The organism is Mesorhizobium sp. GW821-FHT04C10, assembly GCF_059420305.1.
The window spans coordinates 5,287,024-5,398,816 of record NZ_JBWKTL010000001.1; the positions used below are offsets into that span (position 1 = coordinate 5,287,024).

At 62.3% G+C, this 111,793-nt stretch carries 108 protein-coding genes, 1 tRNA gene and 1 pseudogene (2 of these 110 running past the window's edge); 55 read left to right on the forward strand and 55 right to left on the reverse strand.

Going from position 1 to position 111,793, the window contains the following annotated elements:
* Positions 1 to 678: the 5' portion of a pilus assembly protein gene (locus AC07UC_RS25840; RefSeq protein ID WP_202323157.1), read on the reverse strand. The gene continues 960 nt to the left of window position 1, outside the view; only the first 678 of its 1,638 coding nucleotides appear in the window; the start codon lies at positions 676 to 678; its stop codon lies off the left edge, out of view.
* A 460-nt stretch (positions 679 to 1,138) separates the two neighbouring features.
* On the opposite strand from AC07UC_RS25840, the gene rpsF reads away from it, so the two are divergent.
* The 13 genes from rpsF to AC07UC_RS25905 all read left to right on the forward strand — a co-directional run bounded on the left by rpsF (position 1,139) and on the right by AC07UC_RS25905 (position 12,929).
* Positions 1,139 to 1,630, forward strand: a complete 492-nt coding sequence (rpsF, locus tag AC07UC_RS25845) for a 30S ribosomal protein S6 (RefSeq protein ID WP_140768422.1) — start codon at positions 1,139 to 1,141, stop codon at positions 1,628 to 1,630.
* Positions 1,630 to 1,878: a 30S ribosomal protein S18 gene (gene rpsR / locus AC07UC_RS25850; protein ID WP_006203718.1), complete on the forward strand. Its 249-nt coding sequence runs from the start codon at positions 1,630 to 1,632 to the stop codon at positions 1,876 to 1,878. The genes rpsF and rpsR overlap by 1 nt, the downstream gene beginning before the upstream one ends.
* Before the next feature lie 216 nt (positions 1,879 to 2,094).
* Entirely contained in the window at positions 2,095 to 2,679 is a 585-nt protein-coding gene (gene rplI, locus AC07UC_RS25855) for a 50S ribosomal protein L9 (RefSeq protein ID WP_140768424.1), read from the forward strand.
* Positions 2,680 to 2,854: 175 nt separating this feature from the next.
* Positions 2,855 to 4,147, forward strand: coding sequence for a cyclopropane fatty acid synthase (locus AC07UC_RS25860; protein WP_140768426.1), 1,293 nt, complete (start codon positions 2,855 to 2,857; stop codon positions 4,145 to 4,147).
* Positions 4,148 to 4,239: 92 nt separating this feature from the next.
* On the forward strand, positions 4,240 to 4,563 hold the full coding sequence (locus tag AC07UC_RS25865; protein ID WP_140768428.1) for a YnfA family protein: 324 nt from the start codon (positions 4,240 to 4,242) through the stop codon (positions 4,561 to 4,563).
* 1 nt (position 4,564) lies between these two features.
* Complete coding sequence (locus AC07UC_RS25870) at positions 4,565 to 5,542, forward strand: small ribosomal subunit Rsm22 family protein (protein WP_494907835.1); 978 nt, start codon at positions 4,565 to 4,567, stop codon at positions 5,540 to 5,542.
* Positions 5,543 to 5,760: 218 nt separating this feature from the next.
* A complete protein-coding gene (locus AC07UC_RS25875) occupies positions 5,761 to 7,257 on the forward strand; it encodes a replicative DNA helicase (RefSeq protein ID WP_140768432.1) in 1,497 nt (498 codons plus the stop codon).
* A gap of 102 nt (positions 7,258 to 7,359) precedes the next feature.
* Complete coding sequence (gene radA, locus AC07UC_RS25880) at positions 7,360 to 8,763, forward strand: DNA repair protein RadA (protein WP_494907836.1); 1,404 nt, start codon at positions 7,360 to 7,362, stop codon at positions 8,761 to 8,763.
* Between the two features lie 47 nt (positions 8,764 to 8,810).
* Complete coding sequence (locus AC07UC_RS25885; RefSeq protein ID WP_140768434.1) at positions 8,811 to 9,476, forward strand: CvpA family protein; 666 nt, start codon at positions 8,811 to 8,813, stop codon at positions 9,474 to 9,476.
* A gap of 93 nt (positions 9,477 to 9,569) precedes the next feature.
* Positions 9,570 to 11,039, forward strand: a complete 1,470-nt coding sequence (gene purF, locus AC07UC_RS25890) for an amidophosphoribosyltransferase (RefSeq protein ID WP_494907837.1) — start codon at positions 9,570 to 9,572, stop codon at positions 11,037 to 11,039.
* Between the two features lie 24 nt (positions 11,040 to 11,063).
* On the forward strand, positions 11,064 to 11,804 hold the full coding sequence (locus AC07UC_RS25895; protein WP_202323162.1) for an SDR family NAD(P)-dependent oxidoreductase: 741 nt from the start codon (positions 11,064 to 11,066) through the stop codon (positions 11,802 to 11,804).
* Between the two features lie 93 nt (positions 11,805 to 11,897).
* The gene (locus AC07UC_RS25900; RefSeq protein ID WP_494907838.1) at positions 11,898 to 12,539 is read left to right on the forward strand and encodes a hypothetical protein; all 642 of its coding nucleotides are present in this window, start codon (positions 11,898 to 11,900) and stop codon (positions 12,537 to 12,539) included.
* Between the two features lie 171 nt (positions 12,540 to 12,710).
* On the forward strand, positions 12,711 to 12,929 hold the full coding sequence (locus tag AC07UC_RS25905; protein ID WP_027045347.1) for a hypothetical protein: 219 nt from the start codon (positions 12,711 to 12,713) through the stop codon (positions 12,927 to 12,929).
* Positions 12,930 to 12,976: 47 nt separating this feature from the next.
* Here the strand turns inward: AC07UC_RS25905 and AC07UC_RS25910 are convergent, their stop codons facing one another.
* The gene (locus AC07UC_RS25910; protein ID WP_494907839.1) at positions 12,977 to 13,483 is read right to left on the reverse strand and encodes an OsmC family protein; all 507 of its coding nucleotides are present in this window, start codon (positions 13,481 to 13,483) and stop codon (positions 12,977 to 12,979) included.
* Positions 13,484 to 13,629: 146 nt separating this feature from the next.
* Between AC07UC_RS25910 and AC07UC_RS25915 the strand changes: the two genes are divergently transcribed.
* From AC07UC_RS25915 to AC07UC_RS25925, 3 genes are all read left to right on the forward strand, one after another.
* On the forward strand, positions 13,630 to 15,501 hold the full coding sequence (locus AC07UC_RS25915) for a WG repeat-containing protein (RefSeq protein WP_494907840.1): 1,872 nt from the start codon (positions 13,630 to 13,632) through the stop codon (positions 15,499 to 15,501).
* Positions 15,502 to 15,711: 210 nt separating this feature from the next.
* Positions 15,712 to 16,599, forward strand: coding sequence for a DMT family transporter (locus AC07UC_RS25920; protein ID WP_494907841.1), 888 nt, complete (start codon positions 15,712 to 15,714; stop codon positions 16,597 to 16,599).
* A gap of 54 nt (positions 16,600 to 16,653) precedes the next feature.
* Positions 16,654 to 17,562, forward strand: coding sequence for a DMT family transporter (locus tag AC07UC_RS25925; RefSeq protein WP_494907842.1), 909 nt, complete (start codon positions 16,654 to 16,656; stop codon positions 17,560 to 17,562).
* Between the two features lie 200 nt (positions 17,563 to 17,762).
* Here AC07UC_RS25925 and AC07UC_RS25930 read toward each other — a convergent pair whose 3' ends face one another.
* Positions 17,763 to 18,614 carry a LysR substrate-binding domain-containing protein gene (locus AC07UC_RS25930; RefSeq protein ID WP_494907843.1) on the reverse strand — a complete coding sequence of 284 codons (852 nt, stop codon included), beginning with the start codon at positions 18,612 to 18,614 and terminating at the stop codon, positions 17,763 to 17,765.
* 111 nt (positions 18,615 to 18,725) lie between these two features.
* On the opposite strand from AC07UC_RS25930, the gene AC07UC_RS25935 reads away from it, so the two are divergent.
* Positions 18,726 to 19,133, forward strand: coding sequence for a tautomerase family protein (locus tag AC07UC_RS25935; protein WP_494907844.1), 408 nt, complete (start codon positions 18,726 to 18,728; stop codon positions 19,131 to 19,133).
* Positions 19,134 to 19,270: 137 nt separating this feature from the next.
* A complete protein-coding gene (locus AC07UC_RS25940) occupies positions 19,271 to 21,493 on the forward strand; it encodes an AMP-binding protein (protein ID WP_494907845.1) in 2,223 nt (740 codons plus the stop codon).
* 27 nt (positions 21,494 to 21,520) lie between these two features.
* On the opposite strand, the gene AC07UC_RS25945 is transcribed toward AC07UC_RS25940, so the two are convergent.
* Together AC07UC_RS25945 and AC07UC_RS25950 are read right to left on the reverse strand one after the other, a co-directional pair.
* On the reverse strand, positions 21,521 to 22,339 hold the full coding sequence (locus AC07UC_RS25945; RefSeq protein WP_056563308.1) for a CDP-alcohol phosphatidyltransferase family protein: 819 nt from the start codon (positions 22,337 to 22,339) through the stop codon (positions 21,521 to 21,523).
* 3 nt (positions 22,340 to 22,342) lie between these two features.
* Positions 22,343 to 23,041, reverse strand: a complete 699-nt coding sequence (locus AC07UC_RS25950) for a phosphatidylserine decarboxylase (RefSeq protein ID WP_494907846.1) — start codon at positions 23,039 to 23,041, stop codon at positions 22,343 to 22,345.
* Between the two features lie 204 nt (positions 23,042 to 23,245).
* Between AC07UC_RS25950 and AC07UC_RS25955 the strand changes: the two genes are divergently transcribed.
* On the forward strand, positions 23,246 to 23,971 hold the full coding sequence (locus AC07UC_RS25955) for a lysozyme inhibitor LprI family protein (protein WP_494907847.1): 726 nt from the start codon (positions 23,246 to 23,248) through the stop codon (positions 23,969 to 23,971).
* Positions 23,972 to 24,069: 98 nt separating this feature from the next.
* Positions 24,070 to 24,936, forward strand: coding sequence for an SMP-30/gluconolactonase/LRE family protein (locus AC07UC_RS25960; protein WP_494907848.1), 867 nt, complete (start codon positions 24,070 to 24,072; stop codon positions 24,934 to 24,936).
* 85 nt (positions 24,937 to 25,021) lie between these two features.
* Here the strand turns inward: AC07UC_RS25960 and AC07UC_RS25965 are convergent, their stop codons facing one another.
* From AC07UC_RS25965 to AC07UC_RS25980, 4 genes are all read right to left on the reverse strand, one after another.
* Complete coding sequence (locus tag AC07UC_RS25965; protein WP_494907849.1) at positions 25,022 to 25,369, reverse strand: antibiotic biosynthesis monooxygenase family protein; 348 nt, start codon at positions 25,367 to 25,369, stop codon at positions 25,022 to 25,024.
* 85 nt (positions 25,370 to 25,454) lie between these two features.
* Positions 25,455 to 27,338 (reverse strand): ABCB family ABC transporter ATP-binding protein/permease, encoded by a 1,884-nt coding sequence (locus AC07UC_RS25970; protein ID WP_140768458.1) that lies wholly within the window; start codon positions 27,336 to 27,338, stop codon positions 25,455 to 25,457.
* A 26-nt stretch (positions 27,339 to 27,364) separates the two neighbouring features.
* A complete protein-coding gene (locus tag AC07UC_RS25975; RefSeq protein ID WP_494907850.1) occupies positions 27,365 to 27,712 on the reverse strand; it encodes an ArsR/SmtB family transcription factor in 348 nt (115 codons plus the stop codon).
* A gap of 66 nt (positions 27,713 to 27,778) precedes the next feature.
* Positions 27,779 to 28,711 carry a LysR family transcriptional regulator gene (locus tag AC07UC_RS25980; protein ID WP_494907851.1) on the reverse strand — a complete coding sequence of 311 codons (933 nt, stop codon included), beginning with the start codon at positions 28,709 to 28,711 and terminating at the stop codon, positions 27,779 to 27,781.
* Positions 28,712 to 28,804: 93 nt separating this feature from the next.
* Here AC07UC_RS25980 and AC07UC_RS25985 point away from each other — a divergent pair, with 93 nt between their 5' ends.
* The gene (locus AC07UC_RS25985; protein WP_494907852.1) at positions 28,805 to 29,602 is read left to right on the forward strand and encodes an NAD(P)H-dependent oxidoreductase; all 798 of its coding nucleotides are present in this window, start codon (positions 28,805 to 28,807) and stop codon (positions 29,600 to 29,602) included.
* A 13-nt stretch (positions 29,603 to 29,615) separates the two neighbouring features.
* On the opposite strand, the gene AC07UC_RS25990 is transcribed toward AC07UC_RS25985, so the two are convergent.
* Entirely contained in the window at positions 29,616 to 31,118 is a 1,503-nt protein-coding gene (locus tag AC07UC_RS25990; protein ID WP_494907853.1) for a LysM peptidoglycan-binding domain-containing protein, read from the reverse strand.
* A gap of 143 nt (positions 31,119 to 31,261) precedes the next feature.
* On the opposite strand from AC07UC_RS25990, the gene AC07UC_RS25995 reads away from it, so the two are divergent.
* Complete coding sequence (locus AC07UC_RS25995; protein ID WP_140768468.1) at positions 31,262 to 31,873, forward strand: LOG family protein; 612 nt, start codon at positions 31,262 to 31,264, stop codon at positions 31,871 to 31,873.
* A 69-nt stretch (positions 31,874 to 31,942) separates the two neighbouring features.
* Here AC07UC_RS25995 and AC07UC_RS26000 read toward each other — a convergent pair whose 3' ends face one another.
* Entirely contained in the window at positions 31,943 to 32,827 is an 885-nt protein-coding gene (locus AC07UC_RS26000; protein WP_494907854.1) for a LysR substrate-binding domain-containing protein, read from the reverse strand.
* 110 nt (positions 32,828 to 32,937) lie between these two features.
* Here AC07UC_RS26000 and AC07UC_RS26005 point away from each other — a divergent pair, with 110 nt between their 5' ends.
* The 4 genes from AC07UC_RS26005 (at position 32,938) to AC07UC_RS26020 (ending at position 38,345) form a co-directional block, all read left to right on the forward strand.
* Positions 32,938 to 33,228, forward strand: coding sequence for a muconolactone Delta-isomerase family protein (locus tag AC07UC_RS26005; protein WP_483124222.1), 291 nt, complete (start codon positions 32,938 to 32,940; stop codon positions 33,226 to 33,228).
* A gap of 144 nt (positions 33,229 to 33,372) precedes the next feature.
* Complete coding sequence (locus AC07UC_RS26010; RefSeq protein WP_494907855.1) at positions 33,373 to 34,449, forward strand: glycosyltransferase; 1,077 nt, start codon at positions 33,373 to 33,375, stop codon at positions 34,447 to 34,449.
* 54 nt (positions 34,450 to 34,503) lie between these two features.
* Positions 34,504 to 37,200 carry a class I SAM-dependent methyltransferase gene (locus AC07UC_RS26015; protein WP_494907856.1) on the forward strand — a complete coding sequence of 899 codons (2,697 nt, stop codon included), beginning with the start codon at positions 34,504 to 34,506 and terminating at the stop codon, positions 37,198 to 37,200.
* Between the two features lie 146 nt (positions 37,201 to 37,346).
* Complete coding sequence (locus AC07UC_RS26020; RefSeq protein ID WP_202323178.1) at positions 37,347 to 38,345, forward strand: transporter; 999 nt, start codon at positions 37,347 to 37,349, stop codon at positions 38,343 to 38,345.
* A gap of 33 nt (positions 38,346 to 38,378) precedes the next feature.
* On the opposite strand, the gene rarD is transcribed toward AC07UC_RS26020, so the two are convergent.
* The 7 genes from rarD to cysS form a co-directional block, all read right to left on the reverse strand.
* Positions 38,379 to 39,296: an EamA family transporter RarD gene (gene rarD / locus AC07UC_RS26025; protein ID WP_494907857.1), complete on the reverse strand. Its 918-nt coding sequence runs from the start codon at positions 39,294 to 39,296 to the stop codon at positions 38,379 to 38,381.
* Between the two features lie 83 nt (positions 39,297 to 39,379).
* On the reverse strand, positions 39,380 to 41,002 hold the full coding sequence (gene cimA, locus AC07UC_RS26030) for a citramalate synthase (protein ID WP_494907858.1): 1,623 nt from the start codon (positions 41,000 to 41,002) through the stop codon (positions 39,380 to 39,382).
* Positions 40,999 to 41,949 (reverse strand): prolyl aminopeptidase, encoded by a 951-nt coding sequence (gene pip, locus AC07UC_RS26035; protein WP_494907859.1) that lies wholly within the window; start codon positions 41,947 to 41,949, stop codon positions 40,999 to 41,001. The genes cimA and pip overlap by 4 nt, the downstream gene beginning before the upstream one ends.
* Positions 41,946 to 42,422, reverse strand: coding sequence for a GFA family protein (locus AC07UC_RS26040; RefSeq protein WP_494907860.1), 477 nt, complete (start codon positions 42,420 to 42,422; stop codon positions 41,946 to 41,948). Before AC07UC_RS26040 ends, pip begins: the two co-directional genes overlap by 4 nt.
* Entirely contained in the window at positions 42,419 to 42,910 is a 492-nt protein-coding gene (locus AC07UC_RS26045; RefSeq protein WP_494907861.1) for a GFA family protein, read from the reverse strand. Before AC07UC_RS26045 ends, AC07UC_RS26040 begins: the two co-directional genes overlap by 4 nt.
* Before the next feature lie 6 nt (positions 42,911 to 42,916).
* Positions 42,917 to 43,303, reverse strand: a complete 387-nt coding sequence (locus tag AC07UC_RS26050; protein ID WP_494907862.1) for a VOC family protein — start codon at positions 43,301 to 43,303, stop codon at positions 42,917 to 42,919.
* Complete coding sequence (gene cysS, locus AC07UC_RS26055) at positions 43,300 to 44,733, reverse strand: cysteine--tRNA ligase (protein ID WP_494907863.1); 1,434 nt, start codon at positions 44,731 to 44,733, stop codon at positions 43,300 to 43,302. Before cysS ends, AC07UC_RS26050 begins: the two co-directional genes overlap by 4 nt.
* A gap of 416 nt (positions 44,734 to 45,149) precedes the next feature.
* Between cysS and AC07UC_RS26060 the strand changes: the two genes are divergently transcribed.
* Positions 45,150 to 45,305, forward strand: a complete 156-nt coding sequence (locus AC07UC_RS26060) for a hypothetical protein (protein WP_140768494.1) — start codon at positions 45,150 to 45,152, stop codon at positions 45,303 to 45,305.
* A gap of 78 nt (positions 45,306 to 45,383) precedes the next feature.
* Here AC07UC_RS26060 and AC07UC_RS26065 read toward each other — a convergent pair whose 3' ends face one another.
* Positions 45,384 to 46,145 carry an SOS response-associated peptidase gene (locus AC07UC_RS26065; protein WP_494907864.1) on the reverse strand — a complete coding sequence of 254 codons (762 nt, stop codon included), beginning with the start codon at positions 46,143 to 46,145 and terminating at the stop codon, positions 45,384 to 45,386.
* A gap of 127 nt (positions 46,146 to 46,272) precedes the next feature.
* On the opposite strand from AC07UC_RS26065, the gene AC07UC_RS26070 reads away from it, so the two are divergent.
* From AC07UC_RS26070 to AC07UC_RS26085, 4 genes are all read left to right on the forward strand, one after another.
* Positions 46,273 to 46,707 (forward strand): NUDIX hydrolase, encoded by a 435-nt coding sequence (locus AC07UC_RS26070; protein WP_140768498.1) that lies wholly within the window; start codon positions 46,273 to 46,275, stop codon positions 46,705 to 46,707.
* Between the two features lie 62 nt (positions 46,708 to 46,769).
* Complete coding sequence (locus tag AC07UC_RS26075) at positions 46,770 to 47,147, forward strand: TIGR02301 family protein (protein ID WP_140768500.1); 378 nt, start codon at positions 46,770 to 46,772, stop codon at positions 47,145 to 47,147.
* Between the two features lie 452 nt (positions 47,148 to 47,599).
* Complete coding sequence (locus tag AC07UC_RS26080; RefSeq protein ID WP_008874920.1) at positions 47,600 to 47,857, forward strand: hypothetical protein; 258 nt, start codon at positions 47,600 to 47,602, stop codon at positions 47,855 to 47,857.
* Positions 47,858 to 47,928: 71 nt separating this feature from the next.
* The gene (locus AC07UC_RS26085; RefSeq protein ID WP_494907865.1) at positions 47,929 to 48,720 is read left to right on the forward strand and encodes a hypothetical protein; all 792 of its coding nucleotides are present in this window, start codon (positions 47,929 to 47,931) and stop codon (positions 48,718 to 48,720) included.
* Between the two features lie 35 nt (positions 48,721 to 48,755).
* On the opposite strand, the gene AC07UC_RS26090 is transcribed toward AC07UC_RS26085, so the two are convergent.
* The gene (locus tag AC07UC_RS26090; protein ID WP_494907866.1) at positions 48,756 to 50,087 is read right to left on the reverse strand and encodes a dihydroorotase; all 1,332 of its coding nucleotides are present in this window, start codon (positions 50,085 to 50,087) and stop codon (positions 48,756 to 48,758) included.
* Between the two features lie 75 nt (positions 50,088 to 50,162).
* Between AC07UC_RS26090 and ygfZ the strand changes: the two genes are divergently transcribed.
* The 3 genes from ygfZ (at position 50,163) to AC07UC_RS26105 (ending at position 53,865) form a co-directional block, all read left to right on the forward strand.
* Positions 50,163 to 51,023, forward strand: a complete 861-nt coding sequence (gene ygfZ / locus AC07UC_RS26095) for a CAF17-like 4Fe-4S cluster assembly/insertion protein YgfZ (RefSeq protein WP_494907867.1) — start codon at positions 50,163 to 50,165, stop codon at positions 51,021 to 51,023.
* Positions 51,023 to 51,658, forward strand: coding sequence for an HD domain-containing protein (locus tag AC07UC_RS26100; protein WP_056563397.1), 636 nt, complete (start codon positions 51,023 to 51,025; stop codon positions 51,656 to 51,658). Before ygfZ ends, AC07UC_RS26100 begins: the two co-directional genes overlap by 1 nt.
* Positions 51,659 to 51,723: 65 nt before the next feature.
* Positions 51,724 to 53,865: a putative bifunctional diguanylate cyclase/phosphodiesterase gene (locus tag AC07UC_RS26105; RefSeq protein WP_494907868.1), complete on the forward strand. Its 2,142-nt coding sequence runs from the start codon at positions 51,724 to 51,726 to the stop codon at positions 53,863 to 53,865.
* An 86-nt stretch (positions 53,866 to 53,951) separates the two neighbouring features.
* On the opposite strand, the gene AC07UC_RS26110 is transcribed toward AC07UC_RS26105, so the two are convergent.
* Positions 53,952 to 54,872 (reverse strand): LysR family transcriptional regulator, encoded by a 921-nt coding sequence (locus AC07UC_RS26110; RefSeq protein WP_494908991.1) that lies wholly within the window; start codon positions 54,870 to 54,872, stop codon positions 53,952 to 53,954.
* Between the two features lie 93 nt (positions 54,873 to 54,965).
* Between AC07UC_RS26110 and AC07UC_RS26115 the strand changes: the two are divergent.
* Positions 54,966 to 55,720, forward strand: a pseudogene (locus tag AC07UC_RS26115) (SDR family oxidoreductase).
* 60 nt (positions 55,721 to 55,780) lie between these two features.
* On the opposite strand, the gene AC07UC_RS26120 reads toward AC07UC_RS26115, so the two are convergent.
* A complete protein-coding gene (locus tag AC07UC_RS26120) occupies positions 55,781 to 56,671 on the reverse strand; it encodes a fatty acid desaturase family protein (protein ID WP_494907869.1) in 891 nt (296 codons plus the stop codon).
* A gap of 112 nt (positions 56,672 to 56,783) precedes the next feature.
* Here AC07UC_RS26120 and AC07UC_RS26125 point away from each other — a divergent pair, with 112 nt between their 5' ends.
* Positions 56,784 to 57,701: a LysR substrate-binding domain-containing protein gene (locus tag AC07UC_RS26125; RefSeq protein ID WP_494907870.1), complete on the forward strand. Its 918-nt coding sequence runs from the start codon at positions 56,784 to 56,786 to the stop codon at positions 57,699 to 57,701.
* A 10-nt stretch (positions 57,702 to 57,711) separates the two neighbouring features.
* Here AC07UC_RS26125 and AC07UC_RS26130 read toward each other — a convergent pair whose 3' ends face one another.
* From AC07UC_RS26130 to rpoZ, 19 genes are all read right to left on the reverse strand, one after another.
* Entirely contained in the window at positions 57,712 to 57,984 is a 273-nt protein-coding gene (locus AC07UC_RS26130; RefSeq protein WP_140768516.1) for a DUF3303 domain-containing protein, read from the reverse strand.
* Between the two features lie 78 nt (positions 57,985 to 58,062).
* On the reverse strand, positions 58,063 to 59,529 hold the full coding sequence (locus AC07UC_RS26135) for a RimK family ATP-grasp domain-containing protein (RefSeq protein ID WP_140768518.1): 1,467 nt from the start codon (positions 59,527 to 59,529) through the stop codon (positions 58,063 to 58,065).
* Positions 59,526 to 60,632, reverse strand: coding sequence for a peptidase C39 family protein (locus tag AC07UC_RS26140; protein WP_494908992.1), 1,107 nt, complete (start codon positions 60,630 to 60,632; stop codon positions 59,526 to 59,528). Before AC07UC_RS26140 ends, AC07UC_RS26135 begins: the two co-directional genes overlap by 4 nt.
* Positions 60,633 to 60,840: 208 nt before the next feature.
* Entirely contained in the window at positions 60,841 to 61,632 is a 792-nt protein-coding gene (locus AC07UC_RS26145; RefSeq protein WP_494907871.1) for an anti-sigma factor family protein, read from the reverse strand.
* Positions 61,629 to 62,147, reverse strand: a complete 519-nt coding sequence (locus tag AC07UC_RS26150) for an RNA polymerase sigma factor (RefSeq protein ID WP_140768522.1) — start codon at positions 62,145 to 62,147, stop codon at positions 61,629 to 61,631. The genes AC07UC_RS26145 and AC07UC_RS26150 overlap by 4 nt, the downstream gene beginning before the upstream one ends.
* Positions 62,148 to 62,321: 174 nt before the next feature.
* On the reverse strand, positions 62,322 to 65,075 hold the full coding sequence (locus AC07UC_RS26155; RefSeq protein ID WP_494907872.1) for a DUF2339 domain-containing protein: 2,754 nt from the start codon (positions 65,073 to 65,075) through the stop codon (positions 62,322 to 62,324).
* 83 nt (positions 65,076 to 65,158) lie between these two features.
* The gene (locus AC07UC_RS26160) at positions 65,159 to 65,677 is read right to left on the reverse strand and encodes a PaaI family thioesterase (RefSeq protein ID WP_140768526.1); all 519 of its coding nucleotides are present in this window, start codon (positions 65,675 to 65,677) and stop codon (positions 65,159 to 65,161) included.
* Positions 65,674 to 66,435 (reverse strand): DNA repair protein RecO, encoded by a 762-nt coding sequence (gene recO / locus AC07UC_RS26165; protein WP_494907873.1) that lies wholly within the window; start codon positions 66,433 to 66,435, stop codon positions 65,674 to 65,676. The genes AC07UC_RS26160 and recO overlap by 4 nt, the downstream gene beginning before the upstream one ends.
* A gap of 133 nt (positions 66,436 to 66,568) precedes the next feature.
* Complete coding sequence (locus AC07UC_RS26170) at positions 66,569 to 67,738, reverse strand: porin (protein WP_172351210.1); 1,170 nt, start codon at positions 67,736 to 67,738, stop codon at positions 66,569 to 66,571.
* 596 nt (positions 67,739 to 68,334) lie between these two features.
* A complete protein-coding gene (locus AC07UC_RS26175; RefSeq protein WP_494907874.1) occupies positions 68,335 to 68,718 on the reverse strand; it encodes a phosphotransferase in 384 nt (127 codons plus the stop codon).
* A 109-nt stretch (positions 68,719 to 68,827) separates the two neighbouring features.
* Positions 68,828 to 69,760, reverse strand: coding sequence for a GTPase Era (gene era, locus AC07UC_RS26180; protein ID WP_494907875.1), 933 nt, complete (start codon positions 69,758 to 69,760; stop codon positions 68,828 to 68,830).
* Positions 69,745 to 70,458, reverse strand: coding sequence for a ribonuclease III (rnc, locus tag AC07UC_RS26185; protein WP_140768534.1), 714 nt, complete (start codon positions 70,456 to 70,458; stop codon positions 69,745 to 69,747). The genes era and rnc overlap by 16 nt, the downstream gene beginning before the upstream one ends.
* A 2-nt stretch (positions 70,459 to 70,460) precedes the next feature.
* Positions 70,461 to 71,210 (reverse strand): signal peptidase I, encoded by a 750-nt coding sequence (gene lepB / locus AC07UC_RS26190; RefSeq protein ID WP_140768536.1) that lies wholly within the window; start codon positions 71,208 to 71,210, stop codon positions 70,461 to 70,463.
* A gap of 77 nt (positions 71,211 to 71,287) precedes the next feature.
* Positions 71,288 to 71,701 (reverse strand): holo-ACP synthase, encoded by a 414-nt coding sequence (acpS, locus tag AC07UC_RS26195; protein ID WP_494907876.1) that lies wholly within the window; start codon positions 71,699 to 71,701, stop codon positions 71,288 to 71,290.
* On the reverse strand, positions 71,698 to 72,297 hold the full coding sequence (locus tag AC07UC_RS26200; protein ID WP_140768540.1) for a DUF2062 domain-containing protein: 600 nt from the start codon (positions 72,295 to 72,297) through the stop codon (positions 71,698 to 71,700). The genes acpS and AC07UC_RS26200 overlap by 4 nt, the downstream gene beginning before the upstream one ends.
* Before the next feature lie 264 nt (positions 72,298 to 72,561).
* Complete coding sequence (locus tag AC07UC_RS26205; protein ID WP_494907877.1) at positions 72,562 to 72,963, reverse strand: VOC family protein; 402 nt, start codon at positions 72,961 to 72,963, stop codon at positions 72,562 to 72,564.
* Between the two features lie 161 nt (positions 72,964 to 73,124).
* Complete coding sequence (gene pyrE, locus AC07UC_RS26210) at positions 73,125 to 73,703, reverse strand: orotate phosphoribosyltransferase (protein WP_140768544.1); 579 nt, start codon at positions 73,701 to 73,703, stop codon at positions 73,125 to 73,127.
* 63 nt (positions 73,704 to 73,766) lie between these two features.
* Positions 73,767 to 75,995: a RelA/SpoT family protein gene (locus tag AC07UC_RS26215; RefSeq protein WP_056563445.1), complete on the reverse strand. Its 2,229-nt coding sequence runs from the start codon at positions 75,993 to 75,995 to the stop codon at positions 73,767 to 73,769.
* 127 nt (positions 75,996 to 76,122) lie between these two features.
* Positions 76,123 to 76,524 carry a DNA-directed RNA polymerase subunit omega gene (rpoZ, locus tag AC07UC_RS26220; RefSeq protein ID WP_013896382.1) on the reverse strand — a complete coding sequence of 134 codons (402 nt, stop codon included), beginning with the start codon at positions 76,522 to 76,524 and terminating at the stop codon, positions 76,123 to 76,125.
* A gap of 323 nt (positions 76,525 to 76,847) precedes the next feature.
* Here rpoZ and AC07UC_RS26225 point away from each other — a divergent pair, with 323 nt between their 5' ends.
* Together AC07UC_RS26225 and AC07UC_RS26230 are read left to right on the forward strand one after the other, a co-directional pair.
* Positions 76,848 to 77,429, forward strand: a complete 582-nt coding sequence (locus tag AC07UC_RS26225; RefSeq protein WP_056563452.1) for a LabA-like NYN domain-containing protein — start codon at positions 76,848 to 76,850, stop codon at positions 77,427 to 77,429.
* 11 nt (positions 77,430 to 77,440) lie between these two features.
* Positions 77,441 to 78,097: a uracil-DNA glycosylase gene (locus AC07UC_RS26230; protein WP_494907878.1), complete on the forward strand. Its 657-nt coding sequence runs from the start codon at positions 77,441 to 77,443 to the stop codon at positions 78,095 to 78,097.
* A 62-nt stretch (positions 78,098 to 78,159) separates the two neighbouring features.
* Here AC07UC_RS26230 and AC07UC_RS26235 read toward each other — a convergent pair whose 3' ends face one another.
* Positions 78,160 to 79,173, reverse strand: a complete 1,014-nt coding sequence (locus AC07UC_RS26235; RefSeq protein WP_494907879.1) for a zinc-binding alcohol dehydrogenase family protein — start codon at positions 79,171 to 79,173, stop codon at positions 78,160 to 78,162.
* A gap of 110 nt (positions 79,174 to 79,283) precedes the next feature.
* Here AC07UC_RS26235 and AC07UC_RS26240 point away from each other — a divergent pair, with 110 nt between their 5' ends.
* Positions 79,284 to 79,646: a winged helix-turn-helix transcriptional regulator gene (locus tag AC07UC_RS26240; RefSeq protein ID WP_494907880.1), complete on the forward strand. Its 363-nt coding sequence runs from the start codon at positions 79,284 to 79,286 to the stop codon at positions 79,644 to 79,646.
* A 27-nt stretch (positions 79,647 to 79,673) separates the two neighbouring features.
* Here the strand turns inward: AC07UC_RS26240 and AC07UC_RS26245 are convergent, their stop codons facing one another.
* Positions 79,674 to 80,147 (reverse strand): Lrp/AsnC family transcriptional regulator, encoded by a 474-nt coding sequence (locus AC07UC_RS26245; protein ID WP_140768552.1) that lies wholly within the window; start codon positions 80,145 to 80,147, stop codon positions 79,674 to 79,676.
* A gap of 141 nt (positions 80,148 to 80,288) precedes the next feature.
* Here AC07UC_RS26245 and AC07UC_RS26250 point away from each other — a divergent pair, with 141 nt between their 5' ends.
* Positions 80,289 to 81,179, forward strand: a complete 891-nt coding sequence (locus tag AC07UC_RS26250) for a DMT family transporter (RefSeq protein WP_494907881.1) — start codon at positions 80,289 to 80,291, stop codon at positions 81,177 to 81,179.
* 103 nt (positions 81,180 to 81,282) lie between these two features.
* Here the strand turns inward: AC07UC_RS26250 and AC07UC_RS26255 are convergent, their stop codons facing one another.
* The 3 genes from AC07UC_RS26255 to dapA form a co-directional block, all read right to left on the reverse strand.
* The gene (locus AC07UC_RS26255) at positions 81,283 to 81,993 is read right to left on the reverse strand and encodes a glycoside hydrolase family 25 protein (RefSeq protein ID WP_202323211.1); all 711 of its coding nucleotides are present in this window, start codon (positions 81,991 to 81,993) and stop codon (positions 81,283 to 81,285) included.
* 243 nt (positions 81,994 to 82,236) lie between these two features.
* Positions 82,237 to 82,716, reverse strand: coding sequence for an SsrA-binding protein SmpB (smpB, locus tag AC07UC_RS26260; protein ID WP_006202221.1), 480 nt, complete (start codon positions 82,714 to 82,716; stop codon positions 82,237 to 82,239).
* Between the two features lie 25 nt (positions 82,717 to 82,741).
* Positions 82,742 to 83,623 carry a 4-hydroxy-tetrahydrodipicolinate synthase gene (gene dapA, locus AC07UC_RS26265; RefSeq protein WP_140769711.1) on the reverse strand — a complete coding sequence of 294 codons (882 nt, stop codon included), beginning with the start codon at positions 83,621 to 83,623 and terminating at the stop codon, positions 82,742 to 82,744.
* Positions 83,624 to 83,924: 301 nt separating this feature from the next.
* On the opposite strand from dapA, the gene AC07UC_RS26270 reads away from it, so the two are divergent.
* Positions 83,925 to 85,955 (forward strand): lytic transglycosylase domain-containing protein, encoded by a 2,031-nt coding sequence (locus tag AC07UC_RS26270; RefSeq protein WP_494907882.1) that lies wholly within the window; start codon positions 83,925 to 83,927, stop codon positions 85,953 to 85,955.
* A 244-nt stretch (positions 85,956 to 86,199) separates the two neighbouring features.
* The gene (locus AC07UC_RS26275) at positions 86,200 to 87,087 is read left to right on the forward strand and encodes an alpha/beta fold hydrolase (RefSeq protein WP_494907883.1); all 888 of its coding nucleotides are present in this window, start codon (positions 86,200 to 86,202) and stop codon (positions 87,085 to 87,087) included.
* Between the two features lie 68 nt (positions 87,088 to 87,155).
* On the opposite strand, the gene AC07UC_RS26280 is transcribed toward AC07UC_RS26275, so the two are convergent.
* Both AC07UC_RS26280 and AC07UC_RS26285 read right to left on the reverse strand, forming a co-directional pair.
* Entirely contained in the window at positions 87,156 to 88,232 is a 1,077-nt protein-coding gene (locus tag AC07UC_RS26280; protein WP_494907884.1) for a tyrosine-type recombinase/integrase, read from the reverse strand.
* 240 nt (positions 88,233 to 88,472) lie between these two features.
* Complete coding sequence (locus AC07UC_RS26285) at positions 88,473 to 89,654, reverse strand: porin (protein WP_494907885.1); 1,182 nt, start codon at positions 89,652 to 89,654, stop codon at positions 88,473 to 88,475.
* Between the two features lie 472 nt (positions 89,655 to 90,126).
* On the opposite strand from AC07UC_RS26285, the gene AC07UC_RS26290 reads away from it, so the two are divergent.
* Together AC07UC_RS26290 and AC07UC_RS26295 are read left to right on the forward strand one after the other, a co-directional pair.
* A tRNA-Ser gene (locus AC07UC_RS26290) sits at positions 90,127 to 90,217 on the forward strand.
* Positions 90,218 to 90,355: 138 nt separating this feature from the next.
* Positions 90,356 to 91,558, forward strand: coding sequence for a porin (locus AC07UC_RS26295; protein WP_494907886.1), 1,203 nt, complete (start codon positions 90,356 to 90,358; stop codon positions 91,556 to 91,558).
* A 354-nt stretch (positions 91,559 to 91,912) separates the two neighbouring features.
* Here AC07UC_RS26295 and AC07UC_RS26300 read toward each other — a convergent pair whose 3' ends face one another.
* Both AC07UC_RS26300 and AC07UC_RS26305 read right to left on the reverse strand, forming a co-directional pair.
* Positions 91,913 to 93,592 (reverse strand): tetratricopeptide repeat-containing sulfotransferase family protein, encoded by a 1,680-nt coding sequence (locus tag AC07UC_RS26300; RefSeq protein WP_494907887.1) that lies wholly within the window; start codon positions 93,590 to 93,592, stop codon positions 91,913 to 91,915.
* A 178-nt stretch (positions 93,593 to 93,770) separates the two neighbouring features.
* A complete protein-coding gene (locus AC07UC_RS26305) occupies positions 93,771 to 95,423 on the reverse strand; it encodes a tetratricopeptide repeat-containing sulfotransferase family protein (RefSeq protein ID WP_494907888.1) in 1,653 nt (550 codons plus the stop codon).
* Positions 95,424 to 95,544: 121 nt separating this feature from the next.
* On the opposite strand from AC07UC_RS26305, the gene AC07UC_RS26310 reads away from it, so the two are divergent.
* A complete protein-coding gene (locus tag AC07UC_RS26310) occupies positions 95,545 to 96,657 on the forward strand; it encodes a pyridoxal phosphate-dependent aminotransferase (RefSeq protein WP_494907889.1) in 1,113 nt (370 codons plus the stop codon).
* On the opposite strand, the gene AC07UC_RS26315 is transcribed toward AC07UC_RS26310, so the two are convergent.
* Positions 96,654 to 97,184 (reverse strand): MarR family winged helix-turn-helix transcriptional regulator, encoded by a 531-nt coding sequence (locus tag AC07UC_RS26315; RefSeq protein ID WP_494907890.1) that lies wholly within the window; start codon positions 97,182 to 97,184, stop codon positions 96,654 to 96,656. The genes AC07UC_RS26310 and AC07UC_RS26315 overlap by 4 nt on opposite strands.
* A gap of 184 nt (positions 97,185 to 97,368) precedes the next feature.
* On the opposite strand from AC07UC_RS26315, the gene AC07UC_RS26320 reads away from it, so the two are divergent.
* From AC07UC_RS26320 to AC07UC_RS26340, 5 genes are all read left to right on the forward strand, one after another.
* Positions 97,369 to 97,653 carry an acylphosphatase gene (locus AC07UC_RS26320; protein WP_494907891.1) on the forward strand — a complete coding sequence of 95 codons (285 nt, stop codon included), beginning with the start codon at positions 97,369 to 97,371 and terminating at the stop codon, positions 97,651 to 97,653.
* 66 nt (positions 97,654 to 97,719) lie between these two features.
* Positions 97,720 to 98,379: a TetR/AcrR family transcriptional regulator gene (locus AC07UC_RS26325; RefSeq protein ID WP_494907892.1), complete on the forward strand. Its 660-nt coding sequence runs from the start codon at positions 97,720 to 97,722 to the stop codon at positions 98,377 to 98,379.
* 53 nt (positions 98,380 to 98,432) lie between these two features.
* Positions 98,433 to 99,596, forward strand: coding sequence for an isovaleryl-CoA dehydrogenase (locus AC07UC_RS26330; RefSeq protein ID WP_494907893.1), 1,164 nt, complete (start codon positions 98,433 to 98,435; stop codon positions 99,594 to 99,596).
* Position 99,597: 1 nt separating this feature from the next.
* Complete coding sequence (locus AC07UC_RS26335) at positions 99,598 to 101,205, forward strand: carboxyl transferase domain-containing protein (RefSeq protein WP_494907894.1); 1,608 nt, start codon at positions 99,598 to 99,600, stop codon at positions 101,203 to 101,205.
* Positions 101,206 to 102,141: 936 nt separating this feature from the next.
* Complete coding sequence (locus AC07UC_RS26340; RefSeq protein ID WP_494907895.1) at positions 102,142 to 104,124, forward strand: acetyl/propionyl/methylcrotonyl-CoA carboxylase subunit alpha; 1,983 nt, start codon at positions 102,142 to 102,144, stop codon at positions 104,122 to 104,124.
* A 77-nt stretch (positions 104,125 to 104,201) separates the two neighbouring features.
* On the opposite strand, the gene AC07UC_RS26345 is transcribed toward AC07UC_RS26340, so the two are convergent.
* Positions 104,202 to 105,323: a branched-chain amino acid ABC transporter substrate-binding protein gene (locus tag AC07UC_RS26345; RefSeq protein ID WP_027046653.1), complete on the reverse strand. Its 1,122-nt coding sequence runs from the start codon at positions 105,321 to 105,323 to the stop codon at positions 104,202 to 104,204.
* A 437-nt stretch (positions 105,324 to 105,760) separates the two neighbouring features.
* Entirely contained in the window at positions 105,761 to 106,027 is a 267-nt protein-coding gene (locus AC07UC_RS26350; protein ID WP_115145099.1) for an SEL1-like repeat protein, read from the reverse strand.
* A gap of 439 nt (positions 106,028 to 106,466) precedes the next feature.
* Between AC07UC_RS26350 and AC07UC_RS26355 the strand changes: the two genes are divergently transcribed.
* The 5 genes from AC07UC_RS26355 (at position 106,467) to AC07UC_RS26375 (ending at position 110,146) form a co-directional block, all read left to right on the forward strand.
* Positions 106,467 to 106,808 carry a DUF2147 domain-containing protein gene (locus tag AC07UC_RS26355; protein ID WP_140768584.1) on the forward strand — a complete coding sequence of 114 codons (342 nt, stop codon included), beginning with the start codon at positions 106,467 to 106,469 and terminating at the stop codon, positions 106,806 to 106,808.
* Between the two features lie 225 nt (positions 106,809 to 107,033).
* The gene (locus tag AC07UC_RS26360; protein ID WP_167334910.1) at positions 107,034 to 107,192 is read left to right on the forward strand and encodes a hypothetical protein; all 159 of its coding nucleotides are present in this window, start codon (positions 107,034 to 107,036) and stop codon (positions 107,190 to 107,192) included.
* A gap of 40 nt (positions 107,193 to 107,232) precedes the next feature.
* On the forward strand, positions 107,233 to 107,427 hold the full coding sequence (locus AC07UC_RS26365; RefSeq protein WP_056563514.1) for a hypothetical protein: 195 nt from the start codon (positions 107,233 to 107,235) through the stop codon (positions 107,425 to 107,427).
* Positions 107,428 to 107,543: 116 nt separating this feature from the next.
* Positions 107,544 to 109,004 (forward strand): AMP nucleosidase, encoded by a 1,461-nt coding sequence (locus AC07UC_RS26370; RefSeq protein ID WP_244493894.1) that lies wholly within the window; start codon positions 107,544 to 107,546, stop codon positions 109,002 to 109,004.
* A 131-nt stretch (positions 109,005 to 109,135) separates the two neighbouring features.
* Positions 109,136 to 110,146, forward strand: a complete 1,011-nt coding sequence (locus AC07UC_RS26375; protein ID WP_494907896.1) for an endonuclease/exonuclease/phosphatase family protein — start codon at positions 109,136 to 109,138, stop codon at positions 110,144 to 110,146.
* Between the two features lie 49 nt (positions 110,147 to 110,195).
* Here AC07UC_RS26375 and AC07UC_RS26380 read toward each other — a convergent pair whose 3' ends face one another.
* The gene (locus tag AC07UC_RS26380) at positions 110,196 to 110,795 is read right to left on the reverse strand and encodes a DUF922 domain-containing protein (RefSeq protein ID WP_494907897.1); all 600 of its coding nucleotides are present in this window, start codon (positions 110,793 to 110,795) and stop codon (positions 110,196 to 110,198) included.
* Positions 110,796 to 110,952: 157 nt separating this feature from the next.
* On the reverse strand, positions 110,953 to 111,793 hold the 3' portion of the coding sequence (locus AC07UC_RS26385) for an electron transfer flavoprotein-ubiquinone oxidoreductase (protein ID WP_494907898.1). It continues 839 nt past the right edge of the window; 841 of the gene's 1,680 nt are visible here — the last part of the coding sequence; the start codon falls outside the window, past its right edge; its stop codon occupies positions 110,953 to 110,955.

The window sequence follows — 111,793 nt, forward strand, 5'->3', positions numbered from 1 at the left end:
CGCCATGTGGGTCGGCCGCTTGCCGTCGATGGCGGGGAAATTGATGCCGTTGGTCGAGGACTTCCCGTCCATGTCGATCCAGGACGGATCGAACCCATCGCCATTGACGTTGACCGCCGTGACAAAGGGAACCAGCGAGGCACGCACCTGGCGCGTCGGCGATTTTGTCGCCTCAAGCGTGTCCAGCAGGGACTTCGTTGCCGTCCTCAATGCCGTCATGCGGGCACCCGCCATCGAGCCCGTATTGTCCAGCACCAGCACGACTTCGAGCTGGTTGTTCGATTCGACAGCCGAGGCATCGACGACGATGTGCTTGTTCTGGCCGAACAGGAAGGCGAAGTTCAAATTGACGTCCGCCGAGGCAACCGCCTTTGTCTTGATGAAGTTGACGCCCCTGTCGACGGTCAGCGTCGCCTGCGCGTTGGCGAGTTCGCCATGTCCGACGATGTTGGCCTGAAAATAGCGATCGAAGGCGTCCGTGCGGGTAATATCGAGATCGCCGAGATGAGAGGAGGCGAGATTTGCGGCGTCGAGCGCATTCTGCAGGTTGCTCTTGGCCCGCATGATGGTCGACACATCAACCGCGAAGGCGACGGCCGACAGGATGGCCGGCAGACCGAGCCCCATCAGAAGCGCGAAATTGCCGCTCTTCGAGCGCCAGAATCTGTTGAGAAGCATCCTTACCCCCGGAAATGCCCACCGCTTGGTCTGCGCGGATTGCCCGGGCTTTTGCGCCTTCCATGATGAATCGACCGTTGACGGCGGGGCTCAACCCTGTGCAACCTGACATTGTGGTTAAAGGCTGGTTGCGAGAAAACCGCCAGGCGGTACCGACGCGGCCGCTACCTTTCCAGCGCCCTGCGACATCGGGAACGCCGCTTGCCCTTGCCTTCTCGGTGGATTGCTGTATAGACGCCGCCAATCTGCCGGTCCCAGCTGGGGGCTGAACGGAGGGCCGGAGGTTTTATCAAAAGCCTTCGTGTGAAGCCAGAAGTGCTTCCGCCTCCCGTGTCTCCGCTCTCGACCGTCTCGTCATGCTCCTTTCTTCTCCGTGCCTTCCTGGGCTCGGGTCAGAGAAGTTGCAGAGGCTTTTGCCGCCGGGAACCGGGAGAGAAACGAAGAAAGGCACTGAACCATAATGGCTCTTTACGAACATGTGTTTCTTGCCCGGCAGGACCTCTCGCAGCAGCAGGTTGATGCGCTTGTCGAACAGTACAAGGGCGTCATCTCCGCGAATGGCGGGTCCGTCGGCCGGGTCGAGAACTGGGGACTGAAGTCCCTCACCTACCGGGTCAACAAGAACCGGAAGGCATACTACACGCTCATGGACCTCGACTGCCCGCCGGCAGCGCTGAACGAGATGGAGCGCCAGATGGGTCTGTCCGAGGACGTCCTGCGTTTCCTGACCATCAAGGTCGAGGCGCATGAGGAAGGTCCCTCGGCCATGATGCAGAAGCGCGAAGAGCGCTCCGAGCGCGGCAGCTTCGGTGACCGTGATCGCGGCCCGCGTTCGTTCGGCGACCGTGATCGCGGCGACCGTGGCGATCGTCCGCCGCGTTCGTTCGGCGACGCCGGTGGTGATCGTGGTCCGCGCCGTCCGCGCGAAGGCTTTGAAGGGGGTGCAGAATAATGGTCGACATCAACCAGATCCCGACCCGGCGCCCGTTCCACCGTCGCCGCAAGACCTGCCCGTTCTCCGGCGCCAACGCGCCCAAGATCGACTACAAGGACGTGCGTCTCCTGCAGCGCTACATCTCCGAGCGCGGCAAGATCGTGCCGTCGCGCATCACCGCCGTCAGCCAGAAGAAGCAGCGTGAACTCGCCAAGGCGATCAAGCGCGCTCGTTTCCTCGGCCTGCTGCCCTACGTGGTCCGCTAAATCTCTCGGACGGGCGGCTCGCCGCCCGTTCCTTTCGCCGGCCATGACGGGCATGACCGGTTCAGGCATCAAATCCCGAGTTGAGGTCAAGGCCTCTAACTGCCGCGACAGGCAGGACAGCGACACCGGCGGCAACGCCCCTTTTGCTTCCTGACCTGTTCCAGAGAATTCGGCGCCTGCCTTGTGGACGGACGCCCAACCAAAAGGAACAAAACCATGGAAGTCATTCTTCTCGAACGCGTTTCCCGCCTCGGCCAGATGGGCGATACCGTCAAGGTCAAGGACGGCTTTGCCCGTAATTTCCTGTTGCCGCAGGGCAAGGCGCTGCGCGCCAACGAAGCCAACAAGAAGAAGTTCGAAGGCCAGCGCGCCCAGCTCGAAGCCCGCAATCTCGAGCGCAAGTCGGAAGCCGGCCAGGTTGCCGAAAAGCTCGACGGCAAGAGCTTCATCGCCGTTCGCTCGGCCGGCGAGACCGGTCAGCTCTACGGTTCGGTGTCGACGCGCGACATCGCAGATCTGCTGACGGCGGAAGGCTTCACGGTCAACCGCAACCAGATCCAGCTCAACCAGCCGATCAAGACCATCGGTCTCACCAATGTGGCGATCGCGCTGCATCCGGAAGTCGAAGTCACCATCACGCTCAACATCGCCCGTACGGCCGATGAGGCCGAACGCCAGGCCAAGGGCGAGACGCTGACCACCGCCGAAGCCATTTATGGCGACGACATCAACGACAATGCCCGGCCGGAAAACTTCTTCGATCCGAACGCCGAGTTCGAAGGCGGCGAAGACAACGCCTGATCGCCCACGACAAGCGAAGGAGCCGAGCTCCGATCACTTTGTCGTAATCCAGCCATTCTGGACCAATGCCCGGGCCTCTCGCCCGGGCATTTTTATACCAAATGGAACTTTTCGAACCCCTATATATTGTTGCAGAATTAAGGCAGCCGGTCTGACCGTGAGGGGACATTTGGTTATGAATATTCTGCTGAAGCGCGTTCTCGATCGCCTGGTTCGCACGGGCAATCTCAAGGTAACCGGGCCCAAGGGCTTGACAGTCATCTTCGGCGACGGCAGCGGCGAGCCAGTGCACATGCACATCAAGACCCGGCACGCCGAACGGGCCATCACATTCGATCCGATGCTGGCGGTGCCTGAAGCCTACATGGACGGCGAACTCGACATCCTCGAAGGCGGCGTGCTCGGCCTGATGCGCATTGCCTTCCAGAACATGGGCAGCGGCGGCATCGACGCGACATGGTCAAAAGCGATCGAGGGCCTGCGCCACGCCTTCCGCCGCCTGCAGCAGATCAACACCGCCTCGCGCTCGCGCCGCAACGTGCAGCGTCATTACGATCTGTCGGGCGACCTGTATCGGCTCTTCCTCGACGAGGACATGCAGTATTCCTGCGCCTATTTCGAGCAGCCGGACATGACGCTGGACGAGGCGCAGGCCGCCAAGAAGCGCCATATCGCCGCCAAGCTCAGACTGAAAGCCGGCCAGACCGTGCTCGATATCGGCTCCGGCTGGGGCGGGCTCGGCCTCTATCTCGCCAAGGCCTTCGACGTCGATGTGCAGGGCGTGACGCTGTCGACCGAACAGCATGGCGTGGCCACCGACAGGGCGCATGCGCAAGGCCTGGAAAACCACGTCCATTTCGAGCTGAAGGATTATCGCGAACTCAACGAACGCTTCGACCGCATCGTTTCAGTCGGCATGTTCGAACATGTCGGCGTGAACCACTTCCGCACCTTCTTCGACAAGGCGGCAACGTTGCTGAAGCCCGATGGCGTCATGCTCCTGCATACGATCGGCCGCTCCGGCGTGCCGTGGGCGACCAGCGCCTTCATCCGCAAGTATATTTTCCCGGGCGGCTACATACCGGCAATGTCGGAGGTGCTGCCGGCGATCGAGAAGTCCGGCCTGGTGGTCACCGATGTCGAGATCCTGCGGCTCCATTATGCCGACACGCTGAAGCACTGGAGCCAGCGCTTCGCCGCCAATCGCGACAAGGCCAAGGCCATCTACGACGAACGCTTCTGCCGCATGTGGGAGTTCTATCTGGCCGCTTCCGAAGCCGCCTTCCGCTGGCAGGACCTGGTCATCTTCCAGTTCCAGATCGCCAAGAAGAACGACACACTGCCGGTAACCCGCGACTACATGGCAAAATGCGAAAAGGCACTGGAAATGCGCGACCTGGGCCGCCGCGAAGCGGCTCCCGTAGAGAAGGCCGCCAAGCCCGCCCGGCGCCGCAAGGTGGCGGAGTAGGAACGCAACGTTGGTGCGCTTTCGCCATTGCCGCTTGCCATTCCCGGCCCCTGCCATGAAAAAGGCCTCGTGATCGTCACGGGGCCTTTTTCATGACCTATCTCCTCTATGCCGCCGCGGCGCTGGCCGAGATCGCCGGCTGTTTTTCGGTCTGGGCCTGGTGGCGGCTCGAAAAATCGCCGCTGTGGCTGGCGCCGGGCTTCGTCTCGCTGCTGCTGTTCGCCTGGCTTCTGGCGCTGGTCGACACCAATGCCGCAGGCCGCGCCTATGCCGCTTATGGCGGCATCTACATCGTCGCCTCGCTTGGCTGGCTGTGGCTGGTGGAAGGCGTGCGGCCCGACCGCTGGGATCTTGGTGGTGCCGCGCTCTGCATCGCCGGCGCTTCGGTCATCCTGCTCGCACCGCGAGGAGCCTAGCGTGGAACTGCCGGCCCTTCTTCGACACGCCGTCGACCGCATCCTGGAGAAAGTCCCGCTGCCGGAACTGAAGCAGGCAGCGAAAACACTCTCCGACCGCTACCGCGCCGAACTGCGCGACGGCCGCCTGCACATGGCGCAGGACATGGCGGTCAAGGCCTATCTGGCGACGCGGCTGCCGGCGACCTATGCCGCGGTCCGTGCCAGCCTCGACACGCTGAACGCGGCCCAGCCAAATTTCGCGCCGAAAACCCTGCTCGACGTCGGCGCCGGTCCTGGTACGGTGCTTTGGGCCACCAACGATCTCTGGCCCGATCTCGAACAGGCCGTTTTGCTGGAAGCGAGCGCGGCGGTGCGCAAGGTCGGCGAGACGCTCGCCGCCGGTGCCATCGCGGCCCGAGCCGTCTGGCAGGCCGGCGACGTCACAACAGACCTGGGCGACCTTCGGCCGGCGGACCTCGTCACCTGCGCCTATGTGCTGGACGAGATCGTGCCGGCATCGCTGCCCAAGATGGTCGACCGTCTATGGCAGCTGACGACAGACACGCTGCTGATCATCGAGCCGGGCACGCCGGCGGGCTGGCAGCGCATTCTGGCGGTGCGCGCGCAACTGATCGCCGCCGGTGCGCATGTGCTGGCGCCTTGTCCGCACGAGGCGCCCTGCCCGCTCAACCCGCCCGACTGGTGCCATTTTGCCCGCCGCGTCGCCCGCTCGCGCCTGCACCGGCTGGCCAAGGACGCCGATGTGCCGTGGGAAGACGAGAAATTCATTTTTGTCGCCGCGTCGCGCCAGCCGGCCGCCTCTCACGCCGCGCGGGTCCTCGCACCGCCGAAATCCGGCTCGGGCAAGGTTCTGCTCAAGCTTTGCCGGGAAGACGGCACAGCCGTGGAGCAACTCTTCACCAAGCGTGACGGCGCGGACTTCAAGCTGGCCCGGCGGCTGGACTGGGGTGACAGGCTGGAACCACGCGGTACCTGAACGGCCGATTGTTCTTGCTTCGTTCCAATAGCGCGCGTAAGAATCACTGCTTGCCGAGTCAATCGGAATCGGGACACAGGAACACTGTCCTGTGGACGGTTTTCCGTTCCTGTGAACAACGGGCATCAAGGTTGGTTGGTCGTGCGGTGATGCAGAAAGGTCAGCACGGTTTCGTGTCGTTCTGATATCGAGAAGCCGGGATCGAAATCGGGGATATCATGGCAGAGGCAGCACGAAAATTCGGCGTGGCGGAGCAGCAACCGCTTTATCGCGAGGCGCCGAACAACATCGAGGCCGAGCAGGCGCTGCTCGGCGCTATCCTCGTCAACAATGATGCCTTCTATCGTGTCTCCGATTTCCTGAAGCCAGGCCATTTCTACGAACCCCTGCACAGAAAAATCTTCGAGATCGCGGCCGAGCTCATCCGCATGGGCAAGGTGGCGACGCCAATCACACTCAAGACCTTCCTGCCGGCCGACGAAAAGGTCGGCGACATGACGGTGGCGCAATATATCGTGCGGCTGGCGGTCGAAGCCGTCACCGTCGTCAACGCCACCGACTATGGCCGCGCCATCTACGACCTGGCAACGCGCCGCGCGCTGATCACCGTCGGCGAAGACATGGTCAACATCGCCTATGACGCGCCGGTCGACATGTCGCCTTCCGAGCAGATCGAGGATGCCGAGCGCCGCCTGTTCGAACTGGCCGAAACCGGACGCTATGATGGCGGCTTCGAGAGCTTCACCGACGCGGTCAAGACGGCCGTGGACATGGCCAACGCGGCCTATATGCGCGACGGCCATTTGTCGGGCCTCGCCACCGGCATGCGCGATCTCGACCGCCGCATGGGCGGCCTGCAATCGTCGGATCTTATCGTGCTTGCCGGCCGCCCGGGCATGGGCAAGACGTCGCTTGCCACCAACATCGCTTTCAATATCGCCGAGATGTATGTGCCGGCGCAGCAGGCGGACGGATCGTTCAAGGCGGCCAATGGCGGCGTGGTCGGCTTCTTCTCGCTCGAAATGTCGTCCGAGCAGCTCGCTACCCGTATCATCTCCGAGCAGACGGAAATCTCGTCCTCAAAAATCCGCCGCGGCGAGATCAGCGAAATGGATTTCGAAAAGCTGGTCGCCTGTTCGCAGACCATGCAGAAGATCCCGCTTTTCATCGACCAGACCGGCGGTATCTCCATTGCGCAGCTATCCGCCCGCGCGCGGCGCCTGAAGCGCCAGCGCGGCCTCGACCTGATCGTCATCGACTATATCCAGCTGATGCAGGGTTCATCCGCCAAGTCTTCGCAGAACCGCGTGCAGGAAATCACCGAGATCACCACGGGCCTCAAGGCGCTGGCCAAGGAACTGGCCGTACCGATCATCGCGCTGTCGCAGCTGTCGCGTCAGGTCGAAAGCCGCGACGACAAGCGCCCGCAACTCTCCGACTTGCGTGAATCCGGTTCGATCGAGCAGGACGCCGACGTCGTGATGTTCGTCTACCGCGAGGAGTATTACCTCAAGAACCGTGAGCCGAAGCTCGGCACGGAAGAATACGTCAAGTGGGAAAACGAGATGAACGAGATGCGCGGCAAGGCCGAAGTGATCGTCGCCAAGCAGCGCCACGGCCCGACGGGCTCGGTGACGCTCGCCTTCCATGGTGAGTTCACCCGCTTCTCCGACCTGGCGGAAGAGCACCATATCGCGGAGAGGTTTGACGAGTAAGCAGTTGGCCGAAATCGCAGCAAATATCCGGGCCGGCCGCGCTCCACGGCGCGCCCCCCTGTCTCACCGACCTGTTCTTTCATTTGCCGCAGGCCTCGCCTGATGGCCAAATCGCGTGTCCACTTCATCTGCCAGAACTGCGGATCGGTGCATCAGCGCTGGGCCGGCAAATGCGATGCCTGCGGCGAGTGGAACACGCTGGTCGAGGAAGGCACGTCCGGCGGCATCGGCTCGGGGCCGGCCAACACGCGCAATGCCCGCAAGGGCCGCGCGGTGGTGCTGACCACGCTCTCTGGCGATATCGAGGATGCGCCGCGCATCATTTCCGGCATCGGCGAACTCGACCGCGCCACCGGCGGCGGTTTTGTACGCGGTTCCGCACTTCTGGTCGGCGGCGATCCCGGCATCGGCAAGTCGACGCTGCTCACCCAGGCTGCCGCTGCGCTGGCGTCGCGAGGCCACCGCATCGTCTATGTCTCGGGCGAAGAAGCCGTCGCGCAGATCAGGCTGAGGGCGCAGCGGCTCGGCGTCGCCGACACACCGGTGGAACTGGCAGCCGAGACCAATGTCGAGGACATTCTTGCCACCATCGCCGACGGCAAGCGGCCGGATCTGGTCATTCTCGATTCGATCCAGACGCTGTGGACCGACCTTGCCGATTCGGCGCCGGGCACCGTCACCCAGGTGCGCGCCGCCGCCCAGGCGATGATCCGCTATGCGAAATCCACGGGCGCGGCGATCGTGCTGGTCGGCCATGTCACCAAGGAAGGTCAGATCGCCGGACCGCGCGTGGTCGAACACATGGTTGATGCCGTGCTCTACTTCGAGGGCGAAGGCGGTCACCACTATCGCATTCTGCGCACGGTGAAGAACCGCTTTGGGCCGACCGATGAGATCGGCGTCTTCGAAATGTCGGACAAGGGTTTGCGCGAGGTCGCCAATCCATCCGAGCTGTTTCTCGGCGAGCGGCATGCGAAATCGCCGGGTGCCGCGGTTTTCGCCGGCATGGAAGGCACGAGGCCGGTGCTGGTCGAGATTCAGGCCCTGGTCGCACAATCCTCGCTCGGCACGCCACGGCGCGCCGTCGTCGGTTGGGACGGAGCTCGCCTGTCAATGATCCTGGCGGTTCTCGAAGCCCATTGCGGCGTCCGCTTTGGCCAGCACGACGTCTATCTCAACGTCGCCGGCGGCTACCGCATCAGCGAGCCCGCGGCCGATCTCGCGGTCGCCGCCGCGCTGGTTTCCTCGCTCACCGGTCTTGCCCTTCCCGCCGATTGCGTCTATTTCGGCGAAATCAGCCTTTCGGGCGCGGTGAGGCCGGTTGCGCACGCGCAGCAGCGCCTCAAGGAAGCCGAAAAGCTGGGTTTTGGTAGCGCGGTTCTGCCCTTGGGCAGCGAGGAACTTGCTGGAGGGATCGGGGCCGGCGCTTTCCAGCCCACTGAGCTTGCCGACCTCGTGGCGCGCATAGCCGGCTCACGGCGCAGCCGCGTCGACGATGAAGAATAACGCGGCTCGTCGAGCCGTGAAAAAGAGATCGGAGTGGGGCGAAAGACATGCCGATTACGCTGCTTGACGGAATCCTGGTCGGCTTCACCCTGGTCTCGGCGATGCTCGCCATGGTTCGCGGCTTCTCGCGCGAGGTCCTGTCGGTCGTCTCGTGGGCGGCGGCGGCGGCGGCGGCTTTCTTCTTCTACAAGCCGGTCCTGCCCTACCTTAAGCCCTACATCGACAATGAGAAGATCGCCATGGCGGCCTCCGCCGGCGTCGTCTTTATCATCGCGCTGATCGTCGTCTCGGTCATCACCATGAAGCTTGCCGACTGGATCATCGATTCGCGGATCGGCGCGCTCGACCGCACGCTTGGTTTCCTCTACGGCGCCGCGCGCGGCATCCTGGTCGTCGCCGTCGCGCTGCTGTTCTTCAACTGGCTGGCTGGCGCCAAGGCACCGGCCTGGGTGACGGAGGCCAAGTCGCGGCCGCTGCTGGAGCAGATCGGCGCCAAGCTTGAAAGCCTGCTGCCCGAGGATCCGGAAAACGCCATCCTCAAGAAGCTCAATCCGAATCAGCCCGCTGCCGAGACGCCGGCCGCTCCGGACGCACCGGCGGCGGACGCTCCTGCCGGCGGCGACGACGCCAATGCACCGGCTCCCGACGACAATGATGCCGGCCCGGCGGACAACACGGCCAAGCCAGCAGCGCCGGCAGCCCCGGCAAACTGACGCGCCTGGACTGACGATGGTGTGAACGACTGCACGGCGCGCGTTGCTTTCGGCGCGAACCCGCACTATATGGCGATTTTAGCGGAGCTTAAGATGGCAGACGCAGACGACGTGCTTTCCGCCGAGGCCGACGACCATTTCCACGACGAATGCGGTGTGTTCGGCATTTTCGGCCGACAGGACGCAGCGGCCATCGTCACGCTTGGACTGCATGCGCTGCAGCATCGCGGCCAGGAAGCGGCCGGCATTGTTTCCTATGATGGCAGCCAATTCCATGTCGAACGCCATGTCGGCCTGATCGGCGACACTTTCACCAAGCAGCGCGTCATCGACAGCCTGCAAGGTAACCGCGCCATCGGCCATACGCGCTACGCCACGACCGGCGGCGCCGGCATGCGCAACATCCAGCCCTTCTTCGCCGAGCTCGCCGATGGCGGCTTTGCCGTCGCCCATAACGGCAATCTCACCAACGCCATGACGGTGCAGCGCGCGCTGCAGAAGCAGGGCGCGATCTTTTCCTCCACCTCCGACACCGAGACGCTTTTGCACCTGGTTGCGACCAGCAAGGAGCGCGACCTCAACTCGCGTTTCATCGACGCCGTTCGTCAGGTCGAAGGCGCCTTCTCGCTGGTGGCGATGACGGCCAAGAAGATGATCGGCTGCCGTGATCCGCTCGGTATCCGCCCGCTGGTGCTGGGCGATCTCGACGGCGCCTGGATCCTCGCTTCCGAAACCTGCGCGCTCGACATTATCGGCGCGCGCTTCGTGCGCGACCTGAAGCCTGGCGAGATGGTCGTCGTCACCTCCAAGGGCATTGAAAGCCTGTTCCCGTTCGAACCGCAGAAGACCCGCTTCTGCATCTTCGAATATGTCTACTTCGCCCGACCGGATTCGTCGGTCGAGGGCCGCAACGTCTACGAAGTGCGCAAGCGCATCGGCGCCGAGCTGGCGCAGGAGAACCCGGTCGAGGCCGACATCGTCGTGCCGGTGCCGGATTCGGGCACGCCTGCGGCGATCGGCTTCAGCCAGGCGGCAGGCATTCCCTTCGAGCTCGGCATCATCCGCAACCACTATGTCGGCCGAACCTTCATCCAGCCCGGCGATTCGATCCGCCACATGGGCGTCAAGCTGAAGCACAATGCCAACCGCCGCATGATCGAGGGCAAGCGCGTGGTTCTGGTCGACGATTCGATCGTGCGCGGCACTACTAGCCAGAAGATCGTGCAGATGGTGCGCGACGCCGGCGCCAGGGAGGTGCATATGCGCATCGCATCGCCGCCGACCAGCGCCTCCTGCTTCTATGGCGTCGACACGCCGGAGAAGTCGAAGCTTCTGGCGTCGCGCATGTCGGTGGAAGAGATGGCCGAATTCATCCGCGTCGATTCGCTCGGCTTCCTCTCGATAAACGGCCTCTACCGCGCCGTCGGCGAAGCCAGCCGTAATGACGACCAGCCGCAGTTCTGCGACGCCTGCTTCACCGGCCAGTACCCGACCCGCCTGCTCGACTTCGAAGGCCACGACAATGTGCGCACACTGTCGCTGCTGGCGAACAGTGGGGCGTAGGCCAGACCTTACGGAAATTCTCGCATGACCCTCGACCTTACCGGCCGCGTCGCGGTCGTCACCGGCGCCTCGCGCGGCATCGGCTATTTCATCGCCAGGGAATTGGCCGCCGCCGGCGCGCATGTGATCGCGGTTGCGCGCACCGTCGGTGGTCTCGAGGAACTCGACGACCAGATCAAGGCGGCCGGTGGCCAGGCGACGCTGGTGCCTCTCGATCTCGCCGACATGGCCGGCATCGACCGGTTGGGCGGCGCCATCCATGAGCGCTGGGGCAAACTCGACATTCTCGTCGCCAATGCCGGCGTGCTCGGCGTCATCTCGCCGATCGGCCATGTCGAGGCCAAGACGTTCGAGAAGGTGATGACCATCAACGTCACCTCTACTTGGCGGCTGATCCGCTCGGTCGACCCGCTGCTACGGCTTTCCGATGCCGGCCGGGCCATCATCCTGTCGTCCAACGCAGCGCATTCGGCGCGTGCCTTCTGGGCGCCTTACGCGGCATCGAAGGCGGCGGTCGAGACCATGATGCGCTCCTGGGCGCACGAGACGCAGAGCCTGCCGTTGCGCGTCAATGCCGCCGACCCGGGCGCCACCCGTACCGCCATGCGGGCCCAGGCCGTGCCCGGCGAGGATCCGGAGACGCTGCCGCATCCCCAGGAGATCGCCAAGCGCATCGTGCCGCTGGCCAGCCCCGATCTGGAAGAGACCGGGCTGATCTTCCAGGCCAAGCACAACCGGTTCGTCTCCTACCGGCAGCCTGAATGAACTCACGCCTTCGGTTTGAAGGATCCCAAAGGGATTAAAAGGGCCTCCGGCTACGTTCTCCTGACGTAGGACATTCGAAACCGGAGGACCGATATGCGCAGACTTCTTCTCATTGCCACCACCGCCTTTGTGGCCGCTCTCGGCGCGACAGCAGGCGTGGCCGTCTCCCAAGATGCCAAGATGAGTTTCTTCGTCACCAGTGTCGGCTCGGGCAAGGGTGCCGATCTTGGCGGCTTGAAGGGCGCCGACGCGCATTGCGCTTCGCTGGCTGAAGCCGCCGGCATCACCGGAAAGACCTGGCATGCCTATCTGTCGACCAGCGCCGAGGATGCACGCGACCGTATCGGCAAGGGGCCCTGGTTCAACGCCAAGGGCGAGAAGATCGCCGATGATGTTGCCTCGCTGCATGGCGACGCCAACGGCATCACCAAGCAGACGGCGCTGAACGAAAAGGGCGAAGTGGTCAATGGCCGCGGCGACACGCCGAACAGGCATGACATGCTGACCGGATCGAAACCCGACGGCACCAGGATCGCCGACCAGACCTGCGGCGACTGGACGATGGGCGGCGCCGAAGGGGCGGCGATGATGGGTCATCACGACCGCACCGGCCTCGACGATTCGGCGGCGGCGAAGTCGTGGAATTCCTCGCACGCCTCTCGTGGCGGCTGCAGCCAGGAGGCGTTGAAAGGCACCGGCGGCGACGGCCTGTTTTATTGTTTTGCGACCGACTGAGCGCTGCACGCAGCAACATAACTGGTTTGGCGGCCTGCCGATTGATCACGCGGCTGTGACCTGAAGGGGAAAGGCTGCCCCGCGGTCATGCTTTCGTCATTTCCGAGGAGTTGTTAGGATCGGAACGACTCCCACAACAAGCGCCCCGCTGGGCAGAACAAGGAAATCCCCATGGCTACAACCGCAGCGTTGGTCTGGTATCTGGTAATCGCCGGCCCGCAGGGCGGCATGGTGGTGCTGCCCAGCACCTTCGACAAGCGCGAACAGTGCACCGCCGCCATCACCGAGTATCAGAAGCAGCCGACACCAACCGGCTGGTCCGTGCAGTGCGTGCCGAGCGCCTCGCCCTTCACCGACGAGGGTGATGCCGAAGAGCCGGCTGCGCAGTAAACATCAGAAATCACAAGGCCCGCGGCCGTTGCCACGGGCTTGTGATTTCAGCGCCGCGCTGAAACCGTCAGCTCCGGCTTCTGGTTGATGGTCTGGAACACCACGCAATAGCGTTCGGTCAACTTCAAGAGCGAGTCTATCCGCTCCTGCGGTTCATCCGTGTCGAGACTGAAATTGAGCCGGATGGCATGAAAACCGACCGGCGCGTCCTTGGCGACACCCAGCGTGCCGCGAAAATCAAGATCGCCCTCGGCCTCCACCGTGGCGGCGCCGAGCTTGAACTCGAGCGCTGTCGCCACCGCCTTCAGCGTCACGCCGGCACAGGCCACCAAGGCCTCAAGCAGCATGTCACCGGAACAGAGCTCGAGCCCTGAGCCGCCGGTTGCCGGATGCAGACCGGCGATGGCGACCGCCCTGCCCGTCTCCACCTTGCAGGCCACCGACTGATCGTCGATCGAGCCCTTCGCTCTCAACGTGATCAGCGCCTGCGAGGCGTCCTCGCGATAGGCCTGCTTCAGCGGCGCCTGCATGGTCTTCAGTTCGGTGGCGTCCATTCGTTGCCTCTTTCGTCTGTTTGCCTCGCGTCGTGATCGAGACAGTTCCGGCAGATTTGCAGAATTGGATTTCCGCCACAACCCGAAGCTATGATTGTCGCGTTCAGTCGGCTTGAGGGAGCTCGGCATTGGTTGGAAAGTGGCTGATGCACACACTGGCGATGGGGTTCGGCGCTTTGGCGGTCTTTGCCCCGACCGGCCAAGCCGCCTCATTCGTCCTCATGTCCTGTTCACCCGGCCAGTTTGCGGGAAAGCCGACAGAGCCAAATGGCTTGACGATCGCCTGTGGTGGCAGTTTCAACCTGTGCGGCTACGTTGACCAGTCAAAAAATCAGGTCATCCCACGGCAGTTCGAAGTCGCACTGCCTTTTTTCGACGGGCTCGCTGGCGTCAGGATCAACGGAAAGTTTGGCTTCATCGATCGTGCAGGCAAGCTCGTGGTTCCCGCTGAATTCGACGTGGTTGCGGGCTTCACAAAAGGCCGTGCCGAGGTTGTGCTTGATGGCAAGGCAGGCGTCATAGATCGCTCGGGCAACTTCATCGTCGACCCCAACTATGCGCGCGCGATGCCGTTCGGAGAAGACACGATTCTCGTCAGCGAAGGTGCATGGCGGCCGACAGGTTTCAATGGCTGTGAAAGCCTCGGGGACGCCAAACGGGCTTTGCAGTTCGACTTTGTCAAAAACCCTTCGCCGCAATATCGCCTGTGGCACGTTCGGACCCGATCCCGGAGTTCGGAAATCTACAGATTTCGATATTTCGACGATCCGGACCACCTGTTGCTTTGGGCCAGCACCGAAGACAGCAATCTGGGCAAGTTCGGGCTCTTACGATCGGATGGAACCTGGCAAATCACCCCCCGATACGACGACGTGTCCCCGCTCATCGATGGGTTCGCCACCGTGTGCAATCTAAATCCGACGCCGGCCGATCGGTCGAAGTGGAAGGTATGCGGCGCGGTGAACTCCAAAGGCGATCTCGTCGTGCCGATCAAGTTCGGTGGCACCTTCTATTGGCGAAATGGCCTCAAGCTGGTTCAATATGGTGACAAAAAGGGAATCGTCGACACAAGTGGCCGACTCCTTGGCGGCCGTTATTTCGACGACGCCAGATTGGCCGAGAAAGGCGACGTCAGCATAGTCCGCATCGACGATGAATGGGTTGGGCTCGACCGGCGCGGCCAGATTGTCGCGAACCCGGAAGACGGAGAAATCCTTTCCCAATGCCCCTCCGGCATCAAGGTGGAAAAACGGTCAGGCAAGTTTCGCGTCGTCGATGCGAATGGCAAACCCACCGAACCCCACCTGTTTGAGCAGGCTTTTCTCAAGCTGGACTGCGACTGGCCAACCCCGGTCACCCTCAACGGCAAGTGGGGATTTATCGACACAGGCGGCCATTTGCTGATGTCGGAGCCAAGCTTTGACAACGTCTACAATTTTCAGGACGGATATGCCGCTGTCGAGGAAGGTGGCAAGTGGGGCGTGATCGATGCCAAGGGCAGATATTCGGCAGTTCCGCAGTTTGACAATCTCCGACCCGATGATGACGGTGTTTTCGTAACAAACGTCGATGGTCAGAAGTCATGGATCAATGCCCAGGGACGGCAAGTACCTGAACCGAGTCGCAAGAGGGATCGATTAGCAGTACTCGCCTGCGGCGAGGATGGCGGTCATCTCTTCAGCACTGACACCGCCGGCGAAACATTGTGGGGACTTGCCGCAGCCGACGGGACCGTGTTGGTTGCGCCAAAGTATCGAGCGCTACGGTGCTACGCGAACGGCCTTGCCTGGGTCACTGACGACGTGCGCCGGATGTGGTGCCAGATCGATGCCCAAGGCGTCATTCGAGATCCGGCTGAATGCAACCCAAATTTCAACGGCAGAATCATCTTTGACGCCAGTCTTGAGAAATTTGCCGATGATCAATACGAGAGCAGCGTGCTTTGGGAGCGCGCCCTTCTCGACTACGGCCGTGGGGTTCGCAAGGCACCGCCCAAGATTGTCAGCTCAAGGTTCTAAGCGACTTGTCAACCGCTGCTGCAAGACCATGGCAGATGCGTCAGGCCTGCTCGCACTCATAAGGAACGTCGCAGTGGCCCCTGCCCCAACGCAAGCCTAGGGCTGGCGTAGCGCTGTGTCGGCTTTCACCCCTATAGCTGGGAGCCGAGGCCTGATTTCGCAGAGTCCCCAAGCTATTCCTGTCGCTTCCCGCACCTTTGGTCCGCGCCTATGGCCGATGTCGCCATTCTTGAAACACGTGAAAGGGTTCTCGCCGGAATCCTGCTGACCGGTGCCGCCTATCTCTTGTTTTCGACGCAGGACGCCTCGATCAAGCTGCTGGTGACCGGCATGACGGTCTGGCAGATCATGTTCTTCCGCAGCATCACCATTCTGAGCGCCTGCGCCGCGATCGGCGGGCGGCAGCTGTTCGCCGACACGCTACGCTCGCCGATCGTGCGGCCAATGCTGGTGCGCAGCGCCTTCACGCTCGCCGCCTGGCTTTGTTACTACAACGCCGCCCGCAGCCTGCAGCTTGCCGAACTGACCACCGTCTATTACGCGGCCCCGATCATCGTCACCGTGCTTTCGGTGTTCCTGCTCGGCGAAAAAGTGCCTGTTCTGCGCTGGCTGGCGGTCTTGATTGGTTTTGTCGGTGTCTTCGTCGCTTGCGATCCCACCCATCTCGGCCTGTCGGTGCCGGTGCTGCTGGTGCTGGCGGCCGCATTTTTGTGGGCCATCGCCATCGTGCTCCTGCGCAAGACCGCGCTTGCCGAGCGCTCGATGATCCAGCTCCTCCTCAACAATTTCTATTTCCTGGTGTTTTCGGCGGTACCGGCGCTGTTGTGGTGGCATACGCCTGATGTGAACGAGTTGCTGCTTCTCGCCAGTGTCGGCGCGCTCGGCGGCCTGGCGCAATATCTCCTCTTCGAAGGCATGAAACGCACGCCGGCATCGATCCTCGCGCCTCTCGAATACAGCTCGCTGCTGTGGGCGTTCGCGCTCGGCTTTGCGATCTGGGGCGACGTGCCGCGCCGAGAAGTGTTTCTCGGCGCGGCGCTGATCGTCGCAGCCGGGTTGCTGATCATCGGCGGCGAACATTTCCGCAAGCGGCTGTGATGTTCATCATTGGTGACAGTACGATGTCAGGACCGGACGGCGTAGGCTATCGGCATGACTGACGAGACAGCCACTGCTGATACTGTCGCCGAGCGCACATTGGGTATTATCCTGGTGTCGTGTTCGGCGGCTGTCTTTGCCCTGACGGGCGTGTTGACAAAATCGATCCATGCCGACCCGCTGACCATCATCTGCTGGCGCGGTTTCGTCGGCTCGATCCTGATCACGCTCTATGTGTTGTGGCGACGACGCCGATCCGGCGGGCGCGAGAGCCTGCGGCTTGGCTGGCGCGGCTGGCTGCTGGCGGTTGAAGGGGCGCTGGCGAGCATTGCCTTCATTTCGGCGTTCAAATTCACATACGTCGCCAATGTCGCTGTCATCTATGCCACCGCACCTTTCGTGACCGCGGTTCTGGCCTGGGTTCTGACGCGCGAACCTTTCCGCATGCAGACGATGGTCGCCGCCGCCGTCTCGCTTTGCGGTGTGGCCATCATGGTTTGGTCCGGCTTCGGCACCGGCCACCTCTTCGGCGATGGGCTGGCGCTGCTGATGACCATAGGCAGCGGTCTTTACATGATCATGGTGCGTGCGTTCCGCGATACGCCGGTGGTCTGGGCTGGGGCTGTGTCGGCGTTTCTGCTGTTCGTCCTCGGCTGGTTTGTCGCCGACCCGCTGGCGGTTTCATCCAGGGATGTCGCGCTCCTCGTCACTTTCGGTGCGTCCTTCGCGCTGTCGTCGATCCTTTGGACGGAGGGCGCGCGGCTTATCCCTGCGGCCGAATCCGGGCTGCTCGGCTCGGCCGAGGTGCCGTTCGCGATCCTGTTTGCCTTCCTGTTTCTTGGTGAGATCGCGCCAGAAGCCAGCATGATTGGCGGCGCCATCGTGCTCTGCGCGGTCTTCGCCCATGCCGGCCGGGACTGGCTCTCGGCCCGCTCCCAACGCATGGCGTCAAATATTTCTTAAAAAAGTGACACAGTCACGGAACCATCACCGGACTCAGACATTATTGATGCGACGGGCCAACCCCCCAAGTCCCCCCAAACCCCTCGGCCCGTCCTACTCCAAGCCGACCGTAAGGTCGGCTTTTTCTTTGCTAAACAGGCTCCACCGTAAGGTCGGCTTTTTTCATAGTTTGTCGACGAGATCCGAGCCCTCCCAAGCGATCAGGCCAGAGCCAGGTTACCGCTGAGCAGTGTCGCCAGATCGCTCGCGGGAGTATCGGCCCCAGCGCGCAACCGGATCGCGAATTCCGCCATCGGAACCTGCGGAAGGCCAAGCTCGCGCGGCGCCTCGACAATGCCGGAATGAGCAAAGCGCGCGGTGCGCAGCGTCAATGCGACGCCGGCGTTCACGGCCGTGCGCAACCCAGCCAGGCTGGCACTTCCGGCGGCGATCCGATAGTTGCGGCCGGCGGCATCGAGCGCCGCGAGTGCGGCCTCGCGAAAACCGCAATGGGGATCGAGCAGCGCCAGCGGCAGTTCTTCCTGCCGCGAGGCCAGCCCTTTGTGTGAGCACAGCCATATCATCGGTTCGCGCAGTACGCCGACCTCATCCGGCGCCGCCGTCTGGCGCATGACGATCGCAAGATCCAGGCTGCCGGCCTGCAGGGCCTGCGCCAGTTCGGCGGAGCGGCCAACGCGCAATTCGATCCTGACGCGCGGATGGCTGGTGGCGAAGGCGCGCAAAAGGTCCGGCAGTCCGCTGTCGGCGAAATCCTGTGTCGTGCCGATGGCGATACGCCCGGCGGCCCGCGCCCCCTTCAACGCCAGCCACGCCTCGCGATGAACGGCAAGAATGCGCCTGGCATGACCAACGAGATCCTCGCCGGCCGGCGTCAGCCCACGGCCCCGCCCCTGCGGCGCCAGAAGCGGCTCGCCGACAATCTCCTCAAGCCGCTGCATCTGGGCTGTCACCGCCGAGGGCGAGCGGCCGACACTGGACGCCGCCTGCGCCAGCGAGCCGCTGTCGACGAAAGCGAGGAAGGTTTTGAGCAGGTCTGGGTCCAGCTTTTCCATAATTCGATATTATCGAATCTTCATTTGAAAACAATTCGATTTTTTTGATTCAAGGATGGTGACATGGTCCCTCCAACGGCGATCAGACGCCGCTCAACCAGGAGAAGAAAAATGCCCATCATCAACATCAGCCTCACCGGCAAGCCAGACGCCGCTTTATCGGCCAGGATTGCCGGGGAAATGACCGAGATCACCGCCAGGCAGTTGCGCAAGGATCCGACCATCACGGCCGTTGCCGTATCCTATATCGATCCGCAGCATTGGTTCGCCGGCGCCAAGTCGCTGGCCGAGCATGGCTCCAACACGTTCTGGCTGGATATCAAGGTGGTCGACGGCACCAACACCAAGCTCGAGCTGGAGGCCTACCTCAAGGCTCTCTTCGATGCCTTCGACCGTCTGCTGGGCGGTGTGCACGAGGAAAGCTATGCCTTCGTGCATGAAGTACCTGCCGCCGCCTATGGCTATGGCGGCAAGACCCAGGAGTTCCGATTCATCAGCGGCCGGTTGAAGGCGGCATGACGGCCTTGTCCTTCCCCCTCTGGAGGGAGAAGGACAGCCCCTCTTCCACATTGACCTCACGCCCACTTCCGCTACCTTCTGCCCCGAAGCGGCCGCGGAAGAGCCGCGATGACAAAACTTGTTGGGAGAGACGCGGCATGATCCTGACACTGGCGCTGCTTGCGGGTCTTGTTGCAGCCTGGCTGCTGATCGGCGTGGTGGAAAAATTCCGCCTCGGCCTGCGCTTCACCCAGGCGCTGCTCTATGTGCCGTTCAAGCTCGCCTACCGGATCAGCGACAACCGCATCAGGATCGCGCGCAAGGCGCAGGTACCGGTCATCTACGTAATCTCGCACCAGTCGCGCTTCGAGCCGGCGCTGATGCTGTCGCTGCTGCCCGACGACACGCTGCACATACTCGACGAGGTCTCGGCACGCTCGCCCTGGCTCGAACCCTGGCGCGAACTTGGCCGCACCATTGCCTTCAACGCGGAACACCTCTTCGTCAGCCGCCGCCTGGTGCGCGTGCTGAAGGGCAAGGGCCGGCTCGCCGTCTATCTGCCGGATGCGGTCGAGCCAGACGTCAAGACGTTTCGCCTGTTTCGCGCCGTCACCCGCATCGCCATGCAGGCCGACGCCCGCATCGTCCCGATCTTCGTCGCTGGCGCGCGCAGTCTGCCTGTGTCGCTGACGCCTGCGGACAAGGCGCCGCGGCACTGGTTTCCGCAACTGTCGATCAGCGTGCTGGATCCGATGACCATCGGCGAACTTGTGGCGCGCAACCCGGACCAGGCCTCGAACACCAATGCGCTGTTCGACCGCGTCGCCGAGGCCCGGCTTTTTGGTACCGACCTCGATCGCGGCCTGTTCCTGGCCATGCGCGATGCGGCAGCCAGAGTCGGCGCATCGCATCCGATCATCGAGGACGTCATCTCGGGCGCGCTGAGCTATCGCAAGATGTTCATCGGCGCGCGCGTGCTGGGCAGGCGCTTCGAGGCGGTGACGGCGCCGGGCGAAGCAGTGGGGATAATGCTGCCCAACGCCAATGGCGTCGTGCTGTCCTTGGTCGGCCTTCTCTCGGGCGGACGAGTCGCGGCGATGATCAACTACACGGCCGGGCCGGCGAGCGTCACGGCGGCCGTGCGCACGGCCGTCATCCGCACCGTCATTTCGTCGCGCGCCTTCGTCGACAAGGCCGATCTCGCCGATATCGTCGCCGCGGCCGAGAATGGCGGCGCCAGGCTGTTGTGGCTGGAAGATCTGAGGGAAAGCGTCACCGCGCTGGACAAGCTTTCCGCCGCTCTGCTCTGGCGCCTGCCGCTGCAGCGGCAGGATGCGGCCAAGCCGGGGGTGATCCTGTTCACCTCGGGTTCGGAAGGCACGCCGAAAGCGGTCGTTCTGTCGCAAAAGAACCTGCTCGCCAACGCCATGCAGGCCGAAGCGCGCATCACCATTTCGCCGGCCGATATCCTGCTCAACGTGCTGCCGGTGTTCCACTCCTTCGGCCTGACGGGCGGCACCATATTGCCACTGGTGACCGGGGTGAAACTGTTCCTCTACCCTTCGCCTCTCCACTACAAGATCATTCCCGAGATCGCCCGCAAGGTGAAACCGACCATCATGTTCGGCACCGACACCTTCCTCGCCAACTATGCGCGCACAGCCAAGGACGGCGACTTCTCCAGCCTGCGCTTCATCGTCGCCGGCGCCGAGGCGGTGAAGCCGGAAACGCGTCGCGTCTACCGCGAGCGTTTCCAGGCCGAAATCATCGAGGGCTTCGGATTGACCGAGGCCGCACCCGTGGTTGCCGTCAACACCGCGATCCATGGCCGTGACGGTACGGTCGGGCGGCTCTTACCGGCCATGCGCATGAGGCTGGAGCCGGTCGAGGGCATAGCGGACGCCGGTCAGTTGTGGCTCGACGGACCCAATCTCATGATGGGCTACATGACCGCGGACCGTCCCGGCGAACTGCAGACCCTGACCGGCTGGCACGACACCGGCGATATCGTCGCCGTCGACCGCGAAGGCTTCATCAGCATTCGCGGTCGCGCCAAGCGCTTCGCCAAGATCGCCGGCGAGATGGTGTCGCTGGGCGCGGTCGAGATGCTGGTGCAGTCACTGTGGCCCGAGGAGCGCCACGCTGCGGTTGCGGTGCCGGACAAGAGGCGCGGCGAGCGCATCGTGCTGGTCACCACGGCCGACGATGCCAATCCCGAAGAACTGCGCCAGTTTGGCAAAAAGGCCGGGGCAGCCGAACTGATGGTGCCGAACGACATCGTCAAGGTGGAGGAAATTCCGGTGCTCGGTTCCGGCAAGACCGACTATGTCTCGACCAGGAAGCTGGCGATCGACAGGCTGGGGCTCGGCGTCGCGGCCTGAGTCAGATCAAGGACTTCTGCGAACCTTTTAACCTATGTCCGAAGGCGGTACCTTCTCGCCCTCGAGCTTGGCGCGCTTGGAGTAGGCGCGTACGGAGAACGGCAGAAAGATCAGATAGCCCGCGACCGACGCCGTCAGCGTGTACCAGGGATAGGTCATCAGCAAGAGGACGTAGAGCACGACAGCCAGGATGACCGGCAGTACCCTGTCGCCCGGGATCTTGATGCTCTTGCCGGAATAGACCGGCAGTCGGCTGACTAGCAGGAAGGCGACCAGGATGGTGAAGCCGGTGGCGACGAAGGCGGCCGGCCGGCTGGGCTCCACCCCGAGCCGCAGGAAATAGAGATAGAGCGGCAGCATCACCAGCACCGCGCCCGCCGGCGCCGGCACACCGACGAAATATTCGGACTGCCACAAGGGGCGTTCGGCCTTGTCATCATCGAGCACGTTGAAGCGGGCGAGCCTCAGCCCGCAGGCGATGGCGAACAGGAGTGCCGCGATCCAGCCCGGCGAGCCGGCGCGGTCGAGCAGGAAGGCATAGAGCACCAGAGCAGGTGCCACGCCGAAATTGACGATGTCGGCCAGCGAATCCATCTGCGCGCCGAATTTGGAGGTCGCCTTGAGCATACGCGCCAGGCGGCCATCGATGCCGTCGAGAAAGGCGGCCAGCAGCACCATCACCACCGCCGGTTCGAAGCGGCCTTCAAAGCCGAAGCGGATGCCGGACAGTCCGGCGCAGATGGCAAGCACGGTGACGAGGTTGGGCAGCACCATGCGCATCGGGATCTCGCGGATGCGCGGACCGCCGCTGGCATGTGCCTCGAACTTTTTGAACGGCGCGCCCAAGGCTCAGGAAACCCGCACAAGGGGAGTGCCGGCGACACCACCGAATTCGGCAAGCACGGTTTCACCGCCGACCGCCGTCTGGCCAACGGCAACACGAGGCGTCGCGGTCAGGGGCAGGAAGACGTCGACGCGCGAGCCGAAGCGGATCAGGCCGAACCGCTCGCCTGTGCCGATCGAGCCGCCGGCCTCGGCCCAGCAGACGATGCGGCGCGCCACCAGGCCGGCGATCTGGACGGCAGCCACCGTGCCGTTGGGGCTCTCGATGACTAGGCAGTTGCGCTCGTTCTCGGTGCTTGCCTTGTCGAGCTCGGCGTTGAGGAATTTTCCCGGCCGATGCTCGATCTTGGCGATACGGCCGCGCACCGGCGAACGGTTCACATGGCAGGAAAAGACGTTCATGAACACCGAGATGCGGGTCATTTCGACGTTGCCGAGGCCGAGCTCACGCGGCGGCAGGGCCGGACCAACCGCCGAGATGATGCCATCGGCCGGGCTCACCACCAGACGGTCGTCCACCGGGGTGACCCGCTCGGGATCGCGGAAGAAATAAACGCACCAGGCGGTCAGGATCAGGCCGATCCAGAACAGGATCGAAGAGAAATAGCCAAGGAAAAGCGTAGCCGCGCCAAAGGCGGCGATGAAGGGATAGCCCTCGCGATGGATCGGTACGAACGCGTTCTTGACCGTGTCGACAAGGCTCATGGGATGGGGGCGGTCCCTGTTTCAGGTTCGGCCTCAATAGCCGAAACACCCCCTGCCCGCAACGCGACAATCCGCGGCGCGGGTGAACGGGCAAAACCCACTGGGCGCCGGAAAGCCAGACGTTCCGCATTTCGTGAAGTCGCCGCCGGCTTGCGTACCCATGCCATTGCCGTCAAGACTCCGACCGGGGCGGGAGCAGATCTCATGAAAAGCTGGATATTCACGATCCGCGTTGTTTTTCCCATACTGACGCTGGCCATCTTGCCGGCATTGCCGGGCAATGCGCTAGCACAGAGCAAGCCATCCTTCGACTGCGCCAAGGCGGCCAACGTGGCGGAAAAGGCGATCTGCGCCGACCCGGTTCTCGCCAAGGCCGACGCCGACGTGGCGAAGAACTATGCGGCATTGCTCAGGACACTCGACCCTCGTGCCGGCAAGGCCTTGCGCGACGACCAGAGCGATTTCATCGCATACCGCGACCAGATCGCCGGCTTCAACGAGAATACGCCCAAGGACCAGCAGACTTTCGACCTCGGCGAATTTCTGCGCGACCGCGCGACCTTACTGGCCGGCATCCGCAAACCTGCGGACACCGGTTTCATCGGTACATGGAGCAGCGTGCGCGGCGGGGTCGAAATCAAGGCAGCGGGCGCGGGCAAACTTGAGATTTCGGAAGACGTGGTCGCAAACCCTATCTCAGGAAGCGGTGCGTGCGACATCGGTGGCACGGTCGAGAGCCGCAAGGCCTTACGGCTCGTCGACACCGACGACAATGACAGGCCGACCGGCTTTGTCTTCACCTTCCGCCGCAGCGGCGATGCGCTTGTCGTGGAGCAGAGCGGCACCGGCAAGGATGACCGATCGGAGCCGCCATCATGCGGCGCCAACGGCCATGTCGATGGCACGTTTTTTCTGAGCGAAAAGCCATAGCCCACTGTCGGCGAACCGCCTCCTCGCCCGTCCTTGGTGGGAAAGCGCCTGATCGTACCCTCAAGGGCCGATGATGGGCGCAACGGAGGCTCCCGATCATGCAGACATCATCCGGCAGCAAAGCTCGTCTCGTCACGGAAGGCCTCGCCTTCGGCGAATCGCCGCGCTGGCATGACGGACGGCTGTGGGTCTGCAACTGGGGCACCGGTGAGATCATCGCAGTCGATGCCGACGGCAACCGCGAGATCATGCTCACGGTACCCGCCGTCCTGCCTTACTCCATCGACTGGTTGCCGGATGGACGCCTGCTCATTGTCTCGGGCCGGGAAGGCTTGCTGTTGCGGCAGGAAGCCGATGGCAGGCTCGTCACTCATGCCGATCTGCGCAGCCTGTCGAAAAGCCCTTGGAACGAGATCGTCGTCGATGGGCGCGGCAATGCCTATGTCAATGGCGGTGGGCCGGCGCCGGCGCCCGGTGAGCATTTCGGTCCGGGCACCATCGTGCTGATCACGCCGGACGGTGCGGTCCGGCAAGTGGCTGACAACATCGCCTTTGCCAATGGCATGGCCGTGACCCCGGACAACAAGACGCTGATCCTTGCCGAATCCCACGGCAACCGGCTGGCCGCTTTCGACATCGCCGCCGACGGCATCCTGTCCAACCGGCGCGTCTGGGCCGATCTCGACGGCTATCCGGACGGCATCTGCCTCGATGCCGAAGGTGCGGTCTGGTACGCGGATGTTCCCAACAAGCACTGCGTGCGGGTGCGCGAGGGCGGCGAGATGCTGCAGACCGTCACCGCCGATCGCGGCTGCTTTGCCTGCATGCTGGGCGGTGCGGACCGAAGGACATTGTTCATCGCCGCCGCGCAATGGCGCGGCTTCGAGCACATGATCAGCGATATCAGAACCGGCCAGGTGCTCAACATTGAAGCGCCGGCACCTGGCGTCGGCTGGCCTGGTTAAAGCGCTTCGCGTCGACGCGCTTTAACTCTCTTTGTTTGCGTATGTCGTTGTCCCAAAACCGTTACACGCTTTTGGGGGACATGCGTTACGCCTCTGGAATCCGCTGATAGTTGGCGATGTCGGCGCGTACCCCAAGCCTGGCGATCGTTTCCTGCGGATTGAACGCGACGCGCTCGTGCGCGGCCTTGACGATCGGCACGACCTTGTCGACGGCCGCCTGGCTTTCCCATTCGACGATCGTCACCAGGTTGAATTCGCCCGGCCCCGAAAATTGCTCGAGCAGAAAATCCTGCACGAAGCCCTGCTGCCGGCGCAACAATTCGTGCGTCGTCCTGACCTTGACGAGGATCTCCTCGCGGGCCGAGGCCGGGACGACGAACTTGTCCACCCTGAACACGCTGCCGCCGTTAACGTTCTGCTTTAGGTCGTCCATTTCGATTGTTCCGTTCCTGGATCATGGTGTTTGCGGGCTCCAGGGCGGCGTACAATCTCAACTTAAGTTGAGGTCAAGCACAAAATCAATTTACCTCCGACGTGCGCCGGCGAACGATGACTCCAAGCTCGTCGCCCTCGCGGGCGAGGCGCAGCCGCTCCTCGGCCTCGGTCGCTTCGCGCTGACGGTCCCACATAGAGGCGTAGAGGCCATGTTTGCGCATCAGTTCGACATGGGTGCCGCGCTCGGCGATCTGTCCGTCCTTGAGCACGATGATCTCGTCGGCGGAAATCACCGTCGACAGACGGTGGGCAATGACAATGGTGGTGCGGCCCTTGCTGACGAGATCGAGCGCGGCCTGAATCTCCTGCTCGGTGTGGCTGTCCAGTGCCGATGTTGCTTCGTCGAGCATCAGGATCGGCGGCGCCTTCAGGATGGTGCGGGCAATCGCGACGCGCTGCTTCTCGCCGCCCGAAAGCTTCAACCCGCGCTCGCCGACCATCGACTTGTAGCCTTCGGGCAGCTTCTCGATGAACGGTCCGATCTGGGCGAGTTCGGCTGCCTTGCGCACCTCCTCCTCGCTCGCGCCGACGCGGCCGTAGCGGATGTTGTAGGCGATGGTGTCATTGAACAGCACCGTGTCCTGCGGCACCATGCCGAGCACCGCGCGCAAGCTGTCCTGGGTGACGTCCCTGACGTCCTGGCCGTCGATAAGCACCTGGCCGCCCTGCACGTCGTAGAAGCGGAACAGCAGGCGCGAAATGGTCGACTTTCCGGCGCCCGACGGCCCGACAATGGCGACCGTCTTGCCGGCCGGCACTTCGAAGGACACGCCTTTGAGGATCTTGCGGTTCGGGTCATAGGAAAAATGCACGTCGCGGAATTCGACCTTGCCGGCGCCGACGGCGAGCGGCTTGGCGTCTGGCTTGTCGACGATCTCCTGCGGCACGTCGAGCAGATCGAACATGTGCTCGATATCGGTCAGACCTTGCCGGATTTCGCGGTAGATAAAGCCGATGAAGTTGAGCGGTACGGAAAGCTGCACCAGCATGGCGTTGATGAAGACGAAATCGCCGACTGTCTGCGTGTGGGCCTGCACCTCCAGTGCCGACATGCACATGACGACGACCGTGCCGAGGCCGAAGATGACGCCCTGGCCGAAATTCAGCCAGCCGAGCGAGGTCCAGGTCTTGGTGGCGGCGACCTCGTAGCGGGCCATCGAGCGGTCGAAGCGCTCCGCTTCCATGCGCTCGTTGGTGAAGTATTTGACCGTCTCGAAATTGAGCAGCGAGTCGATCGCCTTGGTGTTGGCGTCGGTGTCACTGTCGTTCATGTCGCGGCGGATCGAGATGCGCCAGTCGCTCGCCTTGACCGTGAACCAGACGTAGAGCCAGACGGTGATTGCCACCACGGCCACGTATTTCCAGCCATAGGTGAAACCGAATATGCCGGCGGTCAGCGCGAATTCAAGGATGGTCGGCGCGGTGTTGAGCATGATGAAGCGCACGATCGTTTCGATGCCCTTGGTGCCGCGTTCGATGATGCGCGACAGGCCGCCGGTGCGGCGCTCCAGGTGGAAGCGCAGCGACAGCTGGTGCATGTGGACGAAGGTGCGGAAAGCAAGCTGTCGCACCGCGTGCTGGCCGACCCGTGCAAACAGCGCATCGCGCAACTGGTTGAAACCGAGTTGGACGAGCCTCAGGACATTGTAGGCAATGACCAGCATCACCGGGGCAAGCAGGAAGGACGGCAATGGCGGCGGCGTTCTGGCCCCACCAGCCAGCGCATCGGTCGCCCATTTGAAGAAATAGGGACCGGCGACCAGTGTTACCTTGGCAACGACCAGCAGCAGCGTCGCCCAGGTGACGCGCGCCCTGAGATCGGCGCGTTCGGCCGGCCACATATAGGGCCAGAGATTGCGCAATGTCGTCAGGGTGGATGTTTCGGCGGAGACGGTTTTTTCGGCCACTTTTTCTTGCCTTTTGGGTGGGAGGGTCAGCGGCCGGAGCAGCAGGAATTGACGAGTGCGCTCAGCGATGCCGATGTTTCGGCGAGGGCCGCGCGATCGACGGCATAGCGAGAGCGCTGGCGGTCGGGCTCGAAGCGGACAAGGCCGGCCTCGACCAGTATCTTCAGATGCTGCGAGACCGTCGATTGCGCCAGATCGAAACGATCGACGACCTCGCGGCAGCAGCACGAATTGCTGGCCGAGAGGTGCTTCAGTATCTCGATACGCGCGGGATGCGACAGCGCCGCGAATCGCGCCGCGACAGCGCGACTGTCGCAGATGCGGCTGGGTAGCGCGCTGCCGGCGCTGTCTGGTGCAAGGGTGGATTCTATCATCGTTCATCGGCGATAGACGATGGACGTCACCGCCGCAAGCTGCTCTTGCGGGCAGATCGTATCGCGCTAATGCCCCGAGATGGATTTCTCGATCCCTGGAATGGCGGCAATCTGTTCAGCCAGAAACTCGACCAGCAAGCGGACCCTTGCGACGCCCGCGCGCTCCGGGACAATCAACATGTTCAGCGGGACGGACGGCAGCGAATAATCCGTCAGGATCGTCTCCAGCAAGCCCGCCGCCAGAAGATCGTCCACAAGCCATCGATGCGCCGGCGCGATCCCTCGACCAGCGACCATGGCCTGCCGCGCGGCAAGCCCGTGATCGATCCGCAGCCGCCCCGCGAAAGGCACGGTGTGGTGTTCGCCGCCTGCGCCCTTCAGGGCAAGCGTTTCGCTGCCCGCCACGTTCGACATCCGGATACCCTCATGCCGAGACAGATCCGAAGGAACGGCCGGTCTTCCCCGCGCCGCCAGATAGTCCGGCGATGCCACGAGCAGACGCCGCGACCGGCCAAGGGCCCGCAGCTTCAAAGAACTGTCCGTGAGCGGGCCAAGCCGAAGCGCGATATCGACACCTTCGCGGACGAGATCCACCCGCTCGTCGGTAAGGCTGAGGTCAATGCCGATGTCGGGATGACGGTCCTGAAAGGCGAAGATCAGCCGGCTGACATGCAAGACGCCGAAGGCGGCAGTACAGCTTATCCGGATCGTGCCGGCGGGCGCGCCACGCGTGCCTCGGGCCTCATCGCTGGCCTGCTCGACAAGACGCAGGATCTGAACGCTATTGGCATAATAGCGGCTGCCTTCGGCGGTCATGGTGACACGCCGGGTCGTTCTGCTGAGCAAAGGCACGCCGACTGCTTCCTCGAGCTCCCGCACATGCCGCGTGATAGTTGACTGCCCGACACCAAATTCCCGCGCGACCGCCGACAGGCTGCCACGCTCGGCCACGCGGATGAAGGTGCGCATGCGCTCGAATGTGATGTCCGACTTATCCATTATTCGGCACAATATTATGCATTACCGGCATATAGTGGATTGAACAGCCACTGGCTACCTTCCCGTCAGTTTCCTCAATGTTGGATCTGACCCATGAAAGTCCTGCTTGTCTTCGCTCACCCTGAATCACGCTCGCTGAGCGGCGCGCTTGGCGACGTCGCCGTCAAGGAACTCGAGGCTCAAGGGCATGAGGTGCGCGTATCGGACCTGTACGCCGATGGCTGGAAGTCCGAAGTCGATCGCGCCGACTTCCCATCACTGGAACCCGATGCGCGGCTCATCCCGGTCGCGGCTTCCAAGAAGGGTTTCGAGGCCAACACGCTGACCGCAGATGTAAAGGCCGAGATCGAGAAGCTCCTGTGGGCCGACACCTTGATCCTGCAGTTCCCGCTTTGGTGGTTCGCCATGCCGGCGATCCTCAAGGGCTGGGTCGACCGTGTCTTCGCCTACGGATTCGCCTATGGCGTTGGTGAGCATAGCGATCGGCGTTGGGGAGATCGCTATGGCGAGGGTACCCTTGCCGGAAAACGCGCGATGTTGATCGTGACCGCCGGAGGCTGGGAGGAGCACTATACGCCGCGCGGGATCAACGGACCCATCGATGACCTGCTGTTCCCGATCAATCACGGGATCCTTTACTACCCTGGATACGACGTACTTCCGCCGTTCGTGGTCTACAAGGTCGATCGTCTCGAAGAGGCCGGTTTCGAACCCCTGGCCGAACGCCTGCGTGACAGGATGCGGACACTGGCGACGACACCGCCCATCCCATACCGTCGGCAAAATGGCGGAGATTATCTCATCCCGAGCATGAATCTCCGCCCTGAGCTGGGCGATCCGGGTGCAACCGGTTTTGCGCTTCACGCCAACCGCGTGGGCGATGCCAGTTGATCGATGTGGGCTTCTACTGCGTCTTTGCCGGAGCCGTGGTCGCCTGCTCGCCCATCGCCTTGAGGTCGGCGGCTTCGCCTTCCTTGGACTTTCCCGGGACCTTGAACACCTGTCCGGGCCAGATGCGGTCAGGATTCCTGATCTGGTCCTGGTTGGCGAGGTAGATTGTGGAATAGCGCACGCCATGGCCATAGACGCGCCGCGAAATCCGCCACAGCGTATCGTGGCGGCGGATGACGACGGCGCCGTCGGCATGTTCGAGCTTGGGCGATACGACCTCCGGCACGTCGCTTGGCGGCGTGGCTTCCGCGACGACGGCCGGAGCCTCGGTGGCGGGCGCACCTGGAGCCGGAGCGGCAGGAGCTTCCGCGGCGGCCGGTGCGGCCGGCTTGGTCTCGGCTGGCTTGCCATCCGCTGGCTTGGTTTCGGCTGGCGCCACGGCGGCGACCGCTTCGCCCGGCTCGCGCTCGAACGGCACGGCGGCGCGAGCCACAACCTTCACGCCATCGGCATCGAGCCCGTCGACATGAATGGTGTAGCTGCCGACCGGAATGTCGCGCGTTGCCTCGACGAGAAAATGACCATCCGGCGATGTCTGCGCGTCACCGAGCAGGATGTCATTGGCATAGGCGCGCACCTTGCGGCCCGGATCGGCGAGGCCGGCGACAAAGATCTTGTTGCCGTCTATCTCCACCGCCTCGACGACGATCTTGGGTTCGCCCACGGCCGCGGCGGGCGGTGTTGCATCCGCGACGGCTGGCGCGGATGCGGCTGGTGCCGGCGATGCAGCGGCGGGAGCAGTCGGTGCCGGAGCAGCGGGAGCGGCTGCCTGATCTCCGGCGGGCGCGGCTGGTTTGGCCTCGGGTGCCGGAACTGTCAGCAGTTCGGCCGGCTTGCCTGGCTCCTCGACCATGGCCAGCACCTGGCCGGCCGCGTTGGCCGGAACCGAGACCACGGCGGTCTGCGCCGAGGCAGTCACAACCGTGCCGAGCGTCGAACGCAGGGCAATCGTGTAGTCGCCGGGCTTCAGCGGGTCGTCGAGCACGATGACAAAGGCGCCATCCGGACCCGCCAAGGTCGAGCCGATCACGGTCGTGCCGCTCAGGATCTCGACCTTTGAATTGGGTGCCGCATTGCCGGCAACGACGATCGAACCATTGCTCTCGACGCGCACGACATCGAAAGTCGGCGCAATCGGACCGGCCGCTGCCGGCGCAACGGGCGCCGCCGCATCGGCCGCGGGCGCGGCTGGGGGCGTGGCCTCTGTTGCAGGCGCGGCCGGGGCCGCTGTCTGTGGCGCCGCGGCGGGAGCGGCCGGCACCGCCGGCGCAGGCAGTCGTCCTTCCGTGCCGGGATCAGCCGGTTTCGGCGCCTCGGGCGGCGTCAAGGCCGCGACCTGCGCCGGGGCGGCTGGATGAAGATACGGGTCGAGTGCGCCCGATACATAGGCGGTTCCCGCGGCCGCGACGGTCCCACCCGCCGCGAACAGGAACGCCTTCAATGGATTAATTGCCATATTTCCCTACCCCTTAGCCACCTAATGCCGGTCTAGCGTGTTTTCCCAAAATCGACAAGAAAAACGGGCCGGCAAGAAAAAGCCCGGGCTTGTCAACCCTTGGGGCTTGACCACGCTTTCAGACCCAATCACCAATCATCCGTATGAATACGATTCGATCCGTCTGCGTCTATTGCGGCTCGTCTCCGGGCCGCGATGAGGTCTATGCGAAGGCCGGACACCTGCTTGGGCGCTCAATCGCCAGAGCGGGCCTGCGGCTGATCTATGGCGGCGGCACCAAAGGCATTATGGGCGCCGTCGCCGACGGCGCGCTCAAGGCCGGCGGCAAGGTCACGGGCATCATTCCCCGCTTCCTGATCAACAGGGAAGCAACCGAAACCGCGCTTGACCGGCTCGACGAGTTGCTGATCACCGACAACATGCACGAGCGCAAACACAAGATGTTCGAGAAATCCGACGCCTTTGTGGCGCTGCCTGGCGGCATCGGCACAGTCGAGGAGATCGTCGAGATCATGACCTGGGCGCAACTCGGCCATCACCGCAAGCCGATCGTCTTCGGCAACGTCAACGGATTCTGGGACCCGATGACGGCGTTGCTTGATCACATGGCGGCGGAAGGCTTTATTCACACCGCGCAACGGGTCAAGCCGCTGGTCGTCAACGATCCCGAGGCCATCGTCGCCGCCATCATGGTGGCAGGCTCCTCCGTCGACGCCCCGACCGAGGGCGTGCAGTCGGTGATAGACAAGATGTAAGGGGAGTAAGGGAATAGGGGAGTAAGGCAGTAGGGAAGACAGCCCCTACTGACCTACTGACCTACTGACCTACTGACCTACTGCCCTCCGCAAATCCCCAATCACCGCGCGCTCATCCTGCCGCCGCCAGGCGAGATGGATCGCCACGCTGCGCTTGAACCAGGGAAGGTCGCGGAAAACGACCCCCGGCGGCGCGACGCTTCGCAGGCTCTCCTGCACCGTCGCCAGGCCCAGTCCGGCGCTGACCAGGCCGAGCGAGGTCAAGGGATCGGCCGTCTCATAAGCAATGTCGGGCACGAAGCCAGCTTCGATGCAGGCGGCCAGGAACTGGCCGCGGTTGGTATCGGCGGGTTGGCGCACCACGGTGATCCAGGTGCGGCCATCGAGATGATGCGGGCGGATGTCGGCCACAGCCGAGAGCGCATCGCCTTCAGGTACCGCCAGCACCAACGACTCGCGGCGGACCAGCGTCGAGGCAATTTCGGGATAGTCGGCCGGCGGGGGCGAATAGACCAGGCCGATATCGAGCGTGCGCTGGCGCAGCCCTTCCAACTGCGCGGCAGAGCGCAGGCTCATGAGGCTGAGATGCAATTGCGGCCGCTCTCGCCGAAACTGCCTGAGCATGCCGGCGACCAGCCCGGCATGCACGGCACCCTCGACATAGCCGACAGCAAGGCGGCCGGCCGCGCCGGTCGCAAGGTCACGGCCGAACATCTCCAGCCGCTTCGCGCCAGCGAGAAGCATCTTGGCCTCGGCGAGAAAGGCGCGACCTTCAGCACTGAGGTGAATCCGCTGCTTTGCCCTTTCGAACAGAGCAAAGCCCAGTTGCTCCTCAAGCTGGATGATCTGCCGGCTGAGCGGCGATTGCGAGATGTGCAGCAGTTCGGCGGCGCGGCCAACATTGCCGGTCTCGGCGACGGTGACGAAATACCGGATCTGGCGCAGGTCGAACACTTTTTCTCCGAAATTCCAGTCTCTTCAGGTCTCAACTTTAGCCTAATCAGTCCTGGACAGTCTGACCAGCCAAAAGCGATAGTCGGCCATCCCAACCAAAGGAGACCGACATGCAGTTCTTTGCCCTTCTCACCCGCAACACCACAAAGTTCAGCGACGCCGACTTTGCACCGCTTTTGCCGGGCGAGGCCGAGCAGCGGCGCACGCTCTACGCCGAAGGCGCGGTGCGCCAGGTCTGGAACCGTGGCGACATTCCCGGCAGCGGCATGATGTTCGAAGCATCCGACGATGCCGAAGTGCGCGGCCATCTCGCCACGTTGCCCCTGATAAAGGCCGGCATGATGGAGATCACCGCGATCGTGCCGCTCAATCCCTATCCGGGATTTGGGCCGAAGCGCTGAACCGTATCAGACGGCGCGGTCGGCGACATTGTTCGGCGGCCGCCGGTCGAGCGGCAATTGGAGCCCTCACGGCCGCTCTGGCGATTTCCATTTGCGGCGAATCTCCTGGTTGGCTATCGGGAAGATGCGCAAGGGGAGTCAACGGTGGTGGATAGAAAAGGCGGCGATGCGGATCGCGTTCCACGCGCTTCCGTCGTCATGACCGTCTATACGGACCAGCGCTTTCTCGATGCCGCGGTCAACAGCATCCTGACCCAAGAATTCGACGATCTCGAACTCATCATCGTCGATGACGGGACCGGCCAGGACGCGGTCTTCCAGGAGCTGGCGCGTCGCGATCGGCGCATCCGGCTGGTCATCAATCCCACCAATCTCGGTACCGCCGCCGCCGCCAACCGCGGCATCGAGGCGGCCCGAGGCGAAATCATCCTGCGCCTAGACGCGGACGATATCGCCGAGCCCGCGCATGTCGGGCGACTGGTCGCGGCGCTGGACGAGGACAGCGAGCTTGGCCTCGTTGGACACGCGGTGACGCTGATCGACGAAGCTGACCGCGTCGTCGGTACGCAACGCATGCCCGAGACGGATCTGGAGATCCGCTGGACGATCCTGTTCCACAATCCCTTCTACCATTCGACGATCGCCTACCGCCGGGGTTGCTTCGAGGTCGCCGGACGCTACAGGATCGATGAACTGGTTTCGCAGGACCATTATCTGTGGTTCGACATGCTGCCTTTGTGCCGGGCGCGAAATCTTGCCGAACCGCTGACGCGCTACCGGCTGAACGCACTCGGGCTGACCGCGACAAATGCAACGAATGCCCGCAATCGCACGCATCCGATCCGCCAGGCATCATGGGCGCGCCTCGGCTTGACCTATGACCTTTATGACGACGCTTTCGCCCAGGATCTCACCCAGTTCATCCGCGGGCAAGTGATCGCCGTCGACCGACGCGCCGCCGCCTACGGCAAGTTGCTTGGCGTACTCAAGGCCTTCCTTGCAGCGTCGCGGCCCTTCAGGCGCCCGGAGGATGCGGTTGCGGCAAGACAGCTGACCCATGGCATCGTCGCGCGCATGCTCGCCAACCCGCCGCCGGGTCTCACGGGGAGGCTGCGCGTCTGCTATCTGTGCTGGCCGCTCGACTGGCGCGCTGCAACCGGCGCGGTGACAGAACGGCTGGCGATCAGGCTCAAGGCGTGGCTGCCCAAAACAGGCAGATGACTGGACCGCTTCTGGAGACCGAAAGTGCCGTCTCCGCGCTAAAGAGTGAGAATTATGGACCCTGACTATTCTGCGTGGTTTGCCGGCAAGAGCCTTTCGACCGACTGGACGTCGGGCTTCTTTCCCCTCTGGGCCACACTGCTCCGGCCGCGCCGCGACGAGGCCCTCGATGTCCTGGAGATCGGCTCTTGGGAGGGCCGCTCCGCGCTCTTCTTTCTCAACTACTTCGGCAAGTGCCGGCTCACATGCATCGATACATTCGGTGGCAGTCCTGAACACATCCAGCGCCAGAAGTGGAGCGACCAGCTTGCGCATGTCGAGCAACGCTTCGACAGCAATCTCGCCGCGTTCGGCGAACGGGTCGAGAAGATCAAAAGTCCCTCGTCCCAGGCATTGGCCCGCCTGATCACCGACGAGCGGCGCTTCGACCTCGTCTATGTCGATGGCAGCCATCACAGTGCCGACGTCCAGTCGGATGCGGTGTTCTCCTGGCCGATGGTACGGGATGGCGGGATCGTCATTTTCGACGATTACGAATGGACGTTCTTTGCCAGCGAGGTCGAGCGTCCAAAACTCGGGATCGACGGTTTCCTGTCGGTGCATGCCGGCCAATACCGCGAGCTGTACCGAGGAGAACAAATCATCATCCAGAAGATCGGCGTCGGCAGGAATGAGCGCCCGGCAGTTCCCACTCGGCCATCTCCTGTCCCGCGCGAAGAACCCGTCAACAGACCCCAAGCCGAAAACGTCGAGTTCGTGCTGATTGCCGAAGCTGGCATTCTCGAAGCCCAGGCCCTGCTGCTATGCGAAAGCATAAGGTGTTTCGCCGGCTCTTATTCGCAATCCCCGATAACGGCGGTTTCGCCCAGAAGCAGCCGTCGTCCCTCGCCGTCGACGATCGACCGGCTCGAGCAACTGGGCGTGGACTATCTGCCCATCGAGATCGACAGCTGCTGTCCGCAATACGGCACCTCATACCGGATACATTCTCTCGCTCACGCCGAAAGACGGACCGGGCCGCCGGTCATCATCCAGCTTGACAGCGATGCGATATTCATCGCCGAGCCCGACTTTTCGTTGGGCACATGCTCCGCCGCCGCCCGCCCGGTGGACAGCAAGGGGATGTGCACGACAGGCCCTGGAGACCCATTCGACCCCTACTGGAGACAGCTATGCGCCCTTGCCGGTGTCGACTATGAGCACCTGCCCATCGTGCGCGCGAGCGTCAACGGTCTGGCTGTGCGCGCCAGCTACAATGGCGGGCTCATCGCCGCAAAAAGGGCCAGTGGCCTCTTTCAGCGCACCGAGGACATTTTCAGAAGGTTGGTGGACGCCAATATGAAGCCATGGGCCGGCGCCGAGCCAGTCTACAACACCGGGACCGGCATTTTGCAGGGAGATGCTACGGCCTTCTGGGGCACGAGCCAGGCTGCCTTCTCACTGGCAGCCGTCGCCGGGAACCATTCCGTGCGGCTTTTGCCGGCGACCCATAATTTTCCGCTTCACAACTTCAATCCGGCCAAGGCGCCAGACCCGGCCCGGCTGGTTCATATTCACTATCATGGACTGTTCAACGAGGGCTCCGCTGCAGCGAACCCGATCCTGGACGGAACGCTGGCGTTGCCCGCGGGAATACGCGAATGGCTTGAAGCCCGGTTGCCGTTGCGGGAGGCCCAGCCTCCGGTCGCGTCGATACCGGACCGCGCGCGCCACTCCCGGAGAAAAGCGATCCTCGTGCTTGGAATGCATCGCAGCGGAACCTCGATGCTTGCCGGCACCATCGCCGCGTTAGGATCGGCCCCTCCCAAAAAGCCATTGCGCGCGGACGGCAACAATCCCAGGGGATACTGGGAAAGCGCCCCGCTCAACTTCGCCAACAATGATCTGCTCGCAGCGGCGGCCTCCTCGTGGCATGACTGGCGACCGCTCGATCCGCAATGGCTGCGATCACCTGCGGCGGAGCATCACCGCCACAAGATCAAGGCGATCCTTGCAAGCGAATTTGGCGATGAACCGCTATTTTTCATCAAGGACCCCAGGATCTGCCGGTTCGTTCCGTTCATGTCGTCGATCCTTGCCGAGATGGAGATCGACCCGGTGGCCTTGCTTCCGCTCCGCAACCCTCTCGAGGTCGCTTGCTCGCTGGAGCGGCGGGATGGGTTGCCCCTGGCAAAATCCCTTTTGCTCTGGCTCAGGCACCTGCTCGAGGCGGAATTTCATTCGCGGCACATGCCACGTTGTTTCATTCGCCACGAACGCTTCCTGATCGACTGGCGACATCATGTCGACCTTGCGGCGGAGCAAACCGCCATTACCTGGCCAACATCTTCCGACCAGGCGGAGACGGAGATAGGGCGCTTCCTGACCGCGGACCTGCATCATCAACGGGCAACAGTCGCGGAATTGCGGAGCCATCGCGATGTGACACCGCTGATCCGCACCGCCTACGACATTCTATGTACCATGGCAGACGACGGCGACAGCCAGGACTTGCGCGACGAACTGGACCTGATGCGAGCGAAATTCGATGACGCCTGCGATGTTGTGGGCGCCGCCGTGGCCGCAGAGGCAGACCATTTACGCGACGAACGCGACGCAATCAGCCGCGCCTATCAAGAGCTCAGCCTCGAACGGAACGCATTGGTGCATGATCGAAACCGTCTCGTTTCCAAGCGCGCCGCACTGTTGGCATCGTCCAGTTGGCGACGATTGACAGCCCCGTTGCGGTGTCCATCCAAGCGTCGAAAATGACTGTGGTGCATTGAGGCCTCGGTGCTCGACACACTGTGATCGGCTGTCAAGAAACCGTCACACGGAACCGGGTTCGCGCGTGCTAGAAATCGCGGGGAGGTGCCGCAGTGCGGCGCTGCGCTCGCAACCTGTATCTGGCACTGCCCATGGATATCGCCCTCGCTCCGGAAGGCTCCGACCTGTCGCCTTATCTACCCGATGAGCACGGGTTGTTCTTCAGCTATCATTTCACGGCGGAAGGCTCCCGCACCAAGGACCCCGCGCAGGCGCGATGGACATGGCGCAGCTACCAGATCACCGACCTCCACGCTCGCCAGGAGATCGGCGCCGAGAAGGCTCTGCCGACCCCGGCGCGCGATGCTTTCCTCGCCCCCAGCCATGGCTGCCACATCGACTATGAGGATGGCTGGCTCTACGGCGATCTGCCGGACCTCAAGCACGATTTTTCGGAAGCGCGCGGGCTCGTCCATTTCCGCTTCGCCTTCAACGACACGATGCTGATCGGCGCCCGCAAGCAGCCGTTGGAGTCGGTCGACGCCGTGCGCAAGGTAGTGGAGAGTGGATCGCGGAAATTCCGCTCGCCGTCGGACCTGATCGAGGCGGTCATGGGCCAGTCGCTTGATGGCATGGCGATCGAGCTCGGCAAGCTCGGCGACACGCTCGATGGCATCGAGGACCGCGTCGTGCGCGACGCATGGCACAATGAACGGCAAGCACTGGTCGAGGCGCGCCGGCAGCTCGTGGTCATCCACCGGCAGATGGCAACGCTGACCACCCTGTTCCGGCATCTCGACCATTCGCATCGCGATGAGTTGCCGGATTCGATCAACGACATGGCGGCCCGACTCTCGCACCGGGCGCAGACGCTCTACCATGACGGCGAGCAGTTGCAGGCGCGCACGAGGCTTCTGCAGGACGAGCTGATGGCCAAACTGACCATGCAGTCGAACCAGTTGCTCTACGTTCTCTCTGTCATGACGGCCGTGCTGCTGCCTATGACCATTATCTCCGGCCTGTTCGGCATGAATGTCGGCGGACTGCCGCTTGTCGACACGCCATTGGGCTTCTGGGTGGTGACGGCGGTGTCAATGGCTATCGCCGCGGCCACCTATCTGTTCGTCAGACGGCTTGGCCGGGGCCTGTAGCGGCAACCCATCGGCAATATCTTGCGCGGAAGCCTATCGGGCAGCAGCCCGCCGGGCCGTCATCAGCATCGACCAGGAATAGATCGCCAAGGCCATCCAAATCAGGGCAAAGGCAACGGCCTGGGTGGTGCCGAACGGCTCATCGAAAATCAGGACCGCGATCAGGAACACCATGGTCGGCGCGATATATTGCATGATGCCGATGGTGGAGAGGCGCAAAAGCTTGGCGCCGAACGCAAACAGAAGCAGCGGCACCGATGTGACAGGGCCGCAGCCGATCAGCAATGCCGTATCGGTGCCGTTGCCGGACACGATGTGATCCTGTCCGGTCGCGATCAGGTAGGCGATATAGAAGAGAGCGGGCACGGACAGCAAAAGCACTTCGAGCAGAAAGCCCTGGCTTGGCCCGATCGGCAGCGTCTTGCGGAAGAAGCCGTAGGCGGCGAAGGAAAAGGCCAGCGCCAGCGATACCCAGGGCAGCTTGCCGCCCTCGATTGTCAGCACCGCCACGGCGACCGTCGCCAGCACCACCGCCGCGATCTGCAATTTGTCGAGGCGTTCGCCAAGCAGCAGCGCACCAACAACGACGCTGACCAACGGGTTGATGTAGTATCCAAGCGCAGTCTCGACGGTGCGGTCGACGGCGATCGCCCAGACATAGATGCCCCAGTTGACCGAAATCAGCGCCGCCGTCAGCGCCGCCATGGCGATGGTGCGGGGTGAGCGAATTGCCGCCTTGAAGTCCGCCGTGCGGCCGGCCCAGACCAGAACCGCCGCCGCGATCGGCACGGACCAGACAATGCGGTGGGCGATCACCTCGGCAAGCGGCAGATGCGCCACCGCCTTCATGTAGAAAGGCAGCAACCCCCACAGGAGATAGGCGCCCAACGCCAGCAAGAAGCCGTGGCGGGCTTTTGAATCCGCGTCCAGGGCAATTGCTTCAGTGGCCATGGGCAAACGCTATGGCCCAGTAATCTTGGCAAGACCATCACAAAGTTCTGATGGATCAATGGACTTTCGCTGATGGGTCAACCTTATTCGGCGGCAACCAAGCCAGCCATCTCACGGTTCTTCATCAGCTTGTACACGATCGAATCCATCAGCGCCTGGAATGAAGCGTCGATGATGTTTTCGGAAACTCCGACCGTCCACCAGCGCGCACCGGTGCCGTCATGCGATTCGATCAGCACGCGGGTGATCGCCTCGGTGCCGCCATTGAGGATACGCACCTTGAAGTCGGCGAGTTCTAGATCGACGATCTCGCTTTGGTATTTGCCGAGATCCTTGCGTAGCGCGATGTCGAGCGCGTTGACCGGTCCGTGCCCCTCGGCCACCGACATCTTCTCCTCGCCGTCGACCAGCACTTTCACGATCGCTTCGGACACGGTCTTCAACTGACCGTTGGCATCGAAACGCCGCTCGACCATGCAACGGAACGAGGTGACATTGAAGAATTCCGGCAGGCCGTGCAGCATCTTGCGCGCGAGCAGCTCGAAGGAGGCGTCGGCGCCCTCATAGGCATAGCCTTCGGCCTCGCGTTCCTTGACCACGGCAATCAGCGCATCAAGCCGATGATCGTCCCTGGGCACGTCAATGCCGCGCCGCTTCAGTTCGGCGAGGAAATTGGCCTTGCCGCCCTGGTCGGAGACCATGACGCGGCGGCGGTTGCCAACGGATTCCGGCGGAACATGCTCATAGGTCGCCGGTTCCTTGGCCAGCGCCGAGGCATGGATACCGGCCTTGGTGGCGAAAGCCGAGGCGCCGACATAGGGCGCTTGCGCTTCCGGGGCACGGTTCAAGAGTTCATCGAATGCGCGCGACAGGCGCGAGATGCCGGTCAGCGCCTCGGCCGAAATACCCGTCTCGAAGCGATCCGCGAATGCCGGCTTCAGCGCCAGTGTCGGCACGATCGAGATCAGGTTGGCATTGCCGCAGCGCTCGCCAATGCCGTTCAGCGTGCCCTGGATCTGGCGCACACCGGTCTCGACGGCGGCCAGGGAATTCGCAACCGCCTGGCCGGTGTCGTCATGGGCGTGGATACCCAGATGATCGCCCGCAATGCCCGTTTCGATGACCTTGGCGACGATGGTGCGCACTTCCGAAGGCTGCGTGCCGCCATTGGTATCGCACAAGACAACCCAGCGCGCGCCGGCATCATAAGCCGTTTTCGCGCAGGCCAGCGCATAGTCCGGATTGGCCTTGAAGCCATCGAAGAAATGCTCGCAGTCGACCATCGCTTCTTTGCCGGCGGCGACGGCGGCCTCGACCGAAGTCTTGATCGACTCCAGATTCTCCTCGTTTGTGCAGCCGAGCGCCACGCGGACATGATAATCCCAGCTCTTGGCGACGAAGCAGATGGCGTCCGATTTCGACTGCACGAGCGCCGCAAGGCCGGGATCGTTCGAGGCGGAGACCCCTGCCCGCTTGGTCATGCCGAAGGCGACGAACTTCGCCTTGGCCGTGCGCTTCTTCTGGAAGAAGGCGGTGTCGGTCGGATTCGCGCCGGGATAGCCGCCCTCGACATAGTCCATGCCGAAGTCGTCGAGCAGTTTTGCAATCGCGATCTTGTCCTCGACCGAAAAGTCGATGCCCGGCGTCTGCTGGCCATCGCGCAATGTGGTGTCGAAGAGATAGAGGCGGTCGCGGGTCATGGTCATTTGCCTGCAAATTTGTCCGTCGCGCGGATCAACTGGTCGAGGATGCCGGGCTCGGAATAGGCGTGGCCGGCGCCTTCGATCAGGTGGAAATCGGCCTTTGGCCAGGCCTTGTGCAGCGCCCAGGCATAGCGCGCCGGACACGGCATGTCGTAGCGGCCATGGACGATGGTGCCGGGAATGTCCTTGAGCTTGTGCGCATCGCGCAGAAGCTGCCCCTCCTCCAGCCAGCCGGCATGGACGAAATAGTGGTTCTCGATACGGGCAAAGGCGACGGCATAGTCGTCCTGTCCAAACGGACCGCTGGTTTCAGGCTCCGGCAGCAGCGTGATCGTCTCCCCTTCCCACAGGCTCCAGGCGCGAGCAGCCTCTATCTGCGCCTTGCGGTCCGTGCCGACCAGACGCTTGCGGTAGGCCGCCATCATATCGCCGCGCTCGGCCTCGGGGATGGGCGCCAGGAAACGTTCCCACTTGTCGGGAAACATCTCGGAGACACCGAACTGATAATACCATTCGAGCTCCGCGCGCGTCAGCGTGTAGATGCCACGCACCACCAGCTCGCTGACGCGGTCAGGGTGCGTCTCCGCGTAGGCGAGCGCCAGCGTCGAGCCCCAGGAACCGCCGAACACCAGCCATTTGTCGAAGCCGGCCATTTCGCGCAGGCGTTCGATGTCGGCAACGAGATGCCAGGTCGTATTGGCCTCCAGCGAGGCGTTCGGCGTAGATTTTCCGCAGCCGCGCTGATCGAACAGGATGACGTCGTAGAGTTTTGGATCGAACAGCCGCCGGTGTTTTGGCGAGATGGTGCCGCCTGGCCCGCCATGCAGGAACACGGCCGGCTTGGCACCCTTGGTGCCGGAACGCTCCCAATAGACCGTGTGGCCGTCGCCGACATCGAGCATGCCTGAGTCGAACGGTTCGATTTCCGGATAGAGTGTGCGCAAGTTCATAGTTTCAAGCCCTGTTGCGGCCAGTTGGCCGTTTCGTGGTCGGGGTGTTGGAAGGAGATGATCTGCTCCTGCCTGGCGTAGTAGTCGGGGTCGTCGTGGACCGGCGCCTCGAAGATCTTTTCCACCCAGGGCAACCGGGCCCCATAATTGACCTGGATTTGCGGTGCCAGATCCGAGCGGTCGTCGAAGGCGCCGATAGCGATCTCGAGCCCGCCGGGTTGGCGGTAGGTCAACGGCGTGCCGCAGCGGGCGCAGAATCCGCGATCGATGTTGATCGACGACTGGAAATAGCTCGGTTCCTCATGGGTCCATTCGACGTCATCCCGGGGCACGGTAACCAGCGCGCCGAAGAACGAGCCGAACTGCTTCTGGCACATGCGGCAATGGCAGATTGACGGACGCCCGAGCGCTCCCTTGATACGGAAGCGCACGGCGCCGCACTGGCAGCCGCCGGTTCGGACGGTCTCAGTCATGGTCTTTCCTCCGGCGGCCATTGTTCGGTGTCGTGATCGGGATGCTGATAGGAGACAAGCTCGGCGAGATAAGGGGCCGAATCCATGTCCGCCATCGTATCTTCGCCCGGCAATTGCGGAATGGTGTCGACATAAGGCAGTTTTGCTTCGGTGCCCCACTGTACAGTCGGTGCGATGCCTGCCGGATCGTCGAAGGTGGCGATCGCCAGCGCAAGTCCGTCGGGCGCCTCGAAGGTCAGCGGCGTGCCGCATTCGGCGCAGAAGCCGCGCCAGGCGGCATTGGAGGAGCGGAAACGCTTGGGCTCGCCGCGCGTCCAGTCGAGCTTGGCGCCATGCACCGAGACCAGCGGCATGTAGAAATTGCCGCTCGCCTTCTGGCACATGCGGCAGTGGCAGATCGAGGCGTCGCCAAGCGTGCCTTCGACGCGGAAGCGCACCGCGCCGCATTGGCAGCCGCCTGTGTAGACCGGCCGGTTGTCGAGGCTCATCGCGTCTCACTCCGGATCATGGCAGACGGCCTCGACATTGTTGCCGTCGGGATCGAAGACGAAGGCACCGTAGTAATTCGGGTGATAGTGTGGGCGCAGCCCCGGCCCGCCATTGTCCTTGCCGCCGGCGGCAAGCGCCGCCGCGTGAAAGGCGTCGACCTCGGCACGGCTGCGCGCGGTGAAGGCAATGTGCTGATGGGCCTTGGGCTTGTCCTTTGCGGCCTGCAACCAGAACACCGGGCGGTCGCGGCCGTAGCCACCGACTTTCTCACCGCCGGTGTATTCCAGCGGCACCATGTAGATCAGCGAAGCGCCAAGCGGTGCCATCGCCTTGTCGTAGAAAGCCTTCGAAGTGTCAAAATCGGCAACGTTGATGCCGAGATGGTCGATCATCTTTTTACCTCCCAGGTCGTGATGCGTTCGCCGGTCGCCGGATCCTTGCCGTCCTTCAACTGCACGCCTTGCGCCAAAAGGTCATCGCGGATGCGGTCGGCCTCGGCCCAGTTCTTCGCCGCGATGAGAGCGAGGCGATTGGCGATTGCCTTGGCGATCTTGTCCTCATCCACCTCTTCGAAGCCGACATCGAAGCCAAGAAACAGCAGCGACGCCTTCAGTGCGGCAGCGGCTTCGTTGCCGTCGGCTGCCTCACCGGCCAACTGCGTCAAAACCTGGAAGGCGGCATAGGTGGCCAGGTCATCGGAGAGTGCCTCCACGACCTTTGCCGGCAGTTGCCCGACGGCCGGCGCCAGGTCCGCCGCGCGTTTCCACTTGCGCAGCGTGTTCTCCGCCTCCTCCAGCTTGCGCGCGGAGAAGTCGATCGGCTCGCGGTAGTGCGTCATCAGCATCGCCAGCCGCAGAACATCGCCCGGCCAGCTGCGGCCGCCGAAGGTCTCGGTCTCCAGCAGTTCATGGATCGAGTAGAAATTGCCGAGGCTCTTCGACATCTTCTGGCCCTCGACCTGCAGGAAGCCATTGTGCATCCAGACATTGGCCATGACCGACGTGCCGTGGGCGCAGCGCGACTGGGCGATCTCGTTCTCATGATGCGGGAAGATCAGGTCGAGGCCGCCGCCATGGATGTCGAAAACCTCGCCGAGATAGGCCGCGGACATGGCGGAGCATTCGATGTGCCAGCCCGGCCGGCCCCTGCCCCATGGGCTCTCCCAGCCCGGCTCTTCCCGCGATGACAGCTTCCACAGCACGAAATCCTGCGGGTTCTTCTTGTGCGCGTCGACGGCGATGCGAGCGCCGGCCTGCTGCTCGTCGAGATTGCGCTTCGACAATTGCCCATAGTCCGGCATCGACGCCGTATCGAAGAGAACTTCGCCAGCGGCGACATAGGCATGGCCGCGTTGGATCAGGCTTTGAATCAAGGTGATCATGTCGGCCTTGCCGTCGGCGCGCGGCTCGACGAATTCGGTGGCGCGCGGTTCGACTGTCGGCTCGAGGCAGCCGAGCGTGGCGACATCCCTGTGGAACTGGTCGGCGGTCTTTTCCGTCACCCGCCGGATCGCTTCGTTGAGCGACAGCTTTCCGGTGGATATCTCGCCGCCGAAATCGCGTAACGCACGCGCGTTGATCTTGTCGTCGACGTCGGTGATGTTGCGCACATAGGTGACGTGGGCTTGTCCATAGAGATGGCGCAGCAGGCGGAACAGCACGTCGAAGACGATGACCGGCCTGGCATTTCCGATATGGGCGAAGTCGTAGACGGTCGGGCCGCAGACATACATGCGCACGTTCAGCGCATCGATCGGAACGAAATCCGTCTTCGTACGCGTCAGCGTGTTGTAGAGGTGCAGGCCCTTCGATGCGTCAGACATTCCATGCCTTCCCGGTTCAGAACTTCTTGTTTGCATGGAGCCAGCCTCGCGCCGAGGCGCAAATCAGGCTCCAGCCTGCTGGCCGGGGCGTTTGTCCAATCTGGGGAAAGATGAGGCGAAAACGTCCGGACCAGCGCGAGGCTAGCCAATAATGCAAATGCCACAAATGGCGAAAGACGTTTTCATGGGCGGCTTTATCGCCTTGGCCAGTGTTGCCGTCAAGTCGCTGATCCCGGGAAAAACGTCGCCAAGACAGGTAAACCCGTCGCTCGATCACGCGGAATCAGCCAGTGAAACATTTTATTAAACATGTCGGCACAGTCATGAAACATTCGCCGGCTAGATCACCAAGCGTCACGATTTGGTCGGAATCAGCCATCAAACGCAGACACGAAAACGTTACCAGGGAAGAGAACATGCCTCGAAGCAAGCAGGAAGCCAACCGCGCCAAGCAACCCGCGCTGGCCAGCCACTATCGCGCAATCGGCCCGGCCGCGATCGTCGCCGCACTTCTTCATACCGCGAAGAAGAAGAAGCCGGCGCAGAAGATCGTATCGCCGCGCGCCGCCTGAGATGATGTTCCGCCGGCGCGAGCGCCGGCGATGAGGGTGCAAACAAGCATCCTGGAATAAGGCCCTCGACAGGCTTCGCTAGAACAGCGTCATCTGACTGTCGTCGGTGCCAGGTTTCTGGCGTCTGGCCTTCTCGGGCTCCGGGCCGATCTCCCCTCTTACTTGAATCTCCGGTCCGGTGTTGGCGACCTTGTTGACGAGGTCGGAGACTGGAATCGCCTCGAAGAAATCGAGTTGCGCCGGTCGCAACAGGTCGGCGACGTCGCGCGGCTCCTGCGTGCGGCAATCCAGCCAGCGAGCGAAGTCCCTGGGATCGATGACAACCGGCATCCGATCATGAATATGGGCGATGTCGGCATTGGCGTTGACCGTTAGGATTGCGCCGGTATCCATTTCCGAGCCGCCCGGCTCCGCATAGGTCTCGATCAGGCCGGCAAAGGCGACCAGCCCGCCATGCCTGGGCCGGATCCAATAGGGCTGCCCCTTCTTGCCCCCGGTCTGCCGCCATTCGTAGAAGCCTGATGCCGGCACTAGCGCGCGGCGATGGCGCATGGCAGCCTTGAACGAGGCCTTTTCGATCGCGCCCTCCGAGCGCGCGTTGAACAGCAGCGGAAACTCCCTGGTGTCCTTCACCCAGGCCGGGATGAGCCCCCAGCGCACCAGCATCGGTTGCCGGTCCGGCAAATTGGAGCCTGGTGAGCGCGGCGCACCAGCGGTCGCCATCAGCACCGGCTGGGTCGGCGCGATGTTGTAGCGCGCCGGGAAATCTTCCAGTTCGGCCAAGCCCAGAAAGGCAGCGGTTTGATCCGGCGTGGCCGTCAAGGCAAAACGTCCGCACATGATCGATTGCTCCTGCCCTGGAATGGTTGCGCAAGAAAGTGGCGATGGAACAGCCGCACTGCAACCGCTAAAGCTGCCAGACGCCAACCGTCCACAGCGGGCTGCGGCGGTCGAACGATTGAGGGCCATGAACGACATGCGAAAGATACTGCCGGCTGTCTCCGTAGCCGTGGTGCGTGGCGACACCGTGCTGCTGGTCAAGCGAGCCCGGCAGCCCTCACAGGGACTTTATGCATTTCCGGGCGGCAAGGTCGAGGCCGGCGAGACGCTGGAGGATGCCGCGAAGCGCGAGCTGCTGGAAGAGACCGGTCTGCGTGCCACCGGTTTCCGCCCGCTTCGGGAAATCCATATCGACGGCAGGGATGATTCCCACCCTGTCGATTACCGACTCACGGTCTTCGGCGCCGCCTATGCCGGCGGCGAGGCCGTGGCCAGCGACGATGCCGAGACAGCCGCCTTCTACACGCTCCGCGAGATGACGGCGCTGCCGCTTGCCGGCTCGGTGTTCGCGGTGGCGGAAGATCTGCTTGGCCGACCTGCTGGTTCCCCTGAAAGCCGCTGAATTCCTCAACGGCGGCGCCGGAAACGCCTTGCAGGCGACAAATTGTTTGGCCACATAGACCTATGAGCCGCGCTCCTCTTCTTGTTGCTTTATGCCTTGCCGTCAGTACCGCCGTGGCCGTGCGGCCGGCGTTCAGCGCCGAGTCGCCGTTCGAGCCGGGGCTGATGCGGCTGGCAGAGGTTCTGGGGTCGCTGCATTTCCTGCGCAATCTGTGCGGGGAGAAGGGCGACCAGTGGCGCGGCGAGATGGAAAAACTGCTCGATTCGGAAAATCCGGACCCGGAGCGCCGCGCCCGCTTCATCGCCAGCTTCAATCGCGGCTATCGTTCCTTCGGCGGCACCTATACCCAGTGCACCGCTTCAGCCACCGAAGCCATCAGCCGCTACATGAAGGAAGGCGAGACGCTGTCGCGCGATATCGCTTCGCGCTATGGAAACTAATGTATGTCGCCCAAAGTGCCCCGGCTTTGGGGACGCGACATGCATAAGTACAAAGACATGAAACGCGTTGCATGACTCTGTTTCGACGCACGTGCTTTAGGCGATCCATCAACAGGTATCGGGGCCATCATCGGTGATGTTGGAGAAATCCGGCTTGTACCGGTCTGTGTCTTGGTGCAATCCTGATGTTGCACTTCTGCAACAGCGTTAATCAAACGTTACCGCACGAATGCGAAATTAACTCAAACTGAAGGTTTTCAACCCGCAGGCCGGCCTAATCGGCTAAGTTCGATCCGGGTTGAAACGCAGCTTCGCCAGATACAGCCGCCCCCTGTAAAAGACGATCAAAAAAATGTCGTATTTACAGATACTTACTTAGGCTGCGTGTAAACGGAACAGATCAAGCATGATCCCCATTGACGGGTCGCCGCTTGAAAGGGTGGACATCGCTTATGGAACATGGTGTCAACGACATCGACGCGCTGGTCAGGGAAGAAAAACGCCTGACGGCGGTGGAGAGCCACAGCGAAGCCTGGGCTGAAGGCCTTTCGGCCGGCATCGAGCCCGAGATCATTGCCGAGGCAGCGCTAGAGACCGCGTTCGGTGAAATGCTGCGCGCCAATGGCGAGACATCGGCCCTTGCCCTGCTCGACCGCATGCGTGAAAAGGTTATTGCTGGCGCCTTCGAACCCGAGCGGCTGCGGCACTGAACCGACATCCGGTTCTTTGACGATCGAGTGCCGTTTGGGCATCATGCCCGGGAGCCAAGGAGATACGGGCAGTGAATTTTCCGATGTCAGGCCGGTCGAAGGGCCTGGTCCTCCACATCCGCCTCGCCGCTTGCTGTGCCGCGATTGCCTTTGTGACGTGCCTGCCAAGCAGCCCGGCCTATGCGCTGAGCGAAATCCAGCGCGAAGAGCTTCCCTCACCCGTCACACCGTCAGCGGATAACGACGCTTCGTCGTCCGGCGGCGCGATTCCCATGCCGGACCCGGTGGGAACGCCACCTTCGACCGGCCAGCAGCCGGCCGCTCCGGACGCGGCGGAGCCCGACAGCCCGGCGGATGGCGGCAGCAACAGACCGCGTGTCGATCCCGAAGCACCCTTGCCGGAAGTCGTATACGACCTCGGCAAGCTGCCGGAGCCCGTGCGGCGCATGCACGACCTCATCATCGAAGCCTGCAAGAGCGGCGACATCGAAAAGCTCAGGCCCCTCATCGGCAAGGGCGACAGCATGACCCAGCTGTCGCTGGCCGACATCGACGGCGACGCCATCGCCTTCCTCAAAGGCCTGTCGGGTGACCCGGACGGCCAGGAGATCCTGGCCATCCTGGAGGAAGTGCTCAGTGCCGGCTATGTTCATGTCGATGCCGGAACACCGCAGGAACTCTATGTCTGGCCGTATTTCTTCGCGCTGCCGCTGGACAAGCTCGACGCCAAGCAGCGAGTTGAACTGTTCAAGATCGTAACCGCCGGCGATTTCGACGACATGAAGCAGTTCGGCGCCTATATCTTCTATCGCGTCGGCATCACGCCCGCCGGGGAGTGGACGTTCTTCGTCGCCGGCGACTGAGCGGCCTACCCCTCGACAAGGGAGATTGAGGAAGCCTATCCCGGCAACGCCTCGGAAAACTCCACCGCCCGGCCCTGCCCAGGTATCACGATCTCGCCGTCCCACATGATGCGGCGGCCGCGAATGACTGTGCCGACCGGCCAGCCGGTCACTTCCTTGCCGTCATAGGGCGTCCAGCCTGCCTTCGAGCCGGCTTGCGCATTGGTGATGGTCTCGCGCCGCTTCATGTCGACAATGGTGAAGTCGGCATCATAGCCGGCGGCGATGCGGCCTTTCCTAGCCATGCCGAAGATACGTTGCGGGCCGTGGCTGGAGAGATCGACAAAGCGCTGCAGGGTAAGCCGTCCCGCATTGACGTGGTCGAGCATGATCGGCACCAGCGTCTGCACACCGGTCATGCCCGAGGGCGAGGCCGGATAGGGCTTTGCCTTTTCGGCCAGCGTGTGCGGCGCGTGGTCGGAGCCGAGTACATCCACAATGCCTTGTGCGATGCCATGCCAGACGCCTTCGCGGTGGCGGGAGGCGCGCACCGGCGGGTTCATCTGGATCAGCGTACCGAGCCGGGCATAATCGTCGGCACTCAGCGTAAGATGGTGCGGCGTCGCCTCGCAGGTCGCGACGTCCTTGTGCTGTTCGAGGAACAGAATCTCCTCGGCGGTCGAGATGTGCAGGACGTGGATCCGGGCGCGAGCGTCGCGCGCGATGCGCACCAGCCGTTCGGTGCAGCGCAAGGCGGCGATTTCGTCGCGCCAGACCGGGTGCGATGACGGATCGTCCTCGATGCGTTCGCCCAGACGTTCGCGCAACCTGAATTCGTCCTCGGAATGGAACGCGGCACGACGGCGGGTGTTCCTCAGGATCGAAGCGACGCCTTCGTCGTCCTCGACCAGCAGATCGCCGGTGGACGATCCCATGAAGACCTTTATGCCCGCTGCCCCCGGCAGCCGCTCGAGTTCGCCGACGTCCTTGGCGTTATCGCGAGTCCCGCCGACCCAGAACGCGAAGTCGCAATGCATGCGGCCGCTGCCGCGCCGGACCTTGTCGGCAAGCGTTGCCTCGCTGGTAGTCAGCGGGTTGGTGTTCGGCATCTCGAACACCGCGGTGACGCCGCCAAGCACCGCCGCCAGCGAACCCGTTTCCAGATCTTCCTTGTGCTCCAGTCCAGGCTCGCGAAAATGCACCTGGCTGTCGACGACACCGGGCAGGATGTGCAAGCCGCGGCAGTCGATTGTCTCACCGGCCGAGGCCCGGTGGAGATCGCCGATGACCGCGATGCGCCCGTCCTTCACGCCGATATCGCGTTGCCCCTCGCCGTCATGGTTGACCACCGTGCCGCCTGTCAGGATGAGGTCGTAGGTCATGGGCATGCTCTCTTGCGGGGGGAGTGTCAGCGGCTTACGTAATGGCCAACCGTTTTGCAAGATCAGGCTTTTATCCTCCCCATGCCCTTTGCCCTGCTGAAAGACCGCGCGCTCATCTCCGTTTCCGGCCCGGATGCCGAGCACTTTCTGCAAAACATCCTGACCACCGATCTCGATACGCTTGGCGAAAGCGAAGCAAAGCCCGGCGCGCTGTTGACGCCGCAAGGCAAGATCCTGTTCGATTTCCTGATCTCGCGTGCCGGTGAAAACGCCTTCCGGCTGGAATGCCGTGCCGACATTTCGGATGATTTCATTCGCCGGCTGATGCTCTACAGGCTTCGCGCCAAGGTCGAGATTGCCAAGTCGGAACAGGCGCTTGTCACCGTTGCGTGGGGAAAAGGGTCAATCGCCTCGGAAAATGATTCAACCGCGGTTGCCGACACACGCTTTCCCAATGAAGGCGTCACGCGCTCATATGCCGGCACTGCGGGCGCCGGCGACGCCGCCGCCTGGCAAGCCTTCCGCATCGCCCACGGCATTGCCGAGAGCGGTGCCGATTATGCGTTGGGCGACGCCTTTCCCCATGACGTCCTGCTCGACGAGACGGGTGGCGTCGGCTTCAGGAAGGGCTGCTATGTCGGCCAGGAAGTCGTCTCGCGCATGCAGCATCGCGGCACGGCGAGGCGCCGTGTGTTGATTGTCCAGGCAAGTCCTCCCCTGCCCGCCGCAGGCACCGACCTCACCGTCGAGGGACGGCCGGTCGGTACACTCGGCTCGAGTGCCGGCGGCACGGGACTTGCCATTGCCCGCATAGACAGGGTCAAGGCAGCCTTGGACGCCGGCCAGCCGATCCTGGCGGGTGATGTCCCGGTGACGGTGACCATTCCCGCATGGGCCAAATTCCGTTTTCCTCAGGAAACCGTCAGCGCGGAGGAAGCCTGATGGCGGCGGACCGCGCCGGTGCGCCGCCACGTGCCTGGCAGCGCATGCTGTCCGGCCGTAGGCTCGACCTGCTCGACCCCTCCCCACTCGACATCGAGATTTCGGACATTGCCCATGGGCTTGCCCGGGTCGCCCGCTGGAACGGCCAGACCAGCGGCGAGCATGCGTTTTCGGTCGCCCAGCATTCGCTGCTGGTGGAGGCCCTGTTCAACGAACTGGCGCCACAGGCTTCGGCCGATGACCAGTTGGCCGCGCTGCTGCACGATGCGCCCGAATATGTCATCGGCGACATGATCTCGCCGTTCAAGTCGGTGATGGGCGGCAGCTACAAGGACTGCGAGTTGCGCCTGCAGCGCGCCATCCATCTGCGCTTTTCGCTGCCGCCCGAACCGGCCGCGGCACTGCGCAGGGAGATCAAGCGCGCCGACCAGATCGCCGCCTATTTCGAGGCAACGCTGCTCGCCGGCTTCTCTACCGCCGAAGCGACCGAATTCTTCGGCCGTCCGCGCGGTTTTTCCGCCGAGCGCTTCGACTTCACACCGCGCTCGGTGACCTCCGCGCAGAATGCCTTCCTGAAGCGGTTTTCAGGGATCGAGAAGTCGCGGCGCCCAGTTGCGACGTCGGCGGTAGGGTAGAAAACGCTAAATTAACCGGAAAAGATAACAGTGCGGTGTTCGATCACGCACCGCAGGCGCGCCTCATGCCCGTCGTGGATGTCAAGAATGGTTCGGTCGTCCCGGAGCGGGCGGCCGAAGGCATGGAGCGCTCGCGCCGCATGGAAGACGAGCTGCGCGAACAGAACGAACGCTTTTCAGCCGCCGTCGAGAACATGTCGCACGGCCTGTGCATGTTCGACGCCGACGAACGCATGATCATCTGCAACGGCAACTACCTCAATATCTTTCGCCTCGACGCCAAGCTGATACGTCCGGGCATCCGCTTCATCGATATCCTGCGGCACAGCGCCGACATCGGCATCGCCTCGCAAACCGCGGACGAGCTTTATGCCATCCGCAAACCCTATATCGACCAGGCGAAACCCTCGACCTACGAGGAGACGCTGTCGGATGACCGCATCGTCAGCATCTCGCACCGCCCGCTGGCCTTGGGCGGCTGGGTTTCGATCTACGAGGACATCACCGAACAGCGACGCGCCGAGCAGGACCTCAAGGAGCAGCACCGCCGCTTCGACGCCGCGCTCGCCAACATGTCGCAAGGCCTGCTGATGTACGACGGCAACGGCAAGATGATCGTGCGCAACCGGCGTTTTCTGGAGCTCTACAACGTCACCGCGGCGGACTTCCCGCTTGGAACAACGCACCGCGACGCGCTGGAACGATTGCTGGAACTCGGCATCTATACGAAGATCGATGTCGACAGCGAAGTCGCCAAAACCGAAGCCTGCCTGGTGGCGGCAAAGATGCATTCGGCCTATCGGTATCTAACCGACGGCAGGACGGTTCTGGTCACGCGCCAGCCGATGAGCGGCGGCGGCTGGGTGGTGACCTTCGACGACGTCACCGAACGCCGCCGCACCGAAGAGCGCATGACCCATCTTGCGCATCACGACACGCTGACCGGACTGCCCAACCGCTCGATGTTTCGCGAGCGGCTCGACCTGGCGCTGGACGATGAGGCGGCTACGCCGTTGGCGATCTTCTCGCTCGATCTCGACCGCTTCAAGGCGGTCAACGACACCTGGGGACATCCTGCCGGCGACTGGCTCCTGAAAAGCGTGGCCGAGAGGCTGCAGCACTGCCTGCGCAATGAAACAGACATCGTCGCCCGTTTCGGCGGCGACGAGTTCGTCATCATGCAGTTCAATTCCAGGGGCATCGCCGAGGCGGAGAAACTGGCGAAGCGCATCGTCGAGGCGATCGCAAAACCGTTTCGCGACAAGAGCCGGGAGATGCACATCGGTATCAGCCTGGGCATTGCCGTTTTCCCCGACGATGGCAGGGACGCCGATACGCTGCTGAAAAACGCGGATACCGCGCTCTATCGGGCGAAGAGCGAAGGGAGAAACCTGTATCGCTTCTTCGAGCCCGAAATGGACGCCGTGGTGCAGGCCCGCCGGGCGATCGAGGTGGACCTCGAGGCTGCGCTGCCGCGCCAGGAATTCGATCTCGACTTCCAACCCATCATGAACATCGCTTCCGGCGAGATCATCGGCGCGGAGGCCTTGATGCGCTGGCATTCGCCGGCGCGCGGCACTGTCGCGCCGGACGAATTCATTCCGGTCGCCGAAGAAACCGGACTGATCGTGCCGCTTGGCGAGTGGGCGCTGAGAACGGCCTGCACGGCGGCGGCAAGCTGGCCTTCCGGCTTGCGCATCGCGGTCAATGTCTCGGCCGTGCAGCTTAGAAGCGGCGGCTTTGCCCGCAGCGTCATCTCGGCGCTGGCCTTTTCCGGCGTGCCGGCCGCACAGCTGGAGCTGGAAATCACCGAAACCGTGCTGATGGACGAGAGCAAAGCCGTGCTCAAGACGCTGCGGCAGTTGCGCGAACTCGGCATCCGAATCGCGCTGGACGATTTCGGCACCGGCTATTCCTCGCTCGGCTACCTCAGGCGTTTCCCGGTCGACAAGATCAAGATCGATCGCTCGTTCATTGGCGACATGGCCAATCACGACACGGCGGCCATCGTCCGCACCGTCATCGGGCTCGGCACCGAGCTTGGCATTGTTGTCACCGCCGAGGGCGTCGAGACCGAGGTGCAGCTCGACATGCTGCGCAAGAATGGCTGCGTCGAGGCTCAGGGGTACCTGATCGGCGTACCGTCAAAGGCATCGGATATTCAGCGTCTGTTGAAATCGCGTACACTGCGCAGCCAGATCGGCTGACTTAGGCCAAAGGCGTTTTGTCACTCCGTCCCGAACCGAGCCGTTCGAGAGCATGCCGTCGGGCCTCTATTGTTCCGCCGCGCCATCTATTTGGAGATCAGTTCCCAGCTTGGTCTCGACAGGTGCGCCGCCATGAATCCGGCGACGGCTTCCACCTTCGCCGGGCGCGAGCGGGCCGACGGCGTGACGAAATACAGCGCGCCTCTGGGTAAAGTCCAGTCGGTCAGGATGGCTTCCATGCGCCCGTCGGCAAGGTATTCGCTGGCAATGAATTCCGGCAGCTCGGCAATTGCCAACCCCGCCAAAACGGTCGGAACCAGGGCGTCTGAGTTGGTTACTCGCAACGGCCCTGACGGTGTGACAACTTCCTGATCACCCACGACATTGCTGAAATGCCAGACGTCCTGCCGCGGACGATAGGCATAGCCCAGGCAGTGATGCGCGTCGAGATCGCGTGGTGTGCCTGGACGGCCATGCCTGGCGAGATAGGACGGTGCAGCCACGATATACGGGGCGATGCCGCACAGGCGCCTGGCAACCAGCGAAGAGTCCGGCAACACGGCAATCCGCAGTGCTGCGTCGAACCCTTCACCGATCAGATCGACGACCGCATCGCTCAGGTGCATATCGATCGACACATCAGGATAGAGCTTGAAGAAATCAGGAAGCAACGGCGCCACCCACCGCAACCCGAACGACATCGGCACGGCCAGACGCACCAGGCCGCGCGGGCTGGCTGACAGTTCTCGCGCCGCGTTCTCGGCATCCTCCGCGTCGCGGTAGAGTCGAGACGCACGTTCGGCGAGCCGCTGACCAAAATCGGTAAGAGCCAGCCGCCGCGACGTGCGGTTGAAAAGCCTCGCGCCAAGTCGCTCCTCCAGCCGACTGACACCACGCGACACCGTTGCCACCGACAGGCCGAGCACGCGTGCGGCAGCGGCAAAGGACCGCTCCTCCGCGACCTTGGCGAACATGGCCAAGCCTTCGAAATCCGGAACTTTCGACATCACCAATTCTGCAACGATTGTTTTCAAACATTGCTATTTCGAAAAGAACCGGCTGTCCATATGTCTTCGCTACCCACAACAGGAGTAGCGAAAATGACACGGAAGCTCGAAGGAAAGATCGCCCTGGTTACCGGCGGCAGCAGCGGCATCGGCCTTGGCATCGCCAAGCGCTTCGCCGCCGAAGGCGCGCATGTCTACATCACGGACGGCGACAGGCCGAGATCGACAAGGCCGTCGCGGCAATCGGCAAGAACGCCACCGGAATCCAGGCGGATTCGACCCGCTCTGCCGATCTCGACCGTCTCTATGCCCAGGTGAAAACGCAAAGCGGCCACATCGATGTACTCTCGGTCAATGCCGGCGGCGGTTCCATGCTGCCGCTCGGCCAGATAACCGAACAGCATTTTGACGAAACCTTCGACCGTAACGTCAAGGCAGTGCTGTTCACGGTGCAGAAGGCGCTCGCACTGCTGACCGATGGGGCCTCGGTGATCCTGACCGGTTCGACAGCCGGCTCGACCGGCGCGGCCGCGTTCAGCGTCTACGGCGCGTCCAAGGCGGCGCTGCGTAACTTTGCCCGCAGCTGGATTCTCGACCTGAAGGAGCGGCAGATCCGCGTCAACATCCTCAGTCCTGGCCCGACCCGTACGACAGGCCTCGCCGAGCTTGCCGGACCTGAAGCCCAGAACCAGAAGGGCTTGCTGGACTTCCTTGCTGCCCAGGTGCCGATGGGCCGGCTTGGCGATCCTGATGAGATCGGCAAGGCGGCAGTGTTCCTGGCCTCGGACGATTCCAGCTTTGTCACCGGGGCCGAACTGTTCGTCGACGGCGGCATAGCCCAGGTCTGACCGCTCATGCCGAACGGTCGCGCCCTCAACCGGACGCGACCGTTTGCCGGCTGCCCGGCATCAGCGCAATGTCTCTATGTATTTCTCATGGAAGCTGACATAGCCCGGCTCGACCACCTTGAGATGCCGCTCGATCAGCGCGTGAAACTGCGGCAATTGGTGAAACGGCACACCAGGATAGGCATGATGCTCGGCGTGGAACGGCATGTTCCAGGCGAGCTTGCGCACCACCCAATTGGTCAGCGTGGTTCTTGTGTTCTCCAGCATGTTGGCGACGAACGGACAGCGGCCGTGCTCGGCCAGGAGATAGAGGCGCAGAAACGGCTGACCGAGCAGAGCCGGAATGATCCAGACATAAAGGAGCACGGAGAGCTGGAAATAGACGGCGAGCAAAATGAGCACGGCGTAGAAGACAATCATGGCGCGCGCCTCGGCGCTAACCTTGGGTCGACCTTTCGGCGGCACATAGCTTTCCTGGCTGCCGCCGGCCGCATTGGCGTAGAGCGTCTTGAGGTGGCCCCACCACAGCGGAATGCCGGAGACATGCACGAGATACTGCCGCAGCGTTTCCGGCTTGGGAAAGGCCAGTTCCGGGTCGTTCTCGGGATCCTGGGTGAAGCGGTGATGGGCGAAATGGAAATAGCGGAACCAGTCGGCCGGCAATGCAAGCGCCAGGCTGCACACCCGCGCCACGGCATCGTTCAGCCACTGCGTCTCGAAGGCGGTGCGATGAACCGTCTCGTGCAGCAGCGTGAACAGGAACACGATCAGGATGCCTTGCGGCAGCATCAGCAACGGCCAGAATGGCACTTTCGCGGCAATCAGCGATCCAATGATCACAATCGCACCCCAGTGGGTGCCGAGCTGAATGAGACCCGCGGCGTCGGACTTGGCGGTCAGACGGCTGCGTTCTTCCGGGGTTAGTGACGCGATTATGTCGCGATGATCCATCGGCTCGATCCAGTCTGGCGATTTGACGAGGCTTACCCTATCCGCTGAAAAAGCTTTCCAAAAACGACGATTCCTGCAATTTGGATAAGGTTATCTTATCTATATGGCGATCATGGTCACATCTCCATCCCTCAAAGGGCTTCAGGCTTTCGAGGCCGCGGCACGCACGGGCAGCTTTGCCGCGGCGGCGGAGGAGCTTTCGGTTTCGGCCGCCGCCGTCAGCCAGCTTATCCGCACCGTCGAGGAGCAGATGGGCCGAAGGCTGTTTCATCGGGTCAACCGCAAAGTGGTCCTCACCGAGGCCGGCGTGGAGATGCTGCCACGGCTGACCATGGCCTTCCAGGAAATCGGCAGTGTCTCGCGCGAACTGGGCGGCGACGCATTTCGCCCGCGCCTGGTGGTCTCGGTGCCGCCATCCATGGCCATGGGCTGGCTTTCGCAGCGCCTGTTCGGTTTTGTCGCAAGCCATGGCGCCGCCGATATATCGCTGCGCGGTGACGACGACCCGGTGCCGTTCGACCGCGAGTTGATCGACATCAGGCTCTCTTACGGTCCGCACTATCGCGAGCACCCGACCGAGGATATCGCCCGGGACGCCGCCTATCCCGTCTGCGCACCATCGCTTTCCAGCACAATCAACGCAGGCGACGGTCCGCTTGCAGGGCTGCCGCTGATCCACACCGACTGGGGTCCGACCGGCGCATCGTTTCCGTCCTGGCGCAACTGGTTCGAGGCGGCCGGTGTCCAACCTGGCAGGGCGGCGCAGCGAGGCCTGTCGGCCAACTCGTCGCGTGCGGCGCTCGACCTCGCCATTTCGGGGCTGGGCGTTGCGCTGGCACAAGGGGTCTATTGTGCCGAGGCAGTGGAGGACGGCAGGCTGATAAGGCCGGCAGCCGGGGCAATTGCGCTACGCCAGCCCTATTGCCTGACGATCCCGGAGCGCAGCGCCAGACGCGATGTCGTGGCGGCGTTCCGCGACTGGCTGATCAAGGAATGCCAGCGCATGGTGGGCTCACCGGCGTTGCGTTGATACGCGATGGTCACAGGTGTCCGCTCAAGGCCACCACCATGTCCTTGCTGGTGGCCACGGGAATGATCTCGAATTCGACCAGATCAGCCCATTCGATGACCCAGCGCTGCAGGAGCGTGACGTCATCGGCCTCGACGAGCAGGAAGCAGCGGCTCATATCCGCCGCGATCCAGCTGTGGTGCACGACAAGCTCCTCCGGCTTCAGACGGCCCCGGTCGCGAAAGCGGCGGTAAATGTCCTTGCGATCGCAGCCGGTGAAATCCTCGATCACGATGAACTGCATGTTTCCCCCCTGGAGCAATTTCAGGAAAAGTGTGAAGCGGTTTTCCGTCCGGAATTGCTTCAAAACAAAGAGATAGAACTATTGCCGCCCCGGCCGGTCGAGCCGTTCCAGAAACCACTGCGTCAGCCGGATCCAGACCTCGTCCTTTTCGCCGGAATCCTCCCAGCCATGGTCGAGATTGGGATTATCGTTGACCTCAATGACGAAGACGCCGTCCTTCGTTTCCTTGAGGTCGACGCCGTAAAGGCCGTCACCGATGCAGCGTGCCGCCTTCACCGCCGTCTCTACGACATGGGTGGGCGTCTCCTTCAGCGTGAAGGTCTTGATGCCACCCTGGTCGGGCTTGCCGTTGGCCTTGTGGTTGACGATCTGCCAGTGCTTCTTGGCCATCAGATAGTGCACGGCAAACAGCGGCTGGCCGCCGAGCACGCCGACGCGCCAGTCATATTCGGTGGGAATGAATTTCTGCGCGATGAGGAGGTCGGAATCCTCCAGCCATTCGGTGGCGAGCGTCTTCAGTTCCTCGAAGTTGGCGCATTTCTTGACGCCGCGCGAGAAGGACGAATCTGGGATCTTCAGCACCAGCGGGAAGCCCAGCGTCTGCGCCGCGAGTTCAAGATCCGAGGTGCCGGCGATCATCACCGTCGGCGGCACCGGCACCTTGTTGTAGGACATCAGCTCGTTGAGATAGACCTTGTTGGTGCAACGGATCATCGACAGCGGATCGTCGATGACCGGCATGCCTTCCTGCTGCGCGCGACGGGCGAAGCGATAGGTGTGGTTGGAGATCGACGTGGTCTCGCGGATGAACAGCGCGTCGTAGTTCGCCAGCTTGGCGAGATCCTTCCTGGTGATGGGTTCGATTTCGACCCCCATCTTTTCGGCGATCTTGGCCCAGTAGCGCAGCGACGAAATTTCCGATGGCGGCAGTTCCTCATGCGGATCGACCAACGTGGCGAAGGTGTAGCGCGCCGGCGTGCGCCCCTTGGTGTCGCGCCATTCGCGGTTGGTGTAGGTCTCCAGGCACTGGATGAAGCTCTTTTCCTCATCCTCGGTCATGCGCGCCAGCGGATGAAAGCCGATCTTGCGGATCGAGGCCCATTCGGCGCTGTCCTTGATGTGGACCTCGAGCGCCGGCGCCCGGAACCAGTCGAACAGGAGCTTGGCGAAGCGGTCCCAGACCTTTGACGGGCCGATGCCGAAGAAGATGCAGACCTTGGCGGGAAAAGCGCCGCCGAGATCCTTGCGGCATTTGTTGAGCGCCAGTTCCAGTTCGGGCAGCGCATGTTCGTAGAGTTTGCGCTCCGACAGGTCGATCATCGTCTCGACGGTCGGGATAACCTTGTGGCCACGCGAGCTCGCCAGCAGCGAGGCATAGTAGCCGCGGCTCTGGTATCCGTAATTGTTCGACAGGTTGATGACCTTCGGACGCTGGCCCCGAAACAGCGAGGGATGCGCGAGGTAATCGCGGTTGGTGATGATCTTGTGCGGTGTCGCCACCTGGTCGAGATCGCTCTGCCGGCCGGTAAGAATGACCCAGGTCATTGTGTGTCGCGCTTCCCCAGAGTGATGGCGGCACGCAGTCCGTCGCGGCCGAACTGCGCCATGTTCATGAAGATGCCGTAGGGCACTGGAATGTTGGCGGCATCAAGGATGGTTTCCTGCCTTTCGTCCTCGACCCAGGGATCGTGGATCAGAATATGATCGCCGTCATCGCCGATGGCCAGCACCCAGTGCGGCACCTTCTTGCCGAACATCAGGAAGCCGCTGATCAGCACCAGCACCAGTTTTCCCTCTGATATCGCGGTGCGGATATCGTCGATGGCGAACGAGCGGTAATTCACCGGGATGCCGTAAAGTTCCGCGCGGCGGCGAAAGTCGACCTGGGCCAGTTCCATCACCCGGCGCTTGTCCTCGCTGCGCACCGACTGCAGGAACAGCGCGCCGTAGAAGGAAACAAAAATTTCCGCCGCGAGCCCGCTCTCGTACCCCGACACAGCCAGGCCGAACGGCTCGCAGCCGCCCGGACCCGACATCATGAAGACGGTGGTCGCCTCGCGCCAGAGGCGGATTTCCATCACCGGGTCGGGCACGAAGTCGCGGTCGAAATTGGCCATCGCCATCATCAGGCAGCATGGGCCGCAGGTGAACTCGCAGGTCTGCTGATAGAATGGCACCCTGGTGGCGACAGGAAGGTCGCCGCGCAATGTCTTTTCATAACGAAGCGCCGTCGCGCCGTCCTCGTAGTAGCCGGGCTCGCGGCCAATCTTGCGGTAGCCGGCCTGCTCATAGATGCGGATGGCCCGGTCGTTGTCCTCGCGCACTTCGAGACGCAGCATCATACGGTCGTGCTCGAAGGCGGCCTCCTCCGCCGCCGACAGCAGCCGGCGCCCGATGCCGAGCGCGCCGAAGAACGGGCCGACGGCTATGGAATAGAGCCGTGCCACCCCACTGCCCTTGCGAAACAGCACAATCGCATAGCCGGCGACGCGGCCATCGACTTCGGCGACCAGCGTCTCGGCGGTCTCGCGCTCGATGAACAGGCGAAAAGAGCGGCGGGAAATGCGATCGCTCGAAAAAACGGCTTTCTCGATGGCGGCGAGATCATCGACGTCAGAGGCGCGGGCCGTGCGGATCTCGGCAGGCATGCGACTTGAGAAAACCTCGATTGCGTTGCGGAAACGGCCCCAGTCAAAAGCGTCGCAAACACCGGCCGAAGCGCCGGTATTCATCAAGCGCTATCGCTCCTTGATTAGGGCCGAATTGTGACAGGTTCCCTGGCGGCAAGGAAGCTCGCGGGCTTTGAACAGGATCGCTGTTTCGACAGGTCGCCGGCGGCGGATGATTGCAGCGGACTCAGCTTGCCAAGCCTGCCAGAAGCTGGCCGTAGGCACTCTTGGCCACGACCGCCAATTGCTCGCGCGGCAGCGAACCGACGACGGCGCAGCCATAGCCCTTGTCCAGCCAGTAGACGGCCTGCGGGCCATCCTGCGCCGAAGCGTAGGTGCCCTTGGCGTTCTCCGTCGATTCGGCGGTGACGAAGAGGGATATGCGCTCGCCCTTGTCGTCCTCGTAGAGCAGCATCGCGGCCTTGCTGTCGCCGGCCGGCAGCAACCGGCCGCCGATCAGTTGAAAGCCATTCGCGCTCAAGTCCGGCGCCACCAGCTTCAGCCCGACCCGGTTGGACAGCCAGGTCTGCAAATGATCCTTGTCGCTGGCCAGCACTTCCACCGCATGCCGCTTCTCGGCAGCATAGATGACATGAGCGGCGATCGCCTGTTCGGCGAGCCGATCCTCGGCAGGATTCTCCTGCCCGACGCCGTCAATGCCGGCAAAGTAGCCGCCAAATCCGCCCGCGGCCAGAAGCACGGCCGCCGCCGCGGCAAGCCACCAGCGCGAGCGGGGCACCGCAGTCCTAATAGGCGCTTCGCCGAGCACCACCTTGCGCAAGCGGGCGGGAACAGGCTCATCCAGCACACCGGCAAAGGCGGAGCGCAAAGCCTCCCGGTCGGCTGTGAAGCGGGCGCTTCTGGCCTTCATCTCGGGATTGGCATCAAGCCAGGCATCGTAAGCGGTACGCTCGTCGGCCGGCAGTTCGCCATCGAGCGCCATATGGATGTCACGTTCGGAAAAATCGCGGCGGATCATTTCTCTACGATCCTTATCGCGCGGCGGCGTGCCGTGTCATCCAGCAACCCGCGTAATTCCTCACGCCCGCGCGCAATGCGCGACATCAGCGTGCCGGCGGGCACGCCCAGAATATTGGCGGCCTCGGCATAGGAAAAGCCTTCGATGGCAACCATGACAAGGGCCGCGCGGCGATCGGGGCTGATCGCCTGCAGCGCGTCGATGATCTCGCGCGAGGCGATGCCGTCCAACTGCTCGGCCGGCTGGGCAACCGCCTCGCCCGCTTCCAGTGGCAGCATCGCCGCTTCGCCGCGACGGTTCACCTTGCGCATCTGGTCGATGAACAAATGATGCATGATCGTAAACAGCCACCTCCTGGGGCTTTCTCCCGTCTGCCAGTTTTCGAGCCGCATGAGTGCGCGCTCGAGGCAGTCCTGAACGAGGTCATCGGCAGAATCGCGGTCGCGCAAAAGCGAGCGTGCGTAGCGGCGCAGGCGCGGTATTTCGCCAAGGATTGCTGCCTTCTTTTCGTCCATGACCGCTGGTTCTGAAATCGCCCTTATTGATCCCGATTCAACGCGCCTTCCCGGCGCGACGCAAGCGGCCAGCGCGAAGCGGTCCGACGCCCCGGTCACCCAAGCAATGAGATAACGTTCCCACTGGCCGATTTATTCCCGGCTGGGCTGAAATCTTATTGTTCTTGCTTGCCTTTATCCATTTTCCTTCGCCGCCCTGGTCAAAAGCCGCTGGTAGAACAGGCCGATGCCGATCAGCACGGCGCCGAGGCCGATGAAGGACAGCGCCCTGAGCACGCCTTCCAACTCCGACATGTCGAAGAGGAAGACCTTCAGCACGGCAACCGCTATCAGCACGGCGGAGGCAATGCGAAGCACCTGCGATTTCAGCCAGACGCCGGCGGTGAGCAATGCCACGCCGATCACCAGCCAGAGCGCCGAATAGGTGTAGGTTTCCAGCTGGCCGAGCCCGCTCCACAGGCCGATGAACTCGCCCTTGAACAGGCGCCTTACCGAAAGCGTAGCGTAGGTGAAGGCAAGTACCGCCGCCACCAGCGCCAGCATTTGCGCGTACCATTTCGGTCGCTTGTCCCTGATGTAGAGCGCCAGCCCGCCGGCAGCGACCGCCGGCAGGAGATAGGCCAGGAACAACAGGTTGAAGACCGGGATCCGGCCTGTCGATTCGTCGGTGAATAATGGGTTCAGCACCACGAAATGCCGGATGACGATGAGGGCGACCGAAACCACCCCGGCGGCCATCGAACCATAGCGCAGCACCGAACTTGGCGAGCGCATATCGATGGCGACCAGGATGGCGCCGGCGCCGATGGCGATCAGTGTGTAGATCGCCTGTTCGGCGAGCGTCATCGCACCCGTATCGATGACGCCGCCATGCATGGCGTGACGCACCAGCATGGCGACAGTCAGCAGCGCAAACAGCGCCGCAGCCGCCTCCATGGCGAGGCGCGGCCGGCCATTGGTGGTGCGGGCGAGCTGCCAGGCGGCGAAGCCAGAGGCGAGCGCCGGTACGCCGTAGCCCGGCAGCAGCCAGTTGAACACCGGTGTCGTCGACAGGAATTCGGCGCCGACGATCGTCGGATCGAAGGCGACGCGGCCAAGCACGGCGATCACGGCGCCAACCGAAATCCAGCCGAGCACGGGATAAGAGCGCCAGCGCGTTGCCAGCGCAGGCACGATGGCCGCGGCACCGAGCAGAATGGTGGTCCAGCCGGAATCGAAAGCCATGTGCAGCATCAAGAGGCCGGCGACCGCCGCGCCGCTCAAGGAAAACGACACCGCCATGCCGCCCTTGAGTGGCGGCCCCTCGGCGCGCGCGATCCACTCGCCGCCGGCGGCGAAGACAACGACCAGCAGGGCTGCAGCGGCGGCATAGACAAAGTCGCGGTCGAGGTTGCCGAAGGTGAACCAGAGCGCCAGCAGGATGACCAGTGGCACGATGACACCCGATGCCGCCCAGGAGGCGGACCGCAACCAGGACGATGCCGCGAACTTGCGGGCGGCCCACAAGCCCGCGCCGATGAAGACCAGGCCCAGTGCAATGCCAATGCGCAGGGTCAGACCATTGGACGTGGCCAAGGGCAAGCCATCGACGCCGAGAGCGCCGGCCGAAAAGTCGGACGCGATCGAGGTTGGCGGGATGATGCCGAGATAGATCAGTACTGTCGCCAGCCCTGCGGCGTAAAGCAGCGGCAGCGCCAGCGGACGATAGAGCGCAACGGCCACCATTGCCGCGAGGATCGCGGCGCCCGGCAAGGCATAGCCTGCGGCGGCGAAGGCCGGGTCGACCGACAGGCCCAGCGCCGAGAAGGCAACGAACAGGCCAGGCACGATGGACGGCCAGTCAAAGGCCCTGGCGGTTTCGTCGCGATGGCCGCCGAGCCAGACAAAAGCGAGGATGGCCAGCGTGACGGCGTCGATGAACAGGATCGCGGACAGATTCACGCCCGGGGCATCCGTCATGTAGAGGATGGTCCAGATGCCGGTGCCGAAAAAGGCCGCCGCCATCAGCGCTTTCCAGTCGCGCATGCGAGCGATGACGCCGGTGGCGGCGAGCACTATGGCGAGATAGCCGAACAGCGCCCAGGGATTGGGCGCCTGGGAGGCGATCAGCACCGGCGTCACCATGGCGCCGACAAGGCCGATGCCGGCCAAAGCCTGGCCATGGACGAGAGCCCCAGCGATGGTGGCAACGCCGATGGCGCCGAGCAGCGTAAAGGCGAGCGCCGGGCCGATGAAGCCGTAAATGCCGTGGGCGGCATAGACGGTGCCGAACAGGATGAAGGCACCTGCCGCCGTCAGGATCGCCGGAATATAGGCGCCCGCAACACCTTGCACCGGCACCTTGAAGCCGGTGCGGCGAATGAATTCGCCGCCGGCGACCAGCACCAACCCGAGCACCGCTGCCATGGTGAGCCGCACGCCAGGGCCGAAAATGCCGGCCTCAATCGTGTAGCGGATCAGGAACAGGCCACCCAGTGCCAGCGCGATGCCGCCGACCCAGACGGCCCAGCGGGTGCCGAGCGCCGTCTCGATATCCGGCTTGCCGGGAGCCCTTGCCGCGACGGCCGGCTCGACAGGTTCAACTGCCTTCGGAGCCTCGCCCGCGGACCAGGGGCCGGACACGATCTCGCCTGGCGGAGATTCTGTCTCCGTGGTCGGTGTCCCTGCAGTCGGCGTCTCCGCTACCGCCGGCTCGCTTACCGCTGACGAGGCGATATCGGCCGCCGCTGCAGCCACCGGCACGGCGTCCGTCTTGCCATCGGTCGCGGCCTGCTCGGGCGGCTTGGCCACCGGCGGCACGACACCCGAAAGGACAAGGCTGCGCAGCGCGCCAAGCTCGCGCTCGATCAGACCGATACGGTTCTGCTGGCGCGAAATGATGACGAACAAGGCGATAATGGCGACAAGGCCAATCAGGCTCTCAAACATGGCGGTTCCCCCAAACCAGGCCAGTTTTCACTGACGTTTCATCTCACTGACATTCAAATACGGCGGCTAAACGGCTGGAAAACTCAACGTGCCGCCAGATTGGCGGCCGGAAATATCGAACATGTCTCCGTGCCGAAAGCCAGTAGCTTGCCGCCGGCATCCTTCAGCGTCGCTTCCGACACGGCAAGCGTGCGGCCCTTGTGGACCACCTTGCCTTCGCAGACCACCTCGCCGGTCCAGGGCGTGATCGGCCGCGTGAGATTCACCTTGAACTCCGCCGTCGAATAGGCCTCGCCTTTTTCAAGCAATGTCTGCACGGCGCAGCCCAATGCCGAATCGAGCAGCGTCGCCGCCCAGCCGCCATGCACGCTGCCCAGCGGATTGAGGTGACGCTCGCTCGGCATACCGCGAAAAACCGCCCGCCCCTCCGACACTTCGGTAAGGGCGAAATTCAACTGAAAGGAAATTGGCGGCGCCGGATATCCGCCGTCGATGATGCGCTGCAGCAGTTCCAGGCCTGTGTATTTCAGGATGTCGGCGTGCGGAATAGTGCCGAGGCCGAGCGGCGAGACCCGGCCCGGATACAGTTCGACTTCGGTCATGCTGCGTTGTCTCCGGCAATGGTCTTTCGCGTCGCATGGTGCTTGCGCAAGGCGGCGAGAAAGCCGGCGCGGGCATCGGGCTGTTCGATGGCACGCGGCTCGTAGACGTGGCGCGTGAAGAAAAACCCTGTCAGCCGGAAGGCATCCTCGACCGCCGCCGGATCAGCGCGCAGGCCGGAGCCGCGCTGCAGAAACGCCGGCAGCACCAGCATCTTGTCGCGCCAGGGCGCGCCGGCGTCGCGCGACACCGCGCGGCCCGACTTCGGCGAGACATAGGCAAGGTCCTGCCTCGTGCCGGTGGCGGCGCATTGGCTGAGATCGAGGCCGAAGCCGAGTTCATCAAGGATCAGAAGCTCGAAGCGCGCTACCAATTCTCCGGCGGCATCGGCATCGTCGAGATGGGCGATCATGACGGCGAGCGCTTCGTAAAGGCCGCCATGGGCGTCACGCTCGGGCAACAGGCGCAGATGCGTGGCCATGGTCTGCAGCCCGTAGACGGCGACGGCGCTGTCCATCAGCCGGGCGGCGTTCATTTCGATCGCCTCGACCTGGAACGTACCGAGATGTTCGTCAAGGCGCGCGCGCCATAAGAGATCAACGCGATTGCCGGGTTGGAGAACAGGTTGCTGCTTTCGCGAACGGCCGCCGCGAACGAGGCCGAGATAACGGCCATGCGCACGCGTCATCACCTCGAGAATGGCGCTGGTTTCGCCATGCCTGCGGGTGCCGAGAATGATTCCCTCGTCGCGCCATTCCATGCCCAGAGCTTTTCACCCGTTGAGTGGCGAAATCAAGATAGGGCTTTGTGCCCAGCAGACTGGCATCGGAATGCGCGCAAAAAACCGCCCGCAGCAATACGCTGCGGGCGGTCTGGTAAGGTCAGTCGATCGATTAGAAGTTGCGCTGGAAGCGGACGATGCCGCCGATGCCGTCCTTCTTGTCGGCCTTGGACCAGTTGCCGTAGACGGAGGGGTTGCCGTAATTGCCGTAGTGATCCCAGTCGACTTCGGTCGTGATCGTGAAGCCCGGAACGATGGTGTAGGCGACGTTCGCCGCAAGAGCGATGTTCTTGTCGTCGTCAGCCGAAGCCTGGACGTTGAACGAGGTCTTGTCGTTGAACTTGTAGGTGCCACCGCCCCAGACGGCCCAGTTGCCGCCCCAGGGCTTGTACTGAGTGCGGCCATGGATTTTGATGAAGTTGGCGGCGTCGTCCTTGGAATTGTCGTCTGTGCCGTAGCCGCCCATGACGAAGAGCGACAGTTCCTTGGTGACGTTGATATCCAGGCGAACCTTGCCGGACACTTCTTCATAGTTGCTGTCATAAGCGACGACGCCGGTGATCGCACCCCAATCGCCCTTGTACTTCAAGCCGCCGACGACATGCGGGACATAGCTGTCGATAGTGTTCACGCCAGTGCCTTCTTCGAGCGAGACCACGCCCGTGAAGCCGCTGCCAGCGTCGAAGTAGTACTGGACGACGTTGGTGTCCTTGATGCCATACGGGATGATCGTGTCCTGGATGACGTTGCCGGCGTAACCGATGAATGCATCGTATGCTGTTTCATCCTTACCGACGCGCAGGCCGCCGAGCTGGATCCAGGCGAAGTTCAGCGTTACCGCCTTGCTGACAGCCTGCCAGTCATCGGCGCTGCTAGCGTTTTGATTGGTATAGTCGCCGGACTTGTTGCCGAATTGAAAGCGGGTCTCGGTGAAGGTCTTCAACGTGCCGAGCTCGGTTTCCTGGCCGGTATAGGTCCGAAGCGCGAAACGCATGTTCTTGTAGTAGGTGTCGTGTCTATCGCCGTTCATGTGGTCCGGAACGTTGTTGACACCATCCAGCGTGCCGGAATCGCCGACGCCGATGTCATAGCGGAGATAGCCGCCGATGCGCAGGCAGGTCTCGGTGCCCGGGATGTAGAAGTAGCCGGCGCCGTAGACGTCGCAGATCTTGACGTATTCGGCCGGTTCCGGTTCGGCGACGACAACCGCGTCCGCGGCGCGAGCGCCGGAAACCGCGATCAGGGCCGCGGCTGAGCCGAGAAGGAGGCTCTTGATGTTCATTTTCTGACCTCTCCAGTCATAGTTTAAATGGCTTCGGATTTGTGGCTGGCGGATATGTTTTCCCGCCTCACCCCCACAACGAAAAGGCGCGCACCGCGTCCCCTTTTCGCGGCGAACATACCCATCAATCCTCCGCCTTCAATGACGGTTTTGGAAATAAAGGCGATTCTTCGAACAGATTAATGCCGTGTTGCACAAATAACACTGATATATATAACGACTGGCACAAATGGCACAACGTCATATATTCAATATATATTTTGATAGTTTCGCGGCTAACTATGCATTCAATACGAGATGTTTCCAATTAATGGCCTTAAAATGGCATTTTTTGGCTACTTGTCCTCAGAAATAACCATTACGTTGCGCTCAGGAGATGACAGGCTGGTGTCCTCCACCTCGCGATGACGCAGGGGAACTCCAACGCCGCCTGCAAGGTCGGCCAAATTTCGCGAAGACGGTCGAGACAGGCCGGCGCACGCTCCGGCGCTGTCGATTGTGACAGCCACCCCTCACCGTGAGCCTCTGCGGGACCACTTTTCAAACCAATGCGACAGATGCAGGCGGCAAGAAACAAGAGCGATGGCGGAATCAGATCAAGCTGAATTCCTGTAGTCGGCCAGCACTTCGCCGATCACGTGTCCGGATTTTTCGACTTCTGCCTGGTTGTTCGTATGGCCAGCGACCGTGATCAGCGCCTTCCATAGCGCCCAGCCACGCCCGCGTGCCCAGATCGCCTCATCAACGGCAAGACCGGTGCGGAAAACCTCCCTGCTCTCGCCCTCAAACAAGGTCCAGGCGATCGCCAGGTCGCAGGACAGATCGCCGACACCGATCACCGCGCTCAAACGATCCTTTTCGACAAGCAGGTCGCCCCAACTGACATCGCCATGGAACCAGACCGGTGCCCCGTGCCAGGTGGCGGCAAGGGCAGCCGCACGGTCATCTCGTCGCCAAGATGAAAGGTCCTGTTGTCCCATCCGCCAAGCTCAACCGGCCTGACCACAAGATCCTTCCACAAGGGGAATTGCGTGGCGACCAAACGGCGACCAGAGCCGTGTAGATGATGAGCCTGCTATCCATGGGCCGCTAGTGCGGGAATTCGAGACCCATCTCGCGGTAACGCTCGGGATCGTCGCCCCAGTTCTCGCGGACCTTCACGAACAGGAACAGATGCACCTTCTGCTCGAGGATGCCTGCAATCTCCATGCGTGCCGCCTGGCCGATGGCACGGATGGTCTCGCCCTTGTGGCCAAGCACGATCTTCTTCTGGCTGTCGCGCTCGACATAGATGGTCTGGTCGATGCGCACCGAGCCGTCCGGCTTCTCTTCCCATTTCTCGGTCTCGATATGCGAGGAATAGGGCAGCTCCTGATGCAGCCTGAGATAGAGTTTTTCGCGGGTGATCTCGGCTGCAAGCTGGCGCATCGGCAGATCGGAGATCTGGTCTTCCGGATAATACCAGGGGCCTGCGGGCAACGCCTGCGCCAGATAGTCGAGCAGGTCCTTGCAGCCAGAGCCGGTCAGTGCTGAGACCATGAAGGTGCGCTTGAAAGGCACTTTCTCGTTCGCGGCCGCAGACAGCGCCAGGAGCGTCTCATGCTTGACCCGGTCGACCTTGTTGAGGATCAGCGCCATCGGCTGGCGCACGTCCTTCAGCCTTTCGAGGATGGCGTCGGCATCGCCCCTGATGCCGCGCTCGGCGTCGATCAGCAGCAGAACGATATCGGCATCCTTGGCGCCGCCCCACGCGGTGGTCACCATCGCCGTGTCGAGGCGCCGCTTCGGCTTGAAGATACCCGGCGTGTCCACGAAGACGATCTGCGCGTTGTCGTGCGTGGCGATGCCGCGCACTATGGCGCGTGTCGTCTGCACCTTGTGCGTGACGATCGACACTTTGGCGCCGACCAACTGGTTGACCAGCGTCGACTTGCCTGCATTCGGCGCGCCGATCAGCGCGACGAAGCCGGAATGCGTGGCGGATGCTTCAGCAGTTTCAATATCGGTCATGCTGCGTTCCATACACCTTCGCGCAGCAGAAGGGCAGCCGCGGCGGCCTGCTCCGCTTCACGCTTGGAACGGCCGCTGCCTGTCGCCGGCTGAAACGCACCAACCCTGACGCTGACGGTGAACAACGGATCGTGGTCCGGCCCTTCGCGGCTGTCGATGTTGTAAGCCGGGACGGCACTCGCCGCCTGATGCGCCCATTCCTGCAATTCGGTCTTGGCGTCGCGGCGCGCGGCACCCGAAGCCTGCGAACGCGGTTGCCAGTATTTGTGGATGAAAGCGCGCGCCGCCTCCAGGCCGCCGTCGAGATAGAGCACGGCGATCAGTGATTCCAATGCGTCGGCGCGCAGATTGACGCGCTTGCGACCCTCGAGCCCGCGCACGTCGGATCCGGCGCGGACGAGGTCCGGCAACCCGATATGCTCGGCGATCTCGGAAAGTGCCTCGGCGTTGACCAGCGCGTTGAGCCGCAGTGACAACTCGCCTTCCGCCGCATCGGGAAAAGCAGCCAGCAGCATGTCGGCAACAACCAGACCAAGAACTCGATCGCCGAGAAATTCGAAACGCTCATAGTCCGTGCCGGCATTGGCGCCCCTGGCACTGGCATGGGTGAGCGCGCGCTGCAGACGCTGACGGTCGGCAAAGGCATGGCCCGTGCGTTCCACAAGCGCTTCGGCGAGCGCATCGGCGGTCAGCCGCTTCGCCGCTGCCATCCCTAGTTGACGAAATGAAACAGGCGCGAAGCGCGCATCAGCGACGGCCATTTCCAGATTTCGAGCGGGCTTGCCTTGCCGGCGATCGAGAAGAAGACAAGGTTGGCGCGGCCAACCAGATTCTCGGCGGGAACGTAGCCGACGGTGAAACGGCTGTCGGCGGAATTGTCCCTGTTGTCGCCCATCATGAAATAGTGGCCGGGCGGCACGTCGAATTCACGCGTGTTGTCGCCGATTGAATTCGGATTGAGGTCGAGCGTGTCGTAGCTGACGCCGTTGGGCAGCGTTTCCCGGTAGACATCGATCGGCTGAGGCATTTCGGTGATATCGGGATTGTCGATCTGGCCGGTCTTCACGCGCGGCACGCCGACGCCGTTGATGAACAGTTGGCCGTCCTTCATCTGGATCTTGTCACCAGGCAGGCCAACCACGCGCTTGATGTAATCGACGGACGGATCCGGCGGGAACTTGAACACCACCACATCGCCGCGCTTGGGCTCGGAGCCCCAGATACGGCCCGAGAAGAGGTCGGGACCGAAAGGCAGCGAATAGCGCGAATAGCCGTAGGACCATTTGGTGACGAACAGATAGTCGCCTTCCAGAAGCGTCGGCCGCATTGATCCCGACGGGATAGAAAAGGGCTGGAACAAGAGCGTGCGGATGACGAGCGCGAGCAAAAGCGCCTGGACGATGACGCTGACGGTTTCGCCAAGCCCGCCGGATTTCTTCTGGGATTTTTCAGCCACGCTCATGTCGTCCTCGATTGTGCGTTGGATGTATAGAGTCTCGGCGCGCGCTGGGCAACGTCAATGCCGGACGTCAGATGCAATCAATGTGGCGCTTCTTCGACGGGCAACGCCTCGATGATCACAAAGGCTTGAGCGAGCGGGAAATCATCCGTGATGGTGAGGTGGATCGCTGCCCGATGGCCTCGGGGAAGTATCTTTTGCAGTCGCGCCATCGCTCCGCCGGTCAGCGCCATCGTCGGCGCGCCGCTGGGCAGGTTGACGACACCCATGTCGCGCCAGAAGACGCCTTGCGCCAGACCGGTACCCAGCGCCTTGGCGCAAGCTTCCTTGGCGGCGAAGCGCTTGGCGTAGGAGGCGGCGCGCGCGCCGCGGTTCTCCGAGCGCGCCTGTTCGACCTCGGTGTAGATTCTCTGGATGAAGCGCTGACCATGACGCTCCAGCGATTTCTCGATGCGCCTGATATCGATCAGATCGCTGCCGATGCCGATGATCATCGGGCGGCTGAACCGATGCCTGCGCCGGGGTGGGCCGACTGCTCACGGCGGCTTGCACGCTCTGCCAGCCGCTTGCGCCTTTGCTCGCGGAAGACATTCATGCCCCAGCGCGTGACACCGTAGAACAAGAGGCCGAACACCAGCCCGAGCGGCACCGCGCCGATCAGCATGGGCTCCAGAACGGGATGCCACAGCTTCGCGAAGGAAAGCGTGTGCATCATCTCGCCCAGATGCGCCGGCGGACCATGCGCCGGCAGGCGATCGTGCAGGATGAGCTTGCCGGTTTCCCAGGATGCACCCCACAGAATGGGAAAAGTCAGCGGATTGCCAAAGAAAACAGCGCCGAGTGCCGCCGCCACCAGATTGCCGGCAATAACCCAACACAGAACGGCGGCAATGATGAAATGGAAGCCCACGGGAAAGAACGAGGCGAAGACACCAGCCGCCACCCCGGCGGCCACCGCATGCGGCGTGGCCTTCAGGCGCAGGATGCGCTTGGAAAAATACTGCAGCGAGCGCGAAAACGAACGGCGCGGCCACAAATAGGTGCGCACCCGCTCCAGGAGACCATCAGGCTTGCGGCGACGAAAAAGCACTCTCTTCCTATTCCCGATACTTTACAGCTTACATGCCGGCCGTCTCCAGCCGGGCTTCAACCGCCACATCTTGCGCTTTGCGGCCACTGAAAGGCAATCGCCACTTTGATATAGCGATACGCAACCCCGACAACAACCGAAGGCTGCCTGTACAGCGGCCGCGCCAGCATAATCTTTGGTAAGGTTCACCCTTCCAACACCGGACAATCACGGCGAATTTGAGAAGTGCCTTCGGCTTTTTGTCGCAGTCGAGTGCTTGAGATACTACCGCAGGTACCGGCTGACCTCGACAAGATTGCCGTCCGGGTCGCGGAAATAGACGGACATCATCGGGCCTCGCGCCCCGATGCGTTCGACCGGTCCTAGTTCAAGCACAACACCATCGGCTTCGAGACGGGCACGGATTTCGCCGAGCGGCAGTTCGGTGATCAGGCAGAAATCGCCTGAGCCCGGCGTCGGCGACTTCGCCTTGGGCTCAAAAGTGCGGCTGATCTCATGGACGTTGATCTTCTGGCCGCCAAACGCCAGCGCTGTCGGCCGGCCCGGCGCATCGATGCGCTCAAAGCCCAGCACGCGCTGGTAAAAGGCGCAGGTCGCCTCGAGCGAGGCCACGGTCAACACGAAATGATCGATACCGACGATCATCGCCAATTTGCTTTCATGCATATCGTCATTCCCAAACCGCCGGATACTTTTGGGCGACATGCATGTTTGTTTCATGCATGCCGTTGTCCCAAAACCGCTGCACACTTTTGGGCGACATGCATGTTTGTTTCATGCATGCCGTTGCCCCAAAACCGCTGCACACTTTTGGGCGACATGCACAGTCAAATGTTGCGGCTGCCGGGCTTGACCGCAGGTATCGCGGCAAGCTCCGGCGGCAGCCGGTCCGGCGGATAGGCCGGAACCTCATATTCGGCGAGCGCGATCAGCGGCACCCCGACATGGGTCTTCCCAGCCGAACGGTCGATGATGCAGGCCGCGGCCACCACCTCGGCGCCAAGTTCGCGCAGGCACTCGATGGTTTCGCGGATCGATAGGCCGGTGGTGACGATGTCCTCGACGATGACGACGCGCGCACCCCGAGCGATCTCGAAGCGGCGCAGGCGGAACTCGCCCCCTTCCCGCTCGACCCAGATCGCCGGCACGCCGAGATGACGTGAGGTCTCGTAAGCCGGGATCAGGCCGCCGATCGCCGGGCCGACGATATAGTCTATCTTGCCCGGCACCGCGGCGCGGATCTTCTCGGCCAGCGCCTTGCACAAGCGCTCGGTCTTGTCGGCATGCATGAACACCCGTGCCTTCTGCAGGAAGACCGGGCTGCGCAAGCCCGACGTCAGGATGAAATGCCCCTCCAGAACAGCGCCCGCCTCGCGGAAAATGCCCAGCACTTCATCGGTATTCATCTGTGTCCCTCTTGGATTGACCATGATCCCAAAGAACGGTTCCCCCGTTTCGGGATCATGGTTCTAGCCATTCACGCGCCGTGCATCGCTGACGCTGGAATTGTCCTTGAGCTGCGATAGCAGCCGGTTGAGATGCTTCAGATCCCAGACTTCGAGATCGATCAGCATTTCGGTGAAGTCAGGCGCGGTGCGCACCATCGACAACGTATGGATGTTGGCGTCGTTGGACGCGACGACCTGGGCTATATCGGCGAGAGACCCCGGGGCATTGATGGCGGTGACCGAGACACGCGCGGGGAACCGTTCCTTGGTGCGCTCGTCGATATCCCAGCGCACGTCGATCCAACGCTCTGGCTGGTCGTCGAAGGCCTGCAGGGCCGGCGACTGGATCGGATAGATGGTGATGCCGGTGCCCGGCTGGACGATGCCGACGATGCGGTCGCCGGGCACAGCACCCTCCGGCGCGAAGCGCACCGGCAGGTCGCCACGCACGCCTCGGATCGGCACAGCGCCGTCGCGTGGCTGGTCCTTGTCCTTGCGCGCCGCGCGGCCTGGAATCTGGAACAGCATGCCGGCGGCGTTGCGGATCTTCGACCAACCTTCCTCGCGCTGCTTGGGGGCCGCAGGCGTGACGCGCTCGTCCTTGTAGTCGGGGAAGACCGCCTTCATGACGTCGGTGGAGGCCAGTTCGCCACGACCGACGGACGCCAGCACGTCCTCGATATCCTTGCGCGCCAGTCGGTGCAGAACCGGCTTCAGGCTTTCCTTGGTGAAATTCTTGCCGGCCCGCTCGAAGGCGCGCTCCAGAATGCGCGCGCCGAGGCCCGAATACTGCTTGCGGATGGCGTTCTTGGTGGCACGACGGATGGCGGCGCGCGCCTTGCCGGTGACGACGACCGATTCCCACGCGGCCGGCGGCACCTGCGCCTTGGAGCGGATGATCTCGACCTCGTCGCCGTTCTTCAGCTCCGTCATCAGCGGCATGATGCGGCCATTGACCTTGGCGCCGACGCAGGTGTCACCGACATCGGTGTGCACGGCGTAGGCGAAGTCGATGGGCGTGGCGCCACGCGGCAAGGCGATCAGCATGCCCTTCGGCGTGAAGCAGAACACCTGGTCCTGGAACAGCTCCAGCTTGGTATTTTCGAGAAAGTCCTCTGGATTGTCGCCCTCGGCGAGCTGCTCGATGGTGCGCCGCAGCCAGGCATAGGCGTTGGTTTCCTTCGAGATCGCATGGCCGGCGCCGTTCGTCTTGCCGCCGGTGTCCTTGTAGATCGAATGCGCCGCGACGCCGTATTCGGCGATCTTGTTCATCTCGCGGGTGCGGATCTGCAGTTCGACGCGCTGGCGCGACGGCCCGACGATGGTGGTGTGGATTGAACGGTAGTCGTTCTGCTTTGGCGTCGAGATGTAGTCCTTGAAGCGGCCCGGCACCATCGACCATGTGGTGTGGATGGCGCCGAGCGCGCGATAGCAGTCCTCGACCGTATCGACGACGACGCGGAAGCCGAAAATATCGGACAGCTGCTCGAAGGACAGCGCCTTGGCCTCCATCTTGCGGAACACAGACCAAGGCTTCTTCTGCCGGCTCTTCACGCTGGCGTTGATGGCATGCTTTTCAAACAGCGCCGACAGCGCCTTTTCAATATCGGTCAGCACGCCCTTGTTGCGCTCGAAGATCTCGGCAAGCCGCGCGGTGACGGCGCGGTAGGCTTCCGGATTGATGAAGCGGAAGGCGATCTCCTCCAGCTCTTCGCGCATGCCTTGCATGCCCATGCGCCCGGCCAGCGGCGCGTAAATGTCCATCGTCTCCTCGGCGATGCGCAGGCGTTTGGCCTCGGGCATATGGTCGAGGGTGCGCATGTTGTGCAGCCGGTCGGCGAGCTTGACCAGCAGCACGCGGACATCTTCCGAAATCGCCAGCAGAAGCTTGCGCAGGTTTTCCGCCTGCTCGGCCTTCTTCGACACGAGATCAAGCTTCTTGAGCTTGGTCAGGCCCTCGACCAGCTTGCCCATTTCGGGACCGAACAGATCGTCGATCTCGGCCCGCGTCGCCGTGGTGTCCTCGATGGTGTCGTGCAGCAGGGCGACGGCGATCGTCGCCTCGTCCATGTGCATTTCGGTGAGGATGGCGGCGACTTCGAGCGGATGCGAGAAATAGGGATCGCCGGAAGCGCGCTTCTGGTGGCCATGCTTCTGCATGGCATAGACATAGGCCTTGTTGAGCAATGCCTCGTTGACGTCAGGCTTGTAGCGCTGGACGCGCTCGACAAGCTCATACTGACGCATCATGGGCGGAATCTCGCGGTGCTGAAATGATTGATGCGCCGCACTAGCGTACGGCGCACCTCATAGATAGCCACGAAACTGACTGGACGGAAGTGCCGGAAACGTATTCCGGGCAGTCCAGAGTGCTCGCTTAGTAGTCGTCGCTCTTTTCAGGCGGTACCAGACCCTCGATGCCGGCCAGCAGGTCTTCCTCAGTCATCCGATCGAACGTGACATTCTCCTCGGCGTCATCGGTGTCGGCGGCCGCAACGGCGCCGCCGGTCTGATCGGCGATCACCTCGCCATCGGCTTCGGGCTCGTCGACCTCGACATGCTTCTGGAGCGAATGGATCAGGTCTTCCTTGAGATCGTCGGGCGACAGCGTCTCGTCGGCGATCTCGCGCAAGGCGATGACCGGGTTCTTGTCGTTGTCGCGAGGAACGGTGATCTGCGCGCCCTGGCTGATCTGGCGAGCACGGTGGCCGGCCAAAAGCACCAGCTCGAAGCGGTTGTCGACCTTGTCGATGCAATCTTCAACGGTTACGCGGGCCATGGACTGCCCCTTTCATGCCTGGATTTAATGGAAAACAGGCGCGGTCCATAACCCGAACGCCGCCAAAATACAAGCATCATGGCATTGACGGGAGCATTGGGCACCCAATCCCCCGTTCAGACACCGGATTTGGCAAAACCGGGGCGCATCCTTGGTTCAGCGCCGCGATCACAATTGCTTGCATTGTGCCATCACGCCTTGGATTGCCCCCAAACTGGCGTTATCTCGGATGGCTAGGGTCAGCCGGTTTATTATGAGCCTGACCGATAGTCGCTACCGCATTTCGTTTAGACGGCCGCATTTTCGAAAAAGGACTATTTTCCATGTTCGACCCCCGTGAAAAGATCGCCCTCTTCATCGACGGTGCCAATCTCTACGCCACGTCGCGGGCGCTCGGCTTCGACATCGACTATCGCAAGCTGCTGTCCAGCTTCCAGAAGCGCGGCTATCTCTTGCGCGCCTATTATTACACGGCGCTGGTCGAGGATCAGGAATACTCCTCGATCCGCCCGCTGATCGACTGGCTCGACTATAACGGCTTCAAGGTGGTGACGAAGCCAGCCAAGGAATTCACCGACTCGACCGGTCGGCGCAAGATCAAAGGCAATATGGACATCGAGCTCACCGTCGATGCGCTTGAACTGGCCGACGTCGTCGACCACTATGTCATCTTTTCCGGCGATGGCGACTTCCGCACGCTCGTCGAGGCGCTGCAGCGGCGTGGGCGCAAGGTATCGATCGTCTCGACCATGGCCTCGCAGCCGCCGATGATCTCGGACGATCTGCGCCGCCAGGCCGACCACTTCATCGACCTGACTACGCTGAAGAACGAAGTCGGCCGTGATCCCTCCGAACGGCCGGTGCGCCGGCCCGAGCCGGCTGAAGTCGAAGAGGACGACTACTGAGGCCGGTCGCCTTGACCGCCCTCTCCCATGCCGAACCGAACCGCGACTGCCCGCTGTGCCCGCGGCTGCATGACTTCATTGCCGAATGGCGGCAGCGCGAGCCGTCCTGGTTCAACGCACCGGTGCCAACCTTCCTGCCACTGGGCGGCGAGGATACCGTCCAGCTTCTGATCGTCGGCCTGGCGCCTGGCCTGCGCGGCGCCAACCGTACCGGACGCCCCTTCACCGGCGACTATGCCGGCGACCTGCTCTACTCGACGCTGATCGCGCACGGCTTTGCACGCGGTGAATTCAAGGCACGGCCCGATGACGGGCTGGAGCTTGTCGGCACCGCGATCACCAATGCGGTGCGCTGCGTGCCGCCGGAGAACAAGCCGGTCGGCGCCGAGATTTCGACGTGCAGAACATTCCTGGTGCCGACCATCGCCCGCTTTCCGAAACTGCGCGCCGTTCTGGCGCTGGGATCGATCGCGCATCAGTCGACCGTGCGCGCGCTGGGCGGACGCGTCGCCGCCTATCCATTCAAACATGGCGGGCAGATGGAGGCTGGCCGTATCACGCTGTTTTCGAGCTATCATTGCTCGCGCTACAACACCAATACCGGCGTTTTGACGGAAGCCATGTTCGTCAATGTATTCAGCCAGATCGCGACGTTCCTGCGAACATGACGCCGTACTATTCTTGACGCAATTCCCAAGGGAAAGCGCTACGCGCCTTTCCCGGAATTGCTCTAAAACCCCTCCAGCACGATCTTGCCCTTGGCCGTGCCGGTCTCGATCAGCGCATGGGCGCGCTTCAGATTGGCGGCGTTGATACGGCCGAATGTTTCGCCCAACGTCGTGCGGATGATGCCGGCGTCGACAAGGCGTGACAGTTCGTTGAGATGCTCGCCTTGCAAGGCCATGTCCTGCGTCTCGAACAGCGAGCGCGTGAACATCAGCTCCCAATGGACCGAAACGCTCTTGCGCTTGAACGGATTGATATCGAGCGTCTGGGGATCGTCGATCAACCCGAACCGGCCCTGCGGAGCGATCAATTCGGCAATCTCGGCCAGGTGCCGGTCGGTATTGGTTGTTGAGAACACAAAGGCTGGTGCGCCGATGCCCAGCGCGGCGACTTCGGCGGCCAGCGGCCTGGAATGATCGACGACATGATGGGCGCCAAGCCCAAGCACCCAGTCGCGTGTTTCAGGCCTCGATGCAGTGGCCACCACCGTCAGATCGGTCAGTTGGCGTGCAAGCTGGACCGCGATCGAGCCGACGCCGCCAGCGCCGCCGATGATGACGATGGCATTCGCGGCGCCCATGACGGGCTTCTTCACGTCAAGACGGTCGAACAGCGCCTCAAAGGCGGTGATCGCCGTCAACGGCAGCGCGGCAGCCTGCGCATAGTCGAGCGAGCCAGGCTTGCGGCCGACAAGGCGCTCATCGACAAGGTGGAATTCGGCATTGGTGCCTTGCGGCGCGAGCGCACCGGAATAGAAGACGTCGTCACCGGACTTGAACAGGCTGACATCCGGACCTGTTGCAGCGACCCGACCGGCGGCATCCCAACCAAGCACCCGCCAGGTTCCAGCTTCGGGTTTGGCGCTTCGCCTTACCTTGGTGTCGACCGGATTGACCGAGATCGCCTTCACCTCGACCAGCAGTTGACGGCCTTTCGGCTCCGGCTTGGGCAGGTCGATATCGACGAGGGACGCCTCATCGGTGATGGGAGCTGGGATCTGATACCCGACGGCGCGCATTTTTATCTCCGCGATTGCTGTTGAGCTTTGTCTGGGGCAGAGATGCGGACTATGCGCGCCAAGCGCAAGAATGCACATATAAAGCACATAGTGTCGAAAAGGATACCGTCATGCCGCGCATTCGCCATGAGCGATTCGATTGCAGCCCCGGCTGCACCGTGGAGGGAACGCTCCGCTATATCGACGGAAAGTGGAAGGGCGTCGTGCTCTACCATCTGTTCGAGGGCACGCTGCGCTTCAACGAGATACGCCGGCGCATTCCCAATTGCACGCCGCGCATGCTGACCAACCAGCTGCGCGAACTGGAAGCCGATGGGCTGATCGCCCGCAAGATCTATCCGGAAGTGCCGCCGAAGGTGGAATACAGCCTGACCCCGCGCGGCAGAAGCCTGGAGCCGGTCATCACAGCCCTGAAAGTGTGGGGCGATGCGAATGTGACGCTGGCGCCGGAGGTATCGCGGGCGGCGGCTTGAAGTGGTGGCGGCAGGGACTGACGGAATTCATACCGGCAGCAGGGCATCCGGTTTCACGTCGCCGATCGACGCATAGGTGTGTGTCTCCTTCACTCCAGGCAATGGCAGGATCACGCGTTTGAGAAAGTCCTGATAGTCGGCCATCTCGGCAATGCGAGCCTTCACCAGATAGTCGAAACCGCCGACGACCATGTGGCATTCCAGAACCTCGGGCGCCTTTGCCACCGCCTCGGCGAAGCGGTCGAAGATATGGGGAGCCGTATGATCCAGCCGCACCTCGATGAAGACGAGCGTGCCGCGGCCAATCTTTGCCGGATTGAGCACCGCCCTGACGGCAGTGATGAACCCGTCGCGGAACAGTCGTTTCACGCGCTGGCTGGTACCGGTCGGCGACAGGCCGACGCGCACTGCCAGATCAAGCGTGGTGCGACGTCCATCTTCCTGCAGCAACCGCAGGAGACCGCGATCGATGGCGTCAAGATCATCTGATTCTGAATTCACTTTTTAACCGGCATATTTGCGTGAATTGCACTCAACTCTTCCAAAATGAGCGTATTTTACCACAGGATCTTCGGCAATAGCCTGTGTTTATGCCGCAACGCCTTATCTATCCAGCGGCGGTGTCGTTGTGGGTGACTGGACGTGGCACAGAGCACGGGAAGCGCAAGGTTGGCGATAGTCGCCGGGCTGACCATGATCGGCATCTATGCCGTTCAATTCGTCGCGGCCCGCTTCAGCCTGAGAGAGCATCTGACGGTGACCGACATGGTCGTCTTGCGCTTTGCAGGTGCGGGTGCTGCCTTCCTACCGCTCGTCTGGCGAAGCGGCTTCGCCCGAATAAGGGCATTGGGCTGGAGGCGGGCACTGGCATTGGCGGCGCTGGCGGGATTGCCTTATCCGCTGATCATCAATTGGGGCCTCACCTATGCGCCTGCCGTCCATGGGGCGGCGCTTTGCCCTGCCTCGATCGTCTTCTTCTCGTTCCTGCTGTCGATCTTCCAGGAACGCGCTTCGCACCAACGGACCATCGGGGTCGCCACCATAATCGTTGGGCTGTTGCTGTTCATCGCGCCGGCACGCGGCAGCTATGAGGTTCTCCTCGGCGATCTGCTGTTCGTTGGATCGGGCCTCATGTTTTCGGCCTATGCAACGCTTGTGCGGCAATGGCGTATCGATCCGGTCACGGCCACCGCCGCCGTCGTACTACTTCTGTCTTGCCTGCCATTGCCGTTTCTCGCCCTCTTCGCGCCGAGCGGCTTGCATGCCGCGGCAGGCGCCGAGATCGTCGGCCAGGTCATTATCCAGGGGCTTCTTGCCGGTGCGGCCGCCATGTTCCTCTACACTTATATCGTTGGCCAACTCGGGTCGCAGGCGGCGTCGCTGTTCATGCCGGGCGTACCGATCGCCACGGTGGTGGTCGGCATGGTCGTGCTCGGCGAAACACCAACCCCGATCCAATTCGCGGCAGTCGCGATCATGGCCGCAGGGATGGGTTTTTCAGCGATGGCAAGACGCGCTGTAAGGGCGGTCTGACGATGCCGATCGCAGCCGGATCATCAATGCACACAAGAGCATAGCCCGGTTTGTGAAGAAACCGATTCGGACGCGCGATCGCGATCGCTTCGGCCGCAAGGCCTCAATGCGCTGATGCAAGCAGCGCCGCCAATTTCTCCGACCCGCCCTGCAAAACGTTCAGGTCGACGTCACCCTGGATGCCATCCACACGCCCCCTGTTGTGATACTGCCAATAGATCCAGTCGTGGCGGTCCGGTTCCATCAACAGTGAGCGAAGCCACAGCGGGCGCGCGGCGATCTGCCCGGCATAGGCGGCCTCGGCCTCATCGGTCAGATAAACGATCGCCGTCTTGCCGAACGCCGCCTCGACAGGTCCAAGGAAAGCCTGGAGTTCGGCATTCAATTGTTCGGGCGATGGACGCTGCGGACAGTTGCCGCCGAACTCGATATCGACGACCGGAGGCAGCAAGGGCTGATCCTGCGGCACGACCGAGATGAAATTCTTCGCCTGGTCGGCGCCGGGGCGGCAGAAGGTGAAGAAATGATAGGCGCCGACGGCGAGGCCAGCCGCGCGAGCCTCACGCAGATTGGTGGCAAAGGCACGATCGACGTGATCGCCACCTTCGGTCGCCTTGATGATGGCGAAGGCGACATCGTCGGCGGCAACGCGCCGCCAGTCGATTTCGCCCTGATGGTGGGAAACGTCGATGCCTCTGACTGGATATCTGCCACGGTCCGGGGAGTATGTGTGGAAATAGACGAAGCCACCGGCGGCGACGAGCGCAGCAAAGACCAGGCTGACCGTCCCCCAGAGGATTATCCGGTTCTTCAAGACGACCCTCTCTCTGGTATTTTCTGGCTCCGTGTGTTCGAAACTTGAAAGCCAAACGGTTGGCTTTTCTAGGGCTACCGCCCGATACCCCGCCCTTCGCTATGGCTCCCTGCCCTTCGGGCGTTCAGCCCCTTAAAAAGGTCCACTGGACCTTTTGATCCGCCCGAAGGCGGACCGGGCCTTCACCGTTCGTCGCGCGAAAAGCCAAATCGTTGGCTTTTCGCCCGCTTCGCGGACCGCTCCTTACCCACGCTCCTTCAAGAGCCGGCCCTTCTCGCGTGACCAGTCGCGCTGCTTTTCGGTCTCACGCTTGTCGTGCAGCTTCTTGCCGCGACCGACGGCGAGCAGCAGCTTGGCGCGGCCCTGATCGTTGAAATAGATCTTTAGCGGCACCAGGGTCATCCCTTCGCGGTCCACGCTCTGCGACAGCTTGGCCATCTCGCGCTTGTTCAGCAGGAGTTTGCGGCGCCTCCGGGGCTCGTGATTGAAGCGGTTGGCCTGCAGATATTCCGGCAGATAGGAATTGATCAGCCAGATCTCGCCGCCTTCGACCGAGGCGTAGCTGTCCTGGATGTTTGCCTGGCCCTGGCGCAGCGACTTGACCTCGGTGCCGGTCAGCACCAAGCCGGCCTCGATCGTGTCGAGAACCTCATAGGAAAACCGCGCCTTGCGGTTCTCCGCAACGGTCTTGTTGTTGGGATCGGCTTTTCTGACTTGATTCATGATGTGGAGAGGTGGCGCCTCATCCTCAATTAATCAAGCCGGCGTGCTTCATGGCCGCATCGATCTTTGCCGCGGTCGACTCCTCGACCGTGACCAGCGGCGAACGCAGCACGTTCTCGACCTTGCCGAGCTTCGACAGCGCGTATTTGGCGCCGGACACGCCGGGCTCCAGGAAGATCGCCTTGTGTAGCGGCAATAGACGATCCTGCAACTCAAGCGCCTTTGCACTGTCGCCGGACAGCGTCGCTTCCTGGAATTCGGCGCACAGCCGCGGCGCGACATTCGACGTCACCGAGATGCAGCCGACACCGCCATGGGCGTTGAACCCGAGCGCCGAAGCATCCTCGCCGGACAGCTGGATGAAATCCTTGCCGCAGGTCATGCGCTGCTCGGAAACACGCTCGACCTTGCCGGTGGCATCCTTGACGCCGACGATGTTCTTGAAGTCGTGCGCCAGCCGGCCCATCGTCTCGGGCATCATGTCGATCACCGAGCGCGGCGGGATGTTGTAGATGATGATCGGCAGCTTGGTCGCCCTGGCGACGGCGGCGAAGTGCTCGTAGAGGCCGCGCTGTGTCGGCCTGTTGTAATAGGGTGTGACGACCAGGGCGGCATCGGCACCGGCCTTCTCGGCATATTGCACAAGCCCGACCGCTTCCGCGGTGTTGTTGGAACCGGCGCCGGCGACGACCGGAGCGCGGCCTTTGGCGACCTCGATGCAGACCTTGACGACATGGCGATGCTCATCATGCGACAGGGTCGGCGACTCGCCGGTCGTGCCCACCGGAACCAGGCCCGTCGTGCCTTCCGCGAGCTGCCATTCGACAAATGCGCGAAAGGCTTTCTCGTCGAAACGCCCGCTCTTTTCGAACGGTGTCACGAGCGCAGTAAGCGAGCCTCTCAGCATGTCGTCCAACTCCTTGGGACTTGTTTGTTTGTGCATGTCGTTGTCCCAAAACCGGTATCCACTTTTGGGCGACATGCATCGGTGCTTTGTCGATCAGTTGTCGTGCGCGCCTTCTAGCCGAAAGCGAAGCGGCGCACCATAGTCTCGACATGGTTGCGCGGCAAGCATTGCCATGGTGCCAGCAAGCGCAATTCGAACGGCCTCGATAACTCTTTGTTTACGAGCCCTTCACGACCTAAGTTTAGGCTTCGAGGCTTCTTCGCCTTCTGATAAAATGCTGGATTAGGAAAGACACGAGATCATGCCGGCCAGTCGGCCCCACCTCTTCGCGCTGCTTGGCGCCATCGCCGCGCTGATGCCCGGTGTGGCGATCAGCGGCAGCGTCGATGTGCAGGTCACCTCGGCGATCCCGATGCCCAGCCCGCAGGACGGGGCGCAGCAGGCGCCCTCACCCAGCGTCGCTATGTTGAAGAGCGGGTTGGACGCACTGGCGGCCGGCGATATTCCAGGCGCCCGCGGTGTGCGCGACGCGCTTCCGGCTCAATCGCTCGACCAGCATATTCTGGCTTGGGCGATCGCCCTTTACGGCGGCGACAAGGTTCCGAGCGGCGATATCGCCGCGGCCGCGAGGATGCTGCCCAACTGGCCGGGCACCGTCGCCTTGCGCAAGAACAGCGAGCGCGCGCTCTATCGGGAAAACCCCGCCCCCGGCATCGTCATTGCGGCCTTCGAGGGCAGCCAGCCGCAAACATTCGAAGGCGTCATGGTTCTCGCTCGCGCCTATGTGGCGGCGGGCAACGTCAAGGCGGCACGATCGGTGCTGTCGCCGTTCTGGCGCACCGCGATCCTGGAAGCCAAGGACGAGACGGTGCTGATCAAGGAGTTCGGCGGCCTGATCCCTGCCGCCGACCACCGTTTTCGCATGGATCGTATGTTCTATGCCGATCGGGTGAACTCCGCCCTGCGGATTGCCGGCCTTGCCGGCGCCCAGCAGTTCGCCGACGCCTGGGCTGCGGCCGACAGAGGCGACAAGAATGCGCTGAAACTGCTGAAGGCAGTGCCGGCATCCCAGCGTTCGGCCGGCTATTTCTTCGCCCAGGCCGAATATCTGCGCAAGCAGGAAGACTTTGCCGGCGCCGCCGCCGTTGTGATGAAGGCGCCGACGGACCGCGAGGCTTTGGTCGATCCGGACGCCTGGTGGGTCGAACGCCGTGTGCTGTCGCGCGAACTGGTCGACCAGGGCGACATGAAGACGGCTTACCGGATCGTCGCCACGCATGCCGCCGAAAGCGCGGCCAATGCGGCCGAGGCCGAGTTCCACGCCGGCTGGTATGCGCTGCGCGGCCTCAACGATCCCAAGCTTGCCGCGACACATTTTTCGCGCATCGCAGAGCTCGCGCAGGGGCCGATGACATTGTCGCGCGCCTATTACTGGCTCGGTCGTGCGGCGGAAGTCGGCGGGCCGGGCAATGCCAAGGACTATTTTGGGCGTGCGGCTGCCTATGGCACGACCTTTTACGGCCAGCTTGCCGCCGAACGCGTCGGCCGGCAGGCACTCAATATCGTCTATCCCCAGCCGAGCGCTGCAGACCGGCAGAACTTTGCCGGCCGCGAGGCCGTCAGCGCCATCAAACGCCTGCAGGAGGCAGGCTACGACCGCTATGCCGAAACGCTCTATCGCGACCTTGCCGGGCAGTTGACCAGCCCTGGTGAACTGGCGCTGCTCGCGGTCCTTGCCGAGAAGCAGGGCAACCATTTCATGGCGCTGAAAGTCGGCAAGATCGCCGGCGCGCGCGGCATCGATGTCGGCGCGCTGTCGCATCCGCTCGGCGTCATCCCTGATTCGGCCAATATTTCCGGCTCGGGCAAGGCGCTGGCCTATGCAATCGCGCGCCAGGAAAGCGAATTCAACATCGGTGCCGTATCAAGCGCCGGCGCACGCGGGCTGCTGCAGCTGATGCCGGGAACCGCCAAGCAACTGGCGAAGAAGGCCGGATTGCAGTTTTCCCAGGCACGGCTGACCACCGACGCCGGCTACAATGCCACGCTCGGTTCAGCGTTCCTTGGTGAACAGCTCGACCGCTTCAACGGCTCCTATGTGCTGACCTTCGCCGGCTACAATGCCGGCCCCAACCGGGCCAGCCAGTGGATGGCGAAATACGGCGACCCGCGTGGCAAGGACATCGATGCGGTGGTGGACTGGATCGAGCGGATTCCCTACACGGAAACAAGAAGTTACGTGCAGCGCGTGATGGAGAATTACGAAGTCTACAAGATGCGTATTTCCGGAAAATACGACATCGTCGGCGACCTCGTGAACGGGCGCAGCTGAGGGCTCGACAGGCCCTTTCACCAAAGCTGCCGATCGCTCGATGGACTGCGGGCCAGAGGGGTGGGAAGATGTCCAGTCCTTTGAATGGTCCTATCCCGGGGAATGACGGGACAGCCCTCCCTTGCCAAGGCATCTCTGCCGCAGGAGGAGATCGGGAACTTCAGTCTCGCCTTCTATTTGACCGCTCCCACTCTCACCTGTAGCAGTCCGAGACGATCCCGCGGCAAGAAGGTGGCATGTCCAGATGCCTGGTACCGAAGGCTTTTCCGACTTCTTCTACGCCGCGCCGGATGGGCTGAGACTTCATGCGCGCGTCTATGGCGAGGCGAATTCCGGACATTGGCCGGTCGTCTGCTTGCCTGGCCTGACCCGCAACGCACGAGATTTTCATGAGTTGGCGCAGCACCTTTCGACGGGCTCGAATCCGCGCAAGGTGGTTGCCTTCGACTATCGCGGGCGCGGACAATCAGCCTACGACCCCGATGTCAGCCACTATAATGTCGGCGTCGAGGCCAGCGACATCCTTGCCGGTCTGTCCGCACTCGGTATCGAGGAGGCAGCTTTCATCGGCACCTCACGCGGCGGGCTGATCATCCATGTGCTCGGCGCCCTGCGGCCGGGAGTGCTCAAAGCCATTGTTCTCAATGATATCGGGCCTGTGATCGAGCCGGCCGGCCTCGCCCATATCCAGTCCTATCTCGAACGCGCGCCGAAGCCGAAGACTTTCACTGAAGTGGTGAATGTCCAACGCCATGTTCATGGCCAGGACTTTCCCGCACTCACCGACGCCGACTGGGCTCGGATGGTGGGAGCGCTCTACCGTGAGACGGGTCAAGGGCTGTTGCCGGATTTTGACCCGAAGCTGGTCGACACGGTTGCAAGTCTCGACCTGTCGCAGCCATTGCCGGCGCTCTGGCCGCAGTTCGACGCGTTGGCGGCCATTCCCTTGCTCACTGTCCGCGGCGCCAATTCAAGATTGCTGTCGACCCAAACGCTGGATGAGATGCGAAAGCGCCATCCTGGCACCGAGACGATCACCGTCACGGGTCAGGGTCACGCACCATTCCTCGAAACCGGCAGTCTGCCTGGCGATATAGCGGCCTTTCTTGATCGGGCTGAGCGCCAAGATTGAACAAAGTAAACTCCAAGACCAGATCTGGTCCTGAGGCCACAGCAGCAGTATAGCCGCGCCGGTCGGAATTATTTGGCCTTCGAGCTTTTCCCCAGGGATTTTGCAGGCTTCGCCGCACCCGCCTCGGTCGTTTTGCCCCGCTTTGGCGCCGAAGGCGCTGTCAGCGGTGACGAGAAAGCCGAGCTTTCATCACCACGCGACGCCTCCTCGCTTCGCGGCGTCTCCAGCACGACAACACAGCCGTCGAGATCGTTGGTGGCCAGATGCGCGTAGCGCATGGTCATCGAAAGGGTCTGATGGCCAAGCCACATCTGCACGCGCCTGATGTCGATGCCGCCCTGGACAAGGCGCGAGGCGCAGGTGTGACGCAAGATGTGCGGCACGACCTGGTCGTCGGCGCCAAGACCGACTTCGGCCTTCGCGTCATTCCAGATGGCACGGAACTGTGCCTGGCTGAGCTTGGTGAACGGACCTTTGGGCCGGCGCCCTTCGGCCGGAGGCAGCTTGATGACCTCCTTGACACGCTCGGTCATCGGAATGGTACGGCTGCGGCCGGATTTGGTGATCCAGAAGGAGACGCGATGCTCCTGGATGTCGTTCCAGATCAGCCCGAGCGCCTCGCCGAGACGGCATCCGGTGTCGACGAGGAAGACGGAAAGCCTATAGGCATCCTCACTGCGGCTTTTGATGGCGGCGAACAGCCTTGTCTCTTCGTCCCTCTCGAGGAATCGAATCCGTCCCGCCCGCTCCTTCTGGCGGCGAAACTCGGGCAGGCTGTGGATATCTCCCATCTTGTAGGCCTTGCGCAGCAGTTTGCTGAGAGCAGCCATCTTTCGATTGATGGTTGCGTTGCTGTTGCCGCGCTGGCGCAGGGATCCGATAAGGTTATCAAGGGTACTCTGGTCAAAGGCACTGAAACGCTCCCCAAGGAGAATTTCATCTATTTCGCCGATGAAAGAGCTGACATTGTATTTATGTCGCCCATCATCCCACAGTATGTCCCGATAGGCTGAAAAAAGCTCTCCGACTCGGTACGACTTTACTTCTCTTATCTTGTTGTAGGTGTACTTGATCTTTGAATTCTGAGAAGAAAACATCGAAAACGGATCAGAGGGGTTAGCCTCCTGGATCGCTTCGTTGGTCATGTCTAGCCGCACCCCCGAGTGGATAGATCAGCCCTATCCGCTTGGAAGCGTCCTTTCAAGAGTTTTAATCACGCGGTTGTGATCTCATTCGCCCACCAGCGAATCCCACGAAATCACTCTGCGGATTTGTTCAGCTACCGATTCCCCCTCTTCCTTCGTTTGCGTTGACCCAGTCACGAAACAAAAACAGCCCGGGCGTTTGTGCGCCCGGGCTGGATTTCACCTGTAAGGAACCAGCCCTTAGAAGGAGCGCTGGAAGCGGAGGATACCGCCGATGTTGCTCTTCTTCTCGGCGTGCATCCAGATGGACTCGTTGTCGATGGAGCCCTGACCAACGCGCTGATAGTCCACTTCGGCCGTGACATTGAAGCCGGGAACGATGTCATAGGAGACGTTCGCCGCGACACCGATATTCTTCCAGTCGTCGTACGAGGCCTGGAGGTTGAACGAGGTCTTCTCGTTGAACTTGTAGGTGCCACCGCCCCACACTGCCCAATTGCCGCCCCACTGCTTGTACATGCCGCGGCCATGAGCCGGCAGATCATAGCTCAGGTCATTGAGGTTGTTGTCGCTGCCATAGCCGCCCATCACGAACAGCGACAGTGCGTTGGAGACGTTGACGTCCAAGCGAACCTTGCCCGCCACTTCTTCGTAGTTGCTGTCGTAAGCCACAACACCGGTGATCGCGCCCCAGCCCTGCGTGTATTTCACGCCGCCGACGACATGCGGAACGTAGCTGTCGATGGTGTACGCGCCATAGCCTTCTTCGAGCGAGAGCACGGCCGAGAAGCCATTACCCGCGTCGAAGTAGTACTGGATGACGTTGGTGTCGAAGCCGCCGTAGGGAACGATCGTATCCTGGATCACGTTGCCGGCGTAGCCGATGAACGTATCGAAGGCCGATTCGTCCTTACCGACGCGGAGACCACCGAGCTGGATCCAGGCGAAGTTCAGCGAGATGCCCGAATTGGTAGCACCAGCCCCAGGGCCAAACTCATCGGCTTCGGTATCCGGATTGTCGGGGGTATAGCGGCCGCTGTCGCGAGTGTTGCCGAAGTTGAAACGGGTCTCGGTATAAGTCTTCAAGGTGCCGAGTTCGGTTTCCTGGCCGGTCCAGGTCTTCAGCGTGAAGCGGGCGTTCTTCTTCCAGGTACCCTGGTCCTTGAGGTCCTTGACGTCGCTGGCGCGTGCGCCATCGTTCGAACCGATATCGCCAGCGCCGATGTCGTAACGGACATAGCCGCCGATGCGCAGGCAGGTCTCGGTGCCGGGGATGTAGAAGTAGCCAGCGCCGTAGACGTCGCAGATCTTGACGTATTCAGCGGGTTCCGGCTCGGCGACGACGACGGCGTCGGCGGCGCGCGCACCGGAAACTGCGATCAGGGCCGCAGCGGAGCCGAGAAGAAGGCTCTTGATGTTCATTTTCTGACCTCCAGTCAAAAGTTAAAAAACGGGTCTGGGTATTCTTTGCTGAAGGACAGCGTTCCCTGCCCCATCCCCACTACCGAAAAAGATGCGCACCGCGCCGCTCCTTCGAATTCGACATTACCCATGAGGCGGCGGCGTTCAACAACGATCGTACCGGCGAAAGGGCTGTTCGGCTGCTATCCCCTGGCGTTGTTGCACAAATGACACGATTTGGCCTCACTCAGAAAGCTCTCGTTAACCATCAGGCTCGCCGCAACCGCTTATTTCCTGCCGAATCCGGCAATCGGCCGACGGAATCAAGGCAAGGCCTGGAGTCGCCGGCCAGGGATTTGCCGCAGAACCGCCGCACCTTGCGCAGGCAGCAGCTCGGTACGCTCTTATTTTTCCATATAATGACTTCTTTTCCGAGATAATGGCTGGGGGCTTGTTGATTGTGCCCGCGCTTTTCTTTATCCAGCGGCGCAACGGAGAGGTGGCCGAGTGGTCGAAGGCGCTCCCCTGCTAAGGGAGTAGAGGTCAAAAGCTTCTCGTGGGTTCGAATCCCATCCTCTCCGCCACCCTGCCTCGCGCTGCCGCGCCGCGCCGATATTTTCCCAGCAATAACAGACAGATGACCCAGCGCTTGGCCGTTCCGGCGGCAGCGTCAGGGCCGTTACAGGCCTTTATTTCGTTCGATTCTGACTGGAGGTCAGAAAATGAACATCAAGAGCCTTCTTCTCGGCTCCGCTGCGGCCCTGATCGCAGTTTCCGGTGCGCGCGCCGCCGACGCCGTCGTCGTCGCCGAGCCGGAACCCGCTGAATACGTCAAGATCTGCGACGTCTACGGCGCTGGCTACTTCTACATCCCCGGCACCGAGACCTGCCTGCGCATCGGCGGCTATGTCCGTTATGACGCCGGCTTTGGCGATGTCGGCACGTTCACCGGCGCTCGCGCCGACGACGTCGTCACCGGCAAGAACCAGGGCACGTGGTACAAGGACGCTCGCTTCACGCTGAAGACCTGGACCGGCCAGGAAACCGAACTCGGCACGTTGAAGACCTACACCGAAACGCGCATGAATTTCCAGAATCACCCCCTGGACAACGGCGACGCTAATGACGCTTCCAACAGCTTCGACCAGCACTTCGCCTGGATCCAGCTTGGCGGCCTGCGTGTAGGCTTGGACGAATCGGCATTCGACACGTTCGTCGGCTACGCCGGCAACGTCATCAACGATACCATCGTCCCCTACGGCGGGTTCAAGACCGGTGTCGTTCAGTACTACTTCGACGCCGGCAACGGCTTCTCGGCGATGGCCTCTCTCGAAGAAGGTTCGGGCGGCGCCTCCCAGGTGCCAGGTGTTTCTTATGGTTATGGTCGCTCCACGATCGACAGCTATGTTCCGCATGTCGTCGGCGGTCTGAAGTATACGCAGGGCTGGGGTGATATCGTCGGCGTCGTCGCCTATGACAGCAACTACGAATACGTCTCGGGCAAGGTTCGCGTGGATGTGAACATTTCCAGTGCACTGTCACTGTTCGGCATGTTCGGCTACGCCAGCGAGGGAAAGCTTAACGACAACAACCCCAACAACCTCCCTGTCCCCCCCCTCGGTAGCTCCTTTGCTAACGGCCGCGGCTTCTACAAGCCGTGGGGCGGTAACTGGGGCTTCTGGGCCGGCGGCACCTACAAGTTCAACGAGAAAACCTCGTTCAACCTCCAGGTGTCGGGTGATCAGTGGAAGGACTATGGGGTTGCGGCAAACATTGCCTACACCGTCGTTCCCGGCTTCACGGTCACGCCCGAAGTTGACTACCAGCACGTTGGTTCGGGCGCCATTAACGCCGGCAACGTTTGGGCTGGCGCCGAGAAGAAGAACGCCGTCGGCGCGATCATCCGCTTCCAGCGCGATTTCTAAGACCAGATATTTCTGGGGAGACAGGAGAACCCGGCGGGCAACCGCCGGGTTTTTCTTTTTGTTCTGATGCGTAGGGTGCGCAGTGCTGCATTCGGCAGCCGCGAAGCGAAGCCCCAAGTATCCATGCATGACTTTTGCCGGTAGGTGCGGTGGAGCAAGTCCTGCAGCGCGGCGGTGCTCTCAGGTCACAGCAAGGATCCCCGGGTCAAGCCGGTCAAGCCCGAGGATGACGACAGTGCACTGGCGTCGCATTGGCGGTTCTACCAGGCGCCGAACCACTCTATAAAGCGCGTCGCGATCTCAGATTCGCTTCTGCGCTTAGCTCTTTGACACGCCTTGGCCCGGGAACTATCGTCAAACGTCGGCGAGGTCGCCCAACGCTTCAATCAAAGGCTGGATCTCACTTTCGTAATTCTTCCAGCGCTTCACGGACGATTTGTAGATCGGCTGACGAACCTGCCAGCGGCTGGGCGTGGTGACCGCCCCTTCCCTATCGAAGAAGCGTAGGCATGCGTCATCCCAAGGCAGGCCGAGATGATCAATGAGCCGGCGCGACTGTGCCTCTTGATCCTCTACAAGCGTCTCATAGCGATTTTCAAAGATACGACCCGGGAAAACCTCGTTCCAGTGACGCATCAAGCGGTCATATTCCCGATAGTAGAGGCCAAGTGCTCGCAGGTCTGTATTGTAGCTGTGTGCCGAGCTGAAAGGCAGGACAAAGCATGACACGCAGTTGTCAATGGCATCGCGGCGGCAGTGAATGATGCGGGCATTGGGAAAGAGCAGGGTGAGAAGGCCGATCAATTCGAAATTGTGCGGCATTTTATCAATGATTCGCTGCGCGGTCGGAGCGCGCTCCCGCAGATAGGAAAGATGCTCTTCGGCCAACGTCTTGGACAAGCCCTCGGTGATCGACATAATCGGCTTGTTGAAATCAGAAGCCGAGGGTTTCAGACCGATCGCGTTCGCTACCCGCCTCAGTTTGTCAAGCTCTCCGGCGCCATGAACATCGGTATGACTGGCGCATATTTGTTCGGTCAGTGTCGTCCCCGAGCGCGGCATCCCGACCACGAACACAGGCGCTTCGGAAGGGTTCCCATAGCTGGACCTTGCAGCAAACAGATCCGGCGTGAAGGTTTCAATGGTCAGATCCACGAAACGCCGATACTGATCGATGTCGAACCTGTAGCCGGCGGCCTGTTTCGCCTTGTTGAAATGGTCGAACGCCTCAGCGTAGCGCTTGAGGTCGTTCAGGACCTTACCGGCTGCGTAATGAAGATCCTGCACGGCCTCCGATTTAAGTCGTGGACCGTCGAGCTCGCGAAGGATCGATTGGAGTTCCGCAGGCTCTTCGGTAAACTTTCGGCTCTGCACGAGGTCGTAGTAAGCCGCCGCCACGTCAATGCGGTGTTCGATCGCCTCTCTGAGATAGACGCCGGCCTCCTCCATGCGCCCAAGGCCAGTGAGCGCGGCAGCCATTCCGATCCGCGCCTTGGGGTGGTCGCGGTTGATTTTCATCGCCTTCTCATAAAGCGGCAAGGCCAGGTCGGGTTTGTCGAACTGGGTATAAACGCGCCCCAGGGCACACAGGGCCTCTACAAGATCGGGTTGCACTTCCAAGGCATATCGGATGTGTTTGATCGCGGCTGAAAATTCACTCACCTTGCCATAGGCCTCACCGAGGCTGAGATGATAATAGGGATTTCCCGGCTCCTCGCCGACCGCGCGTGCGAAATAACGCAGAGCCGCCTCGTCGTCATAGCCCAGATAGACGGTGCCCATGATGTAGAGCGCCAGCGGATGGTTTGGCGTGCGCGCCAAAACCTGCAGGCACAGGTCCTGAGCCGCACCAAGCCGCTTGGCCTGTTGATGCTCGTAGGCTTGCTGCAGCAACAAGCTGTCAGCCTGTGCGCGTGTATGCGAATTTGTTTTCGGCAGGCTTGCCTGCACCGAGGCTGGTCGTGGCAATCCAGGTTTCGGCGCGGCGACGGACTTTAGGTGTTTGGACCAGGCAGGCGGCAGACGATTATTCATCATTCCTAGCTAGCAAAAAAAGCCAATCGAATCCAGAACATCTGACCATATCGACGGCTTCCCGGCAGAGGCCCATGCGTTGGCCGCAGGGCCCTTTGCTCGAGCAGGGCGGTCTTCGGAACCGACGCTGCAGCCTGTGCCGCAGCTTTCAATTCCCAGCCGTAAGCTGCTGTTACGATCAGGTATCCGCCAAGTCGCCCAACGCTTCGATCAGTGGCTGAATCTCGCCTTCGTAGTTCTTCCAGCGCTTGACGGAAGATTTGTAGATCGGCTGACGAACCTGCCAGCGGCTGGGGGTGTTGACCGAACCATCCCTGTCGAAAAAGCGCAGGCAGGCGTCATCCCAAGGCAAACCAAGATAGTCTATAAGCCGGCGTGACTGCGCCTCCTGATCGTCAACGAGCGTCTCGTAGCGATTTTCAAAGATCAAGCCTGGAAAAACCTTGTTCCAATGCTGCATCAGCCGGTCATATTCGCGGTAGTACAAGCCAAGCGTTCTCAGATCGGTGTTGTAGCTGTGCCCCTCGCCGAATCTCAAGACAAAGCAAGACACGCAATTGTCGATAGCATCACGACGGCAATGAATGATGCGCGCGTTGGGGAAGAGGAGGCCGATCAAACCGATCAGTTCAAAATTATGCGGCATCTTATCCACGATCCGAAGTGCGGCAGATGCCCGCTCCCTCAGATAAGCCAAGTGCTCTTCGGCCAATGTTGCGGACAGGTTTTTTGTGATCGGCGCGATCGCCTGGTTCAAATTCCTGGCCGACGACTTTCTAAGTCCGATCGCATTGGCGACCCGCCTGAGTTTCATAAGTTCGCCCGCGCCATGAACATCGGGATGACTTGCGCAAATCTGTTCTGTAAGCGTCGTTCCCGAGCGGGGCATGCCGACCACGAACACGGGAACTTCGGAAGGATTTCCAAAGCCGGTCCTGGCAGCCAGCATCTCAGGCGTGAAAGTCTCGATTAGCGCGTCAACCCAGAGACGGTATCCGCCGATATCGAAGTTACGGCCTGAGGCCTTTTTCGACTTGTTGAAATGCTCGAACGCATCCTTGTAGCGCTTGAGGTCGTTCAGCACCTTACCGGCCGCTAGATGGAGCTTTTCCGCGCCGTCGGGGTCAAGCTTGGGATTTCCGAGTTCACGGAGGATGGATTGGAGTTCCCCGGCCTCTTCGGTGAACTTTTGCGTCTGCACAAGATCGTTGTAGGCTGTCGGCACGGCGATGCGACGTTTGATTGCCTCATGGAGGTAGCCAGCGGCTTCATCCATGCGTCCAACACTGGTGAGCGCACGGGCCAATCCTATCCGCACCTTTGGATGATCCCGGTTTATTTTCAGTGCCTTCTCGTACAGCGGCAAAGCCATCTCGGGCTTGTCAAAATCAAGATAGGCATCCCCCAATGCACAAAGTGCCTCTATAAGGTCCGGCTGCAACTCCAAGGCATACTGCATATGCTTTATTGCCGACGAATGCTCGCTTACCTTCACATAGGCCGAGGCCAGACCAAGATGGTAATAGGGATTCTTGGGTTCCGCATCGACCGCTCGCGCGAAATATCGCAAAGCCGCCTCATCCTCATAACCCAGGCAGATGGTCCCCAGTATGTACAGAGCGAGGGGGTGATTTGGCGCACGCGACAGAACTCGAAGGCACAGGTCCTGAGCTTCGTTGAGGCGTTTGGCCTGCTTGAGGGCATAGGCCTGTTGCAGCAGCGCTTCGTCGGCCTGCCCACGTGAAAGCGAATTTGCCGTCGGCAGATTTGGCTTCGGCGCGGGGCCAGGCTTGATGTGTTTGGACCAGGCGGGCGGCAGACGATTGTTCATGGTGCCTCGCTAGCAAAAAGAGGCGACGGAATCCAGCGTTACGGCAGCAGGCCGCAGGGTGCTTGCACGGCCAGGCCGGTCACGCTAGCAAGAAACTCCCTTTGCCAAGCGAGCTTCCGTCATGCCTCTGCGCCCTCCCCTTTCGCCGCTCATCGCCGCGCTTCCCTCGACCGTGCCGTTTGTCGGACCCGAAGCGCAGGAGCGCGAGCGCGGGCGCGCCTTCCGCGCCCGTATCGGTGCCAATGAGAGCAGTTTTGGCCCTTCGCCGCGTGTCATTGCCCGCATGGCCGAGATAGCTCGCGACATGTGGATGTATTGCGATCCAGACAATCTCGACCTGAAGGTCGCGGCTGCCGCGCATCACGACGTGGCGGCCGAGAACATCGTTGTCGGCGAAGGCATAGACGGCCTGCTCAGCCTTGTGGCGCGCATGTATGTGGCGCCAGGCGACGCGGTGGTCACCTCGCTCGGCGCCTATCCGACCTTCAACTTTCATGTTGCCGGCGTCGGCGGGCGGCTGATCACGGTTCCCTATGAAAATGACAAGGAAAGTCTGGAGGGTTTGCTCGCAGCGGCCATCAGGGAAAAGGCGCCGCTGGTCTACCTGTCCAACCCGGACAATCCGATGGGCAGTTGGTGGGAGGCGGACGAGATCATCCGTTTCATCGAGGCGTTGCCTGAAACCACAATGCTGGTGCTCGACGAGGCCTATGGCGAATTGGGGCCAGCCTCGGCCCTGCCACCGATGGACATCTCGCGGCCAAACGTTGTCCGCATGCGAACGTTTTCAAAGGCTTACGGACTTGCCGGTATACGCTGCGGCTATGCGATCGCAGAAACCCAGGTGATCCGCGACTTCGAGAAGATCCGCAACCACTACGGCGTCAGCCGCATGGCGCAGGTCGCCGGCGTCGAGGCTCTCGCCGACCAGGCCTATCTCGAGACCGTGGTGGCGCGGGTGGCTGCCGGCCGCCGCCGCATCGCTGATATCGCCGAGCAGAACGGATTGAAGCCCTTGGCCTCGGCGACCAATTTCGTCACCATCGACTGCGGGCATGATGGCGCCTTCGCGCTGAAAGTGCTGCAGGGGCTGTTGTCGCGCGATATATTCATCCGCAAGCCGATGGCGCCGGGGCTCGACCGCTGCATCCGCGTCAGCGTCGGCCTCGATCACGAACTGGATATTTTCGCCGAGGAATTGCCCGGCGCGCTGGCCGCGGCGCGAGGGAATTAGGCAATTTCGCCGTGCTCGGAATCCGTCGCGCCACCGAGCAGCCTCCTGACGCGTGCCAGCATGTCCGACAATTCGGCGGCCTCCTCGTCGCCCAGGCCCGTGGTCAAGCGGACAAGGTCGCGATCCGCTGCCGACTGAAGTTCGGCAAGCGCGGCGCGGCCGTGTGCGGTGAGCGAGAGGACGTGCCGACGCAGGGTGTCGGGACCGGCACGCGCTTCGATCAAGCCGGCGGCGGAGAATTTTCGAAAGATTCTCATAACATAGGCAGGATCCAGCTGGAGATCCCGGGCGATTTCGGATGCGGCTGGTGCGAAATCGAGTTGAAACACCCGCGCCAGGAAGCCTGCCTTGCCGCCAGGGTTTGTGGCAATAAGGCTGGTCCGGCGCCCCAGTTCGAACAGTATCCGCGCCTCGGCCAGCGTATAGGCACTGTGGGTCAAGGTTTCGTCGAGCAGCCCAATCAGGCCGGTATAGAAACGGTTGAAGCGCCTGAGGTCGCTGACCAAGGCATTCCGATCGGCCGGCATGTCTGGCGCCCCTGAAGATTTCCACATCGCCTGATCATCGCAATAAAGTTGACCAAGTCAATTATTTATTGGATGAAATCATCTATCTTCCGGACGAACACGGCTCGACGATTCGAAAGACTCTTCCCCTCAAACCAGTTGCCTTCGTTCGATCCTGCGCCAGACTCTATGCAAGGAGCGAGCCATGAAAGACCGGAAAAGGGCAGTGCGGGCGCGTGTCCACGGCAAGGTGCAAGGCGTCGGCTACAGGATCTGGACGCGAGGCGAAGCGACAGGGCTTGGCCTGATGGGCTGGGTGCGCAACGAAAGAGACGGATCGGTAACGGCATGGCTGACCGGCACGGATACGGCGGTTTCGGCCATGATCGAGCGGCTTTGGCACGGCCCGCCGGGTGCCGCGGTCCACCAGATCGACATAGAGGAACTCGAGAGTTGGATTGCGCCTGGAGACTTCAGGGTTGTCGCATAGGCGGGCTCCAATAGAGCCTCTTGAATTAATTGAACGTTCGTTTTATTATTGTCTAAAGAGGCGATCATGGCGCGCACCACAGGATCCGATGGCGAGCGAACGGAGGCGGCGGTCCGCGAGGCGGCGGTCAACCTGATCGCACGCTATGGCTACGAGGCGATGTCCATGCGCCAACTGGCCGCCGAAGTAGGCGTGCAGGCGGCCGCGCTCTACCGCTATTTCCCGACCAAGGAAGACCTGCTGTTCACGCTGATGCGCGAGCACATGGAAGGGCTTCGCGAAGCCTGGGAAAGCGCCCGGCCGGCCGGCGCCGATCCGGCGGAGCAGCTTGCAGCCTATGTCCGCAACCACATCGCTTTCCATATCGAGCGCCGCCACGCCACGCATGTGTCGAACATGGAATTGCGCAGTCTCTCGCCCGACAGGCTGACACAGATCCTGCGCATGCGCACGGCCTACGAAAAGGAGCTGCGCACCATCCTGCGTGATGGCGCCGAGGCCGGTGCCTTCAGCATCGAGGACACCGGCCTGACAGCCATGGCTCTGATCCAGATGATGACCGGCGTCATTGTCTGGTTCCGGCCCGGCGAGCGGCTTTCGGTCCCTGAAGTAACGGCGACATATCTTTCAATGACAATGCGGCTCGTCGGCGCGAAGATCGCTGACAGCGCCGCGCGTCCATCGGACGCGCAAAGGACGCTGTCCCACTTTGATTTTCGCGCATGATCCTTTCCGAAAATCGAAGTCGATTTTCTGGGTCATGCGCCACGGAGGAGAACATGTACACGAACACGCTCAGCTTCGGGCATGACGAGGATATCGAGGCGCTGCGCGACATGGTGCGGCGCTTTGCCCAGGACCGGATCGCGCCGATCGCCGGCGACATCGACCGTGACAACGAATTTCCGTCGCATCTTTGGCGCGAACTCGGCGCGCTCGGCCTGCTTGGCATAACGGCCGATCCCGATTTCGGTGGCAGCGGCATGGGTTACCTCGCCCATGTCATTGCCGTCGAGGAGATCTCACGTGCCTCCGCGTCGGTCGGCCTCTCCTACGGCGCCCATTCCAATCTCTGTGTCAACCAGATCAACCGCTGGGCAACGCCGTCGCAGAAGGAGAAATTCCTGCCACCGCTGTGTTCGGGCGAACGTGTCGGCGCTCTGGCGATGTCGGAATCCGGCGCCGGCTCCGACGTTGTCTCGCTCAAGTTGCGCGCCGACAAGCGCAATGACCGCTATGTGCTCAACGGCACCAAGATGTGGATCACCAACGGCCCGGATGCCGAAACGCTGGTCGTCTATGCCAAGACCGATCCGGAACGGAAATCGCGCGGCATCACCGCCTTCATCGTCGAGAAGGCGATGGCAGGGTTTTCAGTGGCGCAGAAACTCGACAAGCTCGGCATGCGCGGCTCCAACACCGGCGAGCTGGTGTTCGAGGATGTCGAAGTGCCATTCGACAATGTGCTGCATGAGGAAGGGCGCGGCGTCGAGGTGCTGATGTCGGGCCTCGACTATGAGCGCACGGTGCTTGCCGGCGGCCCCATCGGCCTGATGGCGGCGTGCCTCGACGTGGCGATCCCTTATGTGCACGAACGCAAGCAGTTCGGCCAGCCGATCGGCGAGTTCCAGCTTGTGCAAGGCAAGCTTGCGGACATGTATACGGTGATGAACGCCTCGCGCGCCTACGTCTATGCCGTCGCCGCCGCCTGCGATCGCGGCCAGACCACCCGCAAGGACGCCGCCGGCTGCGTTTTGTTCGCGGCCGAAAAGGCGACGCAGATGGCGCTCGACGCGCTACAGCTGCTTGGTGGCAATGGCTATATCAACGACTATCCGACCGGCCGGCTGCTGCGCGACGCCAAGCTCTACGAGATCGGCGCCGGCACCAGTGAGATCCGGCGCTGGCTGATCGGCCGCGAGATCATGGCGGAAGGGGTCTAGCATGGCCGTCCTCCAGACGCAGATATCGCCCTCCTCCGACACCTTTCGTGCCAATGCCGAACGCATGCGCGGACTGGTCGCCGACATCGCCGAAAAAGCCGCCGTCGTCGAGCGCGGCGGCTCTGAGGAGGCACGCGAGCGCCACATCTCGCGCGGCAAGCTGTTGCCGCGCGAACGTCTCGCGCAATTGCTCGATACTGGCTCGCCTTTCCTCGAGATCGGCCAGTTCGCGGCATGGTCGATGTATGGCGAGGAAATTTCCTCGGCCGGCATGATCGCCGGCATCGGCCGCGTCGAAGGCACCGAGGTGATGGTCGTCGTCAACGATGCCACGGTGAAGGGCGGCACCTATTATCCGCTGACGGTGAAGAAGCATCTGCGCGCGCAGGAGATCGCGCTGCAGAACAATCTGCCCTGCATCTACTTGGTCGACAGCGGCGGCGCCAATCTGCCCAACCAGGACGAAGTGTTTCCGGACCGCGAACATTTCGGCCGCATCTTCTACAACCAGGCCAACATGTCGGCGGCCGGCATCCCGCAGATCGCCTGCGTAATGGGTTCCTGCACGGCCGGCGGCGCCTATGTGCCGGCGATGTCGGATGAGACGATCATGGTGCGCAACCAGGCGACCATCTTCCTCGGCGGCCCGCCGCTGGTGAAGGCGGCCACCGGCGAGGATGTCAGCGCCGAGGATCTCGGCGGCGCGGACGTGCATACCAGGCTTTCCGGCGTCGCCGACCATTATGCGATGGACGACGAACATGCGCTCGCCATCTGCCGTCGCATCGTCAAAAACCTGAATCGGAACAAGACTGTAAGCCTGAGCTTACAGAAATCGATTCCACCACTTCATTCGGCGGATGAACTCTACGGCGTCGTGCCCACCGATCTGCGTCAGCCTTATGATGTGCGTGAGGTGATCGCGCGCCTTGTCGACGGCTCCGAATTCGACGAGTTCAAGCAGAACTACGGCACGACGCTGATCACCGGCTTTGCCCACCTCCACGGCATGCCGGTCGGCATCATCGCCAACAATGGCGTTTTGTTCTCCGAAAGCGCGCTGAAGGGCGCGCACTTCATCGAACTGTGCTGTCAGCGCAGGATCCCGCTGGTCTTCCTGCAGAACATCACAGGCTTCATGGTCGGTCGGAAATACGAAGCGGGCGGCATCGCCAAGGACGGCGCCAAGCTGGTGATGGCGGTTGCCACCGCCAGGGTTCCGAAGGTGACCGTCATCATCGGCGGTTCGTTCGGCGCCGGCAATTACGGCATGTGCGGACGTGCCTACTCACCGCGCTTCCTGTGGATGTGGCCGAATGCCCGCATCTCGGTAATGGGCGGCGAACAGGCGGCGACCGTTCTTGCCATGGTCAAGCGCGAGGGCATCGAGCGCAAAGGGGGCGAATGGAGCGCCGAGGAAGAAGCAAAATTCAAGAAGCCGATTCTGATGAAATACGAGCATGAGGGCCATCCGCTCTACTCGTCCGCCCGCCTCTGGGATGACGGCATCATCGATCCGGCAAAGACGCGCGATGTGCTGGCGCTCAGCCTTTCGGCGGCGCTCAACGCGGAGATCGAGGAGACACGCTTCGGCGTGTTCAGGATGTAAGATGCACGGCATCGACACCGGGATCCGAATCCGCACCGGCCAAACAACGAAGCTCGACGTCGATGCCATCGCACATGGCGGAACTATACTGGTCGATCATTTCTGCTCGCGACGAAAAGTGTGTGTTTTGGATGAGAGCATCCATCCGCTCACAATATTGCGAGCCGTCGCCGCGAAGCTGGCAGCGATGGAAAATAGTTGCTACTTCTCATCCCCTACTATGCAACGGGGATGGGCTAGAAATGAAGACGGAATATTTGCGGAAAGCGTCTACCGCAATACTTTCTGCACTGCTGGTGTTCGCGGCTTCCAGTGTGTGCGTAGCCGGGTCACTGGCAGGAAGCGAGGGAGACCAGCGTTTCCCACCGTACCTGCCGCAAAATCCCAAAGATCCCTGCACCAGAACTTACAAAGCCTATGTCGCAGCCAGCGGCCATTCAGCGTACGCGACAACTCCCTATGCTCGGATAAGGTCATCGTACATAGTCTGCGGCGCGCACCTCAACGCGCCATCGGTAAAGGTAGCAGAAGACCTAGCTATGAAATCCTGCGTGGCCACCCGCAGCCACTACAAGGTCACGACCGGCGGCGGTTGCGAGATCGCGTTGTCGAAGTAGGGACAACTGAGCGTCAGGCCGGGTACTCCCTTGGCAAGGGAGAGGTCTGTGGCACGCCTGCGAAACACCATTTCGCAGGGCAGCGGCCCGGCTGGATAGGCTGTCGGGACGGCATGCCCCTCTATTCTGCTGGACATCCCTCCCACAAATGGGGAAATCGACCGACACCTCGGCTTCCGCCACTTGCCGCCGTTGAAAGAAAAGCGGCTGCGCTGCAACGGCCAATCTCCGCGCTTGTCGGCGAGATGTCCGGCAAGACCGAGGGGGGCGTGAGGGAGCGCCTGCGTCGCTTTCAGCAAGCTCTGGCTACGGAGGCTCCATGTTCGCCAAGATCCTGATCGCCAATCGGGGCGAGATCGCATGCCGTGTGATTCGCACGGCCCGCAAGCTCGGCGTGCACACGGTCGCCGTCTATTCGGATGCCGACGCGAAAACCCTGCATGTCGAGATGGCCGACGAGGCTGTTCATATCGGCCCCTCCCCTGTCGGCGAGAGTTATCTGCGCGGCGACAGGATTGTCGCGGCGGCGCTTTCGACCGGGGCGCAGGCCATCCATCCCGGTTACGGATTCCTGTCGGAAAATCCCGATTTCGTCGACCAGGTGGTGGCGGCGGGGCTCACCTTCATCGGCCCGTCGGCGGCCTCGATCCGCGCCATGGGACTGAAGGACGCCGCCAAGCGGCTGATGGAGAAAGCCGGCGTTCCCGTCGTTCCGGGTTATCATGGCGAGGCGCAGGAGATCGTGCTGCTTGCTTCCAAGGCGCGCGAGATCGGTTATCCCGTGCTGATCAAGGCGCGCGCCGGCGGCGGCGGCAAGGGCATGCGGCGGGTCGAGCATCCCGATGATTTTTCCGAGGCGCTGTCCAGCGCCCGGCGCGAAGCAAAGGCTGCTTTCGGCGACGACCGCGTGCTGGTCGAGAAATATGTCGACAAGCCCCGGCACATCGAAGTGCAGGTGTTCGGCGACAATTTCGGCAATGCCGTGCATCTCTATGAACGCGACTGTTCGGCACAACGCCGCCACCAGAAGGTGATCGAGGAAGCACCCGCCCCCGGCATGACGCCGGCTTTGCGCAAGGCGATGACGGAAGCGGCTGTGAAGGCCGCAAAGGCGATCAACTATTCCGGCGCCGGCACCATCGAATTCATCGTCGATGCCTCGCAGGGCCTCAAGGCCGACCGCTTCTGGTTCATGGAAATGAACACCCGCCTGCAGGTCGAGCATCCGGTCACCGAAATGGTCACCGGCACCGATCTGGTCGAGTGGCAATTGCGAGTCGCCAGCGGCGAAAAGCTGCCGAAGTCCCAGAGCGAGATCGCGCTTGTCGGCCATGCCTTCGAGGCGCGCATCTATGCAGAGGACGCGGCAAAGGGGTTCCTGCCGGCGACTGGCATGCTGCATCATCTGAAATTTCCCGTAACGGCACCTGACGCGGCCACGATGCGCATCGAGACGGGCGTACGGGCCGGCGATGCCATCTCGCCCTACTACGACCCGATGATCGCGAAGCTGGTCGTCCATGCAAAGGGCAGGCAAGCCGCGCTCGAAGCACTCGGCACAGCGCTGTCACGGACCGAAATTGCCGGCTCCACCGTCAACACCGCCTTTCTTGCCGCTCTTGCCGCCGATCCGGACTTTTGCGCTGGCGACGTCGACACCGGCCTGATCGGCAGACATCAGGCGGCACTGACCGAGCTCGCGCCGCCGACCGGCGAAGTCATCTCGGCAGCCGCCCTTGCCGCGTCCGGCGCAAGACTATCGCCGGCGTCGAACGACCCGTGGTCTTCGCTTTCCGGCTACGCGCATTTCCACGGCGTGGCGCGGCGCACGCGGTTGAAGTTCGGCGACGACGATATTCTGGCAAAGGTTTCGGTGCGACCGGACGGGCGTTTCCAGGTGGCGCTCGGTGCGCCCTACGACAGCGCCAATTCGCATGATTTTCGCGCTGCTCCACGCCTCGCCCGCTGGCCAGGCCACATCACGGTGTTCGAAGGCGCCATCGGTTATACTTTCGCGGTGCCCGACCCGTTGGCACGCAGCGATGACGCGGCGGCGGCCTCCGGCAGTCTGCGCGCGCCGATGCCGGGTCTGGTCAAGCTGGTGCGCGCGGCAAAGGGCGATGCGGTGATCAAGGGACAAGCTCTCCTGATCCTCGAGGCGATGAAGATGGAGCATACCATCGCCGCCCCGCATGACGGGGTGATTGCCGAAATCGCCACGGAAGGTGCGCAGGTCACCGACGGGACGGTGCTGGTGCGGTTCGTCGAGGAGCAGACCGCCTCGACCGCCGCCGCGGGCTGATACAAGGAGCGCAGCGCCGACCGCAAAACAAAATGGCCGGGGCGAACCCGGCCATTTCTCTGGATTATCGCCTCAGATTACTGCGCGATCGGCGCGTACTTGCCGTCGTGCCACTGGTTGATGTCGTAGCTGGCGTTCTTGAGGTCGCCCTTCTCGTCGAAGGTGACGTCGCCGACAACGGTGCTGATCGGCGTGCCGTTCTTCAACGCTTCGGCAACCTTGGCCGGATCGTCGCTGCCGGCACGCTTGATGCCTTCGGCGAAAGCCTGGACCACGGCGTAGGAGAACAGCGTGAAGCCTTCCGGCACGAAGCCGCCGGCCTTGATCTTCTCGACGGCCGCCTTGGCCTCCGGCTTGGCCTGCGGATCCGACGGGAAGACGAACATAGTGCCTTCGCCGGCCGGGCCAGCAACCTGCCAGAATTCCGGCGAGGCGATCGAATCCGGCATGATCAGCTGGAACTTCAGGTTCTGTTCGGCCGACTGGCGCAGGATCAGGCCGGCTTCAGGATGGTAGCCGCCGAAATAGACGACGTCGGCCTTGAGATCCTTGAGCTTGGTGACAAGAGCGGAATAGTCCTTCTCGCCGGGATTGATGGCGTCGTAGTAGACTTCCTTCAGGCCACCGGTGTTCATGGTTGCCCTGACAGCGTCAGCCACGCCCTGGCCGTAGGCGCTCTTGTCGTGCAGGATGACGACGTTCTTGCCGGCATACTTCTTGGCGATCCACGGGCCGATGAAGGCGCCCTGTGCATCGTCACGCGTATAGAGCCGCATGATCGTCGGCCAGCCGGCCTTGGCGGCCGCGTCGGTCAGCACCGGGTTCGAGGAAGCCGGGCTCATCATCAGCGCGCCGGCTTCGGCATAGACGGCCGAGGCCGGAATGCTCGATCCTGAGCAGGCATGCCCATCGATGAACTTGACGCCGTTGGCGACGATGCGGTTGGCGACCGACACTGCCTGCTTGGGATCGCACTGGTCATCCTCGATGTCGAGCTTGATCATCGAACCGTTGACGCCGCCCGCAGCATTGATGGCATCGGCGGCGGCCTGTGCGCCCTGCTTGAACTGATCGCCGATGGTGGCGAGCTGTCCGGTCATCGGGCCAACCACCGAAACGGTGATGTCGTCGGCGAATGCGACCGGCGCACTCATCATCAGGCCGAAAATGGCCGCGCTCAAAATACTCATTTTTTTCATTGCAATAGAACTCCTCCACTCACGCGCGGCCGCCCCGGCCGCGCTTCTTCCAGAGAGGCGGGACAATTTCATCCTTCATCGGGCCTGTCTAGGCGCATTGACGCCGCTCGATTGGGCCTGGGAGGCCTCATCCACGCAAAAAAGCCACGCCAGCCTTGTTCCGGCCGGTCATGGCTTTTTTGCCTGTCGGGCTGTTTCCCCAGCGCCCCCGCGCCGCAAACCCCAACTTGGCCGTCCCTGTCTTTCCTGTTGACCATGATCTTGGCCGAAAACCGGATTCCGTTTTCCGGGATCATGGTCCGTCGTACGGCTTGACCTATTCGCCTGCCGCCTTCTTGTTGTTGGCCTGTGGCCTGGCTGTCTGCGCAGCCTTGTCCCTGTTGTGGCCCGACCGTCTTTGAGCGATCTGGACCCGAGCTTTCCCGCCTGGCGGAAACCTAGTGCATGGTCATCCATTCGCGGGCTTCGCGCAGCGCCCTGGCAATCTCGACCTTCGACATGGCCGCCGACAGTTCCGAGCGCAATTCCGCGGCGCGGGCCGAACCCTTGATGGCGGCAATGTTGAACCATTTGTGGGCGGCGACGACGTCGGTCTCGCAGTCGCGGCCGGTCGCATACATCATGCCCAGTTCGAAAAGAATGTCGGCCTGGGCAGTTGCCCCCATGGCGCCGAAACCTGCTTCAAGCATTTCAAAACGTGCCATTTTAGTCCCCTGTCTGGCTCCCGAGAGCTGCCTCCGTTTGTCTTGTCCGGGCCGCTCTTTCGATGCTTTCGAGAATGCCGCTCAGGCTTGAATCCGTCGTTAAATGGCGTGCTTAATTTGAGGAAAACAAAGCTAAAACAAGAGGTAAACGCGGAAATTCGTTAAGGATACGAAGCCAGTGTTTCAGCCGATTTTCGCTAAATTTGACGAAAATTTTCTGGGCTTGGATCAACACTCCGCTAACCACGGGAAACAAACACGATGCGCCGGTCGTTTTCATTTCCCTCCGCGACGAGGCGAATTCAGGCGCTTTCAAAATCCGAAAGTCCTCCGCTGCGGCACCGCTTTTGTTTTGGTGGGAGCTGGATTAGCTTACGTTTGCGTAAACGGCAGACCGGCGAGGCGGAGCATCCGGCCGGCCATCCAAAGGGAGGAAGACATGTTTCGAAAAGTGAGCCTGGCCCTTGCAGCCACATTGATCATGGCGGGAACGGCGTGGGCCGATCCGATCGAGGGCAACTGGAAGACGCAAGCCGGCGACACCGCGGCCATTTCAGGCAGCGGCTCGTTTTCGATCACGCTCAAGTCGGGCAAATATGCCGGCAAGACCATCGGCTCGCTCAAGGCGGCCGGCGACAACAAATATGCCGGTAGCATCACCGACCCGGCAAACGACAAGACCTATTCGGGCAAGGCGACGTTGTCGGGCACCTCGCTCAAGATGAGCGGTTGCGTGCTCGGCGGTCTGATCTGCAAGAGCCAGACCTGGCACAAGCTCTGATCGACCATATCCTTGGGACATGATGACGGGGCCTGGCAGGCCCCGTTTTCGTTTCATCGGCGGGCCGAGCACCGGTGCCATTGCCCTGCCTCCGTTGGCCGTATCAGGCCGGCAGCGACCGGATCAGATCCCGTCAATCATTTTGAACCGCAGATGAACGCCGGCATCAGAGCCGGTTCAGAGGCGTTGGGGCATTCTCCTGCGTGTTGAAGGAGACACCACCCAATGCTTGCTCGCCGCTTCACCATCGTCTGCCTGCTGATGAGCCTGTTTGGAATGTTCTTCGCCATCCTCGTCGCCGAAGCGGGCCGTTCCCCCCGCTCCTGGGACGAAGCCAGTTCCAGGACATGCCGCCTCGCCTGCCCCACCCACCTTCGCAACTGAACCAAAGAAACCAGACCTCGAAAAGAAAAGCTCAGACATCATGAACCGCATCGCCGCCAACGCACTCAAGACCCTTCGGCTTCTGCCGCGGGCGGCGCTTATCCTGATGGTCCTGGCCGCTCCGGTCCTGGCCGTGCCGATGATGCGCGCCGATGCCGGCTCGACGATCGAGGCTCCGGCCCTGAAGAAGTCCGGCGTCGGCTTCGTCCTGCTGGTCAGTCTGCAGCGGGGATAAAGAAAAATGGCGCTTTGGGCGCCTTCGACAGCCACACCCCTCCCAACCGCTCGTCCGAGTCTCTATATTGAGCCATGGAAAAGCGAATCTACCCTCAAGCCATCGAATCTGTGGTCATGCCGGAGCCTTTTGGCCGGCAAAGCTTCGACAATGCCGCGAAAGCGGTCGCGGCACTGCAGCTGCTTTATGACCGCAACACCAAGTTCCTGCGCGATTCCTTCGCCGCTTTGGCCGCCGGCGGCGACAGCAGCAAGCGTTATCGAGCCTTCTATCCCGAGATCGGCGTCACCACGAGTTCGTTCACCCAGGTCGACTCGCGCCAAGCCTATGGCCATATGCCGACGCCCGGCCATTTCGCCACCACGATCACGCAGCCGCACTTGTTCGAGAACTACCTGATCGAACAACTTCGCCTGATCATGCGCAACCACGGCGTGGCGGTCACGGTTTCGGAATCGACCACTCCCATTCCACTGCATTTCGCCTTCCTGGAGGGAACTTACGTCGACGGCGCCGCCGCGGAGCGCATCAAGCGGCCGATCCGCGACCTGTTCGACGTGCCGGATCTCGACGGCACCGACGACCAGATCGCCAACGGCACGTTCGAAGTGGCCTTCGGCGAACCAAGACCGCTAGCCCCATTCACGGCGCAGCGTATCGACTACTCGCTGCACCGCATGACGCACTACACGGCGACCAGCCCGCAACATTTCCAGAATTTCGTGCTGTTCACCAACTACCAGTTCTACATCGACGAGTTCGGCGCCCGCGCCCGCGACCTGATGGAGAAGGGCGGCGGCGGCTATGTGGAATTCGTCGAGCCGGGCAATGTCGTGACCAAGGCCGGACAAAGTGCGCCGAGCGAAGGCGTTGGACCACAGCGTCTGCCGCAGATGCCGGCCTATCACCTGAAAAAGGCGAACCATGGCGGCATCACCATGGTCAATATCGGTGTTGGCCCATCGAACGCCAAGACGATCACCGACCATATTGCCGTGCTGCGGCCGCATGCCTGGGTGATGCTCGGCCATTGCGCCGGGCTGCGCAACACGCAGGCGCTCGGCGACTATGTGCTGGCGCATGCCTATGTGCGCGAGGACCACGTACTGGACGACGATCTTCCGGTCTGGGTGCCGATCCCGCCGCTGGCCGAGATCCAGGTGGCTCTGCAGGAGGCGGTTGCCGAAGTCACCGGCCTGTCCGGCTACGATCTGAAGCGCATCATGCGCACTGGCACGGTCGCCACCATCGACAACCGCAACTGGGAACTGCGCGACCAGCGCGGGCCTGTGCAGCGCCTGTCGCAGTCGCGTGCCATCGCGCTCGACATGGAATCGGCGACGATCGCCGCCAATGGCTTCCGCTTCCGCGTGCCCTACGGCACGCTGCTGTGCGTGTCCGACAAGCCACTGCATGGCGAGTTGAAACTGCCAGGCATGGCGACCGAGTTCTACAAGCGGCAGGTGGCGCAACACCTGACCATCGGCATCAGGGCGATGGAGAAGCTGGCCGAGATGCCGATGGAGCGGCTGCATTCGCGCAAGCTCCGGAGCTTTTCGGAAACAGCGTTCCAGTAAGTGGCCGCACGCCTCGGCGAGGCAATTCGTCGTCTTGCTCAGGCCGCAATTGGACCGCTAAGCAGATTGAACGGATCGTCAGGCGGCATTCAGCAGACACGACCTCAATGACAACAGGCGCGCGCTTGAAAATGACGGCTGGGTTGGCATTCCTGGCGATGACGGCACTGTCGGCCGTGCTGTTGGCCGGGTTCTTCGGCACGCTGCATCCCGCTTTCGATTCGTTCTCGCATTTCCGCATTCACCTCAGCGTTCTCATGGCGCTCCTGGCACTGCCGCTGCTCGCCAGCTCGTTTCGGCTGCAAGCGGCAGCGGGGCTGCTCTTTGCCATCGCCTGCCTGGCCACGACGGCAAGCGCCCTGCCGAAGCTTTGGCCGCAGCCCGCGGTTGCCAAGCCCGCCGATCAGGCCGTCTACAGCCTGCTGCAGATGAACCTGCGCTTCAACAACCCGACACCGAAGAAGGTGCTCTCGCTGATCGGCCGCACCAATCCGGACGTGATCACCCTCGACGAAGTGTCCGGCATGTGGACGACCGAGCTTGGCTACATCACCAGCGCCTATCCCTACCGTATCCTCTGCCCTTACCCGAATGGCATGTTCGGGGTGGCGTTGCTGTCGCGCCGGCCGTTTGCCGCCGACACCGCACCGCGTTGCGAGCCGCGCGGCGCGATGGCGACCGCCACCATCGACTTCGGCGGGGTCGGGGTCGATGTCGCCGCGATCCATTTGAGCTGGCCGTGGCCGAAGGAGCAATACTGGCAGATTGGCGAACTGGCGGAACCACTGGCCGGGCTCGGCGAGACAGCGATCATGGCCGGCGATTGCAACGCCGTGCCGTGGAGCGCGGCGGTGCGGCGGGTTGCTGCTCTCGGCAGGCTGACCGTCATGCCGTCGGCCGGACCGACCTGGATCCACCGGACACTGCCCGACTTCCTGCGCCGCTATGCAGGCCTGCCCATCGACCAGGTGTTCAGCAAGGGCGGACTGACGATCCTGTCTTCGACGCGGCTGGAGGATACCGGCTCCGACCACCTGCCGGTGCTGGTCGAGTTCACGTTAAGGCCTGGCGACAAGCAGCCTGAAAATGATCACGCCACGGCGCTCGCGGCGAACGGCTCTCAAAACAAGCCGCAGGGCTGATCCCGTCATCCCGAGCGAAGCAGAACGGCGCCTGTGTCCTCGGTGCTCATCAGTCAAGCTTGGTCAGCGCGTCGACAAGATGCTCGACATGGCCGCCGCCACGATGCTCGCGGGCGTCGAAAGCGTTCTGCTTGGCTTCGTATTCGGCATAGGTGGCGTTGATCCGCCGCCTCGCCTCGAGGTGCGTGCCCGTGCAGAACCAGTTGTCCCGACGCTCCAGGCCGGCAAGCGCGGTCTCGGTGGCCCGCATCATCCGCATCGCGATGCGGCCATGCGTGTGCTCGTGCCTGCGGACGCCAGCCATGAACCCGTCCCAGCGCTTGCGCAGCCCGGGGCTTGCCGGCGAGAGCCGTCGCGGGAAGGTGTAGGTCAGGTCGAGCTTGCCGTTGGCCTGCCGCAGACGACAGATCCCATCCTGGCGGCTGATATCGAGATCCCAATGCACCGTGTAGCCGGTTTCGGCGATGGCGCGTGTCATGTAGCCGTGCTTCGGTCCCAGCCGGTCCATGGCCTCCACGAGGTCGGCCCCGGTCTTTCCGGCAACATCATAGGTGCGGACATGAACGATGAGCTTTGTGCCCGCCGACGCGGCTGGCACACAGGACAGCACACAGGCCGCGGCGAGCATCGTCAGGCTGGTCGGGCGCATGTCCGCCTCCTTTGTCGGTGGCCAAGCAGACCACACTCGGCGAGACGCTTCAACGGGCCTGAGCAAAGTCCCAGTATCGCGAAGGCGACAAACAGACCGGCGCCGTTCACATGTCCGGTATTTTTTCAGCCGGATCGAGGGCCTGTCGGCGCGCGGGTCACATGCCCTGGTAGACTGGCCCCTCGCCGCCCTGCGGCGGCACCCAGTTGATGTTCTGGTTCGGGTCCTTGATATCGCAGGTCTTGCAGTGGACGCAGTTCTGCGCGTTGATGACGAAGCGCACGTCTTTCGCCGCCGGATCGGCGGCGGCATTGCCATCCTTGTCGACCCACTCATAAACGCCTGCCGGGCAATAGCGTGTCGATGGTCCGGCAAAGACATCATGCTCCGAGCGCTTCTGCAGCTCCATGTCGCCGACCAGCAGGTGGACCGGCTCGTTCTCTTCGTGATTGGTGTTGGATAGGAACACCGAAGACAGGCGGTCGAAGGTCAGCACGCCATCAGGCTTCGGATAGGCGATCTTCTTGTGCTTGGCGGCGGGCTCGAGCGCGGCATAGTCGGCCTTGCCGTGCTTCAGCGTGCCGAAGGGCGAGATGCCGAACAGCGTGTTCAGCCACATGTCGAGGCCCCCGAGGCCGATGCCGACAATGGTGCCGAACCGCGACCACAGCGGCTTGACGTTGCGCACCTTCTTCAGATCCTTGCCGATGTCGGTCGCGCGCCAGGCTTGCTCGTAGGTGGAAAGCTCATCATTGGCACGGCCCGCGCCAATCGCCTCGGCGACATGCTCGGCCGCCAGCATTCCCGACAGCACTGCATTGTGGGAACCCTTGATGCGCGGCACGTTGACGAAGCCCGCGGCACAACCCATCAGCGCGCCACCGGGGAAGGACAGTTTCGGCACCGACTGCCAGCCACCCTCGGTGATGGCACGCGCGCCATAGCCCAGCCGCTTGGCGCCCTCGAAGGTGCCTGCGATCGCCGGATGCGTCTTGAAG

What these genes read in the sequence shown, in the direction of transcription:
- rpsF (WP_140768422.1), top strand. Translation starts at nt 1,139, where the DNA reads ATGGCTCTTTACGAACATGTGTTTCTTGCCCGGCAGGACCTCTCGCAG.
- rpsR (WP_006203718.1), top strand. Translation starts at nt 1,630, where the DNA reads ATGGTCGACATCAACCAGATCCCGACCCGGCGCCCGTTCCACCGTCGC.
- rplI (WP_140768424.1), top strand. Translation starts at nt 2,095, where the DNA reads ATGGAAGTCATTCTTCTCGAACGCGTTTCCCGCCTCGGCCAGATGGGC.
- AC07UC_RS25860 (WP_140768426.1), top strand. Translation starts at nt 2,855, where the DNA reads ATGAATATTCTGCTGAAGCGCGTTCTCGATCGCCTGGTTCGCACGGGC.
- AC07UC_RS25865 (WP_140768428.1), top strand. Translation starts at nt 4,240, where the DNA reads ATGACCTATCTCCTCTATGCCGCCGCGGCGCTGGCCGAGATCGCCGGC.
- AC07UC_RS25875 (WP_140768432.1), top strand. Translation starts at nt 5,761, where the DNA reads ATGGCAGAGGCAGCACGAAAATTCGGCGTGGCGGAGCAGCAACCGCTT.
- radA (WP_494907836.1), top strand. Translation starts at nt 7,360, where the DNA reads ATGGCCAAATCGCGTGTCCACTTCATCTGCCAGAACTGCGGATCGGTG.
- AC07UC_RS25885 (WP_140768434.1), top strand. Translation starts at nt 8,811, where the DNA reads ATGCCGATTACGCTGCTTGACGGAATCCTGGTCGGCTTCACCCTGGTC.
- purF (WP_494907837.1), top strand. Translation starts at nt 9,570, where the DNA reads ATGGCAGACGCAGACGACGTGCTTTCCGCCGAGGCCGACGACCATTTC.
- AC07UC_RS25895 (WP_202323162.1), top strand. Translation starts at nt 11,064, where the DNA reads ATGACCCTCGACCTTACCGGCCGCGTCGCGGTCGTCACCGGCGCCTCG.
- AC07UC_RS25900 (WP_494907838.1), top strand. Translation starts at nt 11,898, where the DNA reads ATGCGCAGACTTCTTCTCATTGCCACCACCGCCTTTGTGGCCGCTCTC.
- AC07UC_RS25905 (WP_027045347.1), top strand. Translation starts at nt 12,711, where the DNA reads ATGGCTACAACCGCAGCGTTGGTCTGGTATCTGGTAATCGCCGGCCCG.
- AC07UC_RS25910 (WP_494907839.1), bottom strand. Translation starts at nt 13,483, where the DNA reads ATGGACGCCACCGAACTGAAGACCATGCAGGCGCCGCTGAAGCAGGCC.
- AC07UC_RS25915 (WP_494907840.1), top strand. Translation starts at nt 13,630, where the DNA reads ATGCACACACTGGCGATGGGGTTCGGCGCTTTGGCGGTCTTTGCCCCG.
- AC07UC_RS25920 (WP_494907841.1), top strand. Translation starts at nt 15,712, where the DNA reads ATGGCCGATGTCGCCATTCTTGAAACACGTGAAAGGGTTCTCGCCGGA.
- AC07UC_RS25925 (WP_494907842.1), top strand. Translation starts at nt 16,654, where the DNA reads ATGACTGACGAGACAGCCACTGCTGATACTGTCGCCGAGCGCACATTG.
- AC07UC_RS25930 (WP_494907843.1), bottom strand. Translation starts at nt 18,614, where the DNA reads ATGGAAAAGCTGGACCCAGACCTGCTCAAAACCTTCCTCGCTTTCGTC.
- AC07UC_RS25935 (WP_494907844.1), top strand. Translation starts at nt 18,726, where the DNA reads ATGCCCATCATCAACATCAGCCTCACCGGCAAGCCAGACGCCGCTTTA.
- AC07UC_RS25940 (WP_494907845.1), top strand. Translation starts at nt 19,271, where the DNA reads ATGATCCTGACACTGGCGCTGCTTGCGGGTCTTGTTGCAGCCTGGCTG.
- AC07UC_RS25950 (WP_494907846.1), bottom strand. Translation starts at nt 23,041, where the DNA reads ATGAGCCTTGTCGACACGGTCAAGAACGCGTTCGTACCGATCCATCGC.
- AC07UC_RS25955 (WP_494907847.1), top strand. Translation starts at nt 23,246, where the DNA reads ATGAAAAGCTGGATATTCACGATCCGCGTTGTTTTTCCCATACTGACG.
- AC07UC_RS25960 (WP_494907848.1), top strand. Translation starts at nt 24,070, where the DNA reads ATGCAGACATCATCCGGCAGCAAAGCTCGTCTCGTCACGGAAGGCCTC.
- AC07UC_RS25965 (WP_494907849.1), bottom strand. Translation starts at nt 25,369, where the DNA reads ATGGACGACCTAAAGCAGAACGTTAACGGCGGCAGCGTGTTCAGGGTG.
- AC07UC_RS25975 (WP_494907850.1), bottom strand. Translation starts at nt 27,712, where the DNA reads ATGATAGAATCCACCCTTGCACCAGACAGCGCCGGCAGCGCGCTACCC.
- AC07UC_RS25980 (WP_494907851.1), bottom strand. Translation starts at nt 28,711, where the DNA reads ATGGATAAGTCGGACATCACATTCGAGCGCATGCGCACCTTCATCCGC.
- AC07UC_RS25985 (WP_494907852.1), top strand. Translation starts at nt 28,805, where the DNA reads ATGAAAGTCCTGCTTGTCTTCGCTCACCCTGAATCACGCTCGCTGAGC.
- AC07UC_RS25990 (WP_494907853.1), bottom strand. Translation starts at nt 31,118, where the DNA reads ATGGCAATTAATCCATTGAAGGCGTTCCTGTTCGCGGCGGGTGGGACC.
- AC07UC_RS25995 (WP_140768468.1), top strand. Translation starts at nt 31,262, where the DNA reads ATGAATACGATTCGATCCGTCTGCGTCTATTGCGGCTCGTCTCCGGGC.
- AC07UC_RS26005 (WP_483124222.1), top strand. Translation starts at nt 32,938, where the DNA reads ATGCAGTTCTTTGCCCTTCTCACCCGCAACACCACAAAGTTCAGCGAC.
- AC07UC_RS26015 (WP_494907856.1), top strand. Translation starts at nt 34,504, where the DNA reads ATGGACCCTGACTATTCTGCGTGGTTTGCCGGCAAGAGCCTTTCGACC.
- AC07UC_RS26020 (WP_202323178.1), top strand. Translation starts at nt 37,347, where the DNA reads ATGGATATCGCCCTCGCTCCGGAAGGCTCCGACCTGTCGCCTTATCTA.
- rarD (WP_494907857.1), bottom strand. Translation starts at nt 39,296, where the DNA reads ATGGCCACTGAAGCAATTGCCCTGGACGCGGATTCAAAAGCCCGCCAC.
- cimA (WP_494907858.1), bottom strand. Translation starts at nt 41,002, where the DNA reads ATGACCATGACCCGCGACCGCCTCTATCTCTTCGACACCACATTGCGC.
- pip (WP_494907859.1), bottom strand. Translation starts at nt 41,949, where the DNA reads ATGAACTTGCGCACACTCTATCCGGAAATCGAACCGTTCGACTCAGGC.
- AC07UC_RS26040 (WP_494907860.1), bottom strand. Translation starts at nt 42,422, where the DNA reads ATGACTGAGACCGTCCGAACCGGCGGCTGCCAGTGCGGCGCCGTGCGC.
- AC07UC_RS26045 (WP_494907861.1), bottom strand. Translation starts at nt 42,910, where the DNA reads ATGAGCCTCGACAACCGGCCGGTCTACACAGGCGGCTGCCAATGCGGC.
- AC07UC_RS26050 (WP_494907862.1), bottom strand. Translation starts at nt 43,303, where the DNA reads ATGATCGACCATCTCGGCATCAACGTTGCCGATTTTGACACTTCGAAG.
- cysS (WP_494907863.1), bottom strand. Translation starts at nt 44,733, where the DNA reads ATGTCTGACGCATCGAAGGGCCTGCACCTCTACAACACGCTGACGCGT.
- AC07UC_RS26060 (WP_140768494.1), top strand. Translation starts at nt 45,150, where the DNA reads ATGCCTCGAAGCAAGCAGGAAGCCAACCGCGCCAAGCAACCCGCGCTG.
- AC07UC_RS26065 (WP_494907864.1), bottom strand. Translation starts at nt 46,145, where the DNA reads ATGTGCGGACGTTTTGCCTTGACGGCCACGCCGGATCAAACCGCTGCC.
- AC07UC_RS26070 (WP_140768498.1), top strand. Translation starts at nt 46,273, where the DNA reads ATGAACGACATGCGAAAGATACTGCCGGCTGTCTCCGTAGCCGTGGTG.
- AC07UC_RS26075 (WP_140768500.1), top strand. Translation starts at nt 46,770, where the DNA reads ATGAGCCGCGCTCCTCTTCTTGTTGCTTTATGCCTTGCCGTCAGTACC.
- AC07UC_RS26080 (WP_008874920.1), top strand. Translation starts at nt 47,600, where the DNA reads ATGGAACATGGTGTCAACGACATCGACGCGCTGGTCAGGGAAGAAAAA.
- AC07UC_RS26090 (WP_494907866.1), bottom strand. Translation starts at nt 50,087, where the DNA reads ATGCCCATGACCTACGACCTCATCCTGACAGGCGGCACGGTGGTCAAC.
- ygfZ (WP_494907867.1), top strand. Translation starts at nt 50,163, where the DNA reads ATGCCCTTTGCCCTGCTGAAAGACCGCGCGCTCATCTCCGTTTCCGGC.
- AC07UC_RS26100 (WP_056563397.1), top strand. Translation starts at nt 51,023, where the DNA reads ATGGCGGCGGACCGCGCCGGTGCGCCGCCACGTGCCTGGCAGCGCATG.
- AC07UC_RS26105 (WP_494907868.1), top strand. Translation starts at nt 51,724, where the DNA reads ATGCCCGTCGTGGATGTCAAGAATGGTTCGGTCGTCCCGGAGCGGGCG.
- AC07UC_RS26110 (WP_494908991.1), bottom strand. Translation starts at nt 54,872, where the DNA reads ATGTCGAAAGTTCCGGATTTCGAAGGCTTGGCCATGTTCGCCAAGGTC.
- AC07UC_RS26120 (WP_494907869.1), bottom strand. Translation starts at nt 56,671, where the DNA reads ATGGATCATCGCGACATAATCGCGTCACTAACCCCGGAAGAACGCAGC.
- AC07UC_RS26125 (WP_494907870.1), top strand. Translation starts at nt 56,784, where the DNA reads ATGGTCACATCTCCATCCCTCAAAGGGCTTCAGGCTTTCGAGGCCGCG.
- AC07UC_RS26130 (WP_140768516.1), bottom strand. Translation starts at nt 57,984, where the DNA reads ATGCAGTTCATCGTGATCGAGGATTTCACCGGCTGCGATCGCAAGGAC.
- AC07UC_RS26135 (WP_140768518.1), bottom strand. Translation starts at nt 59,529, where the DNA reads ATGACCTGGGTCATTCTTACCGGCCGGCAGAGCGATCTCGACCAGGTG.
- AC07UC_RS26140 (WP_494908992.1), bottom strand. Translation starts at nt 60,632, where the DNA reads ATGCCTGCCGAGATCCGCACGGCCCGCGCCTCTGACGTCGATGATCTC.
- AC07UC_RS26145 (WP_494907871.1), bottom strand. Translation starts at nt 61,632, where the DNA reads ATGATCCGCCGCGATTTTTCCGAACGTGACATCCATATGGCGCTCGAT.
- AC07UC_RS26150 (WP_140768522.1), bottom strand. Translation starts at nt 62,147, where the DNA reads ATGGACGAAAAGAAGGCAGCAATCCTTGGCGAAATACCGCGCCTGCGC.
- AC07UC_RS26155 (WP_494907872.1), bottom strand. Translation starts at nt 65,075, where the DNA reads ATGTTTGAGAGCCTGATTGGCCTTGTCGCCATTATCGCCTTGTTCGTC.
- AC07UC_RS26160 (WP_140768526.1), bottom strand. Translation starts at nt 65,677, where the DNA reads ATGACCGAAGTCGAACTGTATCCGGGCCGGGTCTCGCCGCTCGGCCTC.
- recO (WP_494907873.1), bottom strand. Translation starts at nt 66,435, where the DNA reads ATGGAATGGCGCGACGAGGGAATCATTCTCGGCACCCGCAGGCATGGC.
- AC07UC_RS26170 (WP_172351210.1), bottom strand. Translation starts at nt 67,738, where the DNA reads ATGAACATCAAGAGCCTCCTTCTCGGCTCAGCCGCGGCCCTGATCGCG.
- AC07UC_RS26175 (WP_494907874.1), bottom strand. Translation starts at nt 68,718, where the DNA reads ATGGGACAACAGGACCTTTCATCTTGGCGACGAGATGACCGTGCGGCT.
- era (WP_494907875.1), bottom strand. Translation starts at nt 69,760, where the DNA reads ATGGAACGCAGCATGACCGATATTGAAACTGCTGAAGCATCCGCCACG.
- rnc (WP_140768534.1), bottom strand. Translation starts at nt 70,458, where the DNA reads ATGGCAGCGGCGAAGCGGCTGACCGCCGATGCGCTCGCCGAAGCGCTT.
- lepB (WP_140768536.1), bottom strand. Translation starts at nt 71,210, where the DNA reads ATGAGCGTGGCTGAAAAATCCCAGAAGAAATCCGGCGGGCTTGGCGAA.
- acpS (WP_494907876.1), bottom strand. Translation starts at nt 71,701, where the DNA reads ATGATCATCGGCATCGGCAGCGATCTGATCGATATCAGGCGCATCGAG.
- AC07UC_RS26205 (WP_494907877.1), bottom strand. Translation starts at nt 72,963, where the DNA reads ATGCATGAAAGCAAATTGGCGATGATCGTCGGTATCGATCATTTCGTG.
- pyrE (WP_140768544.1), bottom strand. Translation starts at nt 73,703, where the DNA reads ATGAATACCGATGAAGTGCTGGGCATTTTCCGCGAGGCGGGCGCTGTT.
- AC07UC_RS26215 (WP_056563445.1), bottom strand. Translation starts at nt 75,995, where the DNA reads ATGATGCGTCAGTATGAGCTTGTCGAGCGCGTCCAGCGCTACAAGCCT.
- rpoZ (WP_013896382.1), bottom strand. Translation starts at nt 76,524, where the DNA reads ATGGCCCGCGTAACCGTTGAAGATTGCATCGACAAGGTCGACAACCGC.
- AC07UC_RS26225 (WP_056563452.1), top strand. Translation starts at nt 76,848, where the DNA reads ATGTTCGACCCCCGTGAAAAGATCGCCCTCTTCATCGACGGTGCCAAT.
- AC07UC_RS26235 (WP_494907879.1), bottom strand. Translation starts at nt 79,173, where the DNA reads ATGCGCGCCGTCGGGTATCAGATCCCAGCTCCCATCACCGATGAGGCG.
- AC07UC_RS26240 (WP_494907880.1), top strand. Translation starts at nt 79,284, where the DNA reads ATGCCGCGCATTCGCCATGAGCGATTCGATTGCAGCCCCGGCTGCACC.
- smpB (WP_006202221.1), bottom strand. Translation starts at nt 82,716, where the DNA reads ATGAATCAAGTCAGAAAAGCCGATCCCAACAACAAGACCGTTGCGGAG.
- dapA (WP_140769711.1), bottom strand. Translation starts at nt 83,623, where the DNA reads ATGCTGAGAGGCTCGCTTACTGCGCTCGTGACACCGTTCGAAAAGAGC.
- AC07UC_RS26270 (WP_494907882.1), top strand. Translation starts at nt 83,925, where the DNA reads ATGCCGGCCAGTCGGCCCCACCTCTTCGCGCTGCTTGGCGCCATCGCC.
- AC07UC_RS26275 (WP_494907883.1), top strand. Translation starts at nt 86,200, where the DNA reads ATGCCTGGTACCGAAGGCTTTTCCGACTTCTTCTACGCCGCGCCGGAT.
- AC07UC_RS26280 (WP_494907884.1), bottom strand. Translation starts at nt 88,232, where the DNA reads ATGACCAACGAAGCGATCCAGGAGGCTAACCCCTCTGATCCGTTTTCG.
- AC07UC_RS26285 (WP_494907885.1), bottom strand. Translation starts at nt 89,654, where the DNA reads ATGAACATCAAGAGCCTTCTTCTCGGCTCCGCTGCGGCCCTGATCGCA.
- AC07UC_RS26295 (WP_494907886.1), top strand. Translation starts at nt 90,356, where the DNA reads ATGAACATCAAGAGCCTTCTTCTCGGCTCCGCTGCGGCCCTGATCGCA.
- AC07UC_RS26300 (WP_494907887.1), bottom strand. Translation starts at nt 93,592, where the DNA reads ATGAATAATCGTCTGCCGCCTGCCTGGTCCAAACACCTAAAGTCCGTC.
- AC07UC_RS26305 (WP_494907888.1), bottom strand. Translation starts at nt 95,423, where the DNA reads ATGAACAATCGTCTGCCGCCCGCCTGGTCCAAACACATCAAGCCTGGC.
- AC07UC_RS26310 (WP_494907889.1), top strand. Translation starts at nt 95,545, where the DNA reads ATGCCTCTGCGCCCTCCCCTTTCGCCGCTCATCGCCGCGCTTCCCTCG.
- AC07UC_RS26315 (WP_494907890.1), bottom strand. Translation starts at nt 97,184, where the DNA reads ATGCCGGCCGATCGGAATGCCTTGGTCAGCGACCTCAGGCGCTTCAAC.
- AC07UC_RS26320 (WP_494907891.1), top strand. Translation starts at nt 97,369, where the DNA reads ATGAAAGACCGGAAAAGGGCAGTGCGGGCGCGTGTCCACGGCAAGGTG.
- AC07UC_RS26325 (WP_494907892.1), top strand. Translation starts at nt 97,720, where the DNA reads ATGGCGCGCACCACAGGATCCGATGGCGAGCGAACGGAGGCGGCGGTC.
- AC07UC_RS26330 (WP_494907893.1), top strand. Translation starts at nt 98,433, where the DNA reads ATGTACACGAACACGCTCAGCTTCGGGCATGACGAGGATATCGAGGCG.
- AC07UC_RS26335 (WP_494907894.1), top strand. Translation starts at nt 99,598, where the DNA reads ATGGCCGTCCTCCAGACGCAGATATCGCCCTCCTCCGACACCTTTCGT.
- AC07UC_RS26340 (WP_494907895.1), top strand. Translation starts at nt 102,142, where the DNA reads ATGTTCGCCAAGATCCTGATCGCCAATCGGGGCGAGATCGCATGCCGT.
- AC07UC_RS26345 (WP_027046653.1), bottom strand. Translation starts at nt 105,323, where the DNA reads ATGAAAAAAATGAGTATTTTGAGCGCGGCCATTTTCGGCCTGATGATG.
- AC07UC_RS26350 (WP_115145099.1), bottom strand. Translation starts at nt 106,027, where the DNA reads ATGGCACGTTTTGAAATGCTTGAAGCAGGTTTCGGCGCCATGGGGGCA.
- AC07UC_RS26355 (WP_140768584.1), top strand. Translation starts at nt 106,467, where the DNA reads ATGTTTCGAAAAGTGAGCCTGGCCCTTGCAGCCACATTGATCATGGCG.
- AC07UC_RS26360 (WP_167334910.1), top strand. Translation starts at nt 107,034, where the DNA reads ATGCTTGCTCGCCGCTTCACCATCGTCTGCCTGCTGATGAGCCTGTTT.
- AC07UC_RS26365 (WP_056563514.1), top strand. Translation starts at nt 107,233, where the DNA reads ATGAACCGCATCGCCGCCAACGCACTCAAGACCCTTCGGCTTCTGCCG.
- AC07UC_RS26370 (WP_244493894.1), top strand. Translation starts at nt 107,544, where the DNA reads ATGCCGGAGCCTTTTGGCCGGCAAAGCTTCGACAATGCCGCGAAAGCG.
- AC07UC_RS26375 (WP_494907896.1), top strand. Translation starts at nt 109,136, where the DNA reads ATGACGGCTGGGTTGGCATTCCTGGCGATGACGGCACTGTCGGCCGTG.
- AC07UC_RS26380 (WP_494907897.1), bottom strand. Translation starts at nt 110,795, where the DNA reads ATGCGCCCGACCAGCCTGACGATGCTCGCCGCGGCCTGTGTGCTGTCC.